The organism is Pseudomonas sp. V98_8, from assembly GCF_029967975.1.
Taxonomy (GTDB): Bacteria; Pseudomonadota; Gammaproteobacteria; order Pseudomonadales; family Pseudomonadaceae; genus Aquipseudomonas; species Aquipseudomonas umsongensis.
The window spans coordinates 1-115343 of the sequence record NZ_JASCAE010000044.1 but is presented as its reverse complement, the minus strand read 5'-3'; the positions used below and the strand labels follow the sequence as shown (position 1 = coordinate 115343).

86 protein-coding genes, 1 tRNA gene and 3 pseudogenes (1 of these 90 running past the window's edge) are annotated in these 115343 nt (G+C 61.5%); 63 read left to right on the top strand and 27 right to left on the bottom strand.

Annotated features, from left to right (window positions below):
• The 4 genes from selA to QLG10_RS14040 all read left to right on the top strand — a co-directional run.
• Positions 1-751, top strand: the 3' portion of a protein-coding gene (gene selA / locus QLG10_RS14055) for an L-seryl-tRNA(Sec) selenium transferase (RefSeq protein WP_282487556.1). Its footprint begins 680 nt before the window's first position; the window shows 751 of its 1431 coding nt (coding positions 681-1431); its start codon lies beyond the left edge, outside the window; its stop codon occupies positions 749-751.
• On the top strand, positions 748-2655 hold the full coding sequence (gene selB / locus QLG10_RS14050) for a selenocysteine-specific translation elongation factor (RefSeq protein WP_282487555.1): 1908 nt from the start codon (positions 748-750) through the stop codon (positions 2653-2655). Before selA ends, selB begins: the two co-directional genes overlap by 4 nt.
• A gap of 17 nt (positions 2656-2672) precedes the next feature.
• Positions 2673-2768: transfer RNA gene (locus QLG10_RS14045), tRNA-Sec, on the top strand.
• 306 nt (positions 2769-3074) lie between these two features.
• Entirely contained in the window at positions 3075-4163 is a 1089-nt protein-coding gene (locus QLG10_RS14040) for an AI-2E family transporter (protein WP_248677430.1), read from the top strand.
• A 59-nt stretch (positions 4164-4222) separates the two neighbouring features.
• On the opposite strand, the gene QLG10_RS14035 is transcribed toward QLG10_RS14040, so the two are convergent.
• The 3 genes from QLG10_RS14035 to QLG10_RS14025 all read right to left on the bottom strand — a co-directional run bounded on the left by QLG10_RS14035 (position 4223) and on the right by QLG10_RS14025 (position 7143).
• The gene (locus QLG10_RS14035; protein ID WP_110754888.1) at positions 4223-4807 is read right to left on the bottom strand and encodes a hypothetical protein; all 585 of its coding nucleotides are present in this window, start codon (positions 4805-4807) and stop codon (positions 4223-4225) included.
• 170 nt (positions 4808-4977) lie between these two features.
• A complete protein-coding gene (locus QLG10_RS14030) occupies positions 4978-5421 on the bottom strand; it encodes a hypothetical protein (RefSeq protein WP_110754887.1) in 444 nt (147 codons plus the stop codon).
• 144 nt (positions 5422-5565) lie between these two features.
• The gene (locus QLG10_RS14025) at positions 5566-7143 is read right to left on the bottom strand and encodes a sensor domain-containing diguanylate cyclase (RefSeq protein ID WP_110754886.1); all 1578 of its coding nucleotides are present in this window, start codon (positions 7141-7143) and stop codon (positions 5566-5568) included.
• A gap of 373 nt (positions 7144-7516) precedes the next feature.
• On the opposite strand from QLG10_RS14025, the gene QLG10_RS14020 reads away from it, so the two are divergent.
• Positions 7517-8734, top strand: coding sequence for a DUF3422 domain-containing protein (locus tag QLG10_RS14020; RefSeq protein ID WP_282487554.1), 1218 nt, complete (start codon positions 7517-7519; stop codon positions 8732-8734).
• A gap of 661 nt (positions 8735-9395) precedes the next feature.
• Here the strand turns inward: QLG10_RS14020 and QLG10_RS14015 are convergent.
• Positions 9396-10670, bottom strand: a complete 1275-nt coding sequence (locus QLG10_RS14015) for a flavohemoglobin expression-modulating QEGLA motif protein (RefSeq protein WP_179053765.1) — start codon at positions 10668-10670, stop codon at positions 9396-9398.
• A gap of 205 nt (positions 10671-10875) precedes the next feature.
• On the opposite strand from QLG10_RS14015, the gene QLG10_RS14010 reads away from it, so the two are divergent.
• From QLG10_RS14010 to sulP, 3 genes are read left to right on the top strand one after another with little or no spacing between them, the layout of a single operon-like run.
• Positions 10876-11538: a VIT1/CCC1 transporter family protein gene (locus QLG10_RS14010; RefSeq protein WP_248677433.1), complete on the top strand. Its 663-nt coding sequence runs from the start codon at positions 10876-10878 to the stop codon at positions 11536-11538.
• 57 nt (positions 11539-11595) lie between these two features.
• A complete protein-coding gene (gene ppk2, locus QLG10_RS14005) occupies positions 11596-12417 on the top strand; it encodes a polyphosphate kinase 2 (protein ID WP_110754883.1) in 822 nt (273 codons plus the stop codon).
• Between the two features lie 47 nt (positions 12418-12464).
• A complete protein-coding gene (gene sulP / locus QLG10_RS14000; RefSeq protein WP_282487553.1) occupies positions 12465-14225 on the top strand; it encodes a sulfate permease in 1761 nt (586 codons plus the stop codon).
• A 96-nt stretch (positions 14226-14321) separates the two neighbouring features.
• On the opposite strand, the gene yghU is transcribed toward sulP, so the two are convergent.
• Positions 14322-15161 carry a glutathione-dependent disulfide-bond oxidoreductase gene (yghU, locus tag QLG10_RS13995; RefSeq protein ID WP_282487552.1) on the bottom strand — a complete coding sequence of 280 codons (840 nt, stop codon included), beginning with the start codon at positions 15159-15161 and terminating at the stop codon, positions 14322-14324.
• Between the two features lie 180 nt (positions 15162-15341).
• Between yghU and QLG10_RS13990 the strand changes: the two genes are divergently transcribed.
• Positions 15342-15971, top strand: coding sequence for a dihydrofolate reductase family protein (locus tag QLG10_RS13990; RefSeq protein WP_282487563.1), 630 nt, complete (start codon positions 15342-15344; stop codon positions 15969-15971).
• Between the two features lie 129 nt (positions 15972-16100).
• Here the strand turns inward: QLG10_RS13990 and QLG10_RS13985 are convergent, their stop codons facing one another.
• Positions 16101-17783, bottom strand: coding sequence for a sigma-54-dependent Fis family transcriptional regulator (locus tag QLG10_RS13985; protein ID WP_282487551.1), 1683 nt, complete (start codon positions 17781-17783; stop codon positions 16101-16103).
• A gap of 442 nt (positions 17784-18225) precedes the next feature.
• Between QLG10_RS13985 and QLG10_RS13980 the strand changes: the two genes are divergently transcribed.
• The 7 genes from QLG10_RS13980 (at position 18226) to QLG10_RS13950 (ending at position 23895) form a co-directional block, all read left to right on the top strand.
• A complete protein-coding gene (locus QLG10_RS13980; RefSeq protein ID WP_110754878.1) occupies positions 18226-18501 on the top strand; it encodes a phenol hydroxylase subunit in 276 nt (91 codons plus the stop codon).
• A gap of 17 nt (positions 18502-18518) precedes the next feature.
• A complete protein-coding gene (locus QLG10_RS13975; RefSeq protein WP_248677436.1) occupies positions 18519-19514 on the top strand; it encodes an aromatic/alkene monooxygenase hydroxylase subunit beta in 996 nt (331 codons plus the stop codon).
• Positions 19511-19783, top strand: a complete 273-nt coding sequence (locus QLG10_RS13970) for an MmoB/DmpM family protein (RefSeq protein WP_020800814.1) — start codon at positions 19511-19513, stop codon at positions 19781-19783. Before QLG10_RS13975 ends, QLG10_RS13970 begins: the two co-directional genes overlap by 4 nt.
• Before the next feature lie 53 nt (positions 19784-19836).
• Positions 19837-21393 (top strand): aromatic/alkene/methane monooxygenase hydroxylase/oxygenase subunit alpha, encoded by a 1557-nt coding sequence (locus QLG10_RS13965; protein WP_110754876.1) that lies wholly within the window; start codon positions 19837-19839, stop codon positions 21391-21393.
• 63 nt (positions 21394-21456) lie between these two features.
• Positions 21457-21816: a phenol hydroxylase subunit P4 gene (locus QLG10_RS13960; RefSeq protein WP_188263842.1), complete on the top strand. Its 360-nt coding sequence runs from the start codon at positions 21457-21459 to the stop codon at positions 21814-21816.
• Positions 21817-21826: 10 nt separating this feature from the next.
• Positions 21827-22888, top strand: a complete 1062-nt coding sequence (locus QLG10_RS13955) for a phenol 2-monooxygenase domain-containing protein (protein ID WP_282487550.1) — start codon at positions 21827-21829, stop codon at positions 22886-22888.
• Positions 22889-22983: 95 nt separating this feature from the next.
• Entirely contained in the window at positions 22984-23895 is a 912-nt protein-coding gene (locus tag QLG10_RS13950; protein WP_188263844.1) for a transporter, read from the top strand.
• Between the two features lie 19 nt (positions 23896-23914).
• Here QLG10_RS13950 and QLG10_RS13945 read toward each other — a convergent pair whose 3' ends face one another.
• Positions 23915-25237 (bottom strand): DUF1329 domain-containing protein, encoded by a 1323-nt coding sequence (locus QLG10_RS13945; RefSeq protein WP_110754872.1) that lies wholly within the window; start codon positions 25235-25237, stop codon positions 23915-23917.
• A 316-nt stretch (positions 25238-25553) separates the two neighbouring features.
• Here QLG10_RS13945 and QLG10_RS13940 point away from each other — a divergent pair, with 316 nt between their 5' ends.
• Positions 25554-26417: an MBL fold metallo-hydrolase gene (locus QLG10_RS13940; RefSeq protein WP_248677439.1), complete on the top strand. Its 864-nt coding sequence runs from the start codon at positions 25554-25556 to the stop codon at positions 26415-26417.
• A 203-nt stretch (positions 26418-26620) separates the two neighbouring features.
• On the opposite strand, the gene QLG10_RS13935 is transcribed toward QLG10_RS13940, so the two are convergent.
• From QLG10_RS13935 to QLG10_RS13915, 5 genes are read right to left on the bottom strand one after another with little or no spacing between them, the layout of a single operon-like run.
• Positions 26621-28216, bottom strand: coding sequence for an arylsulfatase (locus QLG10_RS13935; protein ID WP_282487549.1), 1596 nt, complete (start codon positions 28214-28216; stop codon positions 26621-26623).
• Positions 28217-28260: 44 nt separating this feature from the next.
• Positions 28261-29163: an SDR family oxidoreductase gene (locus QLG10_RS13930; protein ID WP_282487547.1), complete on the bottom strand. Its 903-nt coding sequence runs from the start codon at positions 29161-29163 to the stop codon at positions 28261-28263.
• Positions 29160-29600, bottom strand: coding sequence for a thioesterase family protein (locus QLG10_RS13925; RefSeq protein ID WP_248677442.1), 441 nt, complete (start codon positions 29598-29600; stop codon positions 29160-29162). The genes QLG10_RS13930 and QLG10_RS13925 overlap by 4 nt, the downstream gene beginning before the upstream one ends.
• Positions 29601-29604: 4 nt before the next feature.
• The gene (gene hisD, locus QLG10_RS13920) at positions 29605-30888 is read right to left on the bottom strand and encodes a histidinol dehydrogenase (protein WP_282487546.1); all 1284 of its coding nucleotides are present in this window, start codon (positions 30886-30888) and stop codon (positions 29605-29607) included.
• 54 nt (positions 30889-30942) lie between these two features.
• Entirely contained in the window at positions 30943-31989 is a 1047-nt protein-coding gene (locus tag QLG10_RS13915; protein ID WP_248677443.1) for a LacI family DNA-binding transcriptional regulator, read from the bottom strand.
• Positions 31990-32169: 180 nt separating this feature from the next.
• On the opposite strand from QLG10_RS13915, the gene QLG10_RS13910 reads away from it, so the two are divergent.
• The 9 genes from QLG10_RS13910 to QLG10_RS13870 all read left to right on the top strand — a co-directional run bounded on the left by QLG10_RS13910 (position 32170) and on the right by QLG10_RS13870 (position 45886).
• On the top strand, positions 32170-32859 hold the full coding sequence (locus tag QLG10_RS13910; protein WP_282487545.1) for a TetR/AcrR family transcriptional regulator: 690 nt from the start codon (positions 32170-32172) through the stop codon (positions 32857-32859).
• A 137-nt stretch (positions 32860-32996) separates the two neighbouring features.
• Positions 32997-34139 carry an acyl-CoA dehydrogenase family protein gene (locus QLG10_RS13905; protein WP_282487544.1) on the top strand — a complete coding sequence of 381 codons (1143 nt, stop codon included), beginning with the start codon at positions 32997-32999 and terminating at the stop codon, positions 34137-34139.
• Between the two features lie 328 nt (positions 34140-34467).
• Entirely contained in the window at positions 34468-37149 is a 2682-nt protein-coding gene (locus QLG10_RS13900; RefSeq protein WP_282487543.1) for a LuxR C-terminal-related transcriptional regulator, read from the top strand.
• A 487-nt stretch (positions 37150-37636) separates the two neighbouring features.
• Positions 37637-38467, top strand: a complete 831-nt coding sequence (locus QLG10_RS13895) for an SDR family oxidoreductase (protein WP_248677447.1) — start codon at positions 37637-37639, stop codon at positions 38465-38467.
• Positions 38468-38801: 334 nt separating this feature from the next.
• Entirely contained in the window at positions 38802-39947 is a 1146-nt protein-coding gene (locus QLG10_RS13890) for an acyl-CoA dehydrogenase family protein (RefSeq protein WP_248677449.1), read from the top strand.
• Between the two features lie 31 nt (positions 39948-39978).
• Positions 39979-41121: an acyl-CoA dehydrogenase family protein gene (locus tag QLG10_RS13885; RefSeq protein ID WP_248677474.1), complete on the top strand. Its 1143-nt coding sequence runs from the start codon at positions 39979-39981 to the stop codon at positions 41119-41121.
• Positions 41122-41143: 22 nt separating this feature from the next.
• Positions 41144-42961, top strand: a complete 1818-nt coding sequence (locus tag QLG10_RS13880) for an SDR family oxidoreductase (protein WP_248677450.1) — start codon at positions 41144-41146, stop codon at positions 42959-42961.
• A 64-nt stretch (positions 42962-43025) separates the two neighbouring features.
• Positions 43026-44117, top strand: a complete 1092-nt coding sequence (locus QLG10_RS13875; protein WP_282487542.1) for a lipid-transfer protein — start codon at positions 43026-43028, stop codon at positions 44115-44117.
• A gap of 71 nt (positions 44118-44188) precedes the next feature.
• A complete protein-coding gene (locus tag QLG10_RS13870; RefSeq protein WP_282487541.1) occupies positions 44189-45886 on the top strand; it encodes an AMP-binding protein in 1698 nt (565 codons plus the stop codon).
• A 257-nt stretch (positions 45887-46143) separates the two neighbouring features.
• Here QLG10_RS13870 and QLG10_RS13865 read toward each other — a convergent pair whose 3' ends face one another.
• Both QLG10_RS13865 and QLG10_RS13860 read right to left on the bottom strand, forming a co-directional pair.
• The gene (locus QLG10_RS13865; RefSeq protein ID WP_282487540.1) at positions 46144-47514 is read right to left on the bottom strand and encodes a DUF1329 domain-containing protein; all 1371 of its coding nucleotides are present in this window, start codon (positions 47512-47514) and stop codon (positions 46144-46146) included.
• 25 nt (positions 47515-47539) lie between these two features.
• Positions 47540-49408 carry a DUF1302 domain-containing protein gene (locus QLG10_RS13860; protein WP_282487562.1) on the bottom strand — a complete coding sequence of 623 codons (1869 nt, stop codon included), beginning with the start codon at positions 49406-49408 and terminating at the stop codon, positions 47540-47542.
• Positions 49409-49731: 323 nt separating this feature from the next.
• Here QLG10_RS13860 and QLG10_RS13855 point away from each other — a divergent pair, with 323 nt between their 5' ends.
• Genes QLG10_RS13855 through QLG10_RS13840 form a run of 4 tightly spaced genes read left to right on the top strand, consistent with a single transcriptional unit; the run spans position 49732 to position 52701 of the window.
• The gene (locus tag QLG10_RS13855) at positions 49732-50919 is read left to right on the top strand and encodes a lipid-transfer protein (RefSeq protein WP_282487539.1); all 1188 of its coding nucleotides are present in this window, start codon (positions 49732-49734) and stop codon (positions 50917-50919) included.
• A 56-nt stretch (positions 50920-50975) separates the two neighbouring features.
• Positions 50976-51416: a MaoC family dehydratase N-terminal domain-containing protein gene (locus tag QLG10_RS13850; RefSeq protein ID WP_248677454.1), complete on the top strand. Its 441-nt coding sequence runs from the start codon at positions 50976-50978 to the stop codon at positions 51414-51416.
• A gap of 10 nt (positions 51417-51426) precedes the next feature.
• Positions 51427-51846, top strand: a complete 420-nt coding sequence (locus QLG10_RS13845) for a MaoC/PaaZ C-terminal domain-containing protein (RefSeq protein WP_282487538.1) — start codon at positions 51427-51429, stop codon at positions 51844-51846.
• Between the two features lie 27 nt (positions 51847-51873).
• A complete protein-coding gene (locus QLG10_RS13840; protein ID WP_020798318.1) occupies positions 51874-52701 on the top strand; it encodes an SDR family NAD(P)-dependent oxidoreductase in 828 nt (275 codons plus the stop codon).
• Between the two features lie 279 nt (positions 52702-52980).
• Here the strand turns inward: QLG10_RS13840 and QLG10_RS13835 are convergent, their stop codons facing one another.
• Positions 52981-54489 (bottom strand): wax ester/triacylglycerol synthase family O-acyltransferase, encoded by a 1509-nt coding sequence (locus QLG10_RS13835; protein WP_248677456.1) that lies wholly within the window; start codon positions 54487-54489, stop codon positions 52981-52983.
• A gap of 243 nt (positions 54490-54732) precedes the next feature.
• Between QLG10_RS13835 and QLG10_RS13830 the strand changes: the two genes are divergently transcribed.
• Entirely contained in the window at positions 54733-55917 is a 1185-nt protein-coding gene (locus tag QLG10_RS13830; protein ID WP_248677457.1) for an alpha/beta hydrolase family protein, read from the top strand.
• A 105-nt stretch (positions 55918-56022) separates the two neighbouring features.
• On the opposite strand, the gene QLG10_RS13825 is transcribed toward QLG10_RS13830, so the two are convergent.
• Both QLG10_RS13825 and QLG10_RS13820 read right to left on the bottom strand, forming a co-directional pair.
• A complete protein-coding gene (locus QLG10_RS13825) occupies positions 56023-57351 on the bottom strand; it encodes an MFS transporter (protein WP_248677458.1) in 1329 nt (442 codons plus the stop codon).
• Positions 57352-57397: 46 nt separating this feature from the next.
• On the bottom strand, positions 57398-58957 hold the full coding sequence (locus QLG10_RS13820; protein ID WP_282487537.1) for an acetolactate synthase large subunit: 1560 nt from the start codon (positions 58955-58957) through the stop codon (positions 57398-57400).
• 292 nt (positions 58958-59249) lie between these two features.
• Between QLG10_RS13820 and QLG10_RS13815 the strand changes: the two genes are divergently transcribed.
• A complete protein-coding gene (locus QLG10_RS13815; protein ID WP_282487536.1) occupies positions 59250-60401 on the top strand; it encodes an iron-containing alcohol dehydrogenase in 1152 nt (383 codons plus the stop codon).
• Positions 60398-60835, top strand: coding sequence for a thioesterase family protein (locus QLG10_RS13810; RefSeq protein ID WP_248677461.1), 438 nt, complete (start codon positions 60398-60400; stop codon positions 60833-60835). The genes QLG10_RS13815 and QLG10_RS13810 overlap by 4 nt, the downstream gene beginning before the upstream one ends.
• Before the next feature lie 147 nt (positions 60836-60982).
• Here the strand turns inward: QLG10_RS13810 and QLG10_RS13805 are convergent.
• A pseudogene (locus QLG10_RS13805) lies at positions 60983-61252 on the bottom strand (dihydroxy-acid dehydratase); the annotation flags it as partial.
• Between QLG10_RS13805 and QLG10_RS13800 the strand changes: the two are divergent.
• The 3 genes and pseudogenes from QLG10_RS13800 to QLG10_RS13790 all read left to right on the top strand — a co-directional run.
• Positions 61252-61608, top strand: a pseudogene (locus QLG10_RS13800) (fumarylacetoacetate hydrolase family protein); the annotation flags it as partial. The pseudogenes QLG10_RS13805 and QLG10_RS13800 sit on opposite strands and share 1 nt — an antisense overlap.
• A gap of 127 nt (positions 61609-61735) precedes the next feature.
• Positions 61736-62485: an electron transfer flavoprotein subunit beta/FixA family protein gene (locus QLG10_RS13795; protein WP_282487535.1), complete on the top strand. Its 750-nt coding sequence runs from the start codon at positions 61736-61738 to the stop codon at positions 62483-62485.
• Positions 62485-63426, top strand: a complete 942-nt coding sequence (locus QLG10_RS13790; RefSeq protein WP_248677468.1) for an FAD-binding protein — start codon at positions 62485-62487, stop codon at positions 63424-63426. Before QLG10_RS13795 ends, QLG10_RS13790 begins: the two co-directional genes overlap by 1 nt.
• A gap of 34 nt (positions 63427-63460) precedes the next feature.
• Here the strand turns inward: QLG10_RS13790 and QLG10_RS13785 are convergent.
• Positions 63461-63643, bottom strand: a pseudogene (locus QLG10_RS13785) (LysR family transcriptional regulator); the annotation flags it as partial.
• 131 nt (positions 63644-63774) lie between these two features.
• On the opposite strand from QLG10_RS13785, the gene QLG10_RS13780 reads away from it, so the two are divergent.
• Both QLG10_RS13780 and QLG10_RS13775 read left to right on the top strand, forming a co-directional pair.
• Positions 63775-65556, top strand: coding sequence for an acyl-CoA dehydrogenase C-terminal domain-containing protein (locus QLG10_RS13780; protein ID WP_282487534.1), 1782 nt, complete (start codon positions 63775-63777; stop codon positions 65554-65556).
• Positions 65557-65761: 205 nt separating this feature from the next.
• Entirely contained in the window at positions 65762-66946 is a 1185-nt protein-coding gene (locus tag QLG10_RS13775) for an acetyl-CoA C-acyltransferase (RefSeq protein ID WP_282487533.1), read from the top strand.
• 48 nt (positions 66947-66994) lie between these two features.
• Here QLG10_RS13775 and QLG10_RS13770 read toward each other — a convergent pair whose 3' ends face one another.
• A complete protein-coding gene (locus QLG10_RS13770) occupies positions 66995-69691 on the bottom strand; it encodes a LuxR C-terminal-related transcriptional regulator (RefSeq protein ID WP_282487532.1) in 2697 nt (898 codons plus the stop codon).
• A gap of 225 nt (positions 69692-69916) precedes the next feature.
• On the opposite strand from QLG10_RS13770, the gene QLG10_RS13765 reads away from it, so the two are divergent.
• Entirely contained in the window at positions 69917-70687 is a 771-nt protein-coding gene (locus QLG10_RS13765) for an SDR family NAD(P)-dependent oxidoreductase (RefSeq protein ID WP_282487531.1), read from the top strand.
• A gap of 156 nt (positions 70688-70843) precedes the next feature.
• Here QLG10_RS13765 and QLG10_RS13760 read toward each other — a convergent pair whose 3' ends face one another.
• A complete protein-coding gene (locus tag QLG10_RS13760; RefSeq protein WP_282487530.1) occupies positions 70844-71905 on the bottom strand; it encodes an MBL fold metallo-hydrolase in 1062 nt (353 codons plus the stop codon).
• Positions 71906-72127: 222 nt separating this feature from the next.
• Here QLG10_RS13760 and QLG10_RS13755 point away from each other — a divergent pair, with 222 nt between their 5' ends.
• The 10 genes from QLG10_RS13755 to QLG10_RS13710 all read left to right on the top strand — a co-directional run bounded on the left by QLG10_RS13755 (position 72128) and on the right by QLG10_RS13710 (position 87790).
• Entirely contained in the window at positions 72128-73822 is a 1695-nt protein-coding gene (locus tag QLG10_RS13755) for a DUF1302 domain-containing protein (protein ID WP_020799130.1), read from the top strand.
• Positions 73823-73921: 99 nt separating this feature from the next.
• Entirely contained in the window at positions 73922-75007 is a 1086-nt protein-coding gene (locus tag QLG10_RS13750; RefSeq protein WP_282487529.1) for a glycosyl hydrolase, read from the top strand.
• Complete coding sequence (locus QLG10_RS13745; RefSeq protein ID WP_020799128.1) at positions 75007-77499, top strand: MMPL family transporter; 2493 nt, start codon at positions 75007-75009, stop codon at positions 77497-77499. Before QLG10_RS13750 ends, QLG10_RS13745 begins: the two co-directional genes overlap by 1 nt.
• A 25-nt stretch (positions 77500-77524) precedes the next feature.
• Positions 77525-78673 (top strand): acyl-CoA dehydrogenase family protein, encoded by a 1149-nt coding sequence (locus QLG10_RS13740; RefSeq protein ID WP_282487528.1) that lies wholly within the window; start codon positions 77525-77527, stop codon positions 78671-78673.
• A gap of 122 nt (positions 78674-78795) precedes the next feature.
• Positions 78796-79941, top strand: a complete 1146-nt coding sequence (locus QLG10_RS13735; RefSeq protein ID WP_282487527.1) for an acyl-CoA dehydrogenase family protein — start codon at positions 78796-78798, stop codon at positions 79939-79941.
• A 66-nt stretch (positions 79942-80007) separates the two neighbouring features.
• Positions 80008-81978 (top strand): alkyl sulfatase dimerization domain-containing protein, encoded by a 1971-nt coding sequence (locus tag QLG10_RS13730; RefSeq protein WP_282487526.1) that lies wholly within the window; start codon positions 80008-80010, stop codon positions 81976-81978.
• A 252-nt stretch (positions 81979-82230) separates the two neighbouring features.
• Positions 82231-83661 (top strand): hypothetical protein, encoded by a 1431-nt coding sequence (locus tag QLG10_RS13725; RefSeq protein ID WP_083349063.1) that lies wholly within the window; start codon positions 82231-82233, stop codon positions 83659-83661.
• A 3-nt stretch (positions 83662-83664) separates the two neighbouring features.
• Positions 83665-85122: an acyl-CoA reductase gene (locus QLG10_RS13720; RefSeq protein WP_282487525.1), complete on the top strand. Its 1458-nt coding sequence runs from the start codon at positions 83665-83667 to the stop codon at positions 85120-85122.
• A gap of 144 nt (positions 85123-85266) precedes the next feature.
• The gene (locus QLG10_RS13715) at positions 85267-86328 is read left to right on the top strand and encodes an NAD(P)-dependent alcohol dehydrogenase (RefSeq protein ID WP_248677565.1); all 1062 of its coding nucleotides are present in this window, start codon (positions 85267-85269) and stop codon (positions 86326-86328) included.
• A 109-nt stretch (positions 86329-86437) separates the two neighbouring features.
• Entirely contained in the window at positions 86438-87790 is a 1353-nt protein-coding gene (locus QLG10_RS13710; protein ID WP_282487524.1) for a DUF1214 domain-containing protein, read from the top strand.
• Between the two features lie 339 nt (positions 87791-88129).
• On the opposite strand, the gene QLG10_RS13705 is transcribed toward QLG10_RS13710, so the two are convergent.
• From QLG10_RS13705 to QLG10_RS13690, 4 genes are all read right to left on the bottom strand, one after another.
• Entirely contained in the window at positions 88130-89701 is a 1572-nt protein-coding gene (locus QLG10_RS13705; protein WP_248677563.1) for an AMP-binding protein, read from the bottom strand.
• 85 nt (positions 89702-89786) lie between these two features.
• Positions 89787-90707 carry an SDR family NAD(P)-dependent oxidoreductase gene (locus QLG10_RS13700; protein WP_248677562.1) on the bottom strand — a complete coding sequence of 307 codons (921 nt, stop codon included), beginning with the start codon at positions 90705-90707 and terminating at the stop codon, positions 89787-89789.
• 87 nt (positions 90708-90794) lie between these two features.
• Complete coding sequence (locus QLG10_RS13695; protein ID WP_248677561.1) at positions 90795-92039, bottom strand: thiolase family protein; 1245 nt, start codon at positions 92037-92039, stop codon at positions 90795-90797.
• 152 nt (positions 92040-92191) lie between these two features.
• On the bottom strand, positions 92192-92965 hold the full coding sequence (locus tag QLG10_RS13690) for an enoyl-CoA hydratase/isomerase family protein (RefSeq protein ID WP_282487523.1): 774 nt from the start codon (positions 92963-92965) through the stop codon (positions 92192-92194).
• Positions 92966-93129: 164 nt separating this feature from the next.
• Here QLG10_RS13690 and QLG10_RS13685 point away from each other — a divergent pair, with 164 nt between their 5' ends.
• The 8 genes from QLG10_RS13685 (at position 93130) to QLG10_RS13650 (ending at position 103754) form a co-directional block, all read left to right on the top strand.
• Positions 93130-95841, top strand: coding sequence for a LuxR C-terminal-related transcriptional regulator (locus QLG10_RS13685; protein WP_282487522.1), 2712 nt, complete (start codon positions 93130-93132; stop codon positions 95839-95841).
• 114 nt (positions 95842-95955) lie between these two features.
• Positions 95956-97101, top strand: a complete 1146-nt coding sequence (locus QLG10_RS13680) for an acyl-CoA dehydrogenase family protein (RefSeq protein ID WP_248677558.1) — start codon at positions 95956-95958, stop codon at positions 97099-97101.
• Between the two features lie 83 nt (positions 97102-97184).
• Positions 97185-97985 (top strand): enoyl-CoA hydratase/isomerase family protein, encoded by an 801-nt coding sequence (locus QLG10_RS13675; RefSeq protein WP_282487520.1) that lies wholly within the window; start codon positions 97185-97187, stop codon positions 97983-97985.
• 130 nt (positions 97986-98115) lie between these two features.
• The gene (locus QLG10_RS13670) at positions 98116-99303 is read left to right on the top strand and encodes a lipid-transfer protein (RefSeq protein WP_020799112.1); all 1188 of its coding nucleotides are present in this window, start codon (positions 98116-98118) and stop codon (positions 99301-99303) included.
• 13 nt (positions 99304-99316) lie between these two features.
• Positions 99317-100513 carry an acyl-CoA dehydrogenase family protein gene (locus QLG10_RS13665; RefSeq protein ID WP_282487519.1) on the top strand — a complete coding sequence of 399 codons (1197 nt, stop codon included), beginning with the start codon at positions 99317-99319 and terminating at the stop codon, positions 100511-100513.
• A 15-nt stretch (positions 100514-100528) separates the two neighbouring features.
• The gene (locus QLG10_RS13660) at positions 100529-101668 is read left to right on the top strand and encodes an acyl-CoA dehydrogenase family protein (protein ID WP_282487518.1); all 1140 of its coding nucleotides are present in this window, start codon (positions 100529-100531) and stop codon (positions 101666-101668) included.
• A 36-nt stretch (positions 101669-101704) separates the two neighbouring features.
• Positions 101705-102160: a MaoC family dehydratase gene (locus QLG10_RS13655; protein ID WP_282487517.1), complete on the top strand. Its 456-nt coding sequence runs from the start codon at positions 101705-101707 to the stop codon at positions 102158-102160.
• A gap of 241 nt (positions 102161-102401) precedes the next feature.
• Positions 102402-103754, top strand: a complete 1353-nt coding sequence (locus QLG10_RS13650; protein ID WP_248677552.1) for a DUF1329 domain-containing protein — start codon at positions 102402-102404, stop codon at positions 103752-103754.
• Positions 103755-104091: 337 nt separating this feature from the next.
• Here QLG10_RS13650 and QLG10_RS13645 read toward each other — a convergent pair whose 3' ends face one another.
• Positions 104092-105669, bottom strand: coding sequence for an AMP-binding protein (locus tag QLG10_RS13645; protein ID WP_282487516.1), 1578 nt, complete (start codon positions 105667-105669; stop codon positions 104092-104094).
• A gap of 235 nt (positions 105670-105904) precedes the next feature.
• On the opposite strand from QLG10_RS13645, the gene QLG10_RS13640 reads away from it, so the two are divergent.
• A complete protein-coding gene (locus QLG10_RS13640; protein ID WP_282487515.1) occupies positions 105905-106849 on the top strand; it encodes a transporter in 945 nt (314 codons plus the stop codon).
• 194 nt (positions 106850-107043) lie between these two features.
• A complete protein-coding gene (locus tag QLG10_RS13635; protein WP_020801053.1) occupies positions 107044-108504 on the top strand; it encodes an NAD(P)/FAD-dependent oxidoreductase in 1461 nt (486 codons plus the stop codon).
• 36 nt (positions 108505-108540) lie between these two features.
• Here the strand turns inward: QLG10_RS13635 and QLG10_RS13630 are convergent, their stop codons facing one another.
• Positions 108541-109551, bottom strand: coding sequence for an AraC family transcriptional regulator (locus QLG10_RS13630; protein ID WP_282487514.1), 1011 nt, complete (start codon positions 109549-109551; stop codon positions 108541-108543).
• A 259-nt stretch (positions 109552-109810) separates the two neighbouring features.
• Between QLG10_RS13630 and QLG10_RS13625 the strand changes: the two genes are divergently transcribed.
• From QLG10_RS13625 to QLG10_RS13610, 4 genes are all read left to right on the top strand, one after another.
• On the top strand, positions 109811-111259 hold the full coding sequence (locus QLG10_RS13625; RefSeq protein ID WP_083349068.1) for an arylsulfatase: 1449 nt from the start codon (positions 109811-109813) through the stop codon (positions 111257-111259).
• Positions 111260-111400: 141 nt separating this feature from the next.
• A complete protein-coding gene (locus tag QLG10_RS13620; RefSeq protein WP_282487513.1) occupies positions 111401-111772 on the top strand; it encodes a c-type cytochrome in 372 nt (123 codons plus the stop codon).
• Between the two features lie 93 nt (positions 111773-111865).
• Entirely contained in the window at positions 111866-113632 is a 1767-nt protein-coding gene (locus tag QLG10_RS13615) for a DUF1302 domain-containing protein (protein WP_282487561.1), read from the top strand.
• A gap of 19 nt (positions 113633-113651) precedes the next feature.
• Positions 113652-115022, top strand: coding sequence for a DUF1329 domain-containing protein (locus tag QLG10_RS13610; protein WP_282487512.1), 1371 nt, complete (start codon positions 113652-113654; stop codon positions 115020-115022).
• The last annotated feature ends 321 nt before the right edge of the window (positions 115023-115343 follow it).

The window sequence follows — 115343 nt, the reverse complement described above, 5'->3', positions numbered from 1 at the left end:
ACATGCGAGCAACTACAGCATCGAGGGGTTCACCACCCGGGTGCCGACCGTCGAGCTGGCGCGCCTGGCCCATCAACATGGCTTGCCACTGCTTGAAGACCTTGGCAGCGGCAGCCTGCTGGACCTGACCCGCTGGGGCTTGCCGGCCGAACCGACGGTGCGCCAGGCCCTGCTTGATGGCGCGGACATCGTCACGTTCAGCGGCGACAAATTACTCGGCGGTCCCCAGGCCGGGTTGATTGTCGGCCGCAAGGACCTGATTGCACGGATCAAGAAGAACCCGCTGAAACGGGCGCTGCGGGTCGACAAACTGACCCTGGCCGCCCTCGAAGCGGTGCTGGGTCTGTACCGCAACCCGGACCGCCTGGCCGAGCGACTGCCCAGCCTGCGCCTGCTAACTCGTGCGCAAACCGACATCCTGGCCCAGGCCGAGCGCCTGCAACCGTCGCTGGCCACGCGGTTGGGCGCGGGCTGGAGTGTCAGCGCGGTGCCTGCGCTGGGGATGATCGGCAGTGGCAGCCAGCCGGTGGCACGCTTGCCGAGTGCCGCGTTATGCCTGCGCGCCAATACTTCCAAGCGTCAGCGCGGGCGCGCGCTATTGAATCTGGAACAAGCCCTTCGAGCCTTGCCGATACCGGTGCTGGGGCGTATCGATGACGACGCGCTGTGGCTCGACGTGCGCCAACTGGATGACGAACGGGCGTGGCTGGCGCAGCTTGAGCAACTGCAGGTGGAGGGCCGGGCAGGGTGATCGTCGGCACGGCGGGGCACATCGACCACGGCAAGACGGCATTGCTCGAGGCACTGACCGGGCAGGCCGGTGATCGGCGCCGCGAGGAGCGCGAACGCGGCATGACCATCGACCTGGGCTATCTTTACGCCGCGCTGGAGCCCGGTGCGGCCCTGACCGGTTTTATCGATGTGCCGGGGCATGAGCGCTTCACCCATAACATGCTCGCCGGTGCCCACGGCATCGACCTGGTGCTGCTGGTGGTGGCCGCCGACGATGGCGTGATGCCCCAGACCCGGGAGCACCTGGCCATTGTCGAATTACTGGGTATTCCCCGCGCCATTGTCGCGATCACCAAATGCGACCGGGTCGAGCCGTCCAGGGTGCAGGCTGTGCGCGAGCAGATTGCAACATTGCTGGCGCCCGGCCCGTACGCCGAGGCGCAGTTGATTGCGTTGTCGAGCGTGACCCTGGAGGGGGTACAGAGCCTGCGCCAAGCGTTGCTCAAGGCCCAGTCCGAAGTGCTGCAGCGCAGTCAGGACGGCGGTTTTCGCCTGGCCATCGATCGCGCGTTCAGTGTCCCCGGTGCGGGCATCGTGGTGACCGGCACCGCGCTGTCCGGCCAGGTTACGGTGGGCGACTCCCTGGTGCTCGGCCCCCTCGGCAAAACCGTGCGGGTTCGTGGCCTGCACGCGCAGAATCAGGCGGCCAACGTGGCGGTCGCCGGGCAGCGGGTCGCCTTGAACTTGAATGCCGAACGCCTGGCGTTGTCACAAATCCACCGCGGCCAGTGGTTGTCGGCGCCGTGGTTGCACGCACCGACCCAGCGCCTGGACATCGACCTGCAGCTGTTATCCGCTGAACCGCGTGCCTTCGAACACTTCGAAGCGGTGCACGTGCACCTGGGAACACGGGACGTCACCGGGCGGGTGGCCTTGCTGGAGGGTGACAGCCTGGCGCCGGGACAACGGATGTTCGCGCAACTGCTGGTGAATGCGCCGGTGCAAGCGGTGCTGGGCGACCGGTTGATCCTGCGTGACCAGAGCGCTCAGCGCACCCTCGGCGGCGGCAGGGTTCTCGATCCCTTCGCGCCCAGCCGCCACCGTCGTAGCCCCGAGCGATTGGCGCAGCTGACGGCATTGGCCGCAAGCACTCGCCTGGAAGACGCGCTGCCGGCGTTACTGGCCAACAGCGACAGCGGGCTCGATCCACAACAGCTTGAACGCCAGTTCAACCGCCCGCGCGCTACCTGGGTGCTGCCCGGCGACATACGCCTGATTGAAACCCGCCAGGCGCCGGTCTTGTTTAGCGCCAGCCGGTGGCAGGCATTGCAGGATCAATTGCAGCAGCACCTGGCGCGCTTCCATGAACAGGAACCGGACCACATGGGCCCGGATCGCGATCGCCTGCGCCGATTCGCCAGCAGCGCCCTGGATCGCCCGGTATTCATCAGCCTGCTCGAGCAATTGCTGGCCACCGGACGCATCGCGGCCAGTGGGCCGTGGCTGCACCTGCCGGGGCATGAGGTACGCCTGAGCGACGAGGAGCAAGCGTTATGGCTGCAATTGCAGCCGCGGTTCGATACCGCAGGGTTCAACCCACCGTGGGTGCGCGACCTGGGATACGACGAAGCCACTGTGCGCGCACTGCTGCGCAAAATGGCGCGCCTGGGCCTGTTGCATCCGGTGGTGCGTGATCTGTTCTACACCGACACGATGATCCGTCGCCTGGCGGCTATGCTGTTGCAACTGGCCGATGACAACCCGGTCATCGAGGTATCGGCCTTTCGTGATGCGGTGGGCCTGGGGCGCAAGCGCAGTATCCAGATCCTTGAGTACTTCGACCGACTCGGCCTGACCCGCCGCGTGGGCGATCGACGCCAGATCCGCCCGGACAATGCCCTGGCACGCAGGCCGAAAGATTGATCCGGGGTTCGTTTAAAGGAAGGTAATCGCGCCCGGTGGCGCGGCCGGGCTTCAAACCCGGTTGGGGACGGCATCCGTTCCCGGGCAGGTTCGACTCCGGCTACCTTCCGCCATTTTCCTTGAACATCGGTGCAGTAGCCAGCGGTGCTGCGTACCTGATCGTTCCCGCGCGCCGCGTGGGAATGCATCCTGTGACGCTCCGCGTCACCAGTGCGCACGGCTCACGTCCTGCGTTGTCAGCGGAACGCGGAGCGTCCCTGGCGACATTCCTTTACGGCGTATGCGAGCGATCACATCTGTTGCACCGCATTATCGTTTTTCGCCGACACGCCTGGCGCCTGCAAGGAAACGCATTGACCCCTCAAACCATGAAATCAGCGTCTATGCTGGGCTAACCGAATACTAGCCAGGAGACATCCATGGTACCCATGCCGCTGTCAGAGAAGGTCTTGTCCCGCGGGCTGCTCGACACCTTGATCCGCGCCGGACTGATTGTCGTACTGGTGCTGTTCTGCTTCGAAATTTTCCGTCCGTTTCGCGACCTGATGCTGTGGTCAATCATCCTGGCGATCACGCTTTACCCGTTGCAAGAACGGCTCCGGGGCCCGCTGGGGCGAAAAGACGGGCGCATTGCGACGCTGATCGTGCTGGTGGCCATCGTCATTCTCATGGTGCCGATCTACCTGTTGGGCACCTCGATTGCCGATTCGGTCGAAAACGCCATGACCGTGGTCCGCGATGAAGGTATCCGCATTCCGCCTCCCGCCGATTCCGTCGCCACATGGCCATTGGTGGGCAAACCATTGTCGGCGCTGTGGCTGCAGGCGGCCACCGACCTGCCTGGCCTGACGGCGAAATACATACCGCAAATCAAAGGTTTCAGCCTGTCGTTGCTGGGCAAGCTGGCTGGCGTCGGCATGGGTTTTCTGATGTTTATCTTCGCGCTGATCATTGCCGGGATCTTCATGGCCTACGGCGAAGCGGGTAGCCGCGCATCGGTACAGATCGCCTCGCGAATCAGCGGACCGGCAAGAGGCCCCCAGATAGCGACCTTGTGTACCGCAACCATCCGCGCCGTGGCGCTTGGGGTGGTGGGTATCGCGTTCATCCAGATGCTGCTGGTAGGGTTAGGATTTGTCTTCAAGGGCGTTCCCGGTGCCGGGCTGCTGGCATTGGCGGTGTTTCTGCTGGGCATCATGCAGTTGCCGGCAACGCTGGTCACAGTGCCCGTCATTGCCTATGTTTTCGCCACCGAAGGCGCCAGCACCGCGACCATCGTCTTTGCCATCTACGTCTTCGTCGCGGGCCTGGTGGACAACGTGCTCAAGCCCTTGTTGCTGGGGCGCGGTGTCGACGTGCCGATGCCGGTGATATTGATCGGAGCCCTGGGCGGAATGGTTACCGGCGGCATCCTTGGCTTGTTCATCGGCCCGGTGGTGCTGGCGGTCGGTTACCAGCTGTTCTGGCAGTGGGTACGGGAGCCGCCGGTGGTGGAGGAAAGGCTGTAGCGGATCATCCATGGGATCGACCGTTCAGGGACCGGCCAGATCGTTGGCGGGTTCCTGGTTCAGAACCCGAGATAGCAGCAGTAGACCAGGGCCAACGCGGCGGCGATTCCGAAGGACCTCAGTGCCTTGATGGTCGAGGGGTGCGCTGTCAGGGGGCTGATCAAGCGTTGCAGGCGCGGATCCGAATAGGCCACCGGCTGATAGCGTCCCTGCATGATTGCCAGATAGGTATAGCGAAAACCGATCAACAGGAACAGGCTTGCCAGGCTGAGGACCAGGGCGGCAAAGGTTGTCGTTTCACCTTTCGCTACCGGGTGTTCTATATCGCAGGCAGCGCTATCGTCCTGCACGACAGTGATTTGCCCATGTTCGGTCGAGGCCCGTGTTCCTTCATTGAGCAGCCTGTCCTGTTGTACCAGGTCCAGGGTCTGGTACTGCCAAAGTGTCGAAGAGCCTTCCCGGCAGTAAGTGAACGTTCCCGGGTGTGGGGCGGCAATGATGCACGCGTCGTCGATCCCATGCTTTTTCAGGGTTTCGATGGCTGTTCTGGTGAAATCCAGATCGAGGATAGGAGCAATTCCTGTAGCCGAAACCGCGCCCGAGACCAGCAGACTCCCCACAACGCTGATAGTTGAAGTTTTCAAGGCTGTATCTTCCTGGTTTTTATTGGCGTTATGTCAGGGACGCGGAGCTTGAATAAACCTGCAAGTAGTGGAGTCTAGAACGCGTTAGTCACTTTGAGAAGCATACGCATTTAAAAAATCTACACTGCAAGATTTTGCTCTCGCAGGTGTAGGGAAATGCACGGGCCAGACTATTGACAGTCATCGGCGACGGCCTTCTCGGCCCGTTGGATTTCCTGTTTCATGTCGGTGGTGATGCGCTGTTCCTTGCGTTCCTGACCGAGGAACTTCTGCTCACCCCGAGACTTGACCTCCGCGTCTTCAGCATGGATCTGCGCTTCGATGGCGGCAGAGTGCTGATCGATCACCGCGTCAACCTCGGCTTCGTTCTTTGCAGTATCCAGTGCCGAAACCAGTTTGCCAGCCTCGGCTTTTTCGGCCTCGGCATAAGCCTCGACCGACAACCCGGCGGCCAGTGCCCGAGCCTGTACTTCCAGATCCTTGAGGTGCTGGCGCGCTAACGCACATACCGCTTCCTGGCGCTGACTCTGCTGCGCTTTCCAGTTGTTAAATCCATAGACAGTAGAACCGATGATGATGATCGTTGCAGCGACCCCCAGTAATTGGCCTTTCACATTCCATCCCCTCGAGTGGCCGGCGAAACAGCCTTTTGGCAATGATTGCCCGAATCCATCCGGAGAATGAAAAGCGTAGCAGACTGGGTGAGACTCAAGGTCCCTCCAGTTTGTTGTACAGGATTTTGAGGACAAAGCGGGTGCTTACAGTGGCTGACTTGCGCTCGGCTCGTTGGCGCAGCACCAACGATTTCGTCCTTGTTGTTTTGCCACATAGAGCAGGGCATCAGCGGCTTTGATCAAGCTGGCCGGCGTCACGCTTTCAAAACTCGGGCGGGCAGTGGTGATCCCCGCGCTGGCCGTGACCTTTCCCAGGGGATGCGCACAATGCTCTATGTGCAGTGCTCGAATGGCTTGCAGAATTTCTTCGGCAACCTGTGCTGCGCCAGCGCTATCGGTGTTGGGAAGCAGCACCGTGAACTCCTCTCCACCGTATCTGACGGCCAGATCCCCCGGTCGCTTGACCGCCTGCTGGATCGCCGTCCCTACGGCGCCCAGGCAATCATCGCCGGCAGCGTGCCCATAGCTGTCGTTGTAGCGCTTGAAGTAATCGACATCGAGCATGATCAATGAAAGCGTGGACCCTTGGCGCGCAGCCAGGCGAATCTGCTCTGGCAACGCAGTATCCAGGCGTCTGCGATTGCCCAGGCCCGTCAGGCTGTCGGTCAGCGCCATGTCGCGCATGGCCTGGTGTGCACGGCGCAATTTTCTTTCCGTCACCATTCTCTGGCGCAACTGACTCAAGACGATGAGTCCGAACACCGCGAGTACCCCGATCAGAACCACCAGCACCCACCCGGTTTTCAGTAGATCACGGCGCCAGGGGGCGATGATGGAGTCACGGGAAAGTCCGGCTTCCACCACCAGGGGATAGGTGGTCAATGCGCGGTAGCCGTACAGGCGTTCGGTGTCGTCCACGACGGCCTTGACTTCGGCGATGCCTTGGCTGGCATTGGGAAGATAACGCTTGAAAATCTCGCTGTCCGCCAGGCTCTTACCCACCACGGATTCAATGAAGGGACGCCGTACCAGGATGGTCCCGTTGCGCATGGCCAGCACCAATGCACCCTTGTCATCGATCTTGAAGTCGCCGTAGTAGTCGACGAAGTAGCTGACCTTGATCGTTCCAAGAAGCACGCCGGCGAAGCTTCCATCCAGATTGTTCAAGCGACGAGAGATGGGGATGATCAAGTCGTTGGTGGATCTGCTCTTCACCACCTCGCCGATGCGCACGTTCTTATCCTCGTGCGTGCGGTGATACTGGAAGTAATCGCGGTCGGCGTTGTTGGCGGGTTCCGGCGTGGTTTCCTTATCGGTGACGATCCATTGGCCGTCCGCGCCGTAGATGAACAGGCCGTGCAGTTGCGGCATGATTTTCGATTGCTGGGCCAACAGCTTATGAATGCGCGGGACATTGATGTTCTGTAGTCCGTCGCCTTCCACCCGTTCACCGAGGGTGCCGGTCAGTACATCCACTTGCCGAATGGCATCTTCGGCGTGCTGCGCAGTAGCGCGCGCCAGGTTCGTCACCGAATCGCGGGCAGAGTCGAAGGTTGACCGGTAATCGCGCCACATTCGCCAACCCTCGACAGCGATGAACGCCAGGACCACCACCAGCATGAAACTCACGGTGAGCCGGAAGACAGCGCCAGCGCGCACGTTTCTTACAAAAACAGGTCCGTCATCGCCCTCAACCATGGGCGGCTGCTTGCTTCCGGGCATCAACATCTCCTTTCGCGAGCGGTCTCCACGCCGCACGCCATCTTCAGCCTGCTCAGATACGCCGAAGGACCTGGACTAGACAAGACCGACAAATGACAGAATCACCAGGACGATCACGACGGCACCGACGATGTAGATAATATTGTTCATCAAGACCACCTCTGAATCTAAAGGGGTTGCGACACCTTGGTGTCTAGTACAAAAGACATCTTGGTGCGCACTTGCGTTCCGCAACCCGCTCGCACAGAACGCGCGAAAATCGGTGACTCGTGCGGGCGTCGGCCTGTCCCACTGACAATAGCAGTCGATAACGCCCTGTAAGCCCAGGCATTTATCGCAGGCGCCAAAAACAACTCCAAGATGGCCACACCCTATGCACCCGTTACGACAAAGCCTGCACAACGAACTGCACGCACGCCCGTCACTGTATTTCGATGAGCCGGCCCATGTGTTTCACCTGGCTTTCCTCGGCAGCGAGCAGGTGTGCAATACCTTTCTTCAAGACTGCTGCCTTGCCTCCCTCGATCTCAAGGCTGCCCAAGGCATTACCCAGCTTGATGGCCACGCGCTGAAGTGGGAGCGTCATACCGAGTTTTTCACCTTGACCCTGGTGGTCACGTCCTCGGGCGATGAGTTGTCCTGGACGGCGCTGCCCGTTGTACTGGCGCGAAAAATCCAGGCGTATTTGCCGACCCTGATCAATTCGGTACAGATCGTTGTGCGTGGTGAAGCGCAGCTGGAACTCTCGCGCTACGGTTTCAAGGACCCGTGCGGTTCCTGCGTGGGGGGAGGCGATGCCGTGGTCTGGAGTGATTTCCGGATCAGCGAGGATGGCAGTAACCACTTGTTATTCATCAACCGGCGCCTGAATGCCTACCGCCAGGGGCGGATGATTCGCCGCCTCCTGGAAATCGAGACTTACCGGATGATGGCCTCGTTGTCCTTGACCATGGCCAAGGACTTGAGCGCCCAGCTCGATGTGTTCGACAAGACCCTGGTCACCCTCTCCGAACGCAATGCAGACCCTGCCGGCAGTCATGCCAAAGCCCTGCTGGCGGATATCTCCAACCTTTCTGCCCAGGTGGTCAGCACGACGGCGAAAACGCGCCACCGCTTCAGTGCCACCCAGGCCTATGCGCAATTGGTGTTCGAACGCCTGGGTGAACTGCGAGAAAGTCATGTCGGTGATTGCCAGCGCCTTGGCGTGTTTATCGAGCGTCGCTTCAAACCCACCGTCAGGTATTGCACGGCTACCGAGCAGCGACTCGAGCATCTGGCTGAAAGCGTGGCCAATCTGGGCGACCTGTTGCAGGCACGGGTCCAGGTGGAGATGGAAGAGCAGAACTCGGAAATTCTCAACAGCCTGAACGCCCGCGCCGATGCCCAGATCAAGATCCAGCGAGCAGTGGAAGGTCTTTCGATCATTGCCATCAGCTACTACCTGCTGAGCCTGCTCAAGCTGGGTTACTCGGGGCTGCACCTGCTCGGCGTGGCGCTGACCCCGCGCGAGGCCATGTTGGCCATGGCGCCCCTTGCGATCGGGATTCTTGTCTGGATCATCCTGCATATCAGGAAAGTCAAAGAGCATTGAGGCAATGACGCGTATGCTCGGTTTTCAATGTATATCCATTTACGCGGCAACGGCCACTAAGGTTTCGCCCTTACTGTAGGAGCGAGCATGCTCGCGAAAAACCTGAGAGCGCCGCGGGGTATCAGGTGCCCAGCGTCATCGTTAACGACCATCGTCGGAACGCCGCCCGGAGCATGCTCGCTCCTACATGGGGATCCAGGTTCACCCGTAACAGTCAGGTCGGCTTTAAGGCCGCCTCGCTTTGCTGTTGATCGCGAGCGCCCCGTTAACCACGATGGCCGAACGCAGGCATTGCGCAGTGGGTAAACCGGCAGGACGCCGGTTTAGCCGCGCTGGGCCAGGGATGGCCCATCGCGGCGACCCACGGAGCAATGCCTTCGTTCTGGCATGCCGAGCCTAAGCGAGGCACCGAGTGGTGGGGAAAAGCCTTTTGCTTCCTTTTTGGCGTTTGAAAAAGGGAGTCGCCGTAAGGGCGAAACCATAAGTGGCCGTTACCGCAGCAATGGATATGTACGCAGGCAACCAATTTCACACAGGGCTTTCTGTGACGCCCCCGCATCACCGTTGCGCACGGCTCAATTACGATGACGTGGGGAGTCTGATACCCCGCAGTGCCCTCAGGTTTCTCGCGAGCATGCTCGCTCCTACAGGTCCTGCCTTCCTAGGCACTGGCATCGGCTTCATGCGCATCGGCGAAGGCCATGAGCACGTCCAGGTCCAGCACATCCAGCTTGATCCGCGAGATGAAAGCAGAGAAGGCGAGGTTGGCGGCGAGCAACCGTAGATCGGAGGCCCAGGCCGGCAGATGGACTGGCCCCTGGAGCCAGCCGGACTCGAAGAGCGGGGCCAGGCGCACGGTGTCCCCCAGGCTCAGGCGCCCGGCGAACAGATAGCCGACCAGTTCCGGTCGGTTGTCGCGGATTGCGATGCGCAGCAGGGTGTGCACGCCAAGCAAACCGGTCAGGTACGCCGCATCCTTGGTGAACGCCGAACCGCCGTGCAGACTTGCGCCGCGAAACACCCGCTGGGTCGAGCGGAAGGATTCCTCCTGGGTCTGGCCGGCAGCGAGAAAACCTTCGAACACCTGGATGAAATCGGCGCCATCGAGCGCCTGTTGCACCGCGAGCACACGCAAGGCGAGGCGACGCAGGCGGTTGATGTCCATGCTGCCGGTGAACAGCTCGGCGAGGGTGGCGATACCTTCCTGGGTCTGGGTGGTACGCGGCGCGCCCAAGCCAAGACTCTTGAGGTTCGATTGCAGCGCGCCGTTCTGCGCCGTCGCGACATGCACGAAAGCCTCGTGCTGCAATAGCTGGTTCTTGTCCAGTTGCGAAAACAGCGCACTGGCCCGCAGGCGAATACGGCTCGCCCCGGCGATGGCCTTGGCGGCCAGGGTCGGGTCGAGCACCACCGTGATCCGGCCCGGGCCGAAGAAACGATCCAGTTCCGGTTGCATCCAGGCGGCGAAGGCTTCGGCCGGGATCTCAGCGGGGCTTGGAGGAATCCGCGCTCCGCCCAGAAGGGCGTCGGTGGTCTTGAGGAAGAAGTGGGCCGCGTCCAGCATGCTCAGGTTCAGGCTCGGATAGTAGAAGTCCGGACGTCGATACAAGGCTGACGAATACTGGGTAAAGGCGGGCGTGCCTATGGCACCGAGCATGTGCCCGGCCGTGGCATAGCTGCGCGCGGTCATGGCCAGGTGGCGCCCAGCTGGATGACCCTCATCGCAGCGGCCGATAAAGGCTTCGAGCGCACGAATGTCGGCGCCGTGATCACGCGGGCGCAACTCGACCCTGGGCAGTTGCGCTTGTCCCGCGCGCCAACGGGCCAGGAAATCTTCCTCGACCCCCTCCGGCCAGGCAAGGGCATCCAGCACGCGGATCTTGCGCACCAGACCGGGCAGGGCGGCATCGAGTTCGGACAGGGGAGCGCTGCTCATGCACATCTCCATGGGCAATCAGGTTCAACGGTAAAGCTTAGTCGGTGCCGAGGCGTCGCGGTGCGACGGTGCAGTCTGAATCGCCAGCGAAACACGCTTTTCAAACTACACTGAAAATTTGTTGAAACCGCCCAGTGATAAAAGACCGCTGCCTCGGCCTGCCTCAAAGGGCCCCACGTAGACGCGGCCGTGCGAGGATGACTGCATGCAAGGCACAGCAGAGCAAAAGCGGGCACGGGTACTTGATCCGGTCGATCGCGTGACGGAAGTGATCTTTGGCCTGCTCATGGCAATGACCTTTACCGGAACCATCAGCGTGGCGACATCTGGCCAGGAAGCGGAACGCACGATGATGTTCGCAGCGTTGGGGTGCAACCTGGCCTGGGGCCTCGCCGACGCAGTAATGTATTTACTGCGCAGCCTGATCGAGCGCACGCGCAAACGTACGCTGTTTACCGCCCTGAGCGGCGCAGCGGATGCGGCAACCGGGCAAGCGCTGATTGCCGATGCACTGCCACCGCGCCTGGTCGCGGCGGCCGGCCCCGAAGAGCTGGAGTCGCTGCGTCTGCGCCTGGTCAAATTTGCCAACACCTCGGTGCAGCCGCGCCTTACCTGGGACGACATCTGGGGCGCGATCGGGGTGTTCCTGTTGGTGGTGGCATCGACATTTCCCCTTGTGGTGCCGTTTCTGTTGCTCGACCAGACAGCGCTTGCCGTTCGCCTGTCCAACCTGGTCGGGCTGGTGGTGCTGTTCCTCGCCGGTTGGATACTGGCGCGCTATGCCGGCGCAAAACCTTGGGTTGGCGGCGTTGCGATGGCGGTCACCGGTGCCGTGCTGATCGTCGCGATCATTGCACTCGGTGGCTGAGCAGCCAGCAATCACACTGCTTACCTATAGACAACCTGTTTTCCTGAGGTCTTGGTCATGGCAAAGGACAAAAAGAAAGCCGCTAAGGGTTATCCCGCAAAAAGCCTGAAGCTGAAGAACAGCGATTACCTTGAGCAACTGCGCCTGCTGCATGTCGAGTTGGTCAAATTGCAGGAATGGGTAAAGGCCAAGGGCATCAAGATCTGCATTGTCTTCGAGGGGCGCGACGGCGCCGGCAAGGGCGGGACCATCAAGGCACTGACCGAGCGTGTGAGCCCGCGGGTGTTTCGCGTGGTGGCGCTGCCAGCACCGACTGATCGGGAAAAAAGCCAGATGTATGTCCAGCGCTACCTGCCGCACCTGCCTGCGGCCGGCGAGGTGGTGATCTTCGATCGCAGTTGGTACAACCGTGCGGGCGTGGAGCGGGTGATGGGGTTCTGCACTAAGGAGCAGGTTGACGGGTTTCTGAAAACGGTGCCCAACGTGGAGCGGGCGATTGTCGATTCAGGCATTATTTTGCTTAAGTATTGGCTGGAAGTCAGTCCTGAGGAACAGACCCGTCGGCTGGAAGAGCGTATCAAGGATGGGCGCAAAATCTGGAAGCTCACCCCCATGGATCTCAAATCCTACAGCCGCTGGTATGACTACTCGCGGGCGCGTGACGACATGTTCCAGGCGACCGATACCGAGCACGCCCCCTGGTTGGTCGCCAACTCCAACGACAAGCGCCGCGCGCGCCTGAACATCATTTCTGATTTGCTCAGCCGTGTTCCCTATGAGGACGTCGCACGCGAGAAGGTGGTGCTACCCAAGCGGCAGAAGCCTGGCGGTTATCGCGAACCGGATTATCCGCTGCGGCGAATTCCTGAAAAATTCTGAGGGGCACCTGCCGCGGCGCTATGCCGGACACTAAAGGCCATAGACCCATGAGCCAATCGGATACTTCGCCGCCCACCCCGGAACCCGGTCGGATTGCACCTCGCGATAGCGGCGACGGCAACGGCTGGAGCCGTTGGCTCCCCGGGCTTGTTACGCTGCGCAAGTACCAGATGGCCTGGTTGCGCCACGACATCATGGCCGGCCTGGTGCTCACCACCATGCTGGTGCCCGTCGGCATCGCCTACGCCGTGGCGTCAGGCGTGCCCGGCATCTATGGCCTGTACGCGACCATCGTTCCGCTCATCGCTTATGCACTGTTCGGCCCCAGCCGGATCCTGGTGCTGGGGCCGGATTCCTCGCTGGCGGCCGTGATCCTTGCGGTCGTCGTGCCACTGTCGGGCGGCGACCCTCATCGCGCCGTTGCCCTGGCGAGCATGATGGCGATCGTGTCGGGCGCCGTGTGCATCCTGGCCGGCATCGCGCGCCTGGGGTTCATTACCGAGCTGTTGTCCAAGCCGATCCGCTACGGCTATATGAACGGGATCGCCGTGACGGTATTGATCAGTCAATTGCCGAAACTTTTCGGCTTTTCGATCGAGTCAGACGGTCCGTTCCGAAACCTGTGGGCCATCGCCAGCGGGATAATGGATGGCAAGACCAACTGGACCACCTTCATGGTAGGAGCCGCCACCCTGGCGGTAATCCTGCTGCTCAAAGGACACAAGCGGATCCCGGGCATCCTCATCGCCGTGGCAGGCGCGACCATCGCCGTGGGTGTGCTGGGCCTGGCCAAGGGCGCAGGTGTGGCGGTCCTCGGTGCGCTTCCCCAAGGTTTACCAGCGTTCGCGATCCCCTGGATCACCCGCGACGACCTGGTCCCGGTGATTATCGGCGGTTGCGCCGTCGCCCTTGTCTCGTTTGCCGACACCAGCGTGCTCTCGCGGGTCTACGCGGCGCGCACCCGTACCTATGTCAACCCGAACCAGGAGATGGCGGGACTCGGTTTTGCCAATCTGGCGGCGGGGTTTTTCCAGGGTTTTCCCATCAGCAGCAGTTCTTCACGCACGCCCGTGGCCGAAGCCGCCGGCGCCAAGACCCAGTTGACCGGCGTGGTCGGCGCACTGGCGGTGGCCGTGCTGTTGATGGTGGCGCCGAACCTGCTGGAAAACCTGCCCAACAGCGCACTGGCAGCCGTGGTGATCGCCTCGGCCATTGGCTTGATCGAAGTTACCGACCTGCGACGCATCTATCGTATCCAGCGCTGGGAGTTCTGGCTGTCGATCGCCTGCACCATTGGCGTCGCCGTGTTCGGGGCGATCGAGGGTATCGCCCTGGCTATCGTGATCGCCGTTATCGAGTTCCTGTGGGATGGCTGGCGGCCGTACTCCGCAGTGCTGGGGCAAGCCGAGGGGGTCAAGGGCTATCACGACATCCAGCGTTATCCGAACGCGCACCTGATCCCCGGTCTGGTCCTGTTTCGATGGGATGCGCCATTGTTTTTCGCCAACGCCGAACTGTTCAACGAACGCGTGCTGAACGCCGTGGCGGCCTCGCCCACACCGGTGCGCTGGTTGGTCGTGGCGGCGGAGCCGGTCACCAGTGTCGACGTGACCTCGGCCGACATGTTGGCAGAGCTCGACGACACCCTGCACGCGGCGGGCATCAAGTTGTGCGTGGCGGAAATGAAAGACCCGGTCAAGGACAAACTCAAGCGCTTCGGTCTTTTCGCAAGGTTTGGCGAATCGGCGTTTTTCCCCACGGTAGGGGATGCAGTCGACAACTATCTCATGATGCACCCCGAGCAATAGCTGGCGGGCTGGAAAGGCAGGTAACGGGCGCCGCGCTTGTCGCCCGGCGCTGTAAACGCCGGACGTTTGCCGTCCGTCAGCCCAGATCAGCCCAGATCAGCCCAGATCAGCAGCCTGATGCCGTTCAGGCACCTGGCTCGCCTCATCCCCCCACGTCCGGTTGACGCGCTGGCCGCGGATGACCGCCGGTCGATTGGCGATTTCTTGCGCCCATCTTTGCACGTGGGTGTATTGGTGGGCCGATAGAAATTCGGCAGCCGAATACACGTTGTTGCGCACCAACTGGCCGTACCAGGGCCAGACCGCGATGTCGGCGATGGTGTAGCGGTCACCGGCCAGGTAGGGGCTTTGCGCAAGTCGACGGTCGAGGACATCCAGCTGCCGCTTGGTCTCCATCGTGAAGCGGTTGATCGGGTATTCGAGCTTCTCCGGTGCGTAGGCGTAGAAGTGCCCGAAGCCGCCGCCCAGGTAGGGTGCCGAACCCATTTGCCAGAACAGCCAGTTCAGGGTTTCGGTGCGTCCCGCGAGATCGGTGGGCAGGAAGGCGCCGAACTTTTCCGCCAGGTAGAGCAGGATCGAACCGGATTCGAACACGCGCAGCGGCGGCTCGACGCTGCGATCCAGCAGCGCCGGGATCTTCGAGTTCGGGTTGATCTCGACAAAGCCACTGGAAAACTGTTCGCCCTCGCTGATGCGGATCAGCCAGGCGTCGTATTCGGCGCCAGTATGCCCAAGTGCCAATAGCTCCTCGAGCATGATCGTCACTTTTACGCCATTGGGCGTCGCCAGCGAATACAGTTGCAACGGATGCTTGCCTGTCGGCAGTGTCCTGTCATGGGTGGCGCCTGCAACAGGGCGGTTGATATTGGCAAACTCGCCGCCAGAGGGCGCATTGTTTTTCCAGACCTTGGGCGGAACATAAGACGTTTTGCTCACGTGATAGACCCCATAGTTCGTTGTGATGACGTTGACCGGGGGTAAAACAGTATGTCGCCGGGGCGCTTCGAGCAACTGCTGTCGATTTCGCAGAGGTCCATTCGACCAGGGTTCAGGGAATGCATCTGGTTCGGTGTTCCCTGGGCAGGAACTTTCACGAAGGCGAATCAGGAGAAGAGCATGCGCAAGCTTATCGTTGCCGCTTTCATCAGCCTCGATGGCGTCATTCAAGCACCCGGCGGGCCTGATGAAGACACCAGCGGCGAATTTCGCTTCTGTGGCTGGATAGTGCCTTACTCGGACGAGGCTTCTGGCCAGGCTGTACGGGATCTGTTCTCACAACCATTCGAGTTGCTGCTGGGGCGTCGTACCTACGACATATTTGCGGCGTACTGGCCGCGGATAAACGCCGAGGCGCACAACTACATCGCCGATCTGTTCAACGCCGTGCCCAAGCATGTGGCCACCCATCATCCCGATACGCTCGATTGGCACAACAGTCATGCGTTGCAGGGCAACCTTGCCGACGCAGTTTGCGCGCTCAAGCAACAGGACGGTGCCCAGCTGTTGACGCAGGGCAGCGCCGACCTGGTGCGCCAACTGCTGACAGCAAGGTTGGTGGACGAGCTTCGGCTGATGACTTTTCCGGTTGTCCTCGGGTCAGGCAAGCGTCTGTTCGATGATCATGCACAAGCCGCGGCCTTCACGCTTGAACACTCGAAAAGTACACCTCGCGGCGTGTTGATCAGCCGCTACGTGCGCAGCGGCGAGGTGCGCACGGGATCTTTTGAAGAGGTAAAACGGCAGTGAGCGCAAAGTGCTCCCGGCGACGGCTCGTTGAAGGAGAAGGTCTGATCAGAACAATTCCCGGGTGTAGGTGATGTACACCCGGTTCTCATCGATATCCCTGCACAGACCCGTGCGCTTGAAGGCCAGGCCTCAATCCGGTTTCTTTTTCAGCCGGTAAGCCAGTGCCGGTCGCGTCATTCCGAGCAGGCGCGCCGCTTCCGAAACGTTCTGCCCGGCGCGCTCCATGGCTCCTTGCAGGAGTTGCTCTTCCATGGCTTCAAGGCTCACGCCAAGATCGAGCAGGCGGCCCACCCACTCATCGGGGGGCGCCAGCTTCTGGCTGATCAAAGCACCTTCGCTCGACAGGCCAATACTATAGGCCTCGTCGGACTGGTGCGGGAATAGTGCCTCAACGGAAATGCTCTGATTGCTGTCCGTGATGATCACACCACGCTCGATGAGATTTTGCAGTTCGCGGATATTGCCTGGCCAGTCATAACGCAAGCAGGCCTCGCTGGCGCGATCGGACAGGCCGAGGGTTTTTTTCTGGTAGCTCTGATGCAGTTTCTCAAGGAAGTGCTCAATCAACAGCGGGATGTCTTCGCGACGCTCGCGCAACGCGGGCACCCGCACCGGGTAGACGTTCAATCGGTAGTAAAGGTCGGCACGAAAACGTCCTTCCTTCACCGCCTGAGCGAGATCCTCATGCGTTGCGCCGATGACGCGCACATCCACAGTGCGCGTCTGGTTATCGCCCACCCGTTCCAGCTCGCCCTCTTGCAAAACCCGTAGCAGGCTGGCTTGGGCACGAGGCGTCAGTTCGATGATTTCATCAAGAAACAAGGTGCCGCCATGGGCGCGCTCGAAGCGACCCATACGCGCTTGTTGAGCGCCGGTGTAAGCGCCTTTTTCGACGCCAAACAGCTCCGCTTCAATCAGGTCTGGCGAAATGGCCGCGCAATTGAGGGCTATGAAAGGGCCTCCAGCGCGCTCGCTGCGCAGATGCAGACTGCGAGCGATGACTTCCTTGCCGACACCGGTTTCACCCAACAGCAAGACCGAAGCCTTGCCTGGGGCGACTTTGTCGATCAGGTCGCAGGTCTTGCGGTAGATCGCAGACCGGCCGATGCCGTAAAACTGGCCTGCACCCAGTTGCAGGCGCTGGTTCATGTTCTCGACTTGTATCTGCAGGGTGTGCAATTCATCGATGATTGAATCACTCTGGAAGTAGCGCATGAACGTGTCGGCATCCTCCCATTCCTCGGCGGGCTTGCCGATAATCCGACACATCGTGTCCCCGCATCCCCGGCAGCTGACCTCCTTGTAAATGATCTGCCGGCCGATGAAGAACGACGAGTAGCTGATTGCATAGCCCAGGAGCATCCAGCAAATCGGCTGATCGGAATGCAGTTGTTCACTCTGATGGTTTTCCACCTCGAAAGAGTCTATCCACTCGATGTCGGCATAAAAGGTTCCGGCCTCGATATCGATGTCCATCTTCAACGGATGCACCTTGACCATGCCCTTGAGCGAGTGCAGTTGCGGTCCGATCAGGAACATATCGATGTCACTCGCATTGGGTCGCAGCTTTCGGGCCAGCTCCGCGTCCTTGAGCCCGGACTGGTAGCCCAGGCGAAGAAAAAAGCCCTTTGCTCGTTCTGCGCCGACCATCTCGATCAGCTCTCTGCGAAACGATGCCATCGCTGAAACCTGCATCAGCATCATGCGTTGCTCATCGAGCCAGATTTTTCCTTCGCTGCCGAGGAAGTGCACGCGGTCGGTCAGGTCCTTGAGCTGTGCGGAATGCTCGGAGGCCCGGTATTTCATACTCATGAAAACAACACCCCTATGTCTTTTTGTTTGTGGGGATAACAGGGCTCCCTGCACCCAGGCTGGGGCGTGACCGAGGGACCGTGTCAGGTACTGTGTTGAAATTTCCTATATAGAACGTCCCGAATTTCACTTGAAAGTCAAATGGATATTAAGCAGCTGAGCATGGGGTTTGAGGTTCTACCTCACAAGCCATCCGGGGTGACTCCAGTCTTCGCATCGCTGATTCCTCATTTGCTCGAACCCTCTGCCCGGGATTGATCAAATCATCAATACGTCAAGGCCGGTACAGCCCGGTGAGTGCCACGCCCGCAACGATAAACGCTTCAGGCTCTAACGTAACCAACTGTTTTTATTGGGGTTAAAAGTTATTCCAGATGCCAGCTGCAGCGCTGGCACTCATGTTGCTCTGTATCCCTGCATGACAACAAGGGAGATCCCGAGCATGAACCCACCTGGCAGCACCTTCGATCAAATGCCGCGCTACGTCCGTGTGCGCAGTGAGCCAGACGCTGCCTTTGTCGAGTTCGATTTCGCCATCGGCTTTCCCGACCTGTATGTCGAGCTTGTCATGCCGCATCAGGCATTCAGGCAATTTTGTGAAACCCACCACGTCCAGCACATGGACGCGCAGATGTCCCAGGCCCTCGACGCCGATGCGCACAAGTGGCGCTACGGCGAAACCCGTGGCGCCGCAGGTGACCAGGCCCCCCAACAATAATTACAGGAGTCCACACCATGAGTGTCGAGATCAAGACGACGACCGTCGAGACGATCCGCAACACCTTCAGCCACACCCGTCGCCGCTTTGGCGACAAGGTAGCGAGCCGATATCAGGAAGCGAGTTTCGACCTGGAGTCGGCGACCAATTTTCATTACCGGCCGTTGTGGCAACCGGACAAACTGCTCAATGACGCCACCCGCACTGCGGTGGTGATGGCTGACTGGTATGCCGTCAGCGATCCTCGCCAGTACTACTACGGCGCCTACGTCCAGGCCCGGGCCAAGATGCAGGAAAATGCCGAGCATGATTACGCGTTCTGCGAAAAGCGCGACATGCTTGCCGGGCTGTCCCAGCGCAATGTGCAGTTGATCAGCAGGCTGTTGTTGCCGCTTCGGCACGCCGAGATGGGCGCCAACATGAACAACAGCAGCATCGCCGCCGACGGGTTCGGCACGAGCGTCACGCAAATGCACATGTTCCAGGCCATGGATCGCCTAGGCATCGCCCAGTACCTCTCGCGGATCGGCCTGATGCTCGATGACGGCGACGTGTTGCTGCTGGCCGAGGCCAAGCAACAGTGGCTCGGCGACCCGGCATGGCAAGGGCTTCGCCGCTACGTCGAAGACACCCTGGTAGTTCGCGACTGGTTTGAATTGACCCTGGCGCAAAACCTGGTCAGCGATGGCCTGGTGTACCCGCTGCTGTTCCACAAGCTCGACGAGCAACTCTCGGCCAACGGTGCCGGCCAGGTCGGCATGCTCACCGAGTTCATGCGCCTGTGGTTCGCCGAAAGCCAACGCTGGGTAGACGGGCTGCTCAAGACCGTGATCAACGAAAGTGCCGCCAACAAGGACCTGGTGCAAGGCTGGGTCGATCATTGGAGTGCCCGTTGCGTGGAGGCACTCGAGCCCCTGGCGGCCCTGACTCTCGATACGTCCGCGCTGGATACCGTGTGCACCGAGTTCAGCGCACGCCTGAAGAAAATCGGCCTGACAGGAGCCCGTCCATGACTTCCCTCGTCTACATCAACCTGCAGGACACCGACTACGCGCGCTCGATTGTCGACGCGATCGTCCAGGACAACCCCCATGCCGAGATTCAGCACCAGCCGTCGATGATCCGCATCGAGGCCAGGGGCCGCCTGGATATCCATCGCGAGACTGTCGAGCAACTGACCGGCAGCCCCTGGGACATCCAGGAAATGCTCATGTACGTCATCACCCTCGGCGGCAACGTCGTGGAAGAGGACGACAGCTTCTCCCTCCACTGGAACAACTGACCGCCGGTTTCAAGCCGGGGTTTGATCCATTACAAGAATACGGGAGCGCCATCATGGCCGTGAAAAAACGCCTTAATGCCAAAGAAAAATACCGCTGCATGACCCGTGACCTCGACTGGGAGCCCAGCTACCAGACCCACGAGGACATCTACCCGCACGAACGTTTCGAAGGCATCAAGATCACCGATTGGGACAAGTGGGAAGATCCGTTCCGCCTGACCATGGACACCTACTGGAAATACCAGGCCGAGAAAGAGAAAAAACTCTACGCGATCTTCGACGCCTTCTCGCAAAACAATGGGCATACCACGCTGTCGGACGCCCGCTATGTCAATGCGCTGAAGCTGTTCCTGTCCGCTGTGACACCGCTGGAATATCAGGCCTATCAAGGATTCGCCCGGGTTGGACGACAGTTCAGCGGTGCCGGTGCACGAATTGCCTGCCAGATGCAGGCCATTGACGAACTGCGCCATGTGCAGACCCAGATTCATGCAATGAGCCACTACAACAAGCACTTCAACGGTTTGCATGATTTCGCCCATATGCATGACCGCGTGTGGTTCCTCTCGGTGCCCAAGTCGTTCTTCGAGGACGCGCGGACCGCGGGGCCGTTCGAGTTCCTCACGGCCATCTCGTTTTCGTTCGAGTACGTGCTGACCAACCTGCTGTTCGTTCCTTTCATGTCCGGCGCCGCATTCAACGGCGACATGGCCACCGTGACCTTCGGCTTCTCCGCACAATCGGATGAGGCCCGCCACATGACCCTGGGCCTTGAGGTCATCAAGTTTTTGCTCGAGCAACACGAAGACAATGTGCCGATCATCCAGCGCTGGATCGACAAGTGGTTCTGGCGTGGTTACCGCTTGCTGACCCTGGTCGGGATGATGATGGACTACATGCTGCCCAACAAGGTGATGTCCTGGTCCGAAGCCTGGGGCGTGTATTTCGAAGAGGCGGGCGGGGCATTGTTCAAGGACCTGGAGCGCTACGGCATTCGCCCGCCCAAGCATGTCGAAGAAGCCAATATCGCCAAGGATCACGTCAGCCACCAGGCCTGGTCGATCTTCTACCAGTACAGCCAGGCGACCAACTTCCATACCTGGATGCCGACCGACGAGGAACTGGACTGGCTCTCGTCCAAGTACCCGGACACCTTCGACAAGATCTACCGCCCACGGTTTGAGCACTGGCGCGCGCTCCAGGAGAAGGGCGAGCGTTTCTACAACCCGACCTTGCCGATGCTGTGCCAGATCTGCCAGATCCCGCTGTCGTTTGGCGAGCCGGATGACCAGACCACACTCAGCCACCGCAGCGCCGAGCACGAAGGTGAGCGTTATCACTTCTGTTCCCAGGGCTGCTGCGACATTTTCCAGTACGAGCCGACCAAGTACATCCAGGCCTGGCTACCGGTGCATCAGATTCTGCAAGGCAACTGCGGTGGCGCGGATGTCGAGTCGGTGGTGCGCGACTACTACAACATCAACCCCGGCCAGGACAACTTGGAATACCTGGGCTCCACCGAGCATCGGCGCTGGCAGGACTGGCACCCCAATGATCGTCACAGCGCGCCGGCCAATCCCGTCGACCCGGATCTGCTCAAGACCGGCTGACGCCCTGCGCCGAAGCGGGCCTGCTGGTCCGCTTCAAACCCACCTGACAGGAAGGACAAAATCATGCCCGTGACCTCCATCGGAGCCTATGAGGCCCAACCCCTGGATCGCCAGGAAAACTTCCACGGCCTGCAACTGGTGTACCTGTGCTGGGAGAAACACCTGATGTTTTGCGCCCCGTTCACTTTCCCGTTGCCACCGGCAATGCCATTCGCGGACTTCATCGAGCAAGTGGTCAAGCCCTCGATTTCCCAGCACCCGGATGCCAGTCGCGTGGATTTCAGCCAGGCGCTATGGCGCCTGAACGATCAACCGTTCAAACCCGACAATGCGGCAAGCCTGATCGATAACGGCATCGACCATAAAAGCCTGCTGCACCTCGCTACTCCGGGCTTGAACGGCATTGCCGGCACCTTCAACTGAGGACACGGTGATGAGCTACCAAGTAACCATCGAGCCTACGGGCGAAACAATCGAAGTGGAGGAGGGCCAGACCATTCTCCAGGCAGCGTTGCGCCAGGGCGTCTGGCTGCCCTTCGCCTGCGGACATGGCACCTGCGCCACCTGCAAGATCCAGGTCCTTGAAGGCGAAGCGGATCTGGGTGCGGCGTCCTCGTTTGCACTGATGGATATCGAGCGTGACGAAGGCAAGGTCCTGGCGTGTTGCGCCATTCCGCAAAGCGACATGGTGATCGAGGCGGACATCGACGCCGACCCGGATTTTCTCGGGCACCCGGTCGAGGACTTCCGCGCAGTGGTCAGTGCGCTGGTGGACTTGTCGCCGACCATCAAGGGCGTGCACCTCAAGCTCGATCGACCCATGGCCTTCCAGGCCGGGCAGTACATCAACCTGCAATTGCCTGGCGTTGAAGGCACTCGGGCGTTTTCGCTGGCTAACCCGCCAAGTCGCGCCGATGAAGTGGAACTGCACGTGCGCCGGGTCGAGGGCGGGCGGGTCACCGGCAGGATTCACGATGAACTGAAGGTCGGAGACAGGGTGGAATTGTCCGGGCCGTACGGGCAGTTTTTCGTGCGCACCTCGCAAAGCGGAGACTTGATATTCATCGCGGGCGGCTCGGGATTATCCAGCCCTCAATCGATGATTCTCGATCTGCTGGAGGCAGGGGATACGCGCCAGATCGTGCTGTTCCAGGGGGCGCGCAATCGCGCGGAGCTCTACAACCAGGAACTGTTCGAGGCATTGCAGCGCGACTACGCCAATTTCACCTACGTACCCGCGCTCAGCCAGGCAGAGGACGATGTCGATTGGACGGGGTTCAAAGGCTACGTGCATGACGCCGCGAAGGAGCATTTCGAGGGCCGCTTCAGTTCGCGTAAAGCCTACTTGTGCGGGCCACCGGTGATGATCGATTCGGCCATTACTTGCCTGATGCAAGGGCGGCTGTTCGAGCGCGACATCTTCATGGAGCGCTTCTACAGCGCCGCCGATGGCGCCAGCGAAAGCACTCGCTCAGCGTTGTTCAAACGCATCTGAGTTTACCCGCAACACACAACGCCGGACGCTGCTGACCTCCCGAAGGTCGGCAGGGTTTCGGCTGACTATAAAAACAACAAAAGGGTCATCAACCTATGAAAGCCGTACCGCGTAACAAGCGTGGCAATTGCCTGTGCCGTGCCGCAGTGAGCCTGCTGGCGGTGGTCAGTGGCGGGGCGCTGGCCACCGAAAACGGTGGATCTTCCTACCCGATGGGGGCGGAAAACTACATGTCCGGTGCCATGCCACCGCCGGGCTTGTATTCGCAGTTCTATGTCGGCCACTACGAAGCCGACTCGCTACGCGACAATCGGGGTGACAAAGTGCCTGTGGACTTCCGCGTGCGGGCCAACTCCATTGCGCCACGACTGATCTGGGTCACCGAGCAGCAGGTGCTCGGTGGCAACCTGGCTTTCCACGCCATCGTGCCGTTGGTAGACCTCAAGGTTGAGCTCAATGGCCAGTCCCAAAGCAAACAGGGATTGGGCGACATCATCTTCGGGCCGGCGCTCGGCTTTCATCACAGTGAGAAGCTACACAGTATTGTCGCCGTGGATTTCATCGCGCCGTCCGGTGAATACGACCGCGGCGACCTGGCCAACCTCGGGCGCAATTACTGGGTGGTCGAACCCGTGGTGGCGGTGTCTTACGTCGACCCCAATGGCCTGAACGTCGACGCGAAAATCATGTATGACTTCAACCGCCGCAACCCCGCGACCGACTACCGTTCCGGCTCGGAACTGCATGCCGATTACGCAGTGGGTTGGGGCCTGGGGAATGGCTGGGTGGTGGGCGTGGGCGGTTACATCGTTCAACAGACCACCGATGACCGACAAGACGGTGAACGGGTCAAGGACAACAAAGGCAGGGCGATAGCGATTGGCCCGTCGGTGAAATATACGAGCGATAAAGGCTGGTTTCTGACCGCCAAGTGGGAGCAGGAAACCCAGGTTCGCAACCGCGCGGAAGGTAATGCCTACTGGATGAAATTGACCGTCCCCTTTTGATCGGTGTCCATCGCGGCTCCTAGCGAATACCGCTCACCGCCATGGACTCTGGCGCCCACTGCGCCGTCGATAGCGGCTCAATGTAGCGGATGCCGCCATGGGGGCCGACCACGCCATTGATGTTGTAGGTGCCACGCGACAGGTCGTACGTCATGAACGGGGTGGCATCGGGGACCTGCTGGTCATAGCTCTGGCTGAAGAAGGCGAAGGAGCCCCGATACAGCTGGCCATCGGTGTCGTACTGATCGGAGGCCACCGCGGCCCAGGTATCTTCATCCAGGTAAAAGCGGCGCTTCTGGTAGATGTGCTTGGCACCGGGCTTGAGATTGCCCTCGACGACGTAGACCCGGTGTTTTTCCCAGCGCACGTAATCCGGGGCAATGAAGTTGGGGGTGGTCAGCGATTTGGCTTCGCGGGCGTAGGTGAGTTTGTAAGTGTTGTACGGCACGATCATTTCCCGTTTGCCGACCAGCGTCCAGTCATATAGCTCCAACGCACGGGCGGTGCCGGGATTGGGCGTGTCGTAGGCCAGGATCGAAATCTGCTTGACCCGGCGCTGGGCCGGCATGTACTGCCAGGCGCGGCCAGGAAACTCCGTGGCATTGGTGGCGTTCTTGAGCATGATCGACTCGCCGGCTCGGCGCGCAGGCCCTGTGTAGGACAGTTTCAACTGATAATAAATGTCCGAGCTGCTGAACGGCTTCGACATGTTCTCGTAGATCGGGAAGGACACGTACGCCTCGCCGGTGACCGCCAGGCTCGGCACGCCCGCCGTGTCGACGGTCCAGGAGTCGTACTTGGAATGGATGTTGACGCCCTGGTAGCGCAACAGGAAATTCCACATCGCTTCGGCGCCGGACTGCGGGATCGGGAACGGCACGCCGGGCATCACATTGTCGATGGCGGTACCGCCTTCGAGGGACCTGGCGTTGGTGGCATTCTTGCGACTGTTGTCGAGCACCGCCTGTGGCAACGATGCAGTGCGGTGGGTCGGATACACATCGACTCGAAAGCCAGGGTAGCGCTTGGCCAACGCGACAGTGGTGGCGGTCAGCATGCCTGTGTACGCATCGACGTTCTTGCCGTTGATCACCAGCAGCGGTTTTTCGTGGGCAAAGGGGTCGGGGCGCATGCTGTCGCCGGCCTTGAAACTGGAGGGGGCCGTGGTCAGGCCACCGCTGTAGGGCGGAATGGAACCGTCGGCATTGCCGGCTTGCTCGGCACCCACTCCCGTCAGGCTGGTGCCCAGCCGGGCGGCTTCCTGGGTCGATACATAGGCGTGGGCATCGATGACCAGCCCCATGAGGGGGATGGCGGCCAGAAGACTTTTCACCAATTTCATCTTGTTATTCTCCTGCCAGGCGGACCAGGCAACTCATGACTCAGAGGCCACGGTCACATCCGTCGGCGCAATTGCCAGAGTTTGTACCTCCATTAGAAGACCTGCGATTGAGGGGTGCTTCGCATTTGACGACAGTTACTTGGCTATTGATGACAGGGGCAGAGCTTCGGCGAGGATGTGGAATGTGTTGGCCAGTGATCCGTCCGGGACCCACTCCACACGGGTGGGGGCGTGGACGTTAAGGCGGATTAACCTTCAGGCCTCATAAAACCCGCACGTTCTGCAAAGTTGGGGCGAATTCGAAGAGGTGTCTGTCGTGAACCGTTGTTTATCCACTCTGGCCGGTAGCAGTCGCAAGCTTGATGGTGGCGTGATGTTCGGTAATACGCCGCGGCAGTTGTGGGCTGAATGGATCAAGCCTGACCAGGACAACCTGGTGGACCTGGCCTCGCGGGGCCTGCTGGTGCAGCAAGGGGGCAAGAATATCCTGGTGCTGGCCGGTGCCAGCGCCTTGCTGGCGCCGCTGCGACGGACCTGTAGCTGTCAGAAACATCCGCCGGGGTTGCTCGACAGCCTGGCGCAACAGGGGCTGACTGAAGGCGATATCAGTGCGGTGGTGCTGACGCATCTGCACGCGCAACTGACTCCCGAACTGAGTGCGGCGATCGAGGAGGGCAATACGCCGCGCTTGCTGTTTCCTGCTGCGCATTACATTACCGGGGAGCGCCATTGGTCCCGTGCGCTTCACAACCATCCCCATGATCGCGCTTTATTCGTCCGCCAGATCGTGCGCAGGCTGCAAGGCAGTGGGCGGCTGGTGCTGGTCGATGACGCGCGCTGCAAAGAGCTCGGCGACGGTTGGCAGTTCCACTTCAGCGATGGCTACACCCCAGGGCAATTGATCCCGGAAATCGCCATGCCCGGCGGGCCGGTGGTGTTTGCCGGCGATCTGATTCCCGGTACCCACTGGTTGCGCCTGGATGTGACGACGGCCAACGATCGCAATCCGGAAGGGTTGGTGGGCGAGAAAGAACGACTGTTGGACCACCTGGTGGCCAGCGGTGGTCGCCTGGTGTTCTCCAGTGATCCACAGATTGCGATGATCAAGATCATGCGTGATCGACATTCGCGTTACCAGGCGTTTGACACGTACACCACGTTGAGCCGTTTCGAGTGTTGATGCGTGCCCCTGCAGGAGCGAGCCTGCTCGCGAAGAACGTCCAGGCAACGCGGGTATCCAGACACCCCGCGTCACCGTTAAAGACCATCGCGAGCAGGCTCGCTCCCACAAGGCTTGCCCCCAGCATGGAGGGCTGAAACTGTAGGAGCGAGCCTGCTCGCGAAAAACGTCCAGGCAACGCGGGTATCCAGACACCCCGCGTTTCAGCGTGGCGGCTGCTGACTTCTCAGGAAATCCTGCACCAGGTTCGATCGGTCAAATGACTTGGCCGCCTGCACGGGCGGGTACTCGGCCAGGGTCTTCAAATGGTTGCCAATCAGTTCCCCCATGGGAGCGGCAATCCAGGCGGACTTCTGAACCATGTGGCCGTAGGAGTCGTTGCTGTCATAACTCTCGAACGGATCGCTGCGCAGGTTGAACATCAGCGTGGCAAACAACGGCTTTATCGGGGCGTAGTAGTCTTCTTTGGTCGAGAAGTGCAGCTTCCACGGACCCATGCGCACGGCGGTCAGTTTGCTTTCGATGTAATAGAGCAGGCTGGTGCGTGCGCTGGCGGGTGACTTGCCGGTCCAATAGTCGATGTTGTTGATGCCGTCGATGTACTGCTTTTTCTCGATTTTCATGCGCTCGACCACATCCGGCACGCCCGCTGCCGCGGCGAGGGAGGTAAACATGTCCTGGTGCGCCTGGATGCCATTCTTGATCTGCCCTGGCTTGATGACACCCGGCCAGCGCAACATCGACGGTACGCGCACGCCGCCTTCATACGTGGTCATTTTCTCGCCACGGAAGGGGGTTGTGGCGCCATGTGGCCAGGAAGCGTGTTCAGGGCCGTTGTCGGTGGAATACCAGACGATGGTGTTCTGATCCAGGCCATTCTCCTTCAGGAAATCCAGCAACAGACCGATGTCGTGGTCGTGCTGCATCATGCCGCTGCCCTGAGTGTCGTCTTCGTGGGTGTATTGGGCAGCAGCGTGTTTCCATTTATCGTTGAGATGGGTGTAGATGTGCATTCTTGTGGTGTTGACCCATACGAAAAATGGCTTGTCGTCGTTCTTCGCCTTGCGCATGAAGTCCATCGCATGAGGGATCAGTTCTGCGCCATCGAAGTCTTCCATTCGCTTGGTCGTCAGTGGTCCGGTGTCTTCGATGACCTGTTTGCCAACCAACCCGAAACGAGGGTCTGTCGTCGTATCGTCCTTGTCCGTGGCGAAGCTGTGCAGCACGCCGCGGGTGGCGAATTTTTTGGCGTAGGCCTGCGGTCCACCCGGATAGTCCTTGGCAAAATTCTGGTAATCGGCGTACTCACTCTGTTCCTCGGTATTGAGGTGGTACAGGTTGCCGAAAAACTCGTCGAAGCCATGCACCGTCGGCAGGTTGGGGTTGTTGTCGCCCAAGTGGTTTTTGCCGAACTGGCCGGTGCGGTAACCCACCTGTTTCAATACCTCGGCCAGGCTCGGTGAAGCAGCCTGCAGGCCGAGCTTGTCGCCCGGCTGCCCCACGGTGGTCATGCCGGAGCGAATCGGGTACTGGCCGGTGATGAACGCCGCTCGGCCGGCAGTGCAGGAAGGTTGTCCGTAGTGATCGGTAAAGCGAATGCCCTCCATGCCGATCTGGTCGATATTCGGCGTGGTGTAGCCCATGGTGCCCATGCCATAGGCACTCACGTTCTGCCAGCCAATGTCGTCGCCCCAGATCACCAGGATATTGGGCTTGGTCGTCTGGGCCTGTGCCATCGGCGCGGCGAGCATGGCGCAAGCCATGCCTGCCATGGCCAGCCGCTTGATACTTTCGATCATGAAGTGTCTCCTCATTGTCAAAGTGAATGCCAGGTCAGGGTGAGTCAGGCGAGCAACGTCTCGACCAACTGAGCCCGCAGTTCCGGTTTGCCCGCATACGGGTCGGGTGGATTGCGCTGCTCGACGATCGCATCGAAGCGCTCGCGCACGGAGCCCATGGCGTGGGGATGCGAGTAGATATAGAAATTGCGCTGGCGGACAGCCTCGAAGGTCAGGTGGGCGATCTGCTGGGCACTGACCTTGGCCGCGCCAGTAGCCTTCTGGTTCTGCGCCAGAGCCGCCGCCTGGGAGCGTGTCGGTGCGCCGGCATTAGCCAGATCGTTCGGGCGATTCCGAGCGGACAAGCTGATACCGGTGGGTACGAAGTAGGGGCACAGCACCGAGCAGTGCACCTGACAGGAAACCAGCGCGAGGTCGTGGTACAGCGTCTCGCTGAGCGACACCACCGCCTGTTTGGTGAGGTTGTAGGCGCCCAGCGTCGGCGCGTTGAGCAGCCCGGCCATCGAGGCGGTATTGATGATGTGCCCTTCGTAGTCCGGGTCATGCGCAGCGGCCGCCAGCATCAGCGGTGTGAAGATGCGCACCCCGTGGATCACGCTGCGCACGTTGACACCCAGAACCCAGTCCCAGTCCTTTTCACTGTTCTCCCACACAAGGCCGCCGGCGAGCACGCCGGCGTTGTTGAACAGCAGGTGTACGGCGCCGAACTCCGCCACTGCGGCATCGGCCAGAGCCTGGACTTGCGTGGCCTGCGAGACGTCGGTTCGCAGACCGATGACCGAGGCGCCGCGAGCGCGCAGTTCGGCGACCGTGGCCTCGAGCGCGTCAGCCTGGATATCGGCCAGCACCAGCTTCATGCCAAGCCCTGCACCCATCTCGGCGAAAGCCTTGCCGAAACCGGATGCGGCGCCGGTAATCACCGCTACGCGACCTTCGAAGTTCTTCATGACGGCACCGCCAGGGTTTCGAGCGCATGGCGCAGCGCTGCCGGCAGCGGCACCGGCCGGCGCGTCACGCGGTCGACGTAGACGTGGACGAAGTGGCCCTGCGCCGAAGCCTCGGTGTTGTCGTTGGCAAACAGACCGACTTCATAGCGCACGCTTGAAGTGCCCAGGCTTGCCACGCGCAGGCCGGCGCGCACCAGGTCGGGGAAGGCGATGGACGAGAAGTAGCTGCAATGGGTGTCGACCACCAGACCGACTACAGGGCATTGCTCGAAGTCGAGCAGGTTCTGCTCCAGCAGCCAGCCGTTGACCACGGTGTCGAACCAGCTGTAGTAGATGACGTTGTTGACGTGACCGTAGACGTCGTTGTCCATCCAGCGTGTGGTGATGTCGCGCAGGTAACGATAGTCGCCGCGCTCATGCGGTAGGGGTTTGTTCATGACTTCAAGCCTCCTGCTTCATGCGGCGCACGCGAATATCCGCCTGCTCTTTGTGGCCGGACATATGTTCATAGCCACACAGCCGCGAGCAGTACTCGCCAATCATCACGCTGGCCTCATCGGTCAGCACGCGTTGGTAGGTGTGGGTCTTGATGAACTTGCCCACCCACAATCCTCCGGTGTAGCGACCCGCGCCCATCGTCGGCAGTGTGTGGTTGGTGCCGATGACCTTGTCGCCATAGCTCACATTGGTGCGGTGGCCAAGGAACAGGGCGCCGTAACGGGTCATGCGATCGTGATACCAGTCCGGATCCTTGGTCATTACCTGCACATGCTCAGAGCACAAACGCTCGGCGACCTCCAGGGCTTCTTCGTCGGTGTCGCATAGATGGATCTCACCGAAGTCGTTCCAGGCCACGCTAGCGACCGGCGCGGTGTCCAGGCGCGACAGTACCCGGTCGATAGCAGCAGGCAGCTCTTCGGCGATTTTCTTGCTGGTGGTAACGCAATAAGCGGGGGAGGTCGGGCCATGTTCGGCCTGGCCCAGCAAGTCGACGGCGACCAGTTCGGCGTCCACGGTGTCATCACAGATCACCATGGTTTCGGTAGGGCCGGCGAACAGGTCGATACCGACGCGGCCGAACAGCTGGCGCTTGGCCTCGGCCACATAAGCGTTGCCGGGGCCGACGATCATGTCGACGCCGACGATGCTCTGTGTACCGATCGCCATCGCAGCCACTGCCTGCACGCCGCCAAGGCAGTAGATCTCGTCTGCACCGGCCAAGTGCATCGCCGCTACGATTTCAGGGCACGGCTTGCCTTCGAACGGCGGTGCACTGGCGATCACGCGCTTGACGCCGGCCACCTTGGCGGTGAGTACGCTCATGTGCGCGCTGGCGATCAATGGGTACTTGCCGCCGGGGATATAGCAGCCGACCGAGTTGACCGGAATATTGCGATGGCCGAGTACGACGCCGGGCAAGGTTTCGACCTCGACATCGTGCATCGAATCCTTCTGAATCTGGGCGAAGCGGCGAATCTGATCCTGGGCGAACCGGATGTCGTCGAGCGTCTGCCGGGGCAGACTGGCAATGCAGGCGTCGATCTGTTGCTGGGTCAGACGCATGCTTTGCGGCGCCCAGTTGTCGAATTTCTCGGAGTACTCGCGCACCGCTGCATCACCGCGCTGCTCGATGTCGGCGAGGATGCCTTCTACGGTGGCGCGCACCTGGGCTTGATTGCTGGCTTTCGCCTGGGCCGATTGACCCTTTTTGAGTTGTTGAATCACCGGTTATTTCCTCTGGATTGTTTTTGCTTTTGTGAGCTGGGTGTAGAGGTGGCGCTACGCGGAGGCGCGCTGTACCAGATGTCCCGGCACCTCGTGCAGCGCCTGGTTGGCGCCGTTGCCAGGGCGACCCTGGCCCAGCAAGCCGATGGCGCATTCGATCATTCGGCCCAGGGGCTGGTGCACCGTGGTCAGTGAGTTTTCGGGCCAGGCGGCGGCGCGGATGTCGTCGAAGCCGACCACCGCGACATCCTCGGGTACCCGAAGGTGGGTGTTCATCCGCAGGTAACTCAGTACGCCGAGGGCCATCACGTCGTTGGCGCAGAACACCGCGTCGATGGCAGGTTGGCCGACACTGAACAGTCGGGCTGCCGCCTCGCGTGCGCCTTCATAGGTGTATCCACCCTCAACGCAGGCCACCAGGCGTTGCCCCTGCGCGGCCAGGCCTCGCTTGAAGCCGCGCAAGCGGTCAGCCGTGGTGGAGATGCCCGGATCGCCGGACACAAAGGCGCAGGCCTGGCGGCGTTGTCCCACCAGATAGTCGGCCACCTCGGCGGCCATGCGCTCGTTATCGCAGCACACCGACCAGACGGTCACGTCCTCGACGCGGCGGTTCATGAATACCAGGCCGACACCCTGGCGTGCGCACAGGTCGGCCATGTGCGAAGACAACTTCGCGGCGGTCACCACGATCCCATCGACCTGGTACTGCAGCAGTTGCGGCAGCAGTTCGTCCGCGTCGCCCCCCGGTGGTACCACGAACAGCAGCAGTTGTCGGCCCGCCTGGCGCAGTTGCAGCGAAAGCTCCTCAACCAGTGCCGGATAGAAAGGGTTGGCCATATCGCCGACCACCAGCGCAACGATGCCTGTCTTGCGCTGGTTCAAGGAGCGGGCGATGGCATTGGGCCGATAGCCCAGTTCATCGGCCATGGCGAGTATGCGCACGCGTAGCTTGGCCGAGATACGCGATTGCGCATCGAAGGCGCGAGTGACCGTGGAGGTGGCGACCCCGATGCGTTGCGCAAGGTCCTTGGCGGATACCCGTACGACGGTCGCGCGGTTTGTTGCAGCGCAGCAATCGCCGGCAGTGCTGTCGTGCTTCATGTCGTTAGGTCCGGTCGCGTTTCAGTCTTGTGCAAACGTGTGCACTCATGGGTCCGATGCTATCGGTGCCGCACTGGTGTGGGCTCCCCCCAAAGAGAGGGGGGCGACCGGCTCGCCATGCACATAGCCTGTGTGAAATGGCGAAAAGCAGTGGACGAGATCCACACTGAAGGAGTCGATATGCGCAGTTCGGACATGGCCGCTCCAGGCCTGGATACCAATGACGACATTGTGCTCAAACTGCCCGCCAGGCCACGCAAGCAGCCCAGGCAGGCACGTTCGGTGGCCTTGGTCGAAGCCTTGAAAACAGCCGGGCGGGACGTCCTCGAACGGGAAGGGCGCGAAGCGCTGTCGATCTATCGTCTTTCCGATTATTCCGGGGTGGCGATCAGTTCCATCTACGAATACTTCCCCACGATGGAATCGCTGATCGCCGCCATTTTCGAGGATTACCGCGCTGATACCCGCCAGCAAATCATCCTCGACATCCATGCACTGCCGGCATCGGCGACGCTGTATGACGGCATCGAATTGGTGTTGCGCACCGGCCTTGCAGCCTTGCATCGCTGGGAGCAGATCGACTCGCAATTGAGCATCAAGGCCGCCTACTACGCTGAACTGGTGCGCCTGGACATCGTCAAGCCGGAGCGTTTCTGGATCTCGAAGGTCATGCCAGCCCTGGTACAGCGCTTCTGCAACGAGGTTCGGGTGCGTGATCGCGAGAAGGCGGGCTTCCTTGCCTATCAGGCGGTCACTGCGTTGCCCCGGGCGTTGCTGATCGAAAAACCGGACTACTTGCTTGAAGAGGACACCGTTCGCATGCTGGCGCGCATGCTCCATGCCTTGCTGACGACGGCGGATGAACAGTGACGCGGCCAACGCAGGCAGGTTCGCTTGGCGCAACTGACGCGGGCCTACCCGCTTCGAGGGGGCAGAAGGAGCGTAAGTCGTCCTAAGGTGGCGTAAAGGCGTTCATCGCCAGAGCCCATCTTTTTGGAGGTAATTGAATGATCCCGCGCACTCTCTTCGATCATGAACATTTAGCGTTTCGCGATAGCGTAAAACGTTTTCTCGCGCAGCAATGCACGCCGTTCCATGAACAGTGGGAAGAGGATCATCGGGTTCCCCGGCAGATCTGGGAGCGCGCCGGTGAGCTGGGCATGCTCAACGCCACGACCCCCCAGGCCTATGGCGGCCTGGGTTTGGACCGGCGCTTTTCGATGATCGCCGTCGAGGAAGTGGCCCGCGCCGGGCTTTCCGGCTTGAATGGCTTCAATGTGCACGACATCTGTGCCGGTTACCTGATCAACTTCGGCACCGAAGAGCAGAAACAGCAATGGCTGCCGAAAATGGCCAGCGGCGAAGTCATCTCTGCCGTGGCCATGACCGAACCCGATACTGGCTCCGACCTGCAAGCGGTCAAGACCCGTGCCGTGCTCGATGGGGATGACTACGTGATCAACGGTGCCAAGACGTTCATTTCCAATGGCACCAACAGCGACCTTATCGTGGTGATCGCCAAGACCGGCAATACCGGCAAAGGCTCGCGGGACATCTCGCTGATCCTGGTGGAGGCCGACCGGGTCGGCGTCACCAAGTCCAAACCGCTGCGCAAGGTCGGCCTGCATGCCCAGGACACCACCATGCTGTTCTTCCAGGACGTGCGGGTGCCCAAGGACAACATCCTGGGGGGCGAGCCTGGCCAGGGGTTCTACCAATTGATGAAGGAGCTGGCCTGGGAGCGCCTGAGCATTGGCATCCTGGCCATTGCGGCAAGCCAGGCAGTGCTCGAGCAGACCATTGACTACACGCGCGAGCGCAAGGCATTCGGTACGCCGATCATCGAATTCCAGAATTCGCGCTTCAAGCTGGCGGACCTCAAGACCGAAATCGTCATCGGCCAGACCTACATCGATCGCTGCATGGAGCTCATCCTGCAACACGAACTGAGCCCGCAGGCAGCGGCGGCGGCCAAGCTGTGGTGCACCGAACTGTATTCCAAGGTGGTGGATCAGTGTGTGCAGCTGCATGGCGGTAACGGCTATATGCTGGAGTACCCGGTTGCCCGTCATTACCTGGACAGCCGCGTCAACCGCATCTACGGTGGAGCCAACGACATCATGCGCGAACTGGTAGCGCGAACCCTCTGACTCGGCCTCCCGTCTACCTGGCCTCTTGTAGGAGCGAGCCTGCTTGCGATGGACGTCAACGATGACGCGTGCTGCCTGAATGATCGCGTTGTTCAAGCGTCCATCGCGAGCATGCTCGCTCCTACAGGGTAGCCCCCCTCGATTGTGGGGGGTGGGCTGTCTGTTTTCCCCGCCACAATCCTGCGCGCAACCATGACACGCGCTGTCTTTTAGCGGTGTTCGGGTAAATAATCCGACAATCGCCAGAAATGTGGCCATACCTCGCCGATTCGTATCAAACAGCCTCACGCTGCTTCGACGGATCTGGGGATCGGAGACCAGGCAAGACATGCATACCGACAAGCTGCTCGTATCGACCAAATTCGCGCCACCGCGCATTGGTACCCAGACCATCCTGCGCGAGCGCCTGCTCGAGGATCTGCGCGGCATGACGCAATGCCGCGTGGGCCTGGTGACCGGCAGCCCGGGTTTCGGCAAGACCACGCTGCTGGCCCAATGGCGGCAGGTGATGATGCGCTCCGGAGCGGAGGTGGCCTGGCTGGCATTGAGCGCCGATGACAAGCACGTTCCGATTTTCTTCGCTTATCTACGTGGCGCGTTGCAGCGACTGGGCATCGTCCTCGACAGCGGTGTGCCGTTGGAGGGCGCGCGGCCGGAGTTCATCGACGAGGTGGTGGCGACCATCGTCGAAGGTGCTGCCAGTATCAACAAAGAGTTGTTCCTGGTGATCGATGACTACCAACACGTCAGCGACCCGCGCTCGCACCAGCTCATGCAAAAACTGCTGGACCACAGCCCCGAGAACCTGCACTTCGTCATCTCGTCCCGGGTGGGTCCACCGTTGAGTTTCAGTCGGCTGCGCCTGAGCGGGCAGTTACTGGAACTCGATTGCGCAACCTTGCCATTCGATCTGGCCGAGTCCCGCGCTTTTCTCGAACAGAGCCTGGCGGCCTTGAAGCTCAGCCCGGAAGAACTCCATCAGATCCACGAGCTCACCAGTGGTTGGCCCGCCACGTTGCAGCTGGTGATCATCCTGTTGCGCAGCGACCCGCAATCGCGCGGTGCCTTGCGCGAAATGGGCTGGCGTTCCGACGACCTGCAGAGCTACCTGGCCGAAGACGTCATGGCCCATCTGCCACCCGAATTGGCGCAGTTCATGGAAAGCGTCAGTATTTGCCGGCGCTTCAACGCCTCCCTGGCGCAAGCGATTACCGGCGTCAACTCGGCGCAAGCCATGCTCAAGCGGCTGGACGAAGAAAACCTGCTGATCTTTCGCGTCGAAGCCGATGACCGTCAGCCGTGGTACCGCTTTCATGCATTGTTCGGCGATTTCCTGGCCACGCGGCTCGCCCGTCGTGACAGCGCAGCCCTGATCGAACTGCATAATCGGGCCGCTCACTGGTTCGCCGAGCGCAAGCTGCTGGCCGAGGCCGTACGCCATGCCACATTGGCAGGTGACCTGGACTTCGCTGCGCAACTGATCGAACGGGCAGCCCCGGCGACCTGGAGCCTGAGTCAGCTAAGCCCGCTGCTACGCCTGCTCGACCGCTTGCCGCAGGACATCCTGTTTTCCCGGCCGCGCCTGTTCTTTCTCGGTTGCCTGGCCTATGCACTCACGGCCCGCCCGGCCAAGGCCGAGGTCTGGCTGGAACAATTCCATCGCAGTGGTGCGGCGCAGCACGCTGACGTTGCCTATCGACTGCCGCTGGTGCAGGCGGCCATCGAAGTGCAGCGTGATCGCACTGAGCCCATCATTGGTTTGCTCGAGGATTTCCAGGCGTTGCCGGATGACTATTCCGTAACGCGTTTCGGCGCGCCGGCACTGCTGACCATCGCTTACCTGGCGGCCGGACGCATCGAGGAAGCGTTGCAATGCCTGGATGACAACCCCATCCCCGAAGCCGAGCGCAATGGCGAGATGGCGTTGGTGGCCGAAGGCGCCCGGACCCTTTGTTACCTGCAGGCCGGCCAGATGCGCGAAGCAGAGCGGATCGGTTCGGCACAACTGGCCCGTGCGGTGTCAGTGCACGGCCACCGTGCCGCCAGTGCCTATCTGGGGGCCGCCACGCTGGCCGAGGTCTACCGCGAGGTTGACCGTACCGATGAAGCGCGGGAAATCCTCGCCAACCGTAATGGCCTGCTGCAATGGGCCATGCCCGACACCATGCTGCGGGCGACGATTTGCCGGGCACGCCTGGACCTGCTCCAGGACAGCGCCGCGGTGGCCATGGCTTTTCTGGAACGCCAGGAACGACACTTTCGCACCATCAACCAGGACCGAGCCCTGGCGCACTGCCTGGCCGAGCAGGCCCGCATCGCGTTGCTGGAAAACGACAAGGCACTGGCCGCCGACAGGGTAGCCAAACTACAGGTACTGGCCGATAAACACCGCGACTCCCCGGGCTTCCAGGCAGACATCCCGGCCATTGCCGCGCTGGCGCAAGCGCGTCTGCTGCTGGCCACCAACTACCCGGACAAGGCGCTCGCAGCCCTGGCTATCCTGGGCACCTACGCGACGAAGTTCAGCCGCGGGCAATTGCAGGTCACCGGCCAGTTGCTCGAAGCGTGCGCGAAAAGCGACCTGCTGCAGCCCGAACAGGCACAAGCGCGCTTGCTGGAAGCCGTGTCCCTTGGCCGGCGCCTGGGACTGGTGCGCACCTTCCTCGACGAAGGCGAAGTGCTGCGCAAAATGCTCGTGGCACTGTCGAGCAAGCCGCTGGCCAGTGAGGATGAGATTTACTTGAGAGGGCTGCTTGAGCGCTTCGGTCCTGGAAGCGTCGGTCGCTCCAGCGAGTCATCGGCCAATGGCGCGTCTTCAATGCTCACGCCGCGGGAGCTGGCCATCCTCGAATTGATCAGCCAGGCGATGGCCAACAAGCGCGTGGCCCTGACGTTAAACATCTCGCTGGAAACGGTGAAGTGGAACCTGAAGAACATCTACGCCAAGCTGGGGGTTTCGAGTCGTTATGACGCGGTGTCGTGGGCGCGCAAGAATGGGTTGATTGAGTAGCAGGGGGGCTGCCAGGCCGAAAATCTGCAGGTCAATGCACCTTCTTGCGCAGTTCTTGGACTTTTCCTACATCTTAATCGGCGCCAACCACTGTAGGAGCTGCCGAAGGCACGATCTTTTGGAAATCACCGCGAACCGGGTGCTGGATCAGATTGGTCCGTCTCAATAGCTGTTGTCCAACCTGACACTCCACTTGTGGCGAGGGGATTCATCCCCGTTGGGTCGCGAAGCGGCCCCAAAAGAGGGCCTGCTGCGCAGTCCAACGGGGATGAATCCCCTCACCACAAAGTACTCAGTGCTGCTGGATCCCAAGCGCAAAACACCAGCGCGGCAAAGGAGGGATGCGTTGCGTGGACGCGCCGATGACTTCCCCCGCTGGCGTTTTGCGGGGGCAGTCTATACTCGGGATCGATTTTGGTAGCCAACCCTGTTGGAGGGGGTAACTGCTTTTTCCGAGTATCAAACCAAAAAGGTCACCGCATCACTCATGGCCAATAAACTCACTGCAAAGACTGCCATCGTCACCGGGGCGGCCCAAGGGATTGGCGCCGCGATCGTGCGACTCTTCGCGCAAGAGGATTGCTTTGTCTACGTCACGGATATCAACGATGAGCTCGGCAGCGCCGTTGCAGCTTCACTCGGCGATCGCGCCAGCTATCTGCGCCTCGATGTGCGGCGCGAAGAAGATTGGCAGCGAGTGACCACGCAAATCCTCAAGGAGCGCGGCAGACTGGACGTGCTGGTGAACAATGCAGGTATCACCGGATTTGAGCACGGTGCCGTGGCGCATGACCCGGAGCATGCACGCCTGGAGGACTGGCACGCTGTGCATCGGACCAATCTCGATGGCGTATTCCTGGGTTGCAAGTACGCCATTCGCGCCATGCGGGCTCACGGAACAGGCTCCATTATCAACATCTCCTCCCGGTCAGGCCTGGTTGGCATTCCGGGCGCCGCGGCCTATGCGTCGTCCAAGGGCGCAGTGCGTAACCACACCAAGACGGTGGCGCTTTACTGCGCCGAGCAAGGGCTCAGAATCCGGTGCAACTCGATTCATCCCGCGGCCATCCTCACGCCCATGTGGGAGCCCATGTTGGGCACCGGCGAGGATCGTCACGAACGCATGGCTGCACTGGTTCGAGACACTCCACTGCGAAGGTTCGGGATGCCCGAAGAGGTGGCGGCGCTGGCACTGTTACTTGCCTCTGATGAAGCGACGTACATGACCGGCAGTGAGCTCAACATCGACGGCGGCCTCTTGGCAGGCACCGCCGCGACGCCCAGCGTAGTGGACGACAGCGACGCGGTGCAAAACTGATCGCTATCGATCCATACCGTTCGCTCACCGCGGAAAAATGCCACCAGCACATTGCGTTACGGCCGGGCCTGGCCGCAGTTCGGTGAAGAAACCGCGGCGGCGGGTTGGATACCGTTTTCCAGTGCAGGGTGAAGTTTGAAGGTGGCCATGCGGGCTCCTCCTGTTCAGGCTGCCCCCAGGTAAATGCCCCTAGATAAAGAATAGCGCGCGGTGTGTTTTTCGAATGCACGAATCCCCCCCTCCCCGAGGGGGCGTATCGGCGAAACCTGCTCCTATGATCGATCCAGAGCCCCTTCAAAGGTGGCCGACCGACGACCGAAGGAGAGAACCACCGATGATACCCCGTACCCTGTTTGACCATGAGCACGAGGAGTTTCGCAGCAGCGTGCGGCGCTTCCTGGCTGAGGAATGTGCACCCTGCCTCGAACAGTGGGAAACAGACCATCGGGTCCCGCGGTACATCTGGGAGCGGGCTGGCGCGCTGGGCATGCTCAATGCCACCACTCCCGAAGCCTATGGCGGACTGGGGCTGGATCGGCGTTTCTCGATGATCGCCACCGAGGAAATCTACCGCGCGGGCCAGGCGTCGGGGCTGATCGGTTTCGGCGTGCATGACATTGTCGCCGGTTACCTGGTGAATTTCGGCAGCGAACAGCAAAAGCACACCTGGCTGCCGAAAATGGCGGCAGGCCAAGCCATCGGCGCGGTGGCGATGACCGAGCCGGATACCGGCTCCGACCTGCAAGCGGTCAAGACCCGCGCTGTGCTGGACGGTGATGAGTACGTCATCAACGGTGCCAAGACGTTCATATCCAACGGCAGCAACTGCGACCTGGTGGTCGTCGTCGCCAAGACCGGCAATACCGGCAAGGGCGCCCAGGACATCTCGCTGATCCTGGTCGAAACCGACCGCGCAGGCTTCAGTCGGTCCCAGCCCTTGCGAAAGGTCGGCCTGCACGCCCAGGACACCACCATGCTGTTCTTCGACAACGTCCGGGTGCCCAGGGAAAACCTGCTGGGTGGTGTGGCCGGGCAGGGCTTCATCCAGTTGATGAAGGAGTTGGCCTGGGAACGGCTGTCCATCGCCATCAGCAGCGTTGCCGGTGCCGAGGCGGTGCTCGACAGCACGCTGGACTACACCAAGGGCCGCAGCGTGTTCGGCAAGCCCATCTTCGCCTTCCAGAACACCCGCTTCAAATTGGCCGACCTGAAGATGCAATTGGCGGTGTCGCAGAACTACGTCGACCGCTGCATGGAGCAAAGCCTGGCGCGAACCCTCAGCCCGGAAGCGGCAGCCTCGGCCAAATTGTGGTGCTCGGACCTCTACACCAAGGTCGTGGACGAATGCGTCCAGCTGCATGGCGGCAACGGCTACATGCTCGAGTACCCGGTCGCCCGTCACTACCTCGATCACCGCGTCCTGCGCATTGCCGGCGGCGCCAACGACATCATGAAAGATCTGGTCGGGCGCACGCTCTGATCAGGGTTGCAGAGGATTACCCATGGAATACCTGATACCCCGTAGCTTGTTCAGCACTGAGCACGATGAGTTTCGACGCGCCTGCCGCCGCTTCATGGAGCAGCAGGTCAACCCGTTCCATGCCCAGTGGGAGAAAGACAAGTGCGTACCCCGCGAGGTCTGGCGCAAGGCTGGCGAGATGGGAATGCTCTTGCCTTCGATGCCAGAGGAATATGGCGGGCCCGGCGCCGATCGCCTGTTCGACATGGTCTTTGCCGAAGAATTCATGCGTGCCGGCGCTTCCGGCCTGATTGGTTTCGGTGTGCACGGCCTGGTGGCCAACTACATCCTCAACTACGGCACCGAGGCGCAGAAGCAGGCTTGGTTGCCGAAAATGATCGCGGGTACAACCGTGGGCGCCATCGCCATGACCGAACCCAACACCGGTTCGGACCTGCAGGCGGTGCGCACGCGCGCCAGGGTCGAAGGTGACGAGTTAATCATCAACGGCTCCAAGACGTTCATTTCCAATGGCGCGTCCTGCGATCTGGCGTTGGTGGTCTGCAAGACCGGCGAAAGTGGCAAGGGCGCCCAGGACATCTCGCTGATCATCGTCGAGAAAGAGCGTAAAGGCTTCAGCCGATCGCAGCCGCTGGAAAAGATCGGCCTGCACGCCCAGGACACCAGCATGCTGTTCTTCGACGATTGCCACGTGCCGGCCGAAAACGTGCTCGGCGGCGTGCAAGGGCAGGGCTTCTACCAGCTCATGCATGACCTGGCGTGGGAACGGATCATCGGCGCCGTCGGTTTTCAGGCCCAGGCAGAGGCGGCGCTGGATCACACCATCGAATACACCCGTACGCGCATGGTCTTCGGCAAGCCTGTGCTGGACTTCCAGAACTCGCGTTTCACCCTGGCGCAACTCAAGACCGAAATACAGATCGGCCGCTCATGGGTCGACAGCTGCATGGCCTTGCTGCTGCGCGACGAACTGACAGCCGAAGCGGCCGCGGTGGCCAAGTACTGGACCGCGGAGCTCAGCAGCCGCGTGGTCGATGCGTGCCTGCAACTGCACGGCGGCAATGGCTACATGACCGAATACCCGATTGCCAGGTTGTACCTCGACACCCGTGGCAACCGGATCTGGGGTGGTACCAACGAAATCATGAAAGAAATCATCGCTCGCACGTTGTGAGCGCGATCATAGGAGAGCAAACGTGTCTCAAGAAATTCGCTTTGACGGCAAAGTTGCCATCGTCACCGGCGCCGGCAACGGCCTGGGACGCGCCCACGCCTTACTGCTGGGTTCGCGGGGTGCCAGGGTCGTGGTCAATGACCTGGGCGTCAGCACCGAAGGCCTGGGCAGTTCAAGCGCGGCGGCCGATGAAGTGGTTGCGCAGATCCGCGCCATGGGTGGCGAGGCTGTCGCCGACTACCACTCGGTGACCGAGGGCGAGAAAATCGTCGCCACCGCGCTCGAGGTGTTTGGCACGGTCGATATTCTGATCAACAACGCCGGCGTCCTGCGCGACAGTTCGTTCCACAAGATGACCGAAGAGCAGTGGGACCTGATCCAGGAAGTGCACGTGAAGGGCGCCTTCCGCCTGACCCACGCCGTGTGGCCGATCATGCGTGAAAAAGGCTACGGGCGCATCATCATGACCGCATCCGGCGCCGGCATCTTCGGTAATTTCGGCCAGTGCAACTATTCCACCGCCAAGTCGGGCTTGATCGGTTTCGCCAACTCGTTGGCCATCGAGGGCGCGAGCAAGAACATCCGGGTCAACACCATTGCCCCGGTCGCCGCTTCACGCATGGTGATCGCCAGCGGGCTGTTCCCCCAGGAGCTGCACGACAAAGTCAAAGTCGAAGACTGCGCGCCGCTGGTGGGGTGGCTGTGCAGCGAGGAGTGTACAGACACCGGCGGCCTGTTCGAGGTCGGCGGTGGCTTCCATGCGAAATACCGTTGGGAGCGTTCCCACGGCCGGTTCCTGCACACCAATACCCTGAGCCCGGAACTGGTTCGCGATAACTGGTTGCGCATCACTCATTTCGATGAGCGCAGCGTTCATCACACCGACGGTGCCGATGGACTCAAAGAGCTGTTTACACGCATGGAGTCGCCTGCCAAGGGGGGCAATGCTTTCGTTGATATGGAAGTGGCAGCCAACGCCGTCTCCCACCTCGAAACCGAGTACGACCAGAACGATGCCGCGCTCTATGCCCTGGCCGTAGGCGCTGCCAAGGACCCCTTGGACCGCGATGAGTTGAAGTACGTCAACGAGTTCCTCGGCGATGAATTCCGTGTACTGCCGACCATGGCCGTGTTGCCGGCGACCGAAGTGTTCCTGCGTGCCGCCAAGTCCGGCGAGCCACAGCTGGAAGGCCTGAACGTGCCATTCGCCAAAGGCCTGCATGGCGAACAGTACACCGTGATGTATCGTCCGTTGCCCCCTAAAGCCAAGCTCAAGCACAGCATGCGCTTGAAGTCGGCGATCGACAAAGGCAAGAGCACCGTCACCATCCTGGCCATCGAGACCACCGACGAGCACGGCACGCCGCTGTTCTACAACGAAGTGACGGGCTTCTACCCTGGCGTGCCGGGTGCAGGCCTGCAACGTGTGGTCAGCGAAGAGATCAACGTGGCTCCGCAACGTGAACCCGATGCGGTGCTGGCGGACAAGACCGAAGTCAACCAGGCGCTGCTGTATCGCCTGTGCGGGGACTGGAACCCGATGCACATCGATCCGGACTACGCCGCCAAGGCTGGCTACGAGAAACCGTTCCTGCATGGCCTGTGCACCTTCGGCTACCTCGGTCGCCATGTGATCAAGGCGTTCTGCGGCAACGATTCGCGTCTGTTCAAGAGCGTGCGCGCGCGCTTCGCCGCCATCGTGATGCCCGGCGATACCTTGGAAACCCGTATGTGGCGTGAGTCGCCGACGCGCATCATCGTCGAGATGCGTGCGGTCGAGCGTGACGTTGTCGTATTGAAAAATGGTGCGGTCGAATTGTTCGAGTCCGTACCGGCCTGATTGCCTGGCCACCTGCCGCTTACATGAACGGTAAGCGGCAGTTTTTCTATTTCAGGAGAGCACGATGCAACGTTGCGTCAATGTGATTGGCGTAGGTATGTCGCCCTTCAGTCCAGCCGCGCTGGGTCCCGATCCGCACGTACGGATCGGCACTACGATAGGACATGCGCTTGCCGACGCCGGTTTGTCCGCTAGCAATATTGCGGCGGTCCATGCGGTTACGGGCGCGATGGATGGTGGGACCTTGCAGCGTGCTCTGCAGACAGTAGGGCTTGCGCAAGTCCCGCTCTTTCACTTTGCACCGGACGACGCTGATGGCAGCGCGTTGTTTGCACGCGCTTGCCAGGCCATCCTCCTCGGGCAGGCGGAAAGCATTCTGGTGCTGGGTATCGAGGGGGTGCCTGCGCCAACCCTGGGGCTTGAACGGCTTGGCGCCGTGGCTCAGGAGTACATGGCGCGCTACCTGACTCGACGAGAAACCTTCGCCATGATCGCCGTCAAGGCGCGCCAGCATGCCGCGCTCAATCCACTGGTCGCGTCCAATAGCCTTCTGACGCTCGATCGTGTATTGCAGGCGCAGATGATCGCCGATCCACTTACCCATCCGCAGGTGGCCTGGGCCAGCTCAGGCGTAGCAGCGGTTTTATTGTGTTCCAGTGAATTTGCCAGGCGCCATGGCAACGGCGTGCTGGTTCAAGTCGTTGCCCAGGCCTGTGTAACCCCACAGCAAGTGAACGATCAAGGGGCGATCTTCGCCGGTGTCGACTATGAGGTCAACGTGGCCGCCGCTCGTGAGTTGTATGAGCAAGCGGGCAGGGGGCCGCAGGAGGTTGATGTTTGCGAACTGCACGACCTCAGCACGGCCAGCGAGTTGTTACTCTACGAAGCGCTGGGTTTCTGTGCCGAAGGCTACGGTGAGAAACTGGTCGAAGACGGCGATAATACCTACGGCGGCAACCTGGTCATCAATCCATCCGGTGGCTTGCTGACCTTGGGGCAAGCCTCGGCGGCGAGCGCCCTGGCGCAATGTATAGAGCTTGTGCACCAACTGCGTGGCAGCGCCGGCCGACGCCAGGTAGCCGATGCGCAACTGGCGCTGCAGCATCAGACGGGTGACGACGGCACCGTGACCACGACGCTTTTTCAGCGCGGGTGAGGTGCCGCGACGGGTTACGAAAAGAATAATTCAAATGGGTGGAACACCTCCCTTCAAATGCAGGATCTGTCATGAACAACAACAATAAGCACCCGACACTGTTGCATCGCTTCCTTCATTGGGAGCACAGCACGCCAGATGCCATCTACCTGACCCAGCCCTTGCCCGATGGCGGCGTGCAAGACTACAGCTGGCGTGAAGTGGGCGACCAGGCGCGGCGCATGGCTGCTCACCTGCAGAGCCTGAACTTGCCGGCGAAGTCTTCGATTGGCATCTACGGCAAGAACTCCGCCCACTGGATCATTGCCGACCTGGCGATCTGGATGGCCGGGCATGTCAGCGTCCCGCTGTACACCACTGCCAATAGCGACACGGTGCGTTACGTGGTGGAACATGCTGAAGTTCGGCTGCTTTTCGTCGGTCGCCTTGAGGGCGAAGTGGCGGGCTGGAACGCCGTTTGTGCTTCGATTCCGCCCGATTTACCGTTGATCGATTTGCCTATGTCCAGCTGCGGCAAGGGTGAATCCTGGGATCAGATCATCGCCCGCACCGCGCCCCTGCAAGCGGTGGTCGAAGCGGTGCCAGACGAACTTGCCACCATCATTTACACCTCGGGCAGCACCGGCGCTCCCAAAGGTGTGATGCACAGCTTCGGCGCCATGTACGCCGCACCGGCGGTGACCGGTTGCATGTATGCCAACGGCAAGGGCACGAGCAATGATGATCGGCTATTGTCCTATCTGCCATTGGCCCATACCGCCGAACGGGCGGTGGTGGAAGCGGTGTCGCTGTACAGCGGCTGCCAGGTGTTCTTCAACCTGGGCCTGGAAACCTTCAGTGATGACCTGCGCCGAGCGCGCCCGACGATTTTCCTGTCCATGCCCAGGTTGTGGGGCAAGTTCTATCAGGGCATCAACGAGCGGATCGATCCTGCCAGACAGGCCGCCGTCTTCGCCGATCCGGTGGAAGGCAAGCTGATGAAGGTGCAGATTCTCTCGGCCCTTGGGCTTGACCAGGTGCATACCGGCCTGTCCGGCTCCGCGCCGCTGCCGGTCAAGGTGATGGAGTGGTACCGTGAGTTGGGCCTTGAACTGCTGGAAGGCTATGGCATGTCGGAGAACTTCGGTACCTCGCATTTCAGCCTGCCGGGTCAGGTGCGTGTTGGTTACGTTGGGGCGGCGATCCCGGGTGTCGAATGCCGTATCGGCGACAACAATGAAATCCTGGTGAAAAGCCCGGCGCAGATGCTGGGCTATTACAAGCAACCCGATCTGACCGCCCAGAGCTACACCAGCGACGGTCTGTTCTGCACCGGTGACCGTGGCGAACTGGATGAGCAAGGGCGCCTGCGTATCACCGGGCGGGTCAAGGAGTTGTTCAAGACCGCCAAGGGCAAGTACGTCGCGCCTGTCCCTATCGAAGCCAAACTGGGCAATCATCCGCGTGTCGAGGCGTCGTGCGTCACTGGGGTTGGCCTGGCGCAGCCACTGGCCTTGCTCAACGTTTCCCTTGATACCCGCGCCGCACTCGCCACCGCCGAAGGTCGTGACAAGGTTGCCACTGAGCTCGAGGTTTTCCTGACTGAGGTAAACGCCCTGTTCGAGGCGCATGAGCAATTGGGGGCCCTGGTGGTGGTGGCCGAACCCTGGACCGTCACCAATGCGCTGCTGACACCGACCCTGAAGATCCGCCGTAGCCTGATCGAGGAGCGCTATCAGGGCCAGATCGAAGCCTGGGGCGCCAGCCGCTGCAAGGTTGTTTTTGAGTAAAGCCACGCTGCTACATAAGTAAGCCGACCTTTGGGTCGGCTTTTTTATTGCTCTTTCCACGCAGAGCATGGGAACGATCCAATACCCGCGCTACGTAACATCGGCCAGTTTGCCGCACACATGATCGTTCCCACGCTCTGCGTGGGAATGCATCCCGTGACGCGCCGCGTCACCCGTGCGCAAGGCTCACGTCATGTATGCCGGCAAACGCAAAACGCCCCGCAAGCGGGGCGTCTGTTCAACCAGTGTTGCTTGTGTCAGCGAATACCTGCGTTACGCAACGCCGCCGGCGTGAAGTCTGCCAGTTTGGTGCGGGCGCCGTACTGAGGCGCCGATTTCGCTTCGTTGCTCATGGTAGCGACGATGTAGCGACCGGCCAGAAGGTCGTAGAACCCCTGGGCGGCAGGTGCATTCAAGCTTTTTTCATAATTGTTGTAGGTGTAGTTTTCACCGACACGCCACAGTTGGCCACGGCCGTCGTAATGGTCCACCTCGGAGAGTACCCAGGTGTCTTCATCGAAATACATGTCGCGCTTGGCGTAGATATGCCGTTCGCCCGCCTTCAGTGTCGCCTGCACGTGCCACACGCGATGCAGCTCGTAGCGGGTCAGGTCCTGGTTGATATGGCCAGGCTTGATGATGTCCGCGTACTTCAGGTTTGGCGACTGCAGCTTGTAGTTGTTGTAGGGGATGTACATCTCCTTCTTGCCGATCAGCTTCCAGTCATAGCGATCGGGCGAGCCGTTCATCATGTCGGCGTTGTCGGAAGTGCGCATGCCATCCGAGGCCAGGCCAGGAGCATCGTAGGCCAGCTGTGGCGCGCGACGAACACGGCGCTGACCGGCGTTGTAGGTCCAGGCCTTGCGCGGCTCGGTGACCTGGTCGATGGTTTCATGGGCCATGGACACCGTGCCGGCCAGGCGTGCCGGCGCGTCGACGGCGAAAATGTAGTAATAGAGGATGTTCTTCTCGGCCTGCAGGTCCACGCCCTCCATGTATTGCGGGAAGCTGTTCTGGTCGTGCGTCTCGACGATGGTGTAGTCACCATTGACCTGCGGCACCGCCTGGACCGACCAGCGCTCGACGTTCTCGCCGCGAAAGCGCGTTACAAAGTTCCAGTAGACCTCGACGCCACTCTTGGGGATCGGGAAGGCGTAGTAACGCGAATCGGCGAAATTAGCCAAGCCCGTGCCGTCGTTGACCAGCTGCACATTGACCGCACTTTTCTTCGCGGCCGCGTAGATGCCCACAGGTGCCGCAGCGGTACGGTGACTGGGATAGACCGGAATTTTGTAAGTGTCCGGATAGCGCTGGAACATGGCGAGCTGGCCGGGAGTCAGCTTGTTCTTGTATTGCTGGGCGTTGGCCGCAGTGATGGTGAACAGCGGCTTCTCGTTCTTGAAGGGGTCGCCCAGGAAACCCTTGGCGTCCACCGGTGCGGCGCCTGGCTTGAGGCCGCCATCCCAGGCGGGAATGCTCTTGTCGGCGTTGCCTTCCTTTTGTGCGCCCAATGGCGTCAACGAAGTGCCAAGCTGTGCTGCTTCCTGTTCGCTGACGGCGGCCATGACGCCGCTGGCCAGCAGGGAGAGCGCCAGGCCTGCGCAGGTGATGATCTTGCTTGCTTTCATGGATGTACCCTCTGTCTGTTGCGGCTCAGAAGTTGACGCCGAAGCTGAGCGAGACGAAGTCCCGGTCGGTGGTGGTGTTGAATTGGCCGCCGAAGAAGTCCGTGTAGCTCAGGCTTGCGGTGTAGGTGGAGAGGTAGTCGGCATCCACGCCGACGCTGACGGCCTTCGCGCCTTCCTCGAAGTTCGGGCCCCAGCCGTCCACGTCATGGGACCAGGCCAGGTTCGGCGAGAGGTTGATGCCGGCGATGACGTTGGTGTAGTCCAGCTTCGCTCGCGCTCGATAGCCCCAGGAATCGGTGGTGTAGAAGCCGTGGCTGTTGCACTCCTTCTGCGGGTTGGTCGCGGTCGCGCAGACGCTGGCATTCTGGGTACCGGGGAATTCACCGGCGCCAAACACCGGGCTGCGGCCAAACCGCACATCGGTGCCATCCGCCGAGCCAAGGCCATTGATGCGGTTGTAGCCGACTTCGCCGACCAGGGTCAGGCGGCTGGCACCCAGGACCTGATCGAAGAACTGCGTGGCCGTCACCTGCGCCTGCATCACCGGCATCCGTTTGTAGCCAGGCAGGTCACCGCCCAGCGCCCGCGCGGTTTCGCCAGAGGTAAAGACCGGAGAGGTCTGGGTAGTGAAATTGGTATCGGTGGATTGAATCGCCGCCAGGTTCAGGTCGGCGGTGTTGATTTGCAGCGGCATGTTGGGGCGGTAGCTCAGCTCGCCACCGACGGAGGTTTCGCCCAGGGTGGTCTGGAAGCTCAGCCCATAAAGGCGGATGTCCTCTGGATAGTCGACGAAGTAGCGCGCGGCACGTACCCGGTCGAACTGGTTCTGCGCCACGCCCAGTGCCCGTGCAGCGGGTGGCAGGGCGCCCACCTGGGCAGCCGTGATCGGCGCGACGGTGGTTTGCTTGAAGCTAAGGTAAGGGTTGCGGCTGTGGTAGTTCATGGCATAGAAGCCGAACTCGGTGTCGTGCAGGTCCGGGGCGAACCAGCGCAAGGCGATGCCGTATTGGCCACTGTCCCGCGGATCGTTGTCCTTGACGCGAGGCATGTAGACGTCGTCAACCACGCGGCCGGTGAGAATCTGCGCCGCGCTCGCGGTGTTTCTGGCCACACCCGGCGCCAGATCGGGGCCGGCAAACACCAGGCGATCGTTGCAGCCCTGGGGCAGGGGATCGGAACCGAAGAAAGTGCCGCAGTTGTCGACCACTGAGTTGGCCCATTGGATCTGGTAGAAGCCCTCGACGGTAAGGTTCTCCGCCAGGCCCTGGGACAGATAGAGCATGTTGACCGGGATCAGGCCTTCCTTCACTTCCGCGCCGGGGCGGCGCAAGGCGGCGACGTCGACCGGGTTGATGCTGTTGATCGAGTTGCCGATGAAGGTGCTCTCGCCCCAGCTCACCACCTGTTTACCCAGGCGCACGTTGCCCGGCAGGTCGCCCAGGTTGTAGTTGTGATAGATGAAGGCGTCGAGGAACTCCGCCCCCGAAGACTTGGCCAGGTCATCGCGGCCGCTGTCGTCGATGTCGTAGAACCGGCGGTGCTCGTCCTTCAGTTCGAAGTCATACCAATACTTGCCGCGCACGAAGACGCCGCTGTCGCCGTACTTCAGTTCAAGGTCATGCACGCCCTTGAAGATCTTCGAGAAGGTTTCTCCCTTCTTGAAGTTCTGCCGGTTGTCATCCGCTGTGCGAGTGGCCGATTCACCCCGAAGGCCAAGGGTGTTGGCGGCGTTGATGAATTTGGGGTCAGGCCCACGTACGGCCCAACTGGAACCGATGGATAGGGATGAATCGAACTGACCTTCGATTTCGCCGATCTGGAAGTCAACAGCGTTGGCACCGGCGCACGACCCAAGGCCCACGGCCAAAGCCAGCAGGTGAGGGCGCAACTCGATGGGAAAAGTGGTGGTGGACCACTGGCGTCGGGAGCTCTTATGTCTTGCGAAAGTCACGTGTTGGTTACCCCTTTGATCTTGTTGTTCTTGTGTACCGCCACGCAACGCTAACGCCACTGCCTTTTGTGCCTCCCCCTCGAGTGGGGGGGGATCCCCCTCCATTGGTCGCGCCCCCCGATTGCTTTGCGCAAGGCCTTGAAGCCCCCTCCACCGGAGGGGGTATGGGGGCGTGCGGTGTACGTGACCATCGTTCGACGGTTTGCTGCGCTCGCTCCAGGCTGGGGCGTGCGGCACAGGCCTGATAACTGACCTTGGAGAAAGTGATGTCCCAGAAAGTAATTGTTGCCGGTGTCGGCATGATCCCCTTTGCCAAGCCCGGCCAGAGCGGTACCTACGTCGAGATGGGCGCGCAAGCCATTCGCCAGGCGCTGCAGGATGCCGGCCTGGATTACCGCAAGGTGCAGCAGGCCTACGCCGGTTATGTGTACGGCGACTCCACCAGCGGCCAGTCGGCGCTCTACGAGGTGGGCCTGACCGGTATTCCGGTAATCAACGTCAACAACAACTGCGGCAGCGGCTCTTCCGCGCACTATCTGGCGCGCCAGGCGGTGGAAAGCGGTGCGGTGGATTGCGCACTGGCGTTTGGCTTTGAGCAGATGCAGCCCGGCGCCCTCAAATCCCATTGGCTTGATCGGCCGATCACGTATGGCAAGGGCCATGAAGTGGCTGACGCGATCTTCCCTGAAGGCCGTGAAATGCCGGACGCCCTGAAGTTCTTCGGCGGCGCTGGCAAAGAGCACATGGAGAAATACGGCACGAAGATGGAAACCTTCGCCGCCATTCGCGCCAAGGCCAGCCGCCATGGTGCGAACAACCCGTTGTCGGTATTCAAGAAGGTACTGACGACCGAAGAAGTCATGGCAGACCAGGTGATTTTCCCGGGCGTCATGACCCGTCTGATGGCGTGCCCGCCGACCTGTGGCGGTGCTGCAACCATCCTGGTTTCTGAGCGTTTCGCCAAGCAACACGGTTTGCGTACCGATGTCTGCATCCTGGCCCAGTCCCTGGTGACCGACCAGCCGCAAGCTTTCGAACCGCGTTCGCTGATCAGCATCGTCGGCGTTGGCATGACCCGTCAGGCTTCGACCGAAGTGTACGAAAAGGCCGGCGTCGGCCCCGAAGACATCCGCATCTGCGAGCTGCACGACTGCTTCGCCCACAACGAACTGTTGACCTATGAAGGCCTGGGTTTCTGCCCGGAAGGCGGTGCCGAAAAATTCGTCATGGACGGCGACAACACGTATGGCGGGCAAGTGGTGATCAATCCGTCCGGCGGTCTGCTGTCCAAAGGTCACCCGCTGGGCGCCACCGGCCTGGCCCAATGCTACGAGCTGACCCATCAGCTTCGCGGCACCGCCGACAAACGCCAGGTCGACAATATTCATCACGCCTTGCAGCACAACCTGGGCTTGGGCGGCGCGGGCATCGTGACGCTTTTCGGCCGCGGCTGATGACACGGCGAGCCTGTCGAGGGCGCGCCTTTTTCTCACAATGAGGACTGCGTGACATGCCAGACAAGAGTCTGATCGGCCGCTCATTGGGCGTGACCACTTGCGAAGTTGAAAAGGGGCGCTTGCGCTTTTTCGCCAAGGCCATCGGCGAAACCGACCCGGTCTACACCGATGAAGATGCCGCCCGAAACGCCGGGCACCGCTCATTGCCGGTACCGCCCAGTTTCCTGATGTGCCTGGAAGCCGAAGGGCGCGACAGCGACCATATCGTCCAGGACATATTCGGCTTCGACCTGGGGCGCATCCTGCATGCCGAACAGGGGTTCGACTATCACGGCCTGGCCTATGCCGGCGACGTGCTCACCTTCGACACCCGGGTGGTGGATGTCTACGACAAGAAAGGTGGGGCGCTGACCTTCGTGGTGCAACAAACCCGAGTCACCAACCAGGAAGGTCAGCACATCGCTGATATCCGCTCGTCACTCGTGCAACGCTGAGGAACCCGTCATGAACCTTTCCCAGCTGCACGATGTGCAGATCGGCTTTGAGCTGCCGCCGCTGGTTTTACCCGCCATCAACCGTACTACCCTGGCGTTGTATGCGGGCGCCTCGGGTGATCACAACCAGGTGCACATCGACCTGGATTTCGCCCGCAAGGCCCGTCAGCCCGATGTCTTCGCCCACGGCATGCTCTCGGTGGCCTACCTCGGCCGCCTGCTCACCGCCTGGATACCGCAGCAGCAGATCCGCAGCCTGGCAGTGCGCTTCACCGGCATTACCCAACTCGGCCACATCCCCACGTGCCACGGCAAGGTCATTGAGCTGTTCGAGGTCGATGGCGAACGACGTGCGCGCCTGGCGATTCGCTGTGTCAATCAATACGGCGACGAAAAACTGCTCGGCGAAGCGACCGTGGCACTCACCTGAAATCCAACAAAAACAAGGTATATCCCCATGAAAAAGCTCGAAGGCAAAGTCGCCCTGGTCACCGGTTCCGGTCGTGGCATCGGGCGCAGTGTCGCCCTTAAACTGGCCAGCGACGGCGCGCGCGTCGTGGTCAACGACCTGGACGCCGGCCCCGCTGAAGAAGTGGTAGCGCAAATACGTGCCCTGGGTGGTGAAGCCGTCGCGTGTGTCGGCAGCGTCACTGCGGCCGACTTCGCCGACCGCTTCGTCAAGACCGCGGTCGACAACTATGGCGCCATCGACATCATCGTCAACAACGCCGGCTACACCTGGGACAACGTGATCCAGAAGATGAGCGATGAGCAGTGGTACGCCATCATCGACTGTCACATCACAGCGCCGTTTCGCATCCTGCGCGCTGCCCAGCCGATCATCAGCGCCATGGCCAAGAAAGAGGCGGCCGAAGGTCGAGTGGTCAATCGCAAGGTGGTCAATATCGCGTCGACGTCCGCTGGCGGTAACCCAGGCCAGGTCAACTACTCCACGGCCAAGGCTGGCGTGCTGGGCATGACCAAATGCCTGGCCAAGGAATGGGGACGCATGAAGGTTAACGTCAATGCGGTGGCCTTCGGTCATATCGAAACCCGCCAGACCCAACCGGTGGAGGGTGATCCGCACTTCATCAACATCGAAGGTCGCGAGATCAAGGTGGGCATCAGCCCTGCCATTGTCGAACAGTCCAAAAGCATGATTCCACTGGGTCGTCCAGGCAACACCGAGGAGGCTGCCGGCGCCGTGTACCTGTTCTGCATCCCGGAATCGGATTACGTCAGCGGCCAGGTACTGGTCTGCGGCGGTGGTCTGGGTAACGTCTGAGAACCTTGCGGGGCGTTTCGGCGCTCCGCCATGCCTGCGTTCCGGAAGGTGCACATCTCCGGTTCGGCGGCTGGCGTTTCCGCTTTTACAGCCACTCACTTGGTAGAACCTGTAGGAGCGAGCATGCTCGCGATGAGCCTGAGAGCACCGAGGGTATCAGGTGCCCAGTGTCATCGTTGACGACCCTCGCGAGCATGCTCGCTCCTACAGGGCCTCGCGCGCCGGTTTGACCGTTCCCACGCTCGGCGTGGGAACGATCATGAGGCATCAGGCCTGCAGTCAGAGCGCCTGCTTGTCTTCAACCTTCGGTGCGAGCGGTTTTCGGCCAACGCGTCGACCTTTCTCAACCTTCGGTGCCTGTTGCGCCAAGCCCTTCATCTCCTCGTACGAATCCATAAGACACTGCGCGAGAAAGTCCGGGTCGGGAACGACGTTCGGTGAACTGGTCAGTGAGATGAACATTTTTCCGCAGTAGCTGGAGGGGTTCCAGATCAACGACAGTCCATCGACCAGCGGGCCGACACCGCACCAATACACCAGCTTGGCGCCGAGCATGTAGAGCGGCACATTGGGGCCGGGGACGTTGGTCACCATGCAATTGTGCAGGATCACCGGGCCCTTGCCGCCCATGCCCATCAGCGTCGCCAGGCGCCCGGCCAGGCCCAGGGTGGCGGGGGGCGCGAATTTCTGCAGGTTGGTCAGGTCGCTTGCTCCGACTGCATTCTGGATCGCCTTGGATTGCGAGGTGGCAACCTGCAACGCCTCCAGGCGGGCGACCGGGTCTTCGATGTCCGTGCGCAGGGGGAAGGTCAGCATCGATACAGTATTGCCGGCGGCGACGCTTTCATTGCCCTGACGGGTGTTGACCGGTGCCAGGGTCACCAACGATTTCTCTGGCAGTTCATCCTTTGCAATCAGGTAACGACGCATCGCGCCGCCGACCAAGGCCAGTACCGCATCGTTGACCGTGGCCCCGGGCACCAGGCTCTTGATCTGTTTCACTACGCCCAGATCGAGCGTGACCGAATCCCAGACCCGGCTGGACGTCACGTTACTGTTGAAGCGGGTGCGCGGCGCGCCGCCTTCGGAGCCCAGTACCGAATAGGCCATTTTGCGCAGGCTGGCCATGGTGAGCTTGGGCAGCACGCGCGCCAACGGCAGGGCCATGCGCGCGCAGGACATGGCGTTGTCGGTCAGCATGCGGCTGAGCGTGTCCAGTGGCCCCCGGCGCGCCGGCAAGCTCGCCGCTGCGCACGCCTTGTCCACCACTGCAACGGGCTTGCCCTGAGCGCCGGCCACATCGTGCAAGGCCCAGGTCAGTTCCGCTGCGGCGGCGCCATCCATTGCGGCGTGATGGGTCTTGGTGAGAATGGCGAAGCTGCCCTTGGGGATGCCCTCGATGTTGTCGAGGCCTTCGATCACGTACATCTCCCAGGGTGCCCGGGAAAGATCCACGGAGCGGGCATGGATACGCGACACCAAGATGCAGAACTGGCGCCAGTCTCCGGGTTTGGGCAGCGCGAAATGGCGAACGTGGAAGTCGATGTCGAACAGGTCGTCTTCCACCCAGTAGGGATAACCGAGACCTAAGGGCACCTGGACGATCTTGCGCTTGAACACCGGCGAGACGTCCAGGCGCTCGGAGATATGCTGGACGATCTGCCGAAAGCCGAGGCGTTGTCCCTCTACCGTGGACTGATCGTAGATGTAGATCATGGTGCAGTGCGACGCGGCATGCGGACGATCGACTTTCAGGAACAGGGCGTCTAGCCCGCTTAGTTTGCTCATCGTTGAGGCTCTCGATAGGTGGTAGTTGTGGAATGCCCGAGAGCTGTCGATCGTGCTCGTCCGGGCCCCGTCAATGCGACGAAGGTCGACGACTGTCAGATTCGTCGATCTGCGGGTGCCCGGTCCCCCTGCAAAAGGGGGGGAGCACCTGGCTGGCGCGGTCTTTATCCTGCAGGCCGTCGCAGGGGCCTGTGCGCGTCGTCGGGACACGCAAGCTGACCCTCGGCCGCAGAGGAGTTTTGTGTGTTGATTGAAGAACGCTGCGCGAGTGTGCAACAGTCAGGCGATTCACTCAGTCCCTGGTGGGAGCGTTTGCCCGAAGACTTCTGGCGGCAGGCCGATAGCACTGAACTGGATCCCCGACACCCCTTGAAGATCCATGGCACTGCCGCTATCGAACGAGTGATGCGCACCGCCTTGTCGACTACGGTCGCGGCAAGCGCCCTGGCGACGTTATCCAGGCCTGGCCGTTTGCAGCGTGAATTCGAGGCGCTGAGCTTCTACGAACCGCTGGCGCGCGCCGCCGACGCCTCGCGGGTATTTCTGCCGCCGCCAAAGGACATCGTGATCACGCAGCGCGAGTTGCCTGGCAAGGACATCCGCCGACTGCAGCTACGTTTCGCAAGCCCGTTCAAACCGCTCAACCCTTACGCCCGCCCGCAGTTCGAGTCCATGCAGCGCAACGCCTACGCACATGCCCAGCACTGGTGCCATGGTGATCGGCCGCGACCGACGCTGATCGTCATCCATGGTTTCGCTGCTGACCCGCACTGGATCAATGCCCACGTCCTGTCGCTGGCCGGTTTCTACCGACGCGGCTACGACGTCCTGTTATTCACGTTTCCGCACCACGGCCCGCGCGCCGAACGCGGCAACTGGTTCAGCGGCCAGGGACTGTTCGGCAGTGGGCTGGCGGCGTTTAACGAGGCGCCGCTGCATGCGATCCACGACCTGAGGGTGTTCATCAGTTATCTGCAGGGGCGTGGTGTCGAGCAGATCGGTGTGACGGGCATCTCCCTGGGAGGTTACACAGCGGCGCTGTTGGCGGCCGTTGACGAGCGCCTGGCCTGGTGCGTGCCGATTGTGCCCGCGGTCAGCCCGATCGATGCGTTCCTTGAGTGGCAACCCACGGGGCTACTGCTTTCCCGGCTGATGCGCAGCCAGGGCATTGGCGTGGCCCAAATGCGCGGGTTATTGGCTGTGCACAACCCGCTGACCTACGCCCCATGCCTGGACGGCGAGCGCATGCTGGTCATCGGCGGCGCAGGAGACCGAGTCACCTTGCCACGGCATGTTCGCCTGCTGCACCAGCACTGGCCGGGCAGCGAGATGCACTGGTTTGCGGGTAACCACATCCTGCATCTGGGCCGGCGTGAGTACCTGGCACGCATGGGTCAATTGATGGATCGGTACGCTGGCGCCTTGTAGGCGCGAGCCTGCTCGCGGTGGACGATAACGAAAACACGGAATCGCTGGATGAACTCGGCGTCTTCTAACTCATCGCGAGCAGGCTCGCTCCTACAGGTTATTGGTTTATGCCTTGGAATCCCGTCGATCCTTCAGGGCGTGAGCCGGTATCCCGATCAGCAACACCAGCGCTCCTAGCACCATCACCAGCGCCATTACATCGAACGCCAGGTACAGGCTGCCAGTGGCGGATTTAATCGAGCCGACAGCGGCCTGGCTGAGCACGCCGGCAAGGTTGCCCAGGCTGCTGATGACTGCAATGCCACCTGCCGCACCGGCCTTGTTCAGCAAAGCCGGCGGGATCGTCCAGAACAGCGGGATGGCCGACAGCGCAGCAGCGGAGCCCAAACTCATGAGAAAGATTGACAGCACCACATTGCCCTGCACCAGGCCGAGCAGGGCAAAACTGCCCGCGCCCACGATCATGGTCAGGCCCAGATGCCAGCGGCGTTCCATATGCCGGTCGGAACTGCGCCCCAGCAAATACATGGCACACACCGCGACGATAAAGGGCAGGGCGGCCAGCATGCCGATCAGCTTCAGGTCTTCCAGGCCAAAGCCACGGATCAGCGTCGGGATCCAGTAGGTCACGGTGTTGGAACCGCTGTAGATGCAAAAGTAGACGAGTCCGGCGATGTACATTCGAGGCTCGCGCAGCACACCACCGAAGTGACTGCCAACCGCGCCCGGTTCACTGCAAATGTCCTGGGCGATCTGGCGCTTTTCTTCAGCGCTCAGCCAGTTGGACTGCTCGGGACGGTCAGTCAGCCAGAACCAGCCGAAGATGCCCAGTAGAATGGTGGGCGCGCCGGTCAGGATGAACAGCATTTGCCAGTCCTTGAACCCCAGCCAGCCATCCAGGTGGCTCATGATCACGCCAGACAGGGGGCCGCAAATGATCCCGGCCACCATGCCCGCCATCAACAATCCGGCCGTGACCCGCCCACGCAAGGACGCTGGCAACCAGTACGTCATGTACAGGATTATTCCCGGAAAGAACCCGGCCTCTGCCATGCCCAGCAGGAACCGTGCGGCGATCAATTGGTTGGCCGTGGTGACGAAGGCCGTCGCCACGGTGACCATGCCCCACAGCAGCATGATGCGGGTGATGGTGCGGCGAGCGCCGACCCGTTGCATGTACAGGTTGCTGGGGACCTCGAAGAGGATATAGCCGAGGTAGAAAATCCCCGCGCCGATACCGTAGGCAGCGTCGCTGAGCAGAATGTCCTCGGCCATGCGCAGCTTGGCGAACGACAGGTTTATCCGGTCGATGGCATTGACGATGAACGCCAGCATCAGGAAGGGCATCAACCGCCACAGCACCTTGGCGTAGACGCGCCTCGTGCCAGGGTCTGCGCTAGCGATGTCCGGATACTGCGAGAGGGTGTCATTCATGTGTCGCTCCGACGCGGAAAGTGGTGATTGGGAGACTTGAGGTTGTTCACACGACGAGCTCGATCAGGAACGGCCCGGGGCGGCGGTTGGCCATTGCGAACAGTTCGTTGAAACGCTCCATGGTGTCGGCCCTTGCCGCTTCCACACCCATACCCGTGGCGATCTGTACCCAGTCCAGGTCCGGGTTGCCGAGATCGAGCATGTTCATGGCGGTTGCACCGGCCGTGGCGCCGACGTTGGCCAGTTCGAGCTGGAGGATGGCGTACTTGCGGTTGGCGAGGATCACCACGGTGACGTCGAGGCGCTCGCGGGCCATGGTCCACAGTGCCTGCGGCGTATACATGGCGGAACCGTCGGCCTGCAGGGCGACTACCCGTCGCCCGGGAGCGGCGACCGCGGCGCCGAGGGCCATCGGCAGGCCGTGACCGATGGCTCCACCGGTGTTCTGCAGCCAGTCATGGGGTGCGGCATGCCGGGTTCCTGGATAGAACGCATGGCCAAAGGTCGCGGCCTCATCGACCACGATCGCATGTTCCGGCAGCAGGACACTGAGTGACTGGGCGACCGCTGCGGAACTCAGCGGGCCGCTGCCGAGGTGGGTTTCGGCAGCGGCCTGGGGGCAGGTCAGAGGCGGCGCTGCCAGTTCCTCGGCCAAGCGGCGCAGAGCATCGGCCAGGTCCTCTTCCGGGCGCGCCAGCACGTGGACCGTGGCATCGTCTGCATAGGGCCGAGAGGATTTGCCCGGGTAGGCGAAAAAATTTGCCGGTGCCGGGGCGCCGACCAGGATGATATTGGCGATGCCGGCGAGCCGGGCGCGGGCAGCGTCTGCGAAGTAGGGTATCCGCTCGATCTCGAAGCGCCCGCGCCCGCGGGGTATGCGCGCGTTCTGTACCGGACAGAAGAGTTGCGCACCTGTCGCCGCCGCGATGCGCTGGGCATCGGCCATGGCATCCTCTGCCAGGGCACGACCGGCCACCAGCAACAGGCTGGGCTGGCCACTGCGCAAGGTGCGGGCGATCTTCAGCAGCACATCGGGGCAAACGCGTGGCGCGGGTATCGCCGGCATGGGTGCTGCGACCTGGCCGCCTGCATCCCAGCTGACATCAGACGGCAGGATCAGGCTGGCGATGCCGCCCGGAGCGGTACAGGCAGCCTGGATCGCCGCCGCTGCGGCAGTACCGACCGCGCCAGCCTCAGTGGCGGTGCGCGTCCAGACCGACACGGGACGTGCCCAACCTTCGACGTCGGCGGTCAGTGGCGTGTCGTACTGGCGGTGATAGGTGGCGTGGTCACCAATGATGTTGATGACCGGCGAGTTCGCTCGTCGGGCGTTGTGCAGATTGGCCAGGCCGTTTGCCAGGCCGGGGCCGCAGTGCAGCAACGTGGCCGCAGGCTTGCCGGCAATGCGCGCATAGCCATCCGCCGCGCCGGTTACGACGCCTTCGAACAGGCCCAGCACGCAGCGCATGCCGGGGACGCGGTCGAGCGCGGCAACAAAATGCATTTCGCTGGTCCCGGGATTGGCGAAGCACGTGTCCACACCCCCTTCCAGCAGCGTGCGTACCAGGCTTTCGGCACCATTGATTGGCGCACAACGGTTGCTCATGTGTATTCCTCTTGGGCTTGTTGTTGTAGGCGAGGTCTTTCGTAGGGCGAGTATAGGGATCGGGCGGGCGCGTACGTTCCGGATTCGGGTGGTCGATAAAGTGCTGCCAACCCTATGAAAAAAATAGGTTTATTCGTTTTTTCGGAAATAGGCTCAGCGACGCCTCCGGATAACGTGGCCCCCACTCTGAAGGAGGGGGGAGAGGGATTGAGACGAACCTCTACGGTATCGGCCTGGAGCCTCACGCCAGACGAGCGGAGGTCGTCAAAACCAAAACTGGAGAACCCTTGCGATGCTATCGATGGCATTCAATACCACCCGCTCGATCATCATCGAGCGCGGTGCCGCCACCCGTCTTGCCACGCAGGTGCTGGACCTGGGGGCCAGCTCTGTGCTGCTGGTGACCGACGCAGGCGTGATGGCAGCCGGGTTGCTCGAACCGGTGCTGAATGGTTTTGCTGCGGCAGGCGTGCCGGTGCAGGTATTTGCCGAGGTACTGGCCGACCCGCCAGAGGCGGTGATTCTCGCTGCGGTTGAAGCGGGCAGGGCTTGCGGCGCCGATTGCGTGGTCGGATTTGGCGGCGGCAGTTCGCTGGATGCCGCCAAGCTGGCCGCGTTGCTGTTACGCGGTGGCGAAGAGCTGGCGAAGATCTATGGCATCAACCAGAGCAAGGGCGCACGCCTGCCGCTGATCCTGGTGCCCACCACCGCCGGTACTGGCTCCGAGGTTACCGCCGTCTCGGTGGTCACCACCGGTGCCGGTGAAAAGAACGTGGTGATCTCGCCCTCCCTGTTGCCAGACCTGGCGGTGCTGGATGCCGAATTGACGTTGGGGTTGCCAGCGCATATCACTGCCGCGACCGGTATTGATGCCATGGTCCATGCGGTGGAGGCCTACACCAGTCGCCACCTGAAAAACCCGCTCTCCGACTGCCTCGCCAAAGATGCCTTGCGCCTGCTCTGCGGTAGCCTGCATCAAGCCTGCAATGAGGGTGCCGATCTGGTCGCTCGGGAGAACATGCTGCTGGGTGCATGCCTGGCCGGCATGGCCTTTGCCAACTCACCGGTGGCTGCGGTGCACGCACTGGCCTACCCGATTGGCGCGCGTTTCCATGTGCCGCACGGGGTGTCCAACGCGCTGGTGCTGGGTGCGGTGATGCGCTTCAACCTGGAGGCGGCAGCGCCGCTCTACGCGCAGCTCGCCGAGATCGTGCTGCCAAGCGAGACGGGCAGCGTACTGCACAGAGCACGCGCCCTGGCCGATTATCTGGGCGGGCTGGCCGGTGAACTGCAATTGCCGACCCGTTTGCGCGACGTGGGCATCGGCGAGGCCGATATCCAGGCCCTGGCCGAGGATGCGATGAAGCAAGCGCGCCTGCTCGGCAACAATCCGCGCACGGTAAGCCTGGCCGACGTCCTGGCGATCTACCGGGAGGTGCTATGAGCGGCAAGGCCTACCGTCCCCGACGCGAAGATTTCCGGTGCTTCTATACCCTCGGTACACGTTGGGGTGACCATGACTCCTACGGTCATGTGCAGAACATCGTCTACTACTCGTTTTTCGATTCGGCGATCAGTCATTTCCTGGTGGAGCAGGACACCCTGGACATCGACAGCAGCCCGGTCATCGGCCTGATCGTCGAGTCGAGCTGCACCTTCCTTTCTCCCATCACCTTTCCCGACGTGGTGACGGTGGGTTTGCGCATCAGCCATCTGGGCAACAGCAGTGCGCGTTACGAGCTGGGCATCTTCCGCAACGACGAATCCGAGGCGTCGGCGCTGGGCTATGTCGTCTATGTGTACGTCGATCGCGCGAGCAACGTCTCGGTCGCCATACCTGAGGGAGTACGGGAGGCATTGCGCCGGCTTGTCGACTGATCCCCAACGTGGTTGCGAATAGCCCAACGACACCACTGTACACAGCGCACAGTGGTGTTGATGGTTATCCAAGATCACAGGGTTGGCGCCTGCCGCAACGGCCGGATATTGCGGCAGCTTCCGACATGGCAGGATCGTTCAACAGCGTCAGTGCGAATGCCGTGGTTCGCCGCCGCTTCGGGCAATGACGCGCAAATGCAGGGTGGCCGGTTCCAGGCATCCGCCGGTGGACAGCTGTCCGACCAGTTGCCGGTAAAGCTCTTGCCAAGGGGTTTGCGAAGCCTTGATGTTGGGCGTCCACTCGGCACGGCGACGGGCCATTTCGGCTTCGTCGACCAGCAGGTTCACCGATCTGGCGTTGAGGTCCACGCGCAGGCGGTCGTTGGTTTTCAGTAACGCCAGGCCACCGCCCACGGCGCGGCGGTACCTGGGACAAGGGAAAAGGCTTCGATACGTTCGGCCCGCTCGGCCCGTGGCTGGTCACCCGGGATGAAATTGCCGACCCGCATGCCCTCGACCTGTGGCTGGAGGTTGACGGCCACCGCTACCAGCAAGGCAACACGCGCACGCTGATCTTCAATGTGCCGCAACTGATTGCCTACCTGAGTCGCTGCATGAGCCTGCAACCGGGCGATGTGATTTCCACGGGCACGCCACCGGGCGTCGGGCTGGGCATCAAGCCACAGCCGGTGTTCCTGCGTGCGGGGCAGACGATTCGCCTGGGCATCGCGGGCTTGGGCGAGCAGCGACAGGTGACCGTGCAAGCGGATTGACCCGCAATAACGACGCCGAAGGAGGGGGGGCGTACGGACGTATCACCCACCCATTCAAGGGAGGGTAAGGCATGTCGCCCTTTGGGTAAGCTTCGAATACCCAATCTTTATGCAGGCGACAATTCCAATGAAAGTAATGGCTGCAGTAAAGCGAGTGGTCGACTACAACGTCAAAGTCCGGGTGAAGGCGGACGGTAGTGGCGTCGACCTCTCCAACGTGAAAATGGCAATGAACCCCTTCTGCGAAATCGCCGTGGAAGAAGCGGTTCGCCTCAAGGAACAAGGGGTCGCCAGCGAAGTGGTAGTAGTCACCGTGGGTTCTTCGGGTGCGCAGGAGCAGTTGCGCACCGCACTGGCGCTGGGTGCTGATCGTGCCATTCTCGTCGAAGCGGCAGATGACCTGGGTTCGCTGGCGGTTGCCAGGCTGCTCAAGGCGGTGGTCGACAAGGAACAACCGCAATTGGTGATCCTCGGCAAGCAAGCGATCGACAGTGATAACAACCAGACTGGTCAAATGCTCGCGGCGTTGAGCGGCTACGGCCAGGGCACCTTCGCGTCGAGCGTCGAGATACGGGACGACAGCGTGACGGTGATCCGTGAAATCGACGGCGGCGCACAGACGGTTTCCCTGAAGCTGCCGGCCATCGTCACCACCGACCTGCGTTTGAACGAGCCGCGCTATGCGTCGCTGCCCAATATCATGAAAGCCAAGAAGAAGCCTCTCGAGACGCTGACTCCGGACGCTTTGGGCGTTTCCACTGTCTCCACCAACAAGACCCTGAAAGTCGAGGCCCCGGCGGCACGCAGCGCGGGAATCAAGGTCAAGACGGTGGCGGAACTGGTCGAGAAACTGAAAAACGAAGCGAAGGTGATCTGATGACTATTTTGGTAATTGCTGAACACGACAACCACACAGTGGCTGCGGCCACACTGAATACCGTGGCTGCGGCTGCCAAAATCGGTGGTGAGGTGCACGTGTTGGTGGCAGGTGCCGGCGTGGCTGCGGTGGCTGAAGCCGCCGCAAGCATCGTGGGTGTGGCCAAGGTTTTGCTGGCCGACAACGCTGCGTACGCCCATCAACTGCCTGAGAACGTTGCGCCGCTGGTGACCGGGCTGGTACTGGAACAGCGCTCGATCTACAACCACGTCCTGGCCCCGGCGACGTCCAACGGCAAAAATGTGCTGCCACGGGTTGCCGCCGCGCTCGACGTCGACCAGATTTCCGAGATCATCGCCGTGCAAAGCGCCGACACCTTCCAGCGTCCGATCTACGCCGGTAACGCCATTGCCACCGTGCAATCCAACGCCTCGGTGAAAGTGATCACCGTGCGCGCTACCGGTTTCGATCCAGTGGCCGCTGTTGGCGGTTCGGCAACCGTCGAAGTCGTTGACACGCTTTACGACGCCGGCACTTCCAGCTTCATTGGGGAAACGCTGGCCAAATCCGACCGCCCCGAGCTGACCGCCGCCAAGGTTATCGTTTCCGGGGGGCGTGGTATGCAGAACGGTGACAACTTCAAGCACCTGTACGCGCTGGCGGACAAACTCGGCGCAGGTGTCGGCGCTTCGCGTGCGGCGGTCGACGCAGGTTTTGTCGCCAACGACATGCAGGTCGGGCAGACCGGCAAGATCGTAGCGCCGCAGCTGTACATTGCCGTCGGTATTTCCGGCGCGATCCAGCACTTGGCGGGGATGAAGGATTCCAAAGTGATCGTGGCGATCAACAAGGACGAAGAAGCGCCGATCTTCCAGGTGGCGGATTACGGGCTGGTGGCGGATCTGTTCGAAGCCGTGCCGGAGTTTGAGCGACTGGTTTGATTTTTCACGTGTTCAATTGGAATTCGCTCATAGAGCGCATGCGCCGCCCAACCCGTACCAACAGCGGGTCCTCGAGTTGTTCGCGCAAACGCGCCAGGGCGTTGCTCACGGTTGGCTGGCTGAGCGCCAGGCGCGAGGCAGCGCGGGAGACGTTCTGCTCGCGCAGCAGCACATCGAGGATGCGCAGCAGGTTGAGATCGAAGTTGGTTGTATTCACTTAGCAAATATCACGCATATGAAAATGAAATTTCTCAAATAGTAGGCGGCTGCTTAGGGTGTCGGCAATCCTTGTTTTTCTACTTGGAATATGGATGTGGGCAAACTTTTTGACGATGTGGAGAGTAGGGCATGAGTTATCAAGCGCCGCTGCGCGATATGCGTTTTGTGCTGCACGAACTGTTTGACGTGAGCGGGCATTGCCAGCAACTGGACAACGGTCTGGACCGCGACACCATCGACGGAGTCCTCGAAGAGGCGGCGCGGTTTGCCGCCGAAGTAGTAGCACCGCTCAACCGCAACAGCGACGAGCAGGGCTGTCGGTTGCAGGATGGCGAGGTGACCACGCCGGATGGATTTCGCCAGGCTTACAAGCAGTTTGTCGAGCAGGGCTGGGCGAGCATGACCGGACCGCTGGAGTTCGGTGGGCAAGGCTTCCCGCAAATGCTGTCGGCGAGTTTCCACGAGATGCTGATGAGTGCCTCGTTGTCGTTTCGCGTCTACTCCGGGCTGACCGAAGGCACGGTCCTGGCCCTGGATCGCCATGGCAGCGCCGAACTCAAGCAGCGATACCTGGCGCAACTGGTCAGCGGCGAGTGGACGGGCACCATGTGCCTCACCGAACCCCAGGCCGGTTCAGACCTGGCACTGCTGCGCACCCGCGCCCAGCCCCTGGCGGATGGCAGCTACCAGCTCAGCGGCAGCAAGATATTCATCAGCGGCGGCGAACAGGATTTGAGTGACAACATCATTCACCTGGTGCTCGCTCGGTTGCCGGATGCACCGCCGGGTATCAAAGGGATCAGCCTGTTCCTGGTACCCAAGCGGCTCCTCGACGCCGATGGATTGCCCGCTGCGCGCAATGCCCTGAGCTGCGGGGCGCTGGAGCACAAGATGGGCATCAAGGGGGCGTCTACCTGCGTGATGAATTTCGACGGCGCCACGGGTTGGCTGGTCGGCCAGCCGAATCAGGGCCTGGCCTGCATGTTCACGATGATGAACGATGCGCGCTTCCAGGTCGGATTGCAGGGCCTGGGCATTGCCGAAGCGGCATTCCAGGGCGGCCTGGCCTATGCGCGCGAACGCTTGCAATCACGCGCCATCAAAGGTCCCGTGGCACTGGACAAGCCTGCCGATCCGATCATCGTTCACCCTGACGTGCGGCGCATGCTGCTGATCCAGAAGACCCTCAGTGAAGGCTGCCGGATGCTGGCGGCCTATGCGGCCAGGCAACTGGATCTGGAGCATGGCGCCAGCGATCCGGCGGCACGTGAAGCCGCGGCCCGTCGTGCCGCTTTCCTCATTCCTGTGGTCAAGGCGTTCTTCACCGATTGCGGCCAGGAGGTGGCCAGCCTTGGCGTGCAGCTGTACGGCGGCCATGGGTTTATCCGCGAGTGGGGCATGGAGCAGTTGATGCGCGACAGTCGCATCACCCAGCTTTACGAAGGCACCAATGGCATCCAGGCACTGGACCTGATCCGTCGCAAGTTACTCGGTGATGGCGGCAGCGAACTCAACGCATTGATCGACGAGTTGGCCACGCAGGTGCATCAGGCGACGGCTCAGCCAGAGATGGCGGAGAGGGTCGGGCAGCGCCTTGAAGAGTGGCGAGCGTTGGGCCACTCGGTGCTGCAAGCCTGTCGCCACGATCCCGAGGAAATCGGCGCGGTGTCGGTGGATTTCCTCGCCTACTCGGCGTACGTGATGTTGGCGGCGTTGTGGTTGCAGGCGGCTGTACGTGCCAGCCAGGCATTGGCGGCGGGCAGTGGTGACGCGGCGTTCTACCAGGCCAAGCTGCAATCGGCGGACTTCTACCTGCGCCGGGTCCTGCCACGGGCCGGCGCGCATCGAGAGGCCTTGCTGGCCGGTGCGGGCTGCCTGATGGCCATGCCGGAGCGATCCTTCGCATTCTGAAAAAACCTGGGCTGTAACCTCAAAAGGGGGGGGCGGCCCAGCCAGTGAGCTGGCTACGCTTGCGCCACCCGGATCCTCTCGTTCTCATTAATCCACCTGCCCAACAGATGGACACTCGAACGCCGGAAATCGCCCGGTCCCTATCCCTCACCCCCAGCGGGCGGCACGTTGCCGCCTCTGCGACTGATCGTTGGAGCGCAATACCATGCAAGACGCCGTTATCGTTTCCACTGCCCGCACGCCCATCGCCAAGGCCTTCCGAGGGGCGTTCAACGATTTCAAATCGCCGTCGATGTGCGCGGTGGCGATTCGCGCCGCCGTCGAACGCGCGGCCATCGAGCCGGGCGAAATCGATGACCTGGTGCTGGGCACCGCCATGCAAAGCGGCACTGCAGCAACCAATCTGGCGCGCCTGTCTGCCTTGGCGGCTGGCTTGCCATTGTCGGTCAGCGGCCAGACCATCGATCGCCAATGCGCTTCGGGCCTGATGGCGATCGCCATTGCCGCCAAACAGATCATGGTGGATGGCATGCAGGTGACCATCGGTGCCGGTCAGGAGCAGATCAGCCTGGTACAAAACCCGCACACGCAATTCGCCGCCAATGAACAGGATGCCAATGTTCAGCGCATGGCCGAGCATGCCTATATGCCGATGCTGCAGACCGCAGAAATCGTTGCCCAGCGCTACAACATCAGTCGCGAAGCCCAGGACGCCTACAGCCTGCAATCCCAGCAACGTACCGCAGCGGCCCAGGCAGCCGGCTTGTTCGCCGACGAGATCATACCGGTCAGCGTGCGCAAGAAAGTCGTCGACAAGCAAAGCGGTGCCATTAGCTACGAAGATGTGCGCCTGACCCTGGACGAAGGCAATCGCCCGCAAACCACCCTGGCCAATCTGCAAGCCCTGGCGCCAGTGCGCGAAGGCGGTTGCATCACCGCGGGCAATGCCAGTCAATTGTCCGATGGCGCCAGCGCGTGTGTGTTGATGAGCGGTGCATTGGCAGCCCGTTCCTCGGTAAGTCCTTTGGGCTTGTATCGCGGCATCGCGGTGGCAGGTTTGGCGCCGGAAGAGATGGGCATCGGCCCGGTGCTGGCAATCCCCAGATTGCTCCGTCAGCACGGCTTGCGCGTGGATGATATCGGGCTGTGGGAAATCAACGAGGCCTTTGCCTGTCAGGTGTTGTATAGCGCGCAAACACTGGGCATCGACCCTGCAAAACTGAACGTCAATGGCGGGTCGATCGCCATCGGTCATCCCTACGGCATGAGTGGTGCGCGCATGGTTGGCCACGCGTTACTGGAGGGCAAACGCCGTGGGGTGAAGTACGTGGTGGTGAGCATGTGCGTCGGCGGTGGCATGGGGGCCGCCGGTTTGTTCGAAGTGCTCTGATTTTCCCGGGCGCGCCAGGTCATCTGGACGGCGCGCAATTGGCAAAAATCAGTCGATCAGCTTGTGATTGCGTGCCCAGACCATGGCGTCGTACCGGCTCGAAACGCCCAGCTTGGCGTAGATGTTACGAAGGTTCCATTTCACCGTGTCCAGGCTGATGTCCAGCGTGTGGGCGATGCGTTTGCTCGACATGGCCTGGGAAACGAGGCTGAGGATCTCGCGTTCGCGTGGCGTCAATTGCGGCGCTTGCCCGTTGGTCGTGGTCCGCCGCGAACGTGATGTCGAGAGGGGCGGCGCGCAAGGGCCGGTGAGCTTGCCGAGCAGTTCGTCGACGTATTGGCGCAGGGGGGCGTCCAGGGGGCTTTGGGATAGACGCGAAAGCAGTTTCTCGCTCAATGCCCCTTCATCCAGCAAGGTACGGACCAGCCCCAGGCGTCGCCCGTTCTCCACGGCCTCACGCAGTCGTGCGAGGGAGTCTTCCGGGCGATCGAGATCATCCAGCATGCCGGCACACAGCAGGTCGGCGAGCACGCCAAGGCGGTGGCGCTGGAAACTATCGGCGTAGTGTCTCACTTCGTCCAAGGCTTGCAGGGCGGCTTGGGAATCGACGCTAGTCAGAATCCGCGCCCGCGCCAAAGCGGCAATGGCCGGCAGTTCTGCCCGGCCACCGTGCTCGCTGCTGTGGTCGCGGACAATCTCTTCGAGGGTTTGCAACAACTCCACGGCCTGATTGCGCTGGCCCTTGACCAGGCTCACGCGTATCTGTTCGCCCAATAGCTGAGCCACTGGACGGATTTGTCCGAGGCTGCGCAGGTGGGAAATTTGCTGGCGCAGGAACGCCAGGGCAGTATCCGGGCCTTTTTGCAGCAGGTCCAGGCGGCTGCGGCTGATGTTGGTGCGCACAATGACATCGGGAACGGAGGAGTGCAGCAAGCCAGAGCGGTTGGCGATCAGTTCGCGCGCGTCATCGATCCGGTCAAGCTCGTAAAACGCATCGGCCAGCAGGCTGGCACAGAGGTTGGCGCAGATCGATCGATGCCCGCCCTCGCGGGCGGAGCGCTCGAGCAGTTCGGATACCAGGGGTTCGGCTACGCCGATCTCGCCGCAAACGATATAGGTGGTCAAGCGTGCCGATTCCGCGACCAGGGCCATGTCATTGCTGCGATCCTGCGGGGGTATCGGATGAATGTCGAACAGGCGTCGGGCATCGGCATAGCGTCCCGCCGTGTAATAGGCCACGCACAGTGCCGCCAGCAGCATGTAGCGTAAGAAGGGATTGTCCATAGGTGCATCACGCACAGGTTCCAGCAAGGCAATGGTGCGCTCGCTGTCATCTTCCTGCACCGCGATGGCAGCGTGGATCAGCGGTATGCCGCTGGCCAGTTCAGGGTGTTCGTTCAGGCCACTGGCCTGTAGACGCTCTAGCCAGGCTTTTGCACGTTCCGGACGCGAGGTCAGCGAAACCGTGATGCAGGCCAGGAACAGCAGGCGCTGGTGGCGAAACAGCACGTCCTCGGGCAAGCGCTCCAACAGGCGTAAGGTCGGGGCGAGATAAGCCAGGGTCCAGGTCTTTGGCGCGCTCTGCTCTATCACCTGAATGGCAAACTCGATGTCGTCGCCCAGGCTGGCGTGGCGAACTGCCTCGGTCAGGCAGTTGTGTCCGGCGAACCAATGGGCTGCGAGGCGGTGCAAGGCACGGATGTCCTTCTTCCGACGGTCCAGGCGTGCGCTGAGGAACTCCCCGAACAGCGGCTGGAAGCGATACCAGGTCATGCGGTCTTCGGAGTCGACCCGATTGATCAGCAGGTTCTCGTCTTCCATGCGCTGAAGCAGTTCACCGGCGTCGGCATGGCCGGTCACGGCAGCGGCCATCGGGGCGTTGAAGCGACGGAAGATTGACAGCGTTTCGGCAACTTCGACCAGTTCTTCGGGCAGGTGTGCCACCACTTCTTCGCTCAGGTAGCTTTGCAGGTCGCTTGAGCGCCAGACCAGATCGTTGAGAATCGAGCGGGTTGAAGGGCGGTTCTTGAGCATGATGACGATCAGTTGCAGGCAAGAGGGCCAGCCGCCGGTCAGGTCCTGGATCAGGCTCAGTTCATCGGCATTGATCTTGTCGGTGCCCAGGTTCTCCTCCACGAAGGTGCGGGTCTCCGCCAGGTCAAATGGCAGTTCGACGCTTTCGATTTCAGCCAGTTGGTCCATGACGCGCAGTCGAGAGAGGCTCAACGGCGGATTGACCCGCGACACGAGCACCAGGTGCAGGTTGCCCGGCCCCTGGTCGAGCAGCTTTTGGATCAGCTTGTGGGCAAGAGGAGAGTCCACATGGTGGTAGTCGTCGACAATCAGGTAGAGCTCCTTGCTCAGCTGGGTCGCAGCCTCGACGATAATCGCGACGCAGGCTTGCAACGCAGGCTCCGTGGTGTCCTCGCGGAGCAGGTCAATGTCCACTTCAATGCCCAACCGTCGCAATCCTTCGAAGAATGCTGAGCAGAAGGCGGTGTAGCCCTTGTCCTCGACCGTCAGCGACACCCAGGCCACTTCCGCGCCGGCCATGAGCCGGTCCTGGCGCCACTGTGCCATCAGGGTCGTTTTACCGTAGCCCGCAGCGCCGGTGACCAGCGCCAATTTGCAATGCTGCATGCGTTGAAGCTGAGCGAGCAGCGCGGTGCGAGGCACATGGCGGGTACCGATGCGCGGTGGTGAAAACTTGGTCGAAACCAGATGTCTGGCTGGGGTGTCTGGCAACTTCTTATCCTCGCGCCACGGTCACGGCGACTCACGCGCCGGGCGAAACTAGCCAACCTGTCGATGCAGGTCAAGATTTTACGATAGCTGCAGTTAAGCGCTTGTGGGATCAGGGGGGGTGTTCCAGCCAGTTCGTGGTCCTTCCGCAATGGGAGGGACGAGCGGGTGCATTTGTTTTTTAAGATCCGCCAGGTCCCCAATCCGGGTGCCAACGAAGGAATCACAATGAAACTGGATAATAAAGTAGCCGTCGTCACGGGCGCGGCATCAGGGCTTGGCCTGGCCACTTGCAAGACACTGGCGGCCGCGGGAGCGCAGGTAGTGGGGTTTGACCTGGATCAACAACGGCTCGATGCCGCGCTGGATGGCATCACCGGCATCACCGGCATCACCGGCATCACCGGCATCGCGGTCAACGTTGCCGACGAAGCCAGTGTCAGGGCGGGTATCGAGGCGGTGGTGCAGCGCTTTGGCGGGGTGCATGTGGCGGTGAATTGCGCCGGGATCCTGGGCCCGTGCAAGACGCTATCCAAAGGCCAGCTGTTTCCAACCGAGCTGTGGAACCGGGTGTTGGGGGTCAACCTCACGGGGACTTTCAATATCATCCGCCATGCGGCGTTGGCCATGTCCAGGAACACACCCGAAGACAGTGGCGAGCGCGGTGTGATCATCAACACCGCCTCGGGTGCGGCACGTGAGGGGCAGATGGGGCAGGCGGCCTATAGTGCGAGCAAGGCCGGCATCATTGGCATGACGCTGCCGATTGCCCGCGACCTGGCTGAACACGGCATACGCGTGGTGAGCCTGGCACCGGGCCTGTTCGAGTCCGGGATGTCCGCCGGCATGCCGGAAAAAGTCTCGGAAACCATCGTCAACGGTCTGCTGTTCCCACGCCGCATGGGCCAACCGCAAGAGTTCGCCGCGCTGGTGCGACACGTGGTCGAAAACGCCTACCTCAACGCGCTGACCCTGGACATACAGTGCGGCACTCGTTGAGTTGAAAATGACCCTGGCGGTGGCCCGAGTCATTATTGATCGCATGAGCGCCTGAATCCTCTGTAGGAGCGAGCATGCTCGCGATAAACCCGAGAACGCCGCGGGGTGTCAGGCTTCCCGCATTATCGTTGACGACCCTCGCGAGCATGCTCGCTCCTACAGGGGGGCGTACCAGGCTACGCCTTGTCCATCAAGAGAGACATTGACCTCACCGCGCAGCAACAAGTGGTTGAGGCAGGCCAGGGTTTCGCCGGTCGCCAGGGTGAAGCGGGTAGGGTCGTCGTTGCATACGGCGGTGCTGAACAGCAGCGTGAACAGATCGATCGCGCGTGCGGGCTCGTGCAAGCCCGCGCGTAACCGGTCCAGCGCTCCCCATGCATCGGCTTGCAGTTGTTCGATGCGTGCATGCAGGCCCCGGAAAGGTTTGCCGTGAGACGGCAGCACCAGTACGTCGTCGGGCACACGACGACGCAGGGTGGCCAGGGATTCAAGCCAGTCGCTCAGCGGATCGGCATCCGGCTCGCTGGGCTGCACCGAGACGTTGGACGAAATACGGGGCAGCACCTGGTCGCCGGATATCAGCAGCTTGCGGTCGGCGTCATACAGGCAGGCGTGTTCCGGTGAATGGCCGGCACCCACCACCACTTCCCATGAATGCCCGCCGATGTTCAGCCGTTCACCGTCGCGTATGCGTCGGTAGCTGTCGGGCAAGGGCGAGATCATGCGGCCGAAACTGCCGAAGCGCTGGCGATATCGCTCCAGGGTCGGCCCGTCCCATCCGGCGCGCCGGTAGAACGCCAGCGTCTCCTCTGGCGCCATGCGTGCGCTATCGCTGGCCAGCAGGCGGCCTTGCAGGTACTCCAGGCGCGTCATCCACAAGCGACTGCCGGTGTGCCGGGTCAGCCAGCCGGCCATTCCGACGTGGTCCGGATGAAGATGGGTGGCGATGACCCGGGTCAACGGAGCCTCGCGTAACGTGCTTTCCAGCAATGGGCGCCATAACGCGACTGTCTGCTCGTCGTAAATGCCGCTATCGACCAGTGTGGTGCCAACCCCGTCAGCCAGGAGCCAGACGTTGATGGCGCCCAGGGACACCGGCAGCGGTAGCCGCAGCCACTGCACGCCCGGCGCTATCGGTTCGGGTGCTCCGGCAGTGGGCAGCATGGCGAAAGGGTAGCTGATCGGCGCGCCCGCGCTGGCCGGTGTGTCGTGCGTCATGGTGTTCTCCCGTTTGTTGTTACCGCCGCCGCACCCGGTCCAGGTGCGCAATCAGCTCGATGGGCCAGACGTTACCGGAGGGGGGGTAGGGGGGGCACCCCCCTTTCAGAAAGGGGGGGGAGGACATCGGGCTGACGCTGGCACCCTTCGGAGCACTCGATCACTGATTGAGTGGCTTGCGAACCTGGATGTCCAGGTTCACCCAGGGGAGGAGGCACCCAGATGAATAACAAGAACAAATCGAATCAAAGTCATCCCGCCAGTTCTCATGCATTGAAGGCTACGGTCGTGGCCATGTGCGCGATTGCCTGCGGCAGCGCCAGTGCAATCGAGATCGATACCGGTAACGAAGACATCCAGCTGCGTTGGGACAACACCCTGCGCTACAACTTGGGTATGCGTACCGAAGGGCAGGACAGGGCGATCCTGGGCAACCCCAACAACGATGACGGCGACCGCAACTTCGACAAGCATCGACTGGTCAACAATCGACTGGACGTGCTCACAGAGTCGGACCTCATCTACAAGGGCAAGTATGGCGCCCGTGTCAGCGCCGCCCTCTGGTATGACGCCGCCTATGCCGGAGATCTGGACAACGATAGCGTTGCCACCTCCAACCACCTCAACTCCAGTGGTCGCCCAGCCACCGGTCTGAGCCGCTACACCGACCGCTACTACGAAGGCCCGTCCGGTGAATGGATGGACGCCTTCGTGTTTGGCGAGTACGAAATGGGGGACATGCCGCTCAAGGCGCGCCTGGGTCGGCATACGGTCAACTGGGGTGAGTCGTTGCTCGGGGCTGGCGCCATCCATGGTATCTCCTACGGCCAGGCGCCACTGGATCAGGGCAAGGCCTTGGCGTTGCCGGGGATCGAGGCCAAGGAACTGTACCTGCCGCGCAACCAGATTTCCGCGCAGTTGCAAGTCAACCCCGAGTGGTCCTTTGCCGCGCAGTATTTCTTCGAATGGCGGCCCTCGCGCGTGCCTGAGTCCGGCAGTTACCTGGGCTTCGCCGACATCTACCAGCAAGGTGGCGAGTCGTTCATCCTCAGCCCGACCCTGCGTGCCATCCATGGCGACGACATCGAGCCGCGCAACTCCGGTGACTGGGGCGTGATGACGCGCTGGAGCCCGGAATGGCTGGACGGCACCCTGGGGTTCTACGTACGCCAGTTCTCCGACACCCTGCCGCAGGTCATTCTGCTGGCCAACGCCCGCCCGCAGTACTACCTCAACTACGCCGACAAAATCGACATGTATGGCATCAGCCTGTCGAAGGAAATCGGCGGCATCAGCGTCGGTGCCGACCTCAACTACCGTCGCAATATGCCGCTGGTGAGTTCGGCGGCGCGGGTCACCTCGACTGCGCAACTGCCGGACGACGGCGACATTCTCGGCGCCCGTGGCGACACCCTGCACGGTGTGCTCAACGCTATCGGCACCGTGAGCCCGACTCCATTCTTCGATGGCGCCAATTGGTCTACCGAGCTGACCTGGAGCCGCTGGATCTCGGTCAACGACGACCCGCTGCACCTGTTCAAGGGCTCGTCTGCCTACAAGGCTGTACCGACCAACATCGACGAAGTGTCCCGCGACGCCTACGGCATCGCCATCAACTTCACGCCCAACTGGTATCAGGTGTTCCCCGGTGGCGACCTGTCGCTGCCGATCAGTTACTCCCAGGGCCTCTCCGGCAACTCGGCGGTGGCGTCCGGCGGTAACAAGGATGCCGGCAGCTACGCGGTGGGCCTGGCGCTCGATCTCTACAGTCGCTACCGCTTCGACCTGAAGTACGTGGACTACTTCGGTGACTACTCGACCAACCCGGTGACCGGCGCGGCCCTGACCCCGAGTGGCAGCCAGGCTTTGCTGGAAGACCGTGGTGCGGTGTTCTTCACCTTCAAGACCACGCTTTGAGCTGCGCTTGACGTAATCGCAAGTCCGCCCACGGCGGTCCCGCCGCGGACCGCCGTTGGTGCAATGCGCGCCCGCGCGCAACTGATGTGAGGTGACAACGTGTTCAAACAACTCTTGCGACCACCGCTGCTGATCCTGACCACGCTTCTGGCGGTGCCGGCGTTCGCCCAGTCGGGCTTTGTCTCGCCCCTCGACACGCCTGCGTTGCAAAGCGCCAAGGCGATCCAGGCACCCATCAACGCATTGTCCAGGGCCGCAGGAAGGCTGATCGCGGCCGGCCAGCGCGGCCATATTCTTTATTCAGACAACGCCACCGACTGGGTCCAGGCCCAGGTGCCGGTCAGCTCGGACCTGACGGCACTGGCGTTTCCCACTGCCAGCCAGGGCTGGGCCGTTGGCCACGAAGGCGTTGTGTTGCACAGCAGCGACGCGGGAAAAACCTGGACCAAACAGCTCGATGGCCAGCAGATCGCCGCGATCCTGCTCAAGCAATACGGCAATCCCGCCAACCCGGATGATCCCCAGGCGCAGCGCTTGCAACAGGACGCGCAATTGTTCGCCACCCAGGGCGCCGACAAACCGCTGCTGGACGTGTGGTTTGCCGATGAACGCACCGGGTTCGTCACCGGCGCGTTCAATTTGATCCTGCGTACCGAGGATGGTGGCCAGACCTGGACCGCCTGGCAGGACCGAATCGACAACCCGCGCAGCATGCACCTGTATGGACTGCGCCCGGCGGCCGGCACGCTGTTCATGGTCGCCGAACAAGGCCTGGTGCTGAAACTGGACCGCGCCAGCCAGCGTTTCGTCAAGGTCGAACTGCCCTATGAGGGCACGTTGTTCGGCCTGCTCGGCGACGACCGTCTGGTGCTGGTCTACGGCCTGCGTGGCAATGCCTTGCGCAGTCTTGATGGCGGGGCAAGGTGGAGCACGGTCGACACCGGCATCAAGGAGGGCATCACCAGCGGCCTGATCGCCGAAGACGGCTCGATCCTGCTGGCCAGCCAAACCGGCCAATTGCTGCGCTCCACCGACCGCGGGGCAACGTTCAGCCGAGTCCCACTGGACCACGTGGCACCCAACTTTGCACTGGCACCCGCCGCCAACGGGGCCGTCGCCCTGGCGGGACTGGGTGGCGTGCGCGTGCAAAGCCTGCAACAGAACAAGCAAGTCGGAGAGCTGTGATGGGTATCCACAACGCCAGCGATAACCTGCAGTCCATCAGCAACATTGCTGATTTCAATCACCAGTCAGGCAGTCGTCTGGAGCGGTTGATCTTCAACCATCGCCTGCTGGTCATCCTGCTTTGCAGCGTGGTCACGGTCATCCTCGGCTGGGATTCGTCGCGCCTGACGCTCAATGCCGCGTTTGAGAAAACCATTCCGCTGAACCAGCCGTACATCCGTAACTTCCTGGAAAACCGCGACGAGCTCAAGGGCCTGGGCAATGCCGTGCGGGTAGTGGTGGAGAACCGCAAGGGCGATATTTTCGATCCCGCGTACCTGCAGGCACTCAAGCAAATCAACGATGAGCTGTTCCTGACGCCGGGTGTCGACCGGGCTAACGTCAAGTCCCTGTGGATGCCGGTGGTGCGCTGGAACGAGGTCACCGAAGAGGGCTTCGCCGGAGGACCGGTGATGCCAGATAACTACACCGGCTCCCAGGCCAGTACCGATGCCTTGCGCCAGAACATTGGCCGGGCGCAGTTGCTGGGTAATCTGGTGGGGACCGATTTCCGTTCCAGCATGATTTTCGTGCCGCTGCTGGACAAAGACATCAATACCGGCCAACCGCTGGATTATTGGGAATTGTCCAAGCGCCTGGAGGGCATCCGCGCGCAGTTCTCCGGTACCCAGGGCAGTGCTGACCTGGACATCCGCATTGTCGGTTTCTCCAAGGTCGTGGGCGATCTGCTCGACGGCTTGCAGCAGATGATCCTGTACTTCGCCGTGGCGGCGGTGATCGCCGCGCTGATCATTTTTGCCTGGACCCGTTGTGTGCGCAGCACCGTGCTGGTGCTGGGCTGTTCCTGCATCGCCGTGTTGTGGCAGCTCGGCCTGATCGCCCGCCTGGGTTACGCGCTGGACCCTTATTCGATTCTCGTGCCGTTCCTGGTGTTCGCCATTGGCGTGTCCCATGGCGCGCAGAAAATGAACGGGATCATGCAGGACGTGGCCCGTGGCACCCATCGGCTGGTCGCCGCCCGCTACACGTTCCGCCGCCTGTTCCTGGCCGGGGTCACGGCGCTGGTGGCCGACGCCGTGGGCTTTGGCGTGTTGATATTGATCGACATCCCGGTGATTCAGGATCTCGCAATCACGGCGTCCATCGGCGTTGCCCTGCTGGTGTTCACCAACTTGATCCTGCTGCCGGTGATGCTGTCCTACACCGGCGTCAGTCCCAAGGCTGCGGCGCGTAGCCTGCGCAAAGAACAGCGTGAAACGAGCGGGGCCTGGCGTCTGCTGGAGCGTTTCACCGAACGCCGCTGGGCCACGGCATTGCTGCTGGGCTCGGCGTTGCTGACGGTGGCGGGCTTTGTCGTCAGCACCCATCTGCAAATCGGCGATCTGGATGCCGGGGCTTCGGAACTGCGACCCAACTCGCGCTACAACCTGGACAACGCCTATATCAACAGCAAGTACTCGCTGTCTTCCGACCAGTTCGCGGTCATCGTCAAGACCAAGGCCGAGGGCTGCCTGGAATACCAGACACTGGTCGATGCCGACCGCCTGGGCTGGGTCCTGCAGCAAGTGCCGGGGGTGCAAAGCACGGTGTCCTTGGCCGATGCGGTGCGCAAGATCACGGCGGGTTCCTACGAGGGCAGTCCCAAGTGGATGTCGATCTCGCCCAACCAGGACGTACTCAACTATGCGGCGCGGACCGCGAGCACCAGCAATCCGGAACTGTTCAACAACGATTGTTCGGTGATGCCGGTGGTGGCCTACCTCTCCGATCATAAGGCGCAGACACTCGATCAAGTGGTGCAGGCCGCGCAAGCCTTTGCCAGCGCGCACAGCACGCCGGACCGCCAGTTCCTGCTGGCCGCCGGCAGCGCCGGGATCGAAGCGGCCACCAACATCGTGGTCAAGAAGGCCAACCTGACCATGCTGATGTACGTGTACGCAGCGGTCATCGTGCTGTGCTTCATCACCTTTCGCAGCTGGCGCGCGGTGGTGGTGGCCGTGGTACCGCTGGTGATCACTTCGATTCTGTGCGAAGCGCTGATGGTGCTGCTGGGCATGGGCGTCAAGGTCGCGACCCTGCCGGTGATCGCACTCGGGGTGGGCATCGGCGTCGACTACGCCCTGTATCTGCTGAGCATCCAGCTGGCCCGTCAACGTGCAGGCGACACCTTGGCCCAGGCCTACCGACATGCCTTGCGGTTCACTGGCAAAGTCGTGGCGCTGGTGGGCGTGACCCTGGCCGCGGGGGTGATCACCTGGGCGTTCTCACCCATCAAGTTCCAGGCCGACATGGGCATCCTGCTGACCTTCATGTTCCTGTGGAACATGCTCGGCGCGCTGGCCCTGATCCCGGCGCTGTCGCACTTCCTGCTCAGGAACGAGCATGTCTGCGGTTCGCCGACGGTCACCCCGGCAACCACAGACACATCCACCGTCATCGCATCCAAGGTCCGGACTGTACAGCGTGTACAGGCCGATCCGAACCCTGTCTGACCCCCTGAATTCATAAGGAATCACCATGAGCGATACAAACGCAGCGTTCCTCGGCGAACAGGAACTCATGATCCGCGATTCGGCGCGCAAGGTTGCCGCCGAAGTGGTTGCCCCCACGGCTGCCGAACGTGATCGCAGTGCCGCCTGGCCTCGCAATGAGCTGCAAGCCGTTGCCGAACTGGGCTTCCTCGGCATGCTGATCCCTGAAGAGTACGGCGGTGCCGGTGCCAGCTTTGTCGAGTACTGCCTGGCCATCGAGGAGTTCGCCGCCGCTGACACCGGCTTCGCCACCCTGATTCACGTCCATAATTCAGTCGGACTGGCCGTGGCGCGACTGGGTAACGAACAACAGAAGCGCAAATACCTGCCGGACCTGGCCTGCGGTAAACGCATCGGTGCCTTTTTGCTCAGCGAGCCGCACGCCGGCTCCGACACGGCAGCGTTCCGCACTCAGGCACGGCGCGAAGGCGAGCACTACGTCATCAATGGCAGCAAGCAATTCATCTCCAACGGCAACGAAGCGGGCCTGGGCCTGGTGCTGGCCGTCACTGACAAGGCTGCCGGCAAGAAGGGCAGCAGCCTGCTGATGGTCGACCCGCAGGAAAGTCCCGGTTACGTCGTGGCTCGCGTCGAGCACAAGATGGGCCAGCGCTCGGCCCATGTCGCGCAGATCCAGCTGGACCAATGCCGGGTGCCGGTGGCCAACCTGCTGGGCGAAGAAGGAGCGGGCTATCGCAACGTGATGGGTTCGTTGTCGGAAGGACGGGTGGCGATTGCCGCCGTCGCCACCGGCACCGCACGCGCTGCGCTGGACTCGGCGGTGGGCTATGCCAAGGAACGCGAAGCCTACGGCGAGCCAATCATCAAACTGCAAGGGGTAGCGTTCGACCTTGCCGACATGGCCGCGCAAGTAGATGTCGCCCACCACTACATGGTTCATGCCGCGCGATTGTGTGAAGCCCTCGTGCCCTGCGCCAAGGAAGCCTCGGTGGCCAAGCTGTTCGCCAGCGAAATGGCGGAGAAGGTGTGCTCCGACGCGCTGCAGATCCATGGAGGCTATGGCTACCTCAATGATTTCCCGGTGGAGCGTTACTGCCGGGATGTACGGGTGACCAAAATCTATGAAGGCACCAGCCATATCCAGAAATTGATCATCGCGCGCAGCCTGGCCTGACATGTGTGCAGCCCCCCCCTCTACTTGGAGGGGGTGACCGGACAGCTATCGGGCATAACCTGTTGTTCAAAGCGGGCTCGAATACGCCGGTGGATTCGCGACGATTGGCAGGGAACCAGACCATGCAGATACAGAACTCGACCGATGCACAGCGTCATGCAGTGGACAGCTTCCGTATCTTTCTTGCGACGGAGGTGGCGCCGGTCGCCAGCGCGTTCCGGGGCGGGCCGATTCCCCGGGAGAGAATGCGCGAAATCACCCAGGGCATCGCCGAATTCGGCCTGCCCGGCGCCAGTATTGCGCCGCACCTGGGTGGAATGGGTTTGTCGGTGGTCACCGAAGCCATGCTCCTGGCAGAGTTGTGCGTGGTTTCCAGCGAAATCGCCCACTGCGTCATCGTCAACATGCTCGTCGCCAGCGTCCTGGTCGAATTGCCTGAAGCGCAGAAACCACTGCGCGAGCGCTACTTGCCGGACTTGCTCGCCGGTCGCCGCTTCGGCGGCTATTACCTGCACCAGGCCGATGCGCAGGCAACGCTAGCCGAAGGTGGCGTCAACGCCTGGACCACGGCGCACGGTTGGGTCATCAACGGTGCCCACGAGCGGGTGTGCAACGGCCACTACTCGGACATCCTCATTACCGGGATGCTGACCGAGGAGGGCGTGTCATGTCATGTGCTGGTGGACCGTGAGCAGCAGGGTTACTCCTCGCGCATCATCGACAGATCGACCCCGACCGGCACGTTCAATACCCGGGTGTCCTTCAACAATGTGCGCGTACCGGCCGGCCATACGATCTGGCAAGAACAGGAAGGCCAGGCCGGGCTGCTGGAAAAGATCGACGCCGGCGCAGCCTTGCTGTCGATCGGCCTGGCCCGGTCGGTTCTGGAGGCGTGCATCAACAACGTGCGAAATCCTGACGATTGCGGCAGGGCGGCGGCATCGCAGCCGTTGGTGGCACTCAGGATTGCCGAGATGGCGACCCGAATCGAAGCGGCGAAACTCATGTGCTTCCAGGCCTATTCGCTGATCGATAACGCCACTCCCTGCCAGATTCAGGCGTGCATGGCCCGCTGGCTGGCCAGTGAAACGCTGCTCAAGGCTTGCCAGGACGCGCTGCAACTGCCCGGTGGCAAGGGAGTGAGCGCCGCATTGGATCTTGAGCGCCTGGTGCGAGAGTCCATCGTGCAACCGGCGCCCAACGGCCTGACCGACCGGCAAAAATTATCCATCGCCAAAGCGCTCACGGGCATCAGTACCGCGGGCTGACGGCTGAACTGACGGCGGCCACCCTGGCGTGCCTGAATCATCACTGTAACCATTCAAGGATTTTGTATGCGCTATTGCCTTGTTGCACTGTCTGTTGCCTTTGCCTTGTCGAGCAACCTGTCATGGGCCGAGGACGCCCCGATCACGCCCGCAAAAGCTGCGAGCCCGACAACGGCAGCTGTCAACCAGGCGGTGCTCAAACAATTGCCGTTTCAGGATCGCGCCGACTATGAAGCCGCGCGGCGCGGGTTGGTCGCCGCCTTTGAGGGCGAAATCAAGGATGCCAATGGCAAGACCGTGTGGAATTCCCATCAGTACGACTTCCTCAAGCAAGAGCAGGCCCCGGACACGGTGAACCCCAGCCTGTGGCGTTTGGCGCAGCTCAATGCCAATGCCGGCTTGTTCCAGGTCACCGACAGAATCTACCAGGTGCGTGGCATCGACCTGGCTAACATGACCATCATCGAAGGTGACGATGGCCTGATCATCATCGACCCGCTCTACGTCACCGAAACCGCGAAGGCGGGGCTTGAAATGTACTACCGCAATCGCCCGCGCAAACCGGTGGTGGCGGTGATCTATAGCCACAGCCATGTCGATCATTTCGGCGGTGTGCGTGGGGTGGTAGACGAAGCAGACGTCAAGGCCGGCAAGGTTCGCATCTATGCGCCAGGCGGTTTCATGGAACACGCTATCCAGGAAAACGTCCTGGCGGGTACCGCGATGTTTCGTCGCGGCATGTTCCAGAGTGGCGGCGCGGTGGCCGGTAGCGAGCGGGGGCAGGTGGATTCGGGGATTGGCAAAGGTGTGCCGGTGGGCGGCACGATCAGCCTGATCGCACCGAGCGACCTGATCGTAAAACCGGAGGAAACCCACGATATTTCCGGTGTGCAGGTGGTATTCCAACTCACCCCGGGAACCGAGGCCCCCTCGGAGATGAACCTGTACCTGCCGCAAATGCAGGCGCTCTGTATTTCCGAGAACGCCGTGCGCTCGATGCACAACCTGCTCACGCCCCGTGGCGCCGAAGTGCGTGACGGTAAAGCCTGGGCGCATTTTCTCGACGACGCGCTGGTGCGCTATGGCGACAAGGCACAGGTGATGTTCGCTCAACACAACTGGCCGACCTGGGGCGGGGACAATATCCGCAACATGCTGGCCGATGAGCGTGACATGTACGCCTTTATCAACAACCGGACCCTGAACTTGCTCAACCAGGGCATGAATCCGCTGGAAATTGCCGACGCGGTGAAGAAGTTGCCCGGCGACCTCGATCAGAAGTGGTATGCCAGGGGCTACTACGGCACGCTGAGTTTCAACACCCGCGCGGTGTACCAGCGCTATCTGGGCTTCTACGACGGCAATCCGTCGACGCTTGACCCACTGCCTCCGGTCGAAGCCGGCAAACACTACGTGCAAGCCATGGGCGGGGCTGACAAGGTCCTGGCGCAGATGCGCGCGGCAATGGACAGCGGCGATTACCGTTGGGCAGCCCAGTTGGGCAATCATCTGGTGTTCGCCGAGCCCGAGAACAAGGCGGCACGCGAAGCCCAGGCCGATGCGCTGGAGCAATTGGGTTACCGCAGCGAATCGGCGATCTGGCGCAACATGTACCTCACCGGCGTGCAAGAGTTGCGTCAGATCAAGCCGCAGCAGGGCGCCCGTGCCACGGCCGACCTGATCCGGGCGGCGACACCGACCATGTTCATGGACCTGCTGGCCGTGCGCATGGATTCGGACAAAGCCCAAGGCCACGACATGACCCTGAACTGGAACTTCGATGATCTCGACCAGCATTTTGCCTTGACCCTGCGCAATGGAGTGCTGACCTACCGCGAACAGGCCAGTCATGCCAAGGCCGATGTGTCGGTCACGATGAGCAAGGCCGTGCTGGACCGGATCAGCCTGCGCCAGCTCGACTTCCCGACGGCGCTCAAACAGGGGGATATCAAGCTTGCAGGGGACGCAGACCGCTTCAAGGCGATGCTCGGCATGCTGACCAGCTTCCAGCCAATGTTCAACGTCGTGACGCCCTGAGCGGTGGCACGTTGAGGCTCGTTGGTTGACGCACAGGCCATGCGCTGCTGACCAGGGAGGACCCGGAACAACCCGGCGCATGGTTCATAAAAATAGAAAAAAACCCATGTAAAACAGAGTGTTGAGGTGGTTTTACCGATACCGGAATACGGAAATGATTTTGCCTGGCGCGCCCTTAAACTGAATCCGCCATCAAGGCCGTTACGCATCGACGGCCAAGGCACGATCCCGTGAATCCCCGGAGACAGTCCCGTGACAAGAACAATAGAAGAACAGGTCGATCTGCTGCTCAGCGATCCGGCGGCCCTGGTCGGGCATAGCCTGCAAAACTGGAAGCAAATGCCTGCCGAACAGATCAATGCGCTGCAGCTGGCCGGGCTGAAACGGCGTTTCGGCGAAATGCGCGACCGTATCGCGGTGTTGAAGAAACTGGCGGACGCCGAGGGCATCGAGCGAATCGAACAACTGGACGACGTGGTGCCCCTGCTGTTCGAGCACACCCTGTTCAAGTCCTACCCGCCATCGCTACTGGAAAAAAACAACTTCGCCGCGATCAACAAATGGTTGGGCAAACTGGTGGTTCCGGAACTGGCCGAGAAGATTGCCGCCGTCGACGTCACTGCGTGCAAAGGACTGGACGACTGGTTCGAAACCATGGACAGCGCCATCCCCGAGCTGTGCCTGAGCCATACGTCGGGCACTTCCGGTACGCTGTCGTTTTTGCCTTGCAGTGCCCGTGAGTTCGAAAAAGCTTCCCAGGTGCGCAAACTCTACGCCTGGAACATGACCGGTGCGGACACGCCGGACCCGGACCTGCACACGGCGTATCCGTACTACCGCAAAGGCTACCTCAGCCACCTGCGCGGCATGGGCTCGCTGGTGCGGGTACTGCTGCCCGATCTCTCACACTTCCACCCGGCCTATCCCTCGACCCTGTCCAGCGACGTACTGCGCCTGGGCGCCAGGCTGCGGGCCGCCCACGCCAATGGCACGCTGGATCGCCTGGTGGTGGCGCCTGAGCTGCTGGCCAAGAAAAAAGCCTTCGACCAGCAGCAGGCCGAGATGCCGCAGCACCTGGCGGCCTTTTTCGATGACATCGCGACCCGTCTCAAGGGCAAGCGCGTGTACATCGGCGGTACCTGGAACCTGCTGCACAACATGGCCCTGGCCGGCCTGGAGCGTGGCCTGGAAGGGGTGTTCCATCCCGATTCCTACATCATCACCACCGGCGGCGCCAAAGGCGTGGTGCCGCCCGAGAACTGGCGCGAAGACGTGATGCGCTTTCTGGGGGTGAAGACGCTGAACGAGTCCTATGCCATGTCGGAGGTGGTCAGTGGTTCGCACCTCAAATGCGAACAGGGCAACTACCACTTCTCGCACACCGCGATTCCCTTCCTGCTCGACCCCGAAACCAGCAAGCCGCTGCCGCGCCACGGCCGCCAGACCGGGCGCGCGGCGTTCTTCGACCTTGGCGCCGATATCCACTGGGGCGGCTTCATCACGGGCGACGAAGTCACCATCGAGTGGGATCAACCCTGCACCTGCGGGCGCCATAGCCGCTACGTGGTTGGGGCGATCCAGCGCTACAGCGAAAAGAACGGCGGCGACGACAAGATCACCTGCGCCGCATCCGAGCAGTCCCATCGCGAAGCGATGGATTTCCTCAACACCCTGGAAGGCTGAGCCATGTCCCATCCCATTGCACCGATGATCATTCGTGGTCAAGTCATCACCGATAACCTGATCGAAGTGGGCGGCCGCGGCGGCGACTTGAGTTTTCTCACCCCCGACGCCAGCAAGTACATCGACCAGTTGCCCCTGGGCAACCCGGCGAAGCTCGCAGACCTGTACCGCTTGAGTTTCGACGACATTCTCGATTACGCCGTCGAACTCGGCGCGCGCCTGGACCTGGACAAGAACCAGTACCTGCAGGAAGCCTGTGAACTGTCGTTCCTCACGGCGCCGACCACCCCGACCATCGTCAAGGGCTCCTACATGGGCCTCAAGCACTTGCTGTCCCGTGAGTTCATCACCGAGATGGCAGAAAGCACGGTGGGTATCAAATACCTGGAAGGCTGGGTCCCGCAGACACTGCTCGACGGCACCGAGCTGGAAGTGCGCTGCTTTGGCGCCCGGACCTTGCACATCGTCGCCGGCAACGCAGTGTCCCTGTCGTTGTGGACCATCATCCGCAACATGGTGCTGCGCAGCGACGCGATCATCAAGGCGCCGTCCAACGACCCGTTCACCGCGCTGGCCATCGCCCGCACCATGGTCGACATGGCGCCGGACCATCCGCTGACCAAACACCTTTCGGTGGCTTACTGGAAGGGCGGCGACGAGGCGTTCGAGCAGCGCCTGTACCAACCGCAGAACCTGGAAAAAATCGTCGCCTGGGGCGGTTTCGCCTCGATGAAGCACGTGACCAAATACATCCAGCCGGGCCTTGAACTGATTTCCCTGGACCCCAAGCGCAGCGCCAGCATCATTGGCCAGGAGGCCTTCTACAACGAAGAGAACATGCGCGAAGCGGCGGTGCGCCTGGCGGCCGACATCGGTGCGATCAACCAGAAGGGCTGTGTCTGCGCGCGGGTGGCGTATGTGCAGAGCGGCACGGACGAGCAGGGCCTGGAGCGGCTCAACACCTTTGGCCAGTATGTCTATGAAGCGATGCTGGGCTTGCCCAATACCCTGAGCACCGCGCCCAAGCGTTACGACCAGGGCCTGAAGGCCCACGTCGACGCGCTGCGCCTGGATGACGAGTGGTACAAGGTCATCGGCGGCAAGGAAGGCGAGGGCGCGATCATCTGCTCGCAATTGCCGGAACCGGTGTCCTTCGCCGCCAGCCTCGATGACCGGACCGCCAACCTGGTGCCGGTCGACGACTTGAGCGAAATGATGGCGGCGGTTGACGCCTATACCCAAACCGTCGGCGTCTATCCCGAAAGCATCAAGGATCAACTCAAGGATGTGCTGCCGCTGTATGGCGCTCAACGCATCGTTTCCCTGGGCTACGCCGCTGCCATGAAGTTTGCCGCGCCCCAGGATTCCATCGAGCCGATGCGTCGCATGGGCAAGTGGATTTCCAACCAGATCGCCGCACCAGAAACCAGTGCTGCGCCCTGGTTACGGCCTTCGATCTGACACCATTCCCTGTAGGAGCGAGCCTGCTCGCGATGGTCGCTAACGATGACGCGGAGTGTCTGAATGCCCGCGTTGCCTGGACGTTTTTCGCGAGCATGCCCGCTCCTACAGGGGAGCGCTCATTCAATCTGTGGAGACAAGAACATGACCACCTGCATCGGCTATGGCGTCCATGAAGCCAACGCTCCCCTCGAACCCCTGCGCTTCGAACGCCGTGAGCTGCGCGCCGACGATGTCGCCATCGATATCGACTACTGTGGCGTCTGCCATTCCGACCTGCATTACGTGCATAACGACTGGAAAAGCACGCGGTTTCCCTGTGTGCCGGGCCATGAAATCGTCGGTCGGGTCACTGCCGTGGGGCCTGCTGTCAATCGTTATCGTCCCGGTGATCGGGTGGCTGTCGGTTGCATGGTCGACAGCTGCCAGCAATGTGCGGCCTGCGAGCAACATCAGGAGCCGCATTGCACCCAGGGCATGACACCCACCTATAACGGCCTGGACCGCATCAGCGGCGAGGTGACCCGCGGCGGTTACGCCCAGCACATCGTGGTACGCGAGCGTTTCGTGTTGCGGGTACCGCCGGCACTGGATCCGCGCTTCACCGGTCCGTTGCTGTGTGCCGGCATCACCGTCTGGACGCCGATGCGCGAGCATGACGTCAAGACCGGTACGCGCCTGGCGGTCATCGGGCTGGGCGGTCTGGGCCACATGGCGGTCAAGCTTGGCGTTGCGTTGGGCGCCGAGGTCACCGTGATCACCACTTCGCCCGGCAAGGCCGAGGACGCCCTGGCGCTCGGCGCGCATCATGTCCTGTTGTCGTCCGACCCGCAGGCCATGAAAACCGCCGCCAGCAGCTTCGACCTGATTCTGGACACCATCCCGCGCGGCCACAACGTCAACCCTTACCTGATGCTGTTGGCCCGCAACGGCAAACTCGTGCTGGTTGGCGCCCTGGAGCCGCTGGAGCCGATCCACGGCGCATTGCTGGCGATCAATAACCGCTCGATCACCGGCGCGTTGATCGGTGGACTGGAGCAGACCCAGGAGCTGCTGGACTTCTGCGCCGAGCATCAAGTGCTGCCCAGTTGCGAAATGATCGACATCCAGGACATCAACCAGGCGTTCACCCGCATGCAGAACAATGACGTGAAGTATCGATTCGTGATCGACATGGCGTCGCTCAAGGACGTCGACGTGGCCTGACATCGGTTCTCCCCTCGGCTAGCATCCTCATACCTCCCTTAACGAGAGGGGCGGTATGGGGCTGGCGCAGGCATAACGGTTCGTTCATGGACCACGATGGAGAACAACAATGTCCGTTAGATCGCACCTTATGCGCTGCAGTGGCGCTTTTGCCGCTTCCGTCCTTGCATTGGCCATCCAGGCCGGAGCCGCCTGCGCAGAAGAAGCACCTCCCGCCTCGCCACCTGCCTTCACCGATCAACAAGTCAGCGATGCCTATATCTACATGCTCGGGCGCTTGCTGGTCATGCGCCAGCAGCAACTGGACTTTCAGGACGGCATGACCTGGAACCAGTTGGTGCACCGTAAGCCCGGTGCGGTTGACTGGCCCAATCCCAATCTCGACGTCGCCTATTCGGAAGCCTGGATCGCCGTCGATGAACGCAGTTGTACCCAGGTAAGCGTGCCGAAGGTCACCAATCGCTATTACACGGTGCAATTTCTCAATGGCTGGGGGGAAACCCTGGCCAACATCAATGAACGTGCGTTCGCCGACCATCCGTATGGTGAGTTCGCGGTGTGCCTCAAAGGTGCAAAAGTGGATCTGCCGGCCAATACCCGGCGAATCGACCTGCCCGTACGCACGGCCCGGGTGCTGTCGCGGGTCGAGTTGGGGGCCGATCGGCAGGTGGCCGAGCAACTGCAGCATCAGTTCACAATGCGCGCGACGGGCTCGCCAGAGCTGCCGTCGACACCACACGGGCCGGTATTCGAGCTGTACAGGTTGCCGACGGTGGAGGCCTTCGATGCCGCTGCGGCGGCGCTGGAGGAGCCCGATCTCAATCCAGGCATGCAGACGCTGCAAGCGCAAGTGCGCGCCATTGCCGAACAGATCAAGCAACCTGGCGAACGTGCGCGCATCGACCAGCAAATCAAGACCCATACCTTTGCGGCCCTTGCCAGCGCAGCGGCGACCATCGGTCCGGGTACCGTGCGCAACGGTTGGGTGCGCCCGGCGGTTTCCGGGGCTTATGGCGAGGATTACCTGACCCGGACGCTGATCGATCTGGGCGGCATCTGGGCCAACACCAGCGCGGAGGTCAACTATTACCGTGGCGCGCGGGATGCTGACGGTCAAGTCCTTGATGGCGGGAAAAGCTACTCGCTGACATTCCCGCGTGAACAATTGCCTTCCGGGTTTGCACGGTACTTCTGGTCCGTCACGGCCACCAACAGCAAAACCTTCCGGGTGCTGCCCAACACGCTTGAGCGGTTTTTGCTGAACAACCAATCGGACCTTCACTACAACGCCGATGGCTCCCTCACGCTGTATTTCGGACCGCAATTGCCCCAGGGCGCGGCCGAAAACAATTGGCTGCCGACGGTGGCAGGCGAGCCGTTCCGGCTGATGCTGCGCTACTACGGCGGCAAGGGCCCGGTGGCCAGCGGCGAATATTTCCCCCCGGCGCTGGTGCGGCTATGAGGCGCTGACCTGCAGGAGGGGGCTTGCCCTCGATGGTCGTTAACGATAACGCGGGCTACCTGGATGCCCGCGTTGCCCCGGCGTTTTTCGCGAGCAGGCTCGCTCCCACAGGTTCAGCGCGGTCCTTGTGGGAGCGAGCCTGCTCGCGAAGGACGGCAATGATCACACGGGCTGTCTGGACGAACGCGTTTTCGCGAGCAGGCTCATTCCCACAACGTCCGGGCCCGCCAACCCAGGCCAGCCTGACGAAAAAAAGCCCTGATGTCCCCAGCCTGACCAAGGGCGGTAGGGGACATCAGGGCGAAAACGAAGGGGTAAACGTTCAGAACAAACAGAGACTCAGGACACGCAACGCGCCTTGTCTTTCCAGTATTTTTCACGCACCTGACGGCGCAGCACCTTGCCCACCACACTGAGCGGCAGGGCCTCGACGAACTGGATGGACTTGGGCGCCTTGAAGCGGCCCAGGCGACCCTTGACGTGTTCGATCAGCGCGTCGACCGACACGACCTGGCCATTCTTGAGGATCACTTCGGCGTGCACCGCCTCACCCCATTCCTCATGGGGAATGCCCACGACGGCCGAGTTCAGCACCGCAGGGTGAGCATTGAGCGCTGCTTCCACCTCGATGGCATACACGTTGAAACCACCGGTGATGATCATGTCCTTCTTGCGGTCGACCAGGTACAGGAAGCCCTCCTGATCGATGTAGCCCAGGTCGCCGGATTTCCAGTAACCATTGTGGAACTCCTGCGCGGTGCCTTGCGGGTTGTTGAAGTAACCCGAAATGGTGCCCCGGGACCGCACCCACAGCTCACCCGTGGTGCCCAGCGGCACTTCCCGGCCATGGTCATCGACGATCAGGATCTCGGCGCCGACGGCAATGCGCCCGGCCGAGGACAGCTGCTTCTCGTTCTGGGTCAAGTGATCGGCCTTGCCCAGTAACGCCACGGCGTGCAGACACTCAGTGGCGCCATAAATCTGCATAAAGATATTGCCGAAGCGCTCCTGGGCCTGGCGCAGTTTCGCCGGGCTCATTGGTGCGGCCCCGTAGGCCATGGTCTGCAGTGAGGACAGGTCAAACTCGCGCGCCTCGGGCAATTCCAGCAGCCGATAGATCATGGTTGGCACGAGCAGGGTCATGGTGACCTTTTCCGCTTCGATATTGCGGCACAGGCGAGCCAGGTCCGGGATGTTCTGGGTCAGGGTGCAGCCGCCGCGAAACAGCGTCGGCAGCAGGCCCAGCCCGGAGCCGTGGCTGATCGGCGCCATATGCAGGAAGCGGGTATCCGGCTGATAGGGCTGCTCGGCTTCCAGATACATCGAATCGCGCAGCGCCATCCAGTTTTCGATGGTGTAGGCAACACACTTGCTCTGGCCGGTGGTGCCCCCGGTGAAGCGATAGACCAGGGTGTCCTTTTGTGTGTCGTTGTCGACGCCCGGATTGTGATCCGGCACGCCTTCGAGCAGGTCCCAGAAGTACAGCAACCCGTCACGCGGGTGTTCGGGAGGGTCCATGCAGACGACGGTAATGCCTTGATCGTGAAGCGCATCAAAGTAACGATCGATCAACGCGTTTTCGATGAACACCACTTTGGGGCGCAGGAATTCTATTTGCCAGAGGTGCTCCTCGAACGCGTCGCGATAGTTCGCGTAGGCCGCGGCGGCGTCGCCCTTGAGCGCCGTCCAGGCATGGAACAGCGAGATGTTGTCGTTTTCCAGGATGCAGAGGTAGACATCCCCGCGGCACAGCCCAAGTCGCCCACGCAACATGTTGACGATGCGATTGGTCAGCGAATGGAATTCACGGAAGTTGTATCGGCGATTGCGCTCGATGTTGACCAGGGCTTCCCGATCGCCGAACCGCACGGCCAGGTTACCGACCGTGTGTGCGAAGTTCATTATTGTCATTATTCATTCTCCGTCCGGGCGTGTGGCTGCACGCCCGTTGCGATCATCGTCGCGAGTTTAACCCGGGGCATGGCCCCGGGAATACTCAGGCCTGTTGAGCCTTGATAGCTGCCATGGCCGTGTCAATGAACACCTTGACCTGCTGGTTGGCGTCGAAGCGTTCGACGGCAGTGCTCCAGTCGGTGATGCGCGCGATGTTCGCCTCGATGGCTTCGGGTGTCAGGTCTTCGTTGCCGATGAACACCGGAGTGGTCTCTTCCATGCGTACAGCCGAGAACACACCGGCGCCGGCACCCAGGATCAGCTTGGTCGGTGCGTTTTCGCTGACCAGGAACAGCGCGCCCGGGGTTACCTGCTCAGGTCGGCTGGCCGCCAGCAGTTCGGCCGGCATTACGTCTTCGGTCATGCGCGTGGCCGCCATCGGCGCCAGGGTGTTGACCAGGATGTTGTTCTTGCGACCTTCGATGGCGAGCATGTTCATCAGGCCCACTACAGCCATCTTCGCCGCGCCGTAGTTGGCCTGGCCGAAGTTGCCGAACAGGCCGGCGGCAGAAGTGGTCATCAGCACGCGACCGTAGTTTTGCTCGCGCATCAGGTCCCACACTGCCTTGGTGCAATTGATCGAGCCCATCAGGTGAACATTGATCACCGCATGGATATCGGCCATTTCCATCTTGGCGAACGACTTGTCGCGCAGGATACCGGCGTTGTTGATCAGGATGTCGACGCGACCGAAGGCTTCGACCGTTTGCTTGACCATGGCCTGGACTTGTTCGTAGTCGGCCACGTTAGCGCCGTTGGCAATGGCGACGCCACCGGCCTGGCGGATTTCCTCGACCACGGCCAGGGCCGCATCGGACGAACTGCCGGAACCGTCACGGCTACCGCCGAAATCATTGATCACAACCTTCGCGCCGCGCGCAGCCAGGTTCAACGCATGAACGCGCCCAAGGCCATTGCCGGCGCCGGTGACGATAGCGACGCGATCATCAAAACGAATGGTCATCATGTTTTCCTCTGGTGAAATAATAGTAGGTGGAGTGCGGCGCAGGAAATGCGTGGTTTCCTCGAAGACGCCGACCTCCATAAACGATCAGGCGCGGCCGAAGATGCCGACGTGCTCGGTGGACTCTTCGACGCGCCACAGGCCGCCGCCGTTGCCTTGCAAGGCGATGCGCGCGCCTTCGACCTGACGCGGACCGCAGTTGCCGCGCAGTTGCTCGACCAGTTCAAAGATCTGGCCGATGCCGGTGGCACCAATCGGATGCCCCTTGGATTCCAGGCCGCCAGACGGGTTGACCGGCAACCGGCCGCCCAGGGCGCTGTCGCCATTTTCCGCCATCACACCGCTCATGCCCGGCTCGCACAGGCCCAGGGCCTCGATCGCCAGCAGTTCGCCGACGGCGGTGGCGTCATGCACTTCAGCCACATCGACATCTTGCGGGCTGATGCCGGCCTGCTCGAAGGCCGCCTTGCCGGCCAGGTGGGTGCATCCCTTGTCGAAGTCGTCGGCGGCACGGGCCGAGGCCGAGCGCACGACGCTGGCCAGGACCTTGATTGCACGGTTCTTGTTGAAACCGTATTTCTTCATGGCCGATTCAGTGCACAGGATCGCGGCAGCCGCGCCGTCGGAAATCGGCGAGCACATCGGCAGGGTGATCGGGTAGGTGATCGGCGGGGCGGCGAGGATTTCCTCGATGCTCATGGCATTACGGTACTGGGAGCGCTCGTTGTGCACTGAGTGGCCGTGGTTCTTCGAGGATACGGCGGCCAGTTGACGCTGGGTAATGCCGTAGCGCTCCATCAGGCCGCCACGGCCCAGGGCGGCATAGACGTCCATGAACGGGCTGTAGGGTTTTTCGGATTGCGAACCGGCAGGCGGCACGATGCCCTTGCCCATGCTCGCCAGGTAATTCTTGTTTTCCTCGAAGGTTTCGATGTCCCAGGCAGACTCGAAGGCCGAGAACATCTTCGATTTGTCGCTGTAGAACATCTTTTCGGCGCCGACTGCCAATGCCACTTCGGCAGCACCTGCCTGCAACTGGGTCACGGCCAGGTTAAAGGCATGGCTCGACGAGGCGCAGGCCCCTTCGATGTTGAAGATCGGGATGCCGTCCAGGCCCAGCGGCAGCAGCGCCACTTGTCCACGGATCATGTGCTGGCCATCGAAGTGGCCCTGGGTGCAGTTGCCGAAGAATCCGACCTGAATCCACTTGCGGTCGCAGTCGGCGTCTTTGAGGGCGTCTTCCACTGCCCAGGCGGTCAGTTGCTTGATGGTCTTGTCGGTGTGACGGCCGAAGGCGGTCATGCCGACGCCGACGATGTATACGTTTTCCATTCGTTACCTCGAATAGTCAGAAAAGGCAGGCGCAGGCCTCTGTAGGCGCGAGCATGCTCGCGATGCAGGTCAACGATCACGCGGGCTGTCTGTTTGCCCGCAGTGGCATGACGTTTTTCGCCAGCATGCTCGCTCCTACAGGGGAGGCGTAATCAGTAACCCTTGAAATCAGGTTTGCGTTTCTCGGCAAAGGCGCGCACGCCTTCGGCCATGTCGTAGGAGCGCTGGTGGTCGCGCAGCTCCAGCAGCTCCTGGCGCAATGCATCGGCACGGGATTTGTCGCCGGCTTCGTCGGCGACTTTCTTCATCTTGCGCAGCACCAGCGGGCTTTTCCCGGCGAGCTTGTCGCCCAGGGCCTGGACGCGTTCGACCAGTTCGCCGTCGGCCACCACTTCGCTGACCAGGCCATAGTTCTTCATGTCCTGGGCGGGCAGGGCGTCACCGGTGAACAACATGTACTTGGCAACGTTCTCGGGGATCTTGCGTGGCAATACCGCGGCACCGCCGCCGCCCGGGAACACACCGAAGTTTGAATGGGCATCACCAAAACGCGCGCTTTGCGCGGCGATTACCAGGTCGCAGCACAATACGGTTTCCAGGCCACCGGCCAGGGCGAGCCCGTTGACCGCGGCAATCACCGGTTTGGGGAATGCGCGCAGCGCGTCGAAGAAGGTGACGATGGTGTCCAGCAGGTCTTTTTCGCCGGGCTGCGGGGTTCCGCCAGCCTTGAGGTCGGCGCCGGCACAAAACGCCGCACCGGTGGCGGTCAGGGCGATCACCCGCACCTGATCGTCGTGTTCCCAGGCGTTCAGGCGGGCGGTCATGGCCTCCAGCATTTCACGGTTGAGGGCATTCATGGCTTTCGGACGGGTCAGGGTAATCCAGCCCACCTGGCCCTTGATGTCAAAAGAAACGGACTCGCTCATCTCCAATCCTCGATCTCATGCAATTGACGTTTCTGTCTGGATCGAAAATTACGCGACTCCCGAGAGCGCTATCCCCCCCCCTTGCGGACGGGGCGAGCGCCGCTTCGTCTGTTGCAGGATAGGCGTCACATCCAGGCAACATGCCAAGGGCGGAGAAGTCAATAATGCAGACAAATGTCATCAACGCCGGCGATCTACTGGTCGCCACCAAGTTCGCGCCACCGCGCCTGAGCGCCCGGCACATACCCCGGGCACACCTGCTGAACCGCTTGCGCGAATCGCAACACTGCAGTGCAACCCTGATTACCGGCGGCGCCGGTTTCGGTAAAACCATTTTGCTCGCCCAATGGCGCCTGGAACTGATGAAGGCCGGGCTGGACGTGGCCTGGGTATCGTTCAGCCTCGATGACCGCCAGTTCGCCAGCTTCCTGTCCTATCTGCTGGCCGCCTTGCAACGCCTGGGCATTGCAATGGATCAGGACTGGCTCAACAGCGACGGCAGCGAACAGTCGATCAACGCCTTGATCGCCCTGATCACCCATGCCGTACAAGACCTCGAAAGAGAGTTGCACCTGCTGCTCGACGATTTTCAACACGTCGAATCACCGAGCGCGCACCGCTTGATGCAGAAATTGCTCGATCATTGCCCAGGTAACCTGCACATCACCATTGCCTCGAGGACCACGCCGCCGCTGAGCCTGGGCCGCTTGCGCATGCAAGGTCATGTCGCCGAGATCGACACCGTCGAATTGCCGTTCGATGTCGATGAAACCCAGGCATTCTTCAAGCAAAACCTCAGCGTTTTGCCACTCACCGCCGACGAGGAACGCCTGATCCATGACCTGACCAGCGGCTGGCCGGCCAGCCTGCAACCCATCGCCACCATGCTGCGGGTGCGGCCAACGCGGCGTTCGCAACTGCGTTCGATTTTGCGTAACTCGGCGGATCTGCAGGCTTACCTGACCGAGGACGTGGTGGCCTGCCTGCCGCCGCAGCTGCTGGAATTCATGGAAAAGGTCTCGATCCTGCGGCGCTTCAACGCCGAGGTCGGCGAATTTGTCAGCGGCTCTCCCCATGCGCAGGACATGATCAAGCGCGCCGAGGATGAGAATCTGCTGATCCAGCGCATCGAATCAGACGACAGCACGCCCTGGTATCGCTTCCATCCTTTGTTCGGCGAGTTTCTCAACCAGCGCCTGGCGGCCCGTGGCGAGGTGGTGGTGCAGGCGCTTCATCGGCACGCCAGCCAGTGGTTTGCCGAGCATGATTATCTGGTTGAGGCGGTGCGCCATGCCAATCTGGGCGGCGATCGCGATTACGCGGTCAAGGCCATGGAGCAAGCAGCGTCCAGTATCTGGAGCATGGCCTACACCAGCCCGATGCTGCATTTGCTCGAACGCCTGCCCCAGGACACGCTGTTCGCTCATCCGCAACTGTTCATCATGGGCTGCCTGACCTATGCCTTCACCGCCCGGCCGGAAAAAGCCGAGCGCTGGGTGGAGCAGATCCGCCGCAGCGAAGCCTCACGCAACCCCGCGATCTCCTCCAAACTGGTGCTGGCCGACGCCGCGATTGCCCTGACACTGGATCAGCCGCTACGGGTCATCGGCCTGCTGGAACCGACCTTGCAGACGCCATTGGAAAACCGCTCGTTGCGCTACATCAGTCTCTCGGGACTGGCCACTGCCTATTTGTCGGTGGGGCGTGTAGATGACGCGCGCAAGCTCCATGAGCAGCACCCGATAGACCTGCAGTATCGCGACAACGACATGGCCATGGTCTTCGAATCCACCCGGGCGCTGACCAGCTTGCGCGAAGGCAATGCACGTCAGGCGCAAAGCATCGGGGCCAGCGTGACCGAGCGTGCCGAGCAAGCCTATGGACGCGATTCGGTTTCCGCCAATCTGTGCGCCGCCACACTCTGCGACGCTTATTACGAACTGGACCAGCTGGACGAGGCGTTGCGGGTCCTGGCCAACCGCAGCGGGATCCTGCGCTCATCCATGCCCGAAGTGATGGGCCGGGCCTCACTGTGTCGTGCGCGCATCACCTTGCAGCGCGAATCGGCCCAGGCGGCCTTGAGTTTCCTCGAAACCCAGGGCGCGCACTTTCACGTGCTGGGCCTGGACCGGTTGCTGGCAATGATGCTGGCCGAGCAAGTCCGGGTGTTGATTGAGCAGGGTGAAAGTCGTCGCGCCGGCGAACTGGTGACGCGACTCGCTGCGCTGGAGGCGGCCCAGCGGCCATATGCCGAAACCCGCGGGGAAATCAGTTGCCAGGTGGCGATGTCCAGGGTGCGACTGGCACTGGCCGGGCGTGACCCTGGGCTTGCGCTGGAACAGTTGCAGGCCGTCAGCGTGTATGCCGAGCAGTCGGCGCGGGGACGCACGCGGGTTCGCCTGCTTCTGCTCAGTGCCCTGGCGCACGACATGCTCGACCAGCCAGAACAGGCGTTGACGTACTTGCAACAGGCCATGCAAGCGAGTGCCCGGATGGGGTTGGTGCGCACACTGCTCGATGAAGGCCCGGCGGTGCTCGCATTGCTGAATCAATGGCAAGGCGAAATGGCGCGGGACATTTCTGTCGCCGAGTATCTAAACGCGCTGCTCAACCGCCAAACCTTGCACGAGGAACCCGCGCAAATAGCCGTTGCCCCCAGGAAGATGAACGACGGGCCACGAGCCACCCTGACCCCGCGTGAGCTGGAAATCCTCGGTTTGGTCGCCCAGGCGATGTCAAACAAGCGCATCGCCCTGACGCTCAACATCACCTTCGGCACCGTGAAGTGGAACGTGAAAAACATCCTCGCCAAGCTCGGTGTGTCGAGCCGCTACGCGGCGATCTCCCTGGCTCGCCAGCAAGGCCTGCTCAAGTAACCGGATGCGGGCGGCAGCCCGCGCACCCTCCCGAGACGGGAGGCGCAAGCGATGTCGGCCACCGCGCATGCTCAGGTCAGCATCGATTACCCGACCCGGTACAAGAGGAAGACCATGAGTGATACATCCGCAGCATTCCTGAGCGAGCAGGAAATCATGATTCGCGACGCTGCCCGCAAGGTGGCGCAAGAAGTAGTGGGCGCCACCGCCGCCGAACGCGACCGCACGGGCGCCTGGCCCCATGCGGAGCTAAAGGCCGTGGCCGACCTGGGCTTCCTGGGCATGCAGATTCCCGAGGAGGCGGGCGGAGCCGGCATGTCCTTTCCGGAATACTGCCTGTGCATCGAGGAGTTTGCCGCCGCCGATGCCGGTTTTGCGACCATTTTGCATGTTCATAATGGTATGACCGACATGCTGCATCGCTTCGGCACCGAGTTGCAGAAGCAGAAGTACCTTGCCGGGATGATTAGCGGCGAGCTGATTGCCGCCGGCCTGCTGACCGAACCCCAGGCCGGTTCCGACACCGCCGCGTTTCGCACCACGGCGCGCCGCGATGGCGACCATTACGTGCTCAACGGCAGCAAGCAGTTCATCTCCAATGGCAGCGAAGCAGGCATCGCCTTTGCTATCGCCGCCACCACCGAAACCGCCGAAGGCCGCAAGGGCCCGAGCATGTTCATCATCGACCCGCGTGAGCCCGGTTACATCGTCACGCGCGTGGAAAGCAAGATGGGCCAGCGCTCGGCGCATGTAGCGGCCATTCAACTGGATAACTGCCGCGTGCCGGCCCATAACCTGCTGGCGGAGGAGGGCACCGCTTACAAACGCTTGATGGCGACCCTGTCCGAAGGCCGTATCGGCATCGCCGCCGTGGCCGTGGGCGCCGCCCGCGCCGCGCTGGAAGCGGCGGTGAAGTATGCCAACGAGCGTGAAGCCTACGGTGCGCCGATCATCAAGTTGCAAGGCGTGGCGTTCGACCTGGCGGACATGGCCACCCAGTTCGAAGTCGCCCAGCACTACATGTTGCACGCCTCGCGCCTGCACTACGCCGGCGTGCCCTGCGCCAAGGAAGCGTCCATCGCCAAGCTGTTCGCCAGCGAAATGGCCGAGAAAGTCTGCTCCGAAGCGCTGCAAATTCATGGCGGCTACGGCTACCTCAGCGATTTTCCGGTGGAGCGCTATTGCCGTGACGTGCGGGTGACCAAGATCTACGAGGGCACCAGCCACATCCAGAAGGTGATCATCGCCCGCAATTTGTAACGGGCGGCGTTCGTGTTCCTGACCATCGCACCCTGGGCACGGCCGGCATGCACCGGCCGGTGTCGCATCAGGAGGAGTTGAATGTGACTGACAGTGCAGTGCTGTACGAAAAAATCGGCAAGACAGCGTTGATCACCCTGAATCGTCCGCACAAACGCAACGCGTTCGAAGCGGCCATCAATGAAGCCTTGCCCGTGGCGCTGATGACGGCGCGGGACGATCGTTCGATTCGCTCCATCGTCCTGACTGGCGCTGGCGGGGCCTTTTGCTCGGGCTTTGACCTGGGTAGCCTGGAGGAGGGGGACGACCCCGCGTTTGCCGGACGCCAACTGGTGCTGGGTTTTCATGAATGGTTCGCCAGGCTGGTCGACTTGGGCAAACCAGTGATCGCGGCAGTCGATGGCGCGGCCGTGGGGGCGGGGTTCTCGCTGGCGCTGGCCGCGGACTTCATGTTCGTTACGCCGCGAGCCCGTCTGTTGCCGACCTTCCTGAGCCTGGGGCTGGTGCCAGACCTGTCGATGCTGTACGTGCTGCCCAGGGTGGTGGGGCTGGCCAAGGCCAAGGAACTGATATTTTGCGCCCGGCCGCTCGATGCACAACAGGCACTGGCGCTGGGTTTGGCCCAGGCGGTCATTGACCAGGAGCAGTTGCTGGACGGCGCCTTGCAGTTCGCTCGCCAGTTCGATGACGCACCGCCCGATGCGTTAGGATTGGCCAAGACCCTGCTCAACCGCTCGTTCGAGACCGACCGCCACGCGATGACCCAGTTCGAAGCCAGCGCCCAGTCATTGTGCGGGGCCAGTCGATACCATGCCGAAGCCGTGAACCGCTTCCTTGGCAAGCAAGGGTTGCCTTATCCCGGTGCGGTGCTGCCACAGCCATGAAGCCCCAAAGAGGGAGGGGCAACCGGCCATGGGGCCTGCCTATCCTTGAGACTCAAGACCTGCCGAGCGCCATTGCCCGGCGCAGAACGCCCAGGGCGCCGGCAGGGTTTTCAATACTGAGGAGTAAGACATGATGCAGAAAGTCGTCGTCGCGGGTGTAGGTATGATCCCCTTCGTCAAGCCTGGCCAGAGCGAGACCTATGCGGTCATGGGCGAGCAGGCCGTGCGGTTGGCACTGGCGGATGCCGGCGTAGGTTACGAGTCGGTCCAGCAGGCATATGCCAGCTACGTCTTCGGTGATTCCACCAGCGGCCAGCGTGTGCTGTACAACGTCGGCATGACCGGTATCCCGGTGATCAACGTCAACAACAATTGTGCCAGCGGCTCAACGGCGCTGTTCCTGGCCAACCAAGCGATCGCCAGCGGCATGGTGGATATCGTCCTGGCCTTCGGTTTCGAACAGATGGTGCCCGGCGCCATTCCCAGCTCCTTCCCGGACCGTCCGAGCCCGTTGGAGCCGTTCCTCGATCAGTGCGATGAAGCGATTCCCGGTGCGGCGCAGATTCCGGCAGCACTGCGTATCTTCGGCAGCGCGGGCGTGGAGCACATGAATCGTTTTGGCACGCCGCTGGAAACCTTCGCCAAAATTCGCGCCAAGGCCAGCCGTCACGCGGCGAACAATCCCAAAGCCGTATTCCGTAAAGTGGTGACTACCGAAGAGGTCATGGCCGATCAAGTGGTGTGGCCGGGCGTCATGACGCGCCTGATGGCCTGCCCGCCGACCTGCGGCGCCGCCGCGGTGGTGTTGTGCAGCGAATCCTATGCGAAAAAGCACGGCCTGGATCGCAGCGTATCGATTGCCGGTCAAGCCCTCACCACCGATGGCGCGGAGACCTTCAAGTCGGGCGACATGCGTGATGTTGCCGGTTATTCGATGTCCCGCGCGGCGGCGCGCAAGGCTTACGAAATGGCTGGCATCGGTGTCGAGGACGTGCACGTCGTCGAGCTCCACGACTGTTTCGCCCAGAATGAGTTGCTGACTTACGAATCGTTGGGCCTGTGCCCGGAAGGTGGGGCGCAGAAATTTGTCGACGATGGCGACAACACCTACGGCGGACGCTACGTGGTCAACCCGTCTGGCGGCCTGCTTTCCAAGGGCCATCCGATTGGCGCGACGGGCCTGGCGCAATGCACCGAGCTGGTTCAGCAACTGCGTGGTCGCGCGGAGCAGCGCCAGGTCGAGGGCGCACGCATTGCCTTGCAACACAACGTTGGCATCGGTGGCGCCTGCGTCGTCACCCTGTACCGCAAAGACTGACAGGGGAACCGCGATGGATTTTCAACCTGATGCCAGCCTCGAAGCATTCCGCGAGCAAGTGCGCGGCTTCCTTCGCGACCAGGTCCCGGCGGACCTGAAAAGGCAACAGCGCTGCACGCGCTCGCCGCGAGAGCAGATCACGCGCTGGCAAAAGCTCCTCACCGAACGCGGCTGGGGTGCGCCTTACTGGCCCAAGGAGCACGGTGGCACAGGTTGGTCGGTGCCGCAGATCCTGGTGTTCGATGACGAGTGCAGCGCTGCGGGTACGCCCACCCTGGATGGCTTCGTGCACAAGATGCTTGGCCCGGTGCTCAATAGCTTCGCCACGCCTGAGCAAAAGGCCGAACACCTGCCTGCGGTGTTCAATGGCGAGCGCCTGTGGTGCCAGGGCTTTTCGGAGCCGGGCGCAGGTTCCGACCTGGCATCGCTGCGCACCCGTGCCGAGCGCGATGGCGACCATTATGTGGTCAATGGCCAGAAAATCTGGACCAGTTATGCCCATGACGCGGACTGGATCTTCCTGCTGGTGCGCACTAACACGGATGTGAAGAAGCAGGCCGGGATCAGCTTTTTGCTGGTGGACATGCGCACGCCCGGCATCACCGTGCGCCCGATCCGCAGCATCGATGATGCGCATCACCTGAATGAAACCTTTTTTGACAATGTACGGGTGCCCGTGGCCAACCTGATCGGTGGCGAAGGGCAAGGTTGGAGCATCACCAAGTTTTTGCTCAACAACGAACATGCCACGGTTGCCGACCTGCCCGAGCTCAAGCGCTACATGCGCGAGCTGCGGCTGATCGGCTGCACGCTGCAAGTGGATGACCAGCCACTTTTCGAGCAGCCCGGGTTTGCCCTGAAACTGGCGCGCCTGGACGCCGAACTGCAGGCCATCGAAATGCTGGTGCAACGGGTGGCGCGCCTGGAACAACAGCACAATCCGGCGTCGCACACCTTGGGCTCGATCCTCAAGATCCGCGCCACCGAACTGCAGCAGCGCATGACCGAAGCGCAAATCGAGGCGCTGGGTGACTACGGTGCGATTGCCTATCCGCATCCCCACGAGGCGGACCCGCAACAGCCGTTCCCGCAACAGGCACTGGCACGTGGCATCAGCCATGACATGTTCCTGCGCCGTGCCTCGACCATTTACGGCGGCACCAGTGAAGTGCAGCGGGGCATTATCGCCAAGATGCTGTTCCAACTCTGATATCAGGAAACCGCTATGGATTTCGAATTCACTTCGGAACAACGACTGTTGCAGGACAGCCTGCGACGCTATGTAGACAAGGCTTACAGTTTCGAGGCACGCACCGCCTTGCTCAAGGCGGGCAAGGACGGGAGTGCGGACAACTGGGGCCTGTTCGCCGCCAACGGCTGGTTGATGGCCGCGTTGCCGGAAGAATACGGCGGCCTTGGCGGCACGCTGGTGGACACGGTGATCATTGCCCAGGAACTGGGGCGTGGATTGGTACTGGAACCCTTCATGGCTTGTGCTGTGCTGGCGGCCCAGACGCTGTTGGCAACAGGCAGCGAGGCGCAAAAAGCGCGACTTGTGCCGCAACTCGCCGACGGGACCTACCGCATTGCGCTGGCCTACGGCGAGGCGGGCTCACGGGGTATGCCATTGCCGGTGACCCTTCAGGCGCAACGGGTGAATGACGGATTTCGCCTGTCCGGGCGCAAGAGCCTGGTACTCGGTGCCGTGGGAGCCAAGGCGTTTATCGTCTCGGCGCAAATCCCCCAGGCACCGGGCATCAGCCTGCTGTTGGTCGATGCCGATCGTCCGGGCCTGACCTGCCAGACGCTGCCTTTGCACGACGGCACCTGGGCGCAGGCGTTGCACTTCGACGGTGTCGAGGTTGGCGCCGATGCCTTGTTAGGCGAGGCGGGGCAGGGTTTGTCGGGGTTACGCCAAGGCCTGGCCAACGGCATCGTCGCTCTGTGCGCAGAGCTGGTCGGCGGGATGGAAAAAACCATTGAAGTCACAGCCGATTACCTCAAGGTGCGCCAGCAATTCGGTGTGCCCATCGGTTCATTCCAGGCATTGCAGCACCGGATGGCGGATATGGCGGCGGAGCTGGAAATGGCACGTTCAAGCCTGCACGCGGCCCTGGATGCAATGGCCAATGATGACGCGGTCACTCGTGACAGGACGGTGTCGGCCAGCAAGATGCTCATTTGTCGCGCGGCCAAGTCGGTTTGCGGCCAGGGCATCCAGCTGCACGGCGGCATCGGCATGACCGAGGAGTACCTGGTCGGCCATTACTACAAACGGGCCGTCGTCGCCGATTTGCTCCTGGGCAGCAGCGACAGCCACGAAGCCGCTTGCGCGGCCGCACTGCAGGCGCAACTGCGCGCCTGATCCGCCATTGAACAGATTATCGAGAGCACAACAACAATGAAAAGCTACGAAACCCTGGCCGAACTGCAAGGCCTCGTCGGCGAAGTCGTGGGCACCAGTGACTGGGTGGCCATCGACCAACAGCGAATCAATACCTTTGCGCAAGCCACCGGCGATCATCAGTGGATTCATACCGATCCCGAACGCGCCGCCCAAGGGCCATTCGGCAAGACGATCGCCCATGGCTTCCTGACCCTGAGCCTGCTGCCCACCTTCATGACCAACGCGTTCGAACTGCGCAACGTGAAGATGGGTGTGAACTACGGCATGAACAAAGTTCGCTTCGTCCAGCCGGTGCCAGTGGACAGTCGGTTACGCGGGCACTTCAAGGTGCTGTCCTTCGAGCCGCTGGAAGGTAACGGTGCCCAGGTGACCTACGAGATGATCGTGGAGATCGAGGGCGCCGCCAAACCCGCGTGTGTGGCCGAGACCATCCTTCGGGTATTCGCCTGAGCCATAAATCCTGCAACGCCGTTTTGACAAAACGCCACGCGCATTCCCCTGCCGCGTGGCGTTTGCGTTTTTCAGCCTGAAAAAAGTCTGCCCCTCCCTTTGTGCGCCAATAAGGGGGGGGCGAAGACAGGGGGCGGTTGGTTAAAAAAACACTGCCGGGACGGGACGTTATTCCGCAGTTCCTTGAAGGGCAGGGCGTGCTTGGAAAGACGCTCAAACCATCATCCTAGAGGTTGGAGACATGATTAAACTCACAAGAACCCTGATTGCGCTTGGCCTGTTGGCTGCGCATGCAGGCGTGCTCCATGCAGCAGTATCAGAGCAAGAAGCCAAGCAATTGGGCACCAGCTTGACCCCCGTGGGTGCCGAGATGGCCGGTAATGCCGATGGCACCATCCCGGCCTATAACGGCGGGCTGAAAACCGCGCCCGCGGGCTTCGACAAAGCCACGGGCATTCGTCCCGACCCCTTTGCCAATGAAAAGCCGCAGTTCTCGATCACAGCCAGCAACGTGGACACCTATGCCGATAAGCTCACGGAAGGTACCAAGGCACTGATCAAGAAACTGCCGGGTTTTCGCGTCGACGTTTATCCGACGCATCGCACCGTAGGCTACCCGCAGTTCGTGCTGGACAACACGTTGAAGAACGCCACCAGCGCCGCGCTCACCAATAATAACGAAACGCTGCAAGGCGCCCATGCCGGTGTACCGTTCCCGATTCCCAAGACCGGCATCGAAGTGATGTTCAACCACCTCGCGCGCTACCAGGGCCTGGCCTGGATCGCGCCCAAGTACGGCGCCTACAACGTCGATGCGGCGGGCAAACTGGTCACGTCTACGTTGGGCCGCTGGACCTACGAGATGCCTTACTACGATACGTCGAAAAGTGGCGACGACATTCTGCTTACCCGCGCCCGTGCCAACTACAGTGGCCCTGCACGCCGCGCGGGTGAGGCAGTGATGACGTTCGACTACACCGCGACCGAGCGGGGGCGCAAGGCCTACCAGTATCTGCCTGGACAACGCCGTGTGCGCCTGGCCCCCGACCTGGCCTACGACACGCCGAACGCCAGTACCTCAGGGATGTCCACCATTGACGACATCAACCTGTTCAACGGCCGGATGGACCGCTTCGACTGGAAGCTGACAGGCAAGAAGGAGATGTACGTTCCGTACAACGCCTATCGCTTCGCCTACGCCGAGAATCCTGAGCAGGTGTTTGGCTCCAAATTCATCAATCCAGACCTGGTGCGCTGGGAGCGGCACCGCGTCTGGGTGGTAGAGGCGACCCTCAAGCCTGGCATGCGCCACATTTACTCCAAGCGCACCTTCTACATCGACGAAGACAGCTGGACCGCCGTGGCGGTCGACCAATACGACGGTCGCGGTCAACTGTGGCGGCCTGGCTTCAACTACCTCCATCAGATGTATGACGCCGTTGCCGTCAACAGCACCGCCGGACACTACGACCTGATTGCGGGTACCTATTACATCAACGTCTGGCCGGGGAAGGCGGGCGTACAGGTCATGGACAAGCTCAGCCCGGACAATGGCTGGAGCTCCGATAGCCTGGCGGGGGCCGGGGTTCGCTGATCACTGCTGAACTGTCCATTGTGGTGGAACGGGACCGACTTGCGCGGTTCCGTTTTTTTTCGCTTGTAGAAACAGGAGTGCCTATCCGTTATTCAGGTGACGGCCGCCTGTGGTTTCGCTCTAACAGCGGGTTACTTGGAAAAGCCCGCAGGAGCGATAGGTCATCCTTGGCAAAAGCCATAGCAATAGCGAGCCCTGCTGATCGTTCCCATGCCCGGCAAGGAATGCATCCTGCGACGCTCCGCGTCACCATTGCGCATGGCTCAGGTCAGGCGTCGTCAGTGGAACGCGGAGCGTCCCTGGCGGCATTCTTTTGCTGCGCGTGGGAACGATCAGATCAAGAAACCCGCCGAGACTGATCCACCCAGTACCCCTCACGAACCTGTCGCCGCAGCACCTTGCCAACCGCGCTCAAGGGCAGGGCCTCCACCAGTTTCACCGACTTGGGTGCCTTGAAGCGGCCAAGGCGCTCCTTGACCAGGGCAATCAGTTCTTCTTCAGCGACGATCATTCCCGGTTTAAGCACGACTTCGGCATGTACCGCCTCACCCCACTTGTCATGGGGAATGCCGACCACGGCCGACATCGACACCGCGGGGTGACTATTGAGCGTCGCTTCGACCTCCACGGCATAAACATTGAACCCTCCAGTAATGATCACGTCTTTCTTGCGATCGACGATGAACACATACCCGGCCTCGTCCACGTAGCCCAGGTCACCAGACTTCCAGAAACCGTCGCTGAACTCGGCGGCGGTGCCCTGGGGATTGTTGTGATAACCGCTGATGGTTCCGCGCCCACGTAGCCAGATTTCACCGGTGACGCCATTGGCAACGCGATTGCCCGCCTCATCGACGATCTTCAATTCGATGCCTGTGGCAGGCCGTCCAGCAGAGGCCAGGCGTCCCGTTTCGACCGCACTGAGGTGGTCGGCCTTGGTCAGGGTGCACACCGCCTGGGCGCATTCGGTGGCGCCGTACAGCTGGAAAAAGATGTTGCCGAAACGCTCCCGCGATTGCTTGAGCTTGCTAGGGCTCATAGGCGCCGCGCCGTAATAGAGGGTCTGCAAGCTCGACAGATCGTATTGCGAGGCCTCGGGCAACTCCAGCAGCCAACCCACCAGCGTCGGCACCATCAACGCCGTGGTAATCCGCTCCGCTTCGACATTGCTGCACCATGCCTTGAGGTCGGCGGCGTTCTGGGTCACGGTGCACCCGCCCCGAAACAGCGTGGGCAACAGCGACAGCCCCGAGCCATGGCTGATGGGCGCGATATGCAGGTAGCGAGTGTGTTCGTTGAGGGCCCGGCTCTGCTCGCTGTCGGCATACATCGAGTCGCGCGCCGCCAGCCAGTTATCGATGGTATAGCGGGCGCATTTGCTCTTGCCGGTGGTGCCGCCGGTAAAGCGGTAGATCAGCGTGTCCTGATACACATCGGATTCGACATCAGGCTCCTCATCCGATACCCCTTCCAGCAACGTCCAGAAGGACTGCGCGAAGCCACAATCGGCGGGTGGCTCATCCATGCACACCACGACGGCACCGCTGGCGCACAGCATGTCGCGGTAGCGCTGCAACAACGTGAGCTCGATGAAAATGACCTTGGGCGCGATGAACTCCACCTGCCAGCGATGTTCTTCAAGGGAATCGCGAAAGTTCGTATGCGCAATCGCTGCTTCGCCTTTGAACGCGGTCCAGGCGTGCAGCAGCGACAAATTGTCGTTTTCCAGGATGCACATAGCCGTGTCGCCACGCTGCAAATGCAGGCGCGTACGCAAGGCGTTGGCGATGCGATTGGTCAGCCGATGCAACTGATCAAAGCGATAACGCCGGTTGCGCTCCACATTCACCAACGCCTCCTGGCTGGCATAGCGTTGCGCAACCTGAGCCATGACCCTGGAAAAATTCATCTTCATTGTGGTCTCCGTTGTTTGTTCTGGCTGGTGGAAAACGCATTCTAGGAAGGGGGCCAAGGTGTGCCGCGCCCCCCTTCTGGAGAGGGGGGAGGCTCGCGGTGCCGGTGCTAAAGTCACTGGATGTGCCGTAGGCAGGGGCAACGGAAAAAACCCCTCCAATCAATGGCGTTTTGTGTAACAGCCTCTGTAACCATTGCGCAGTCAGCCATGGGTTTGCAGTGAGTCGAGGGCTTCGATGACAACAGGGAACAGACTTGCATTGGGCCTGCTGGCCTTACTGCCCGCCATGCTGGCCCAGGCGGATAACGGCGGTATCGGTTTCTGGCTGCCAGGCCAGTTCGGTGCGTTGGCGGCGGTACCCACCGAGCCCGGCTGGAGCCTGCCGCTGATCTACTACCATGCCCACGCCAAGGACGACGCCAGCAAACCCGTTCCCCGGGGCGGACTGACAACAGTTGGCCTGGATGCGACAGCGGATATCCTGTTCGCCTTCCCGAGCTACACCTTCGCCGAGCCTTTGCTCGGCGCTCAGGCTGCCCTGGCTATGGGCGCGGCCGTGGCGCGCTCCGAGGGCAGTGTCGATCTGACGCTGACAGGCCCGCGGGGCCGGACCGTCTCCGGCAGTACCGACGACACGTTGAAAGGCGGCAGCGACCTCTATGTGATGGGCACCCTGAAATGGAACCATGGCGTTCACAATTTCATTGCCTACAGCATGGGAGACATTCCGGTCGGTGCCTACAACCCCAATCGCCTGGTTAACATCGGCCTGGGTCACGCCGCTCTGGATGCGGGAGGCGGCTACACCTATTTTGACAAGAAGAACGAGTTTTCCGCCGTGGCGGGCCTGACGTACAACTGGGAAAACAGCGATATCGACTATCAGAACGGTGTCGATGCCCACCTTGACCTGAGCGCCTCGCACTTCATCAATGACCAGACTCACCTGGGCCTGGTTGGCTATGTCTACCAGCAGGTCACCGGCGATAGCGGCAGCGGTGCCACCTTTGGTGATTTCAAATCCAGGGTCAATGGCATTGGGCCCCAAGCCGGGCACTTCTTCAACGTCGGTAAAGACCTTTGGTACGCCAACCTCAAGGGCTACTACGAGTTCGATGCGAAGAACCGGGCAGAAGGCTGGAACACCTGGTTATCCGTGGTCATTCCTCTATCGAATTGAACGCCATCGACCAGGGAGGCACGCACCCCGAGGCCCCGGTACCGGTCCCGATAACAGTCGACCACGACGCTTGAAAACGTGCTTGGCACCCAAGGCTAAATCATTGGCATCCCCTGACAATTGCTGCGCCCCGCCTTCTGTCATGTTTACCCCAGACTGCCAGCAGGCATCACGACGACATTCAAAGGTGGGGTATGGATAACAAGCAGGGGCAGGGCGTAAGTCGCCGCAAGTTTCTCAGAAATGCCGGCGTTGTCGGTGCGGCAGGGGCAGCGGTGTCGGCGGGTGCCGTTTCGATCGGTACCGCGGTGGCCGGTGACAAGGGCGGCGCCAAATGCGCTGATTGCGATTACGACGTGGTGGTCATCGGCGGCGGGTTTGCCGGCGTCACCGCGGCGCGCGAGAGCATGAAGAACGGCTACAAGACCGTGATTCTCGAAGCTCGCAACCGGCTCGGCGGGCGTACGTTCAGCAGTGAGTTTGCCGGTCACAAGGTCGAGTTGGGCGGAACCTGGATCCACTGGACGCAGCCCAACGTCTGGGCCGAAGTACAGCGCTACGGCCTGGAACTCAAAGAGACGCCGGAGCCGTTTGTCGAAGAACAGCAGACGGTGCGCATTATTCACGAAGGCAAGGCCGTCGAGCCAAAGCTTGAGGAATTAATCGGTATTTCGAAGGCGGTAAAGGACTTCTTCGCCGATGCGCCCAAGCTCTGGGAGCGTCCCTACGACGCCAAGCATACCTGGGAGCAACTGCTCGCCGTCGATGGCATGACCGGCGCTGACCGTTTTGCGCAACTGAAGCTGACGCCGCTGGAGCGCAGCTTCATCGATGCCTATGTTGCCGGTATCGCCCATACCACCAGCGATCGCACGTCCTATCTGGAAACGGCGCGCTGGTGGTCGCTGCCCGGCTGGAACATGACAGCTTTCGTCGATGCCTGTGGTCGCTACAGCTTCAAGGACGGCACCATCAGCCTGATCAACGCGATGATCGAGGACGGCAAGCCGCAGGTGCGCTTGTCCACACCGGTGGCCAAGGTCGAAGAGCAGGGCAAGCGCGTGCTGATTACCACCGAAGGCGGGGAGGTGATCCGTGCCGGTGCGGTGATCGTAACAGTCCCGATGAACGTGTTGCCGCGTATCGCGTTCACCCCGGCGCTGGATCCGGCGCTGGTCCAGGCGGCGGAGGAAAAACACACCGGCAGTGGCATCAAGGTGTTCGTGCGCACCAAGGGCAAGTTGCCGGAAGCGGGCAAGCGGCTCGGCCTCGCCGGTTCCGCTCACCCGATCAACGTATTGGCGACCTATGCCAAGGCCGAGGATCACACCCTGTTCGTCGGGTTTGGCGCCGACCCTGCAAAACTCGATATCCAGGACCGTGACGCCGTGCAGGCGATGATGAGCTCCTTCTATCCGGACCTCGAAGTCGAAGCCTGCTACGGCTACGAATGGACCCTGGACCCGTATGCCCGCGGCACCTATTGCAGCTACAAGCCTAACTGGATACGCAAGTACTACGATCACTTCCAGAAGGATCGCGGTCGTGTGGTGTTTGGCCAGGGCGACCACGGCGAAGGCTGGCGCGGTTTCATTGACGGCGCTATCAGTGCCGGCAGCCAGGCTGCATTGCGCACGCACAAACTGTTGGGCTGACGAACCGGCCGGCGGGGCGCATCCCCGCCGGCTTCCTTACACAGACTTTTGCTGACGAAATTCCCGCGGCGTCATCCCGACCCAGCGACGGAATGCGCGGGTGAAAGAACTGGCCTCGTTATAGCCCAGACGCTGGGCTATTTCCGTCAGGCTTTGTGGGGACTGGCGAACGAGATCGATCGCCAGCGCCTGGCGTATTTCCTCCACCAACTCGGCAAATTCCACCTCAAGCTCCTGCAACCGCCGTTGCAGTGTGCGCTTGCTCATGCACAGGTGGCGCGCCACCTGATCGATGCCGATCTTGCCGTTGCTGATGTTGGCTTCAATCACCATGCCGATCCGGGTGGTCAGGTCGGTGTCGGCCAACCGGCGGCGGCGCTCGGCCTCCAGCCCTGGCAACAATGCCTGGAACAGGCGCGGATCGGCTGTCACCAAGGGTTGATCAAGCATCTCGCCGGGCCAGGCCATCACGTTCTTCGGCTGGTCGAAACGCAGCGGACATTTGAACGCAGCCTTGTGCAGTTCGATATCGACCGGTTGCGGATGCGCGAAATCGACACGTAACGGCGCAAACCGCTCACCGGTGACCTCGCGCAAAAGGGCGTACAGCGTTCCGATAGCGAACTCGGCATCCTGGCGCCGGTGCAGAACACTGGGGTCGGTGATCTGGTAGCTGATTTCCAGGCGACCCGCCTGCAGGCACCAGTCGAGCTCATTGGCCTGGGCGTGCACCACGATGTAGCGGCTGGCGGATACAAGCATCCCACGCACGTCCGGTGCGCTGCGCGCGGCATGACCGACCCCGCCCAACAGGCTGCTGTTGATACCGCTGCACAGCAAACCCAGCCCCATGCGCAACCCGAGGCTGGCGTCGCCATGGGCGGCGGCGACTTCCAGCAGGGCGTTGTATTGGCTCAACGGAATGGTGGCATCCGGTCGTTCCAGTAGCCCTTCGTCCAGGCCGACGGTCGCCAGGTGAGGGCGAAAAATGTCGGCATGACGCTGCAGCAGGGCTTCGGCATAAACGGTGTGTTTCAGACGAGACATACGAAATCGCTCCTGGCACGGCGGGTGGATCCCGTTCGCGTGAAATCGGGGATCAGCAAAAACGATGGCATGCACAATCCCGAGCGAATCCTAACAAGTGACGCAACGCCGCTCCCCCCTCCTTAGGTGGGGCGCGCGAAATTGGCGCCGAATGAAAAGTGTCTGGCATCCGCGGGCAATCACGGCAGTGGAGGGCGGCCTATGGTCTGGCCACGCTGGCGATTGTCATGCCGACAACCATCGCGCACTGGAGATTGAAATGAGAAACCTATTGGCATGCCTGGCCTTGCCAGGTGTTCTGTTGGCGAGTCCGTTTGTGGTTGCCCAGGACGCGGCGCCGAACATCGTCGTCTTACTGTTCGACAACCTCGGATATGGCGAACTCGGTGTTTATGGCGGCGGCGCGCTGCGCGGGGCCGAGACGCCGCGCATCGACCAGTTGGCCGCTGAAGGGATGCGTTTCACCGACTTCAATGTCGAGGCGCAGTGCACGCCTTCGCGGTCGGCGTTGATGACCGGCCGCTTTCCGATCCGCTCCGGGACGTACAAGGTGCCTCGTCCCGGCCAGCCCGATGGCCTGACCCTGTGGGAAGTCACCTTGCCTGAGCTGCTGTCGGCCAAGGGATATGCGACGGGCATCTGGGGCAAGTGGCACCTGGGCAGCAGCGAGGAGCGCTTTCCGACCCAGCAGGGATTTGACGAATGGTACGGCGTGCCGCGTACCTACGATGAGGCCATGTGGTCGGCTTCGGACGTAGCCAGCGGCCTGACGCCGGCCATTGGTAGCAAACAGGGCTGGGACCAGAAGCTGGCGCCGGCGCAGTTTATTTACGAGGCCCGCAAGGGCGAGGCGCCAAAGGCCGTCAAGAAACTCGATCTCGACACCCGGCGAACCATGGATGAAGAAATCACCCAGCGGGCAACGGCGTTCATCAACCACAATGCACAATCGGGCAAACCCTTTTTCGCCTACGTGTCCTTCTCGCAACCCCACATGCCCACGCAGCCAAATCCGGCGTTTGCCGGTAAAACAGGCAATGGTTCATGGGCCGACGTGCTCGCCGAGATCGACTTTCGGACCGGACAAGTGCTCGATGCCCTGAAAGCGGCGGGGGTCGAACAAAATACCCTGGTAGTGCTGGCCAGCGACAACGGTGGCGAGTCCACCTATCCGTGGCAGGGTGCCAACGGTCCGTGGCGCGGGACTTACTTCACCGCCATGGAGGGCAGCCTGCGGGCGCCGTTCATTCTGCGTTGGCCAGGTCATGTTTCGACTGGCAAGGTCAGCAACGAGATCGTCCATATCGTCGATCTCTACACCACCCTGGCCCATGCCGCAGGGGCCGAGATACCCACCGACCGCGCCGTGGACGGGGTCGACCAGATGGCGTTCTTCACCGGCAAACAGCCCAAGTCCAACCGTGAAGGATTCCCGGCCTATGTCGCCGATCGCCTGTCGGCGGTGAAATGGCGTAACTGGAAACTGCAATTGATCTTGCAAGACGATATGTACGATCCGCCGCAAACACTGGCGCTACCGCGTCTGTACAACCTGCTTACGGACCTTCGCGAGGAACACAACGTGGCAGCGCAGAACACCTGGGTGATCACGCCCATGATGAGCATCGTCGGCGCCTTGAAGACGAGCCTGGCCAAATACCCGCCTATCGAAAGCGGCACGCCTGATCCGTACGTTCCATCGCACTGACGGCATCGAGCCGTCCATGCCCGAGGCGCCTTTCGCCATCGAATGGCGCCCAATGGCAAATCTCTGGCGTTGACCAGCGATTAGTCAGTCCCCCGCGGATGTCACCTTAGGTTCACCACCAATACTGCTGGGGAACCTCCTATGCGCTACCTGATTCAACCGCTTGCCGGCCTGTCGCTGCTGGCGCTCAGTCACGCCATTGCGGCTGCCGAGTGCGATGCCGGCGCCGGTCAACAAGCGTTCCAGACCAAGTGTGCCGCCTGCCATGCCCTCGACGCCGACCGCGTCGGCCCGCGCCTCAATGGCGTGGTCGGTCGCCCCATCGGTTCGATACCGGGCTTCAAATACTCGAAGGACCTGGCCGGGGCGAACAGCGCCTGGACCGTCGAACAGCTGGATCGTTGGCTGACTTCCCCGGCACAAATGTTCCCAGACACGGCAATGGCGTTCGGTGGCCTGCGCAATGCCAGCGAGCGCCAGGCCGTGCTCTGTTTCCTGCAAACACAAGGCTGACCTTGCCGGGCGGGGAAGCCAAAGCCCGCCGATGGGTGACACATCAATAATAAGGAAAAAAAGTCTGTGCATATCACTCCTCTCAAGCGCTGCATGCTGGCAATGGCCGTGGCGGCGGCAACGGCACCGGTTTGCGCCGCAAGCTTCGACCTCGGTGAGCTTCACGGCCAATTCGACTCGGCGTTGTCGATCGGTGCCAGTTGGGCCATGGCCGAACCCAAGTCCAAATTGATCGGTAGCGACAATGGCGGCACCGGCTTCTCCACCTCCGGTGACGACGGGCGCCAGAATTTCAAGAAAGGTGAAACCTATTCGAAGATCTTCAAGGGCGTGCATGACCTCGAACTGTCCTACGGCGACACCCGCGCTTTTGTCCGGGGCAAATACTGGTACGACTTCGAGCTGCAGGACGAACACCGCCCCTTCAAGGACATCAGCGACGACGGGCGTGTCATGTCCACGCGTTCCTCGGGCGCCGAATTTCTCGACGCGTTCGTCGCGCAACGCTACGAATTAGCCGATCGTCCAGGGGAAGTTCGCTTGGGCAAGCAGGTGGTGAGCTGGGGCGAAAGCCTGTTCATCGGCAACTCGATCAACGCAATCAACCCGCTGGACGTCTCGGCGCTGGTCCGGCCGGGCTCGGAACTCAAGGAAGGCCTTATTCCGGTCAACATGCTCTATGTCTCCCAAAGCCTGACGGAAAACCTTAACGTCGAAGGTTTCTACCAGTTGCAGTGGAAGCCCTACGCGCTACCCAACTGCGGCACTTTCTTCGGGGCCGACCCCGTACCCAAGGGCTGTGATCGCAATCTCAACGCCGGCCTGGCCGACATCGCGCCGCTGGAGCCGATCGCCGCCAATGCCGGATTGGGTTTTGACATCCTCGACCGTCGCATCAGCAACGAGGGCGTCATCCTGCCGCGCGACAAGGACCACGAGGCGCGCGACAGCGGGCAGTTCGGTCTGGCCCTGCGTTGGCTCGGCGAGGGTACGGAGTACGGTGCCTATTACATCAACTACCACTCGCGTAAGCCCAAGTTCGCTTTGCGCACCGAGAGCGGCGTCGCCAACTTCATCCAGAACGACCCGGGTTTCGCCGCGTTGCCGTCGGACGAGCAGTTTGCCCTGGGCCTGGCTACCGGCGCCGGCAATACGCACTACTTCATCGATTACCCGGAAAACATCCACCTGTTCGGCTTGAGTTTCGCCACTGTGTTGCCCACCGGCACGGCGTGGAGCGGCGAAATCAGCTACCGCCCCAATGAACCCCTGTCAATCAACACCGCCGATCTCTCCGGCGGTGCGCTGAACCCGGTGTTCCAGGCACTGACCGGGAGCATCGTCGAGCCGACCGTACCCGCCGAAGAAGGGCAGGTCATCCAGGGCTGGAAGCGCAAGGAAGTCACCCAGGCGCAGACCACCTTGCTGCACCTGTTCGATCCGGTGATCGGTGCCGATTCGATGTCGCTGGCGGTGGAAATCGGCATGACCCACATCGGTGGGCTGGAAGGCCTGGACAAGCAGCGTTACGGCCGTGACTCGGTCTTCGGCGACTTGAGCCAGGCCGGGCGCCACGGCTATTACACGCAAAACTCCTGGGGTTACCGGGCGTTCAGCGCCCTGAAGTACACCAGCGTGTTCGCCGGGGTCAACCTCAGCCCCAATCTGGCGTGGTCCCACGATGTCGACGGCTACGGTCCGACCTTCAACGAAGGCTCCAAGGCCGTGAGCGTCGGCCTCGATGCCGACTACCGCAACACCTACACCGTCAGCCTGAGTTACACCGATTACTTCGGCGGCGACTTCAATACCGACATTGACCGCGACAACCTGTCGCTCAGCGTCGGCGTGACCTTTTGATCCCGGAGCCTTTGAAAACATGAAAGCATACGCACAGCTCACGAGCGCATCCCTTGCATTGATGCTGTTGGCCTCCAGCGTCATGGCCGCCGTCTCGCCCCAGCAGGCTGACCAGCTCGGCACCAGCCTGACCCCCCTTGGCGCGCAGAAAGAAGGCAATGCCAATGGCAGCATTCCGGCCTGGACCGGCGGGCTGCCGAAAAATGCCGGCCAGGTGGGCGCCAACGGTTTCCTCGCCGACCCTTTCGCCAGTGAGAAACCGCTGTTGATCATCACTGCGCAAAACGCCGAGCAGTACAAGGACAAGCTCAGTGCCGGGCAGTTGGCGCTGTTCAAACGCTTCCCCCAAACTTATCGGATACCGGTCTACCCAACCCATCGTTCGGCGACGATTCCGCCAGACATCATGAAGCTGGCGAAGGACAGTGCCCTGCATGTCACCTCAACCGACGATGGCAACAACCTGGCCAACTTCGCCGACAGCGGCTACTACGCGTTTCCGATCCCGAGCAATGGTGTCGAAGTAGTCTGGAACCACATCACGCGATATCTCGGCGGCAGCTATCAGCGCAGCTTCATCCAGGCTACGCCACAGGTGAACGGCGACTACACGCCGGTGCGTTTCGAGGAAGAGCAAGTGTACCCCCGGCAAGTGACCGACCTGCCTGCCGGCGACGCGCAAAACCTGTTGTATTACTACAAGCAACGCGTGACGTCGCCAGCACGATTGGCCGGCACGGTTGCGCTCGTGCATGAGACCATCGATCAAGTGAAGGAACCCCGTCGCGCCTGGGTCTACAACGCCGGTCAGCGTCGCGTGCGACGTGCCCCGCAACTGGCCTACGACGGGCCGGGCACGGCTTCCGACGGCCTGCGCACGGCGGACAACCTCGACATGTTCAACGGTGCGCCTGATCGCTACGACTGGAAGCTGATTGGCAAGAAGGAGATGTACATTCCCTACAACAGCTATCGTCTGGAATCTTCTGCGCTGAAGTACGACGACATCGTCAAGGCAGGGCACCTCAACCCTGACCATACCCGCTATGAGCTGCACCGCGTATGGGAGGTGGAGGCGACCCTCAAGCCTGGCCAGCGCCATGTCTATGCCAAGCGTCATATGTACCTCGACGAAGATACCTGGCAACTGGCGGAAGTCGATCATTACGATCAGAAAGGCCAGCTATGGCGGGTAGCGGAGGGGCATGCGCTGTATCGATACGACGAACAGGCCAGCTACTTTGCCGCCGAAACCCTGTACGACCTGATCTCAGGTCGCTACATGGTGGTTGGCCTGCGCAATGAGGAACCGCGTAACACCGAGTACGGCCTGACCGCCAAGAACTTCGAATTCACCCCCGCAGCACTGCGCTCCGATGGACTGCGCTAACCCTTCTGAGATGCAGGCAGTGTGACCGACAGACGTGGGTGGTGATTTGGCGACCACCCCGTCAACCTCCCTTGAGGCGGCCTGATAGCCGACCTATTGTTGGTTGACTGAGTACATATCCATTGCTGCGGTAACGACCACTTGGGGTTTCGCTTTTACCGTAGGCGCCACGCTTGCTGGCGAAGGCGTCCTGGCAGACGGTGATTGTCTTTCAGGTGTACATATCCGTTGCTGCGGTAACGGCCGCCTATGGTTTCGCCCTTACGGCGAGTCACTTGGAAAAGCCCCAAGTAACCAAGGGCTCTTGCCCCTGGCGTTCGG

Excerpts from the sequence above, each read along its gene's own strand:
- QLG10_RS14040 (WP_248677430.1), top strand. The coding sequence starts at position 3,075 with ATGGTACCCATGCCGCTGTCAGAGAAGGTCTTGTCCCGCGGGCTGCTC.
- QLG10_RS14025 (WP_110754886.1), bottom strand. The coding sequence starts at position 7,143 with ATGCCCGGAAGCAAGCAGCCGCCCATGGTTGAGGGCGATGACGGACCT.
- QLG10_RS14020 (WP_282487554.1), top strand. The coding sequence starts at position 7,517 with ATGCACCCGTTACGACAAAGCCTGCACAACGAACTGCACGCACGCCCG.
- QLG10_RS14015 (WP_179053765.1), bottom strand. The coding sequence starts at position 10,670 with ATGAGCAGCGCTCCCCTGTCCGAACTCGATGCCGCCCTGCCCGGTCTG.
- QLG10_RS14010 (WP_248677433.1), top strand. The coding sequence starts at position 10,876 with ATGCAAGGCACAGCAGAGCAAAAGCGGGCACGGGTACTTGATCCGGTC.
- ppk2 (WP_110754883.1), top strand. The coding sequence starts at position 11,596 with ATGGCAAAGGACAAAAAGAAAGCCGCTAAGGGTTATCCCGCAAAAAGC.
- sulP (WP_282487553.1), top strand. The coding sequence starts at position 12,465 with ATGAGCCAATCGGATACTTCGCCGCCCACCCCGGAACCCGGTCGGATT.
- QLG10_RS13990 (WP_282487563.1), top strand. The coding sequence starts at position 15,342 with ATGCGCAAGCTTATCGTTGCCGCTTTCATCAGCCTCGATGGCGTCATT.
- QLG10_RS13985 (WP_282487551.1), bottom strand. The coding sequence starts at position 17,783 with ATGAGTATGAAATACCGGGCCTCCGAGCATTCCGCACAGCTCAAGGAC.
- QLG10_RS13980 (WP_110754878.1), top strand. The coding sequence starts at position 18,226 with ATGAACCCACCTGGCAGCACCTTCGATCAAATGCCGCGCTACGTCCGT.
- QLG10_RS13975 (WP_248677436.1), top strand. The coding sequence starts at position 18,519 with ATGAGTGTCGAGATCAAGACGACGACCGTCGAGACGATCCGCAACACC.
- QLG10_RS13970 (WP_020800814.1), top strand. The coding sequence starts at position 19,511 with ATGACTTCCCTCGTCTACATCAACCTGCAGGACACCGACTACGCGCGC.
- QLG10_RS13965 (WP_110754876.1), top strand. The coding sequence starts at position 19,837 with ATGGCCGTGAAAAAACGCCTTAATGCCAAAGAAAAATACCGCTGCATG.
- QLG10_RS13960 (WP_188263842.1), top strand. The coding sequence starts at position 21,457 with ATGCCCGTGACCTCCATCGGAGCCTATGAGGCCCAACCCCTGGATCGC.
- QLG10_RS13955 (WP_282487550.1), top strand. The coding sequence starts at position 21,827 with ATGAGCTACCAAGTAACCATCGAGCCTACGGGCGAAACAATCGAAGTG.
- QLG10_RS13950 (WP_188263844.1), top strand. The coding sequence starts at position 22,984 with ATGAAAGCCGTACCGCGTAACAAGCGTGGCAATTGCCTGTGCCGTGCC.
- QLG10_RS13945 (WP_110754872.1), bottom strand. The coding sequence starts at position 25,237 with ATGAAATTGGTGAAAAGTCTTCTGGCCGCCATCCCCCTCATGGGGCTG.
- QLG10_RS13935 (WP_282487549.1), bottom strand. The coding sequence starts at position 28,216 with ATGATCGAAAGTATCAAGCGGCTGGCCATGGCAGGCATGGCTTGCGCC.
- QLG10_RS13930 (WP_282487547.1), bottom strand. The coding sequence starts at position 29,163 with ATGAAGAACTTCGAAGGTCGCGTAGCGGTGATTACCGGCGCCGCATCC.
- QLG10_RS13925 (WP_248677442.1), bottom strand. The coding sequence starts at position 29,600 with ATGAACAAACCCCTACCGCATGAGCGCGGCGACTATCGTTACCTGCGC.
- QLG10_RS13915 (WP_248677443.1), bottom strand. The coding sequence starts at position 31,989 with ATGAAGCACGACAGCACTGCCGGCGATTGCTGCGCTGCAACAAACCGC.
- QLG10_RS13910 (WP_282487545.1), top strand. The coding sequence starts at position 32,170 with ATGCGCAGTTCGGACATGGCCGCTCCAGGCCTGGATACCAATGACGAC.
- QLG10_RS13905 (WP_282487544.1), top strand. The coding sequence starts at position 32,997 with ATGATCCCGCGCACTCTCTTCGATCATGAACATTTAGCGTTTCGCGAT.
- QLG10_RS13900 (WP_282487543.1), top strand. The coding sequence starts at position 34,468 with ATGCATACCGACAAGCTGCTCGTATCGACCAAATTCGCGCCACCGCGC.
- QLG10_RS13895 (WP_248677447.1), top strand. The coding sequence starts at position 37,637 with ATGGCCAATAAACTCACTGCAAAGACTGCCATCGTCACCGGGGCGGCC.
- QLG10_RS13890 (WP_248677449.1), top strand. The coding sequence starts at position 38,802 with ATGATACCCCGTACCCTGTTTGACCATGAGCACGAGGAGTTTCGCAGC.
- QLG10_RS13875 (WP_282487542.1), top strand. The coding sequence starts at position 43,026 with ATGCAACGTTGCGTCAATGTGATTGGCGTAGGTATGTCGCCCTTCAGT.
- QLG10_RS13870 (WP_282487541.1), top strand. The coding sequence starts at position 44,189 with ATGAACAACAACAATAAGCACCCGACACTGTTGCATCGCTTCCTTCAT.
- QLG10_RS13865 (WP_282487540.1), bottom strand. The coding sequence starts at position 47,514 with ATGAAAGCAAGCAAGATCATCACCTGCGCAGGCCTGGCGCTCTCCCTG.
- QLG10_RS13855 (WP_282487539.1), top strand. The coding sequence starts at position 49,732 with ATGTCCCAGAAAGTAATTGTTGCCGGTGTCGGCATGATCCCCTTTGCC.
- QLG10_RS13850 (WP_248677454.1), top strand. The coding sequence starts at position 50,976 with ATGCCAGACAAGAGTCTGATCGGCCGCTCATTGGGCGTGACCACTTGC.
- QLG10_RS13845 (WP_282487538.1), top strand. The coding sequence starts at position 51,427 with ATGAACCTTTCCCAGCTGCACGATGTGCAGATCGGCTTTGAGCTGCCG.
- QLG10_RS13840 (WP_020798318.1), top strand. The coding sequence starts at position 51,874 with ATGAAAAAGCTCGAAGGCAAAGTCGCCCTGGTCACCGGTTCCGGTCGT.
- QLG10_RS13835 (WP_248677456.1), bottom strand. The coding sequence starts at position 54,489 with ATGAGCAAACTAAGCGGGCTAGACGCCCTGTTCCTGAAAGTCGATCGT.
- QLG10_RS13825 (WP_248677458.1), bottom strand. The coding sequence starts at position 57,351 with ATGAATGACACCCTCTCGCAGTATCCGGACATCGCTAGCGCAGACCCT.
- QLG10_RS13820 (WP_282487537.1), bottom strand. The coding sequence starts at position 58,957 with ATGAGCAACCGTTGTGCGCCAATCAATGGTGCCGAAAGCCTGGTACGC.
- QLG10_RS13815 (WP_282487536.1), top strand. The coding sequence starts at position 59,250 with ATGCTATCGATGGCATTCAATACCACCCGCTCGATCATCATCGAGCGC.
- QLG10_RS13810 (WP_248677461.1), top strand. The coding sequence starts at position 60,398 with ATGAGCGGCAAGGCCTACCGTCCCCGACGCGAAGATTTCCGGTGCTTC.
- QLG10_RS13795 (WP_282487535.1), top strand. The coding sequence starts at position 61,736 with ATGAAAGTAATGGCTGCAGTAAAGCGAGTGGTCGACTACAACGTCAAA.
- QLG10_RS13790 (WP_248677468.1), top strand. The coding sequence starts at position 62,485 with ATGACTATTTTGGTAATTGCTGAACACGACAACCACACAGTGGCTGCG.
- QLG10_RS13780 (WP_282487534.1), top strand. The coding sequence starts at position 63,775 with ATGAGTTATCAAGCGCCGCTGCGCGATATGCGTTTTGTGCTGCACGAA.
- QLG10_RS13775 (WP_282487533.1), top strand. The coding sequence starts at position 65,762 with ATGCAAGACGCCGTTATCGTTTCCACTGCCCGCACGCCCATCGCCAAG.
- QLG10_RS13765 (WP_282487531.1), top strand. The coding sequence starts at position 69,917 with ATGAAACTGGATAATAAAGTAGCCGTCGTCACGGGCGCGGCATCAGGG.
- QLG10_RS13760 (WP_282487530.1), bottom strand. The coding sequence starts at position 71,905 with ATGACGCACGACACACCGGCCAGCGCGGGCGCGCCGATCAGCTACCCT.
- QLG10_RS13755 (WP_020799130.1), top strand. The coding sequence starts at position 72,128 with ATGAATAACAAGAACAAATCGAATCAAAGTCATCCCGCCAGTTCTCAT.
- QLG10_RS13745 (WP_020799128.1), top strand. The coding sequence starts at position 75,007 with ATGGGTATCCACAACGCCAGCGATAACCTGCAGTCCATCAGCAACATT.
- QLG10_RS13740 (WP_282487528.1), top strand. The coding sequence starts at position 77,525 with ATGAGCGATACAAACGCAGCGTTCCTCGGCGAACAGGAACTCATGATC.
- QLG10_RS13735 (WP_282487527.1), top strand. The coding sequence starts at position 78,796 with ATGCAGATACAGAACTCGACCGATGCACAGCGTCATGCAGTGGACAGC.
- QLG10_RS13730 (WP_282487526.1), top strand. The coding sequence starts at position 80,008 with ATGCGCTATTGCCTTGTTGCACTGTCTGTTGCCTTTGCCTTGTCGAGC.
- QLG10_RS13720 (WP_282487525.1), top strand. The coding sequence starts at position 83,665 with ATGTCCCATCCCATTGCACCGATGATCATTCGTGGTCAAGTCATCACC.
- QLG10_RS13715 (WP_248677565.1), top strand. The coding sequence starts at position 85,267 with ATGACCACCTGCATCGGCTATGGCGTCCATGAAGCCAACGCTCCCCTC.
- QLG10_RS13710 (WP_282487524.1), top strand. The coding sequence starts at position 86,438 with ATGTCCGTTAGATCGCACCTTATGCGCTGCAGTGGCGCTTTTGCCGCT.
- QLG10_RS13705 (WP_248677563.1), bottom strand. The coding sequence starts at position 89,701 with ATGACAATAATGAACTTCGCACACACGGTCGGTAACCTGGCCGTGCGG.
- QLG10_RS13700 (WP_248677562.1), bottom strand. The coding sequence starts at position 90,707 with ATGACCATTCGTTTTGATGATCGCGTCGCTATCGTCACCGGCGCCGGC.
- QLG10_RS13695 (WP_248677561.1), bottom strand. The coding sequence starts at position 92,039 with ATGGAAAACGTATACATCGTCGGCGTCGGCATGACCGCCTTCGGCCGT.
- QLG10_RS13690 (WP_282487523.1), bottom strand. The coding sequence starts at position 92,965 with ATGAGCGAGTCCGTTTCTTTTGACATCAAGGGCCAGGTGGGCTGGATT.
- QLG10_RS13685 (WP_282487522.1), top strand. The coding sequence starts at position 93,130 with ATGCAGACAAATGTCATCAACGCCGGCGATCTACTGGTCGCCACCAAG.
- QLG10_RS13680 (WP_248677558.1), top strand. The coding sequence starts at position 95,956 with ATGAGTGATACATCCGCAGCATTCCTGAGCGAGCAGGAAATCATGATT.
- QLG10_RS13670 (WP_020799112.1), top strand. The coding sequence starts at position 98,116 with ATGATGCAGAAAGTCGTCGTCGCGGGTGTAGGTATGATCCCCTTCGTC.
- QLG10_RS13665 (WP_282487519.1), top strand. The coding sequence starts at position 99,317 with ATGGATTTTCAACCTGATGCCAGCCTCGAAGCATTCCGCGAGCAAGTG.
- QLG10_RS13660 (WP_282487518.1), top strand. The coding sequence starts at position 100,529 with ATGGATTTCGAATTCACTTCGGAACAACGACTGTTGCAGGACAGCCTG.
- QLG10_RS13655 (WP_282487517.1), top strand. The coding sequence starts at position 101,705 with ATGAAAAGCTACGAAACCCTGGCCGAACTGCAAGGCCTCGTCGGCGAA.
- QLG10_RS13650 (WP_248677552.1), top strand. The coding sequence starts at position 102,402 with ATGATTAAACTCACAAGAACCCTGATTGCGCTTGGCCTGTTGGCTGCG.
- QLG10_RS13645 (WP_282487516.1), bottom strand. The coding sequence starts at position 105,669 with ATGAAGATGAATTTTTCCAGGGTCATGGCTCAGGTTGCGCAACGCTAT.
- QLG10_RS13640 (WP_282487515.1), top strand. The coding sequence starts at position 105,905 with ATGACAACAGGGAACAGACTTGCATTGGGCCTGCTGGCCTTACTGCCC.
- QLG10_RS13635 (WP_020801053.1), top strand. The coding sequence starts at position 107,044 with ATGGATAACAAGCAGGGGCAGGGCGTAAGTCGCCGCAAGTTTCTCAGA.
- QLG10_RS13630 (WP_282487514.1), bottom strand. The coding sequence starts at position 109,551 with ATGTCTCGTCTGAAACACACCGTTTATGCCGAAGCCCTGCTGCAGCGT.
- QLG10_RS13625 (WP_083349068.1), top strand. The coding sequence starts at position 109,811 with ATGAGAAACCTATTGGCATGCCTGGCCTTGCCAGGTGTTCTGTTGGCG.
- QLG10_RS13620 (WP_282487513.1), top strand. The coding sequence starts at position 111,401 with ATGCGCTACCTGATTCAACCGCTTGCCGGCCTGTCGCTGCTGGCGCTC.
- QLG10_RS13615 (WP_282487561.1), top strand. The coding sequence starts at position 111,866 with ATGCTGGCAATGGCCGTGGCGGCGGCAACGGCACCGGTTTGCGCCGCA.
- QLG10_RS13610 (WP_282487512.1), top strand. The coding sequence starts at position 113,652 with ATGAAAGCATACGCACAGCTCACGAGCGCATCCCTTGCATTGATGCTG.